Origin of the sequence: Enterovirga aerilata, from assembly GCF_013044135.1 — a bacterium.
Classification (GTDB): Bacteria; Pseudomonadota; Alphaproteobacteria; order Rhizobiales; family Beijerinckiaceae; genus Enterovirga; species Enterovirga aerilata.
In genome coordinates this window covers 1-109,630 of sequence record NZ_JABEPP010000003.1, presented here as the reverse complement: position 1 = coordinate 109,630, position 109,630 = coordinate 1, and the positions used below count along the sequence as shown (strand labels likewise).

Sequence of the window (109,630 nt, the reverse complement as noted above, 5' to 3'; positions counted from 1 at the left end):
GCCGCCAGCCGCTGGGAACTCTGGCCGATGCCGAACTCGGTCGCTTGCTTGATGCTGTTGACCAGGTCGCTACCCGCATTGGCAAGACCGATCACATCGGCCTTCGAGCCCTGAGCCTGGAGCAGGAAGGACGAGAAATCGGCCGTGTTCAGCGGATGCCGAACCCCTCCGACCACCTCGCCGCCCATGGCCTTCACCGTGTCCGACACGTCCTTTTCGAGCGCCTGCCCGAAGGCGTAATCGACCGTCAGGAAGAACCACTTGCGGCCGCCCTGCTGGAGGACCGCCCGACCCGTCCCGTTCGCCAGGGCATAGGTGTCGTAGGTCCAATGGAAGCCGGTGGGGGAGCATGCCTTGCCGGTCAGGTCGGACGAGCCTGCACCGGACACGAGCACGATCTTCTTCTTCTCCTCCGCAAGCTTCTGGACGGCCAGGGCGATCGCCGATGTGGTCAACTCGGCGACGGCGTCGACGCCGTCGACATCCATCCACTGGCGCGCGAGCGCGACCGCGACGTCCGGCTTGTTCTGGTGATCTGCGGAGACCAGTTCGACCTGGAAACCTGGATGGCCCGCCTTGAAGTCCTCGACAGCCATTCTCGCGGCTTCCACCGCGCCCTTACCCGTTATCGTGCCGTAGACGCCCGACATGTCGGTCAGCACGCCGACCCTGACGGGCCTCTCGCCCTGGGCGATCGCGGGCGCCGCAGCCATCCCGGCAAGCAGCAGCAGCGCAGATAGACCTCGCATGAACGTTCCTCCGCTGTTCGTTGACGCGGTTGTTTCACGCCCGAGCCATGCCGTCAACAAAGATGACTTGCGGATCGCAAATCACAATGCGAGTTGGAGCGGCTTTGTTCGATAGGCCGGCTTGCGCTAGGTGGCGGCGGCGGACTCGCCGTCCCGAGCGCGCGTCACGGAGGAAGGATGCCGAAATCGCGGGCTGAACCGAAGGTGAGCCGCTCCGATCGGGTCAAGGCGAACCGCGTCGCGCTGATGCGCGCGGCTGCCGACCTGATCGGCGAGCGCGGGTACGAGGAGACCTCGGTCGGGCGCATCACGGAGCGCGCCGGCCTCGCTCACGGCACGTTCTATCGCTATTTCGAGTCGCGTCAGGATCTCTTCGACGAGCTGTTGCCGACCGTCGGGAACGAGTTGCTGCAGCAGCTGCGCGCGCGTGTCTCGGGCGCGCGCGACGTTCTCGACCTGGAGGAGCGGGGCTTCCGGGGCTTCTTCGACTTCCTTGTCGAGCATCCCGGGTTCTACCGTCTGCTGAACGAAGCCGAGACAGCGGCGCCGGCCGCGTTCCAGGAGCACATCGACAATCTCGCGCGCCATTACGTGTCGGCCCTCGAACGGAGCCGGGCGCGAGGCGAATTGCCCGGCTTCGAGGCGCGCGAGCTGGAGGTGCTCGCCTTCATCCTGATGGCTGCCCGGTTCTACATCTATCTTCGCTTTTCGAAGGTCGAAGGCGGAGCCGGGCCGATCCCGGACTGGGTGGTCGCCGCCTACATGAAATTCGTGACCTTCGGGCTGGCCGGCGCACCTCCCGAGCGGACGCGAAAATCCGCTCCGGAGGCGGACGGGACATCGGAGCGCGCTGCGACCCGGCGGCGGCGCTCGACTTCCAGATCAAGGGCAAGCGGGGAGACGCAGCAGTGAGTGAAGCGATGCAGGTCGGAGTGGTGGGAGCGGGGCTGATGGGCTCCGAGATCGCTCTCACCTTCGCGGTGGCCGGGTTCGAGGTGGTTCTCGTCGATCGCTCGGCCGAGCTCCTGGCCGGCGCCGTCACGCGGCTCCATTCCGTCTACGACCGCGGCGCGCAGAGGGGAGCGCTCCCGGCCGGCGGGAAGGAGGCTGCGCTCGCGCGACTTGCGACCGCGCCCGATCTGGCGGCCCTCTCCCGGTGCGGCTTCGTCACCGAAGCGGTTTTCGAGCAGGAGGACGTCAAAGCGGAGGTGTTCCGGCAGCTCGACGCGATCTGCGCGGCCGAGTGCATCCTGGCGACGAACACCTCGACCATCCCGATCTCGTCTCTCGCCGCACAGGTCGGCCCCGAGCGGCGGAAGCGCTTCATCGGCACGCACTACTTCTCGCCCGTCACGCGGATGAAGCTCGTCGAGGTCATTCCCGCCTTCGACACCGCCCGCGAGATCGTTGAGACGACGCTCGCCCTCTGCGCCCGTATCGGGAAGACGCCGATCGAGATCAAGGACGTCGCGGGCTTCGCCGTGAACCGGCTTCTGCACGCCTTCATGATCGAGGCCGTAAGGCTCGTCGAGGAAGGCGTGGCCACGCCCGCCGACATCGACACCGCGTGCCGGCTCGGCCTCGGGCACCCGATGGGCCCGTTCGAGCTCATGGACGCCACGACCTCGAGCCTCTGCCTGCAGGTCCAGGAGATCCTGCAGGAGGCCTATGGCGAGCGTTTCCGGCCACGGCCGCTCCTCAAGCAGCGCGTGAAGGCAGGACTCGCCGGCGGTCGCGGCAAGCCGGGCTGGCGGTCGGCGAGCTGAGCAGCATCCTCCCCTTCCCTGATCAGGGGATCACAGGCGGCTCCCAGGTGCCGAGATCTCCCGGCCCTGCGGATTGCCGGACGCCCTGTCCGCAGCGCCCACCTCGCCGCCGGGATGAGGACGTCGGCCGCTATTCCACGAACTCGACCACGGTGCCCTTGCCCACCTGGCTGGCGAGGTCCTTCACGTCCCAGTTCGTGAGCCGGACGCAGCCATGCGAGGCGGTCTTGCCGACCCGCTCCGGCTCCGGCGTGCCGTGTATTCCGTAGCTCTCGGCCGTCAGGTCCAGCCACACGGCGCCGACCGGATTGTTCGGGCCCGGAGCGATCTCGACCTTCTTCTTCGCGCTCTGGCCCTTGAAGGCGTAGTCCGGGTTGTAGGTATAGGTCGGGTTCGCGGCGATCGCCCTGATTTCGAACCTGCCGGAGGGCGCCGGCTTCTCGTCCGAGCCGACCGAGGCCGGGTAGGTCGCGACGAGCTTCCCGTCCCGGTCGAAGGCGCGGACCGTCTTCCTGGCCTTGTCCACCTCGATCCGGCCGACCTTCGGGCCGCCGTTCCCCGGCTTCGGGTCCGGCCGGGCGGCCGGCACTGTGATCTCCTCGCCCGCCTCGAACCGGGCCCTCGGGTTGAGCGCCTTCAACAGCGCCGGGGCGACGTGGAACCGTTCCCCGAGCGCCTCCTCGGGCGAGGTGTAGCCGAGGCTCTTCAGGCTCGCCATCTCCTCGTAATCCTTCGGGATCCTCTCCAGGAAGGGGCCCTTCACGTCCTCCTTCGCGATCGTGTACGGGACGAGGATCGGCCCCTCCGAGCTCCCGACCAGCCTGTCCCAGATCTCCTGCGTCAGCTTGCCCGCGGGCTGGAGGCCGTTCGCGATCGCGAAGGCGTCGAGCGCGTTCGCAAAGTTCTCACCCATCCGGCCGTCGATCGAGCCCGGCGAGAAGCGCAGGCGATCGAGCAGGACCTGCGCACGCAGCACGGCGGGATCGACGCCCTCCCGCGCAGGCCCGCCCGGCTTGAACGCCGCCTCGTTCACCTCCGCGGCGGTGAGCGCCGCAGCCGCCCCAGCCTGGGCCAACCACAGGAGCGCGGCAAGCCAGAGCGGCGCCCGACTCATCCTCGCCCATCCAGCCAGGCCGAACATCTCCCCCTCCCTGCAGGCGGGGGCTCAACGGAGGCGCGAAGGGAAAGTTCAACGCGCCGCAACACGCTTTCGCGGCGCTTCCTTGCCGGGCGGGGGCGGAGAACCTAAAAACGAAGCGGCCCGACTGCGTAGCTCAATCGGATAGAGCGTCGCGCTTCGAACGCGAAGGTTGGGGGTTCGAGTCCCTCCGCGGTCGCCAACCCGTCCGGCAGGTCGGTCCTCAGCCGATCAGGATGAGGTTCGCCGCGAGCGCGAGGGAGCACACCAGCACCTCCGCGATGACGATCCGTACCATGCTCGCCTCCCGGCTTACGGAAAGAGACTAGCTCGGGCGACCGTCGCGAGTCCGTGCCCTGAAGCACACACCCGCAGCCATTAAGATCGCGTTGCCGGACGGACGGCGTCCCCCGGACGGGGTATCGGATCACGCCGGCGATCGCTGCGGCCGCAGCGCTCCTGACAGGATCCTCCAGGCGGGCGCGACCATGAAGCTCGCGACCGGGATGAGCGCGGCCCCCACGACGAGGCCGACGATCCCCGAGCCTGCCGCCGTGACGAGCCAGGCGACCGCCCCTGCGGCCGCTGGCAGGGCGGCGCCGGCCACCTCCGCCGCATGGTGGATGGCATGGCCGATGGCGGGCCAGCCGTATTCCTCGAGCCCGTGGACCAGGATCCCGCCGCCGACCCAGATCATGGCCGCGGTCCCGACCACCCCGAGCAGCTTCAGGAAGACGGGCATGCCGAGCACGAGCGCCCGCCCGACCGCCCGGGACAGAGAGCCGAGGGCGGATCGGCTGCGGTTCGCCGCAAGCGCGATCCCGGCATCGTCCGCCTTCACGATGAGGGCGACGCCGCCATAGACCGCGACCGTGATCCCGACCGCGACGACCGCCATGATGATCGCCCGCATCGCCAAGCCACCCTCCGGTATCGCCGCGAGCGTGATCGCCATGATCTCGGCGGACAGGATGAAATCCGTCTTGATCGCGCTCGCCACCTTCTGGTCCTCGACCGTGCGGGCGTTGAGAGCCACGGGCGCGAGCTGGGCCTCGTGCGCATGGGCATGGTGCGGGAGAACCGCCTCCAGCACCTTCTCGGCGCCCTCGTAGCAGAGATAGGCGCCGCCCAGCATGAGCAGCGGCGTGATGGCCCAGGGCGCGAGCGCGCCGAGCGCCAGCGCCGCCGGCAGGAGGATCAGGAGCTTGTTGCGCAGCGACCCGATCGCGATCCGGCCGACGATCGGCACCTCGCGCTCGGCCGCGAAGCCCGTCACGTAGCGCGGCGTCACGGCCGCGTCGTCGATGACGACGCCGGCCGCCTTCGCGCCCGCCTTGGCGGCCTGGCCGGCGACGTCGTCGAGCGATGCGGCGGCGACCTTGGCGAGGCCCGCCACGTCGTCCAGGAGGGCGATCAGTCCTATGCTCACGTCAGCTCCGCACGTTCCGGCTTGCGCGGGACAGAACGCGCAGGCGCCGATTCCGTCGCAGGACGTGGACGACCCGCGCCGATACGGGTCCGGCAGCCGCCGTATTCCCGCGCGGGCAGGCCTCCGGTCCCGGCCGAGGGACCGCTTGCGCCGGGGCCGGCGAGGGCGTTTTATGGCCGCGCTTGCCGGCTCGCCTCCAGCCCAGGAAAGTGCCCTGCCCCATGAGTCCTCGCGCCCGCCTCTCCCGCCGCTCGCTCCTCTGGGCCGCCATCGTCTGCGCAACCCTGTCCGGCCCGGCCCTGGCGCAGCAGCAGCAGACCCTGAAGGTCGGCTCCACCCCGACCGGCATCCCGTTCACGTTCCTGGACACGCAGAGCAACAAGATCCAGGGCATCATGGTCGACATCGCGGAGGCGATCGGCAAGGATGCGGGCTTCGCCATCCAGGTCGAGCCGATGCAGTTCTCCGCGCTGATCGGCTCGCTCACCTCCGGCCGCATCGACCTGATCGCGGCGGCGATGTACATCACCGACGCCCGCAAGCAGGTGATCGACTTCTCCGGCCCGATCTACACCTATGGCGACGGGCTCTTCGTGCCGAAATCCGACACGAAGGAATACCGGGACATCAACGACCTGAAGGGCATGGCGGTCGGCGTGCAGGTCGGCACGGCCTTCGTGGAGCCCTTGCAGAAGAGCGGCCTCTTCAGCGAGGTGAAGCTCTACGACACCATCCCGGACATCCTGCGCGACGTGAATGCCGGGCGGATCAGGGCGGGCTTCGCCGACTACCCGATCGTCGCCTACAACCTGCAGCAGGGCCGCTTCCCCGAGGTACGGCTGGTCAGGGGCTACAAGCCGATGGTGGTCGGCTCCGTGGGCATCGGGGTGCGCAAGACCGACGGCGAGCTGCTCAGGAAGGTCAACGCCTCGCTCGACAAGCTGAAGGCCGACGGCACGATCAAGAAGATCCTCGCCAAGTGGGGCCTGGAGGAGTAGCGGCGCCCCTCGTCACGGCCGGGCCCCGCCCCGGCCGGCCCGAGCCTCGGGCGCTCGCGGCCGCGAGCGTCCGCATCGGTGGGACGGGCGGGGTGACGCAACCGAACCCGACCGCCCAGGTCGCCCGGCCTGATCCTCCGCCGCCCCATGGACACCTTTCTCAGGCAATCGATCGAGTTCCTGCCGATCCTGGCCCAGGGGCTCCGGCTGACCGTCATCGTTACGATCGGCTCGCTCGCGCTCTCGACCGCGCTCGGGCTCGTCTGGGCGCTGATGCGCGTCTCCGGCAACCGTTGGCTCGCCGGCTTCGCCAAGAGCGTCGTGAACGTGATCCGGGGCATCCCGATCATCGTGCAGCTCTTCTACATCTATTTCGTCCTGCCGGATTTCGGCATCTCGCTGACCGCGCTCCAGGCCGCGATCATCGGGCTCGGCGTCGCCTATTCGGCCTACCAGTCGGAGAACTTCCGGGCCGGGATCGAGGCGATCGACAGGGGGCAGCTCGAGGCCGCGCAATCCATCGGCATGGGCTGGTGGCTCACCATGCGGCGGGTGATCCTGCCGCAGGCCTTCAAGATCGTCCTGCCGCCCTACGGCAACATCATGATCATGATGCTCAAGGATTCCTCGCAGGCTTCCACCATCACGGTCGCGGAGCTGGCGCTGCAGGGCAAGCTGATCGCGTCCTCGACCTTCCAGAACACGACCGTTTTCACGCTGGTAGCCGCGCTCTATCTCTGCATGAGCCTGCCGCTCATCTGGATCGTCGGCCGGCTCGAACAGAGGTTCGGCCGGCGATGATCGAGCTCGTCGACGTCCACAAGCGCTTCGGCTCGCTGGAGGTGATCAAGGGCATCTCGGCGAGCGTCGCGGCGGGGGAGGTCGTCTGCATCATCGGGCCGTCGGGCTCCGGCAAGTCCACCATCCTGCGCTGCATCAACGGGCTTGAGAGCTACGAGGCGGGGACGATCACGGTCGAGGGCGTCAAGGTCGACCGCGACGCGCCCTCGATCACGGCCGTGCGCACGCAGGTCTCGATGGTATTCCAGCGCTTCAACCTGTTCCCGCACAGGACCGCGCTGGAGAACGTCGTCGAGGGTCCGATCTACGTGAAGCGCGAGGCGCGCGACGCCGCCATGGAGCACGGCCGCCAGCTCCTGGAGCGGGTCGGGCTCGCGAACAAGGCCGGGTCCTACCCGCACGAGCTCTCCGGCGGGCAGCAGCAGCGCGTCGCGATCGCCCGCGCCCTCGCCATGCGGCCGAAGGCGATCCTCTTCGACGAGCCGACCTCGGCGCTCGACCCCGAGCTCGTCGGCGAGGTCCTCGCCGTGATGCGCCTGCTCGCCGAGGACGGCATGACCATGGTGGTGGTGACCCACGAGATCTCCTTCGCCCGCGAGGTCGCGGACCGCGTGCTCTTCCTCGACCACGGCGTGATCGTCGAGGAGGGCAAGGCGGCCGAGGTCCTGTCGGCCCCGAAACACGCCCGCACCCAGGATTTCCTGCGCCGCGTCCTGCGGCCGATCTGAAGCCATGACCGAACCCTTCCCGCTCGCGCCCGCGCTCTGGGCGGCCACCGCCCCGCCTCCCCCGCCGACACCGCCGCTCGGGGCTCCGGCCACGGCGGACGTCTGCGTGGTCGGTGGCGGCTATGCGGGGCTGTCCACGGCGCTCCATCTCGCCGAGCGCGGCGTGAAGGTGGTCGTGCTCGAGGCGAAGGAGCCGGGCTGGGGCGCATCCGGCCGGAACGGCGGCCAGGTCATCCCGGGCATCAAGTACGACCCGGACGAGCTCGAACGGAAGTTCCCGGACACGGCCGAGCGGCTCATCCCCTTCGTCGGCGGCACGGCGGACGCGGTGTTCGGCCTGATCCGCCGGCATGGGCTTGACGTGCCCCACCTCCAGGCCGGCTGGATCCAGGGCGCGCATACGCCGGCCTCGGTCGAGACCGTCCGCTCGCGCGCCGAGCAATGGGCGCGGCGCGGCGCGCTCGTCGAGGTCCTGGACAGGGCCGCGACCGAGCGCCTGCTCGGCACGCCGCAATACGATGCGGGCTGGATCGACCGCCGCGGCGGCGCCGTGCAGCCGCTCGCCTATGCGCGCGAGCTCGCGCGCGTCGCCATCGCGGCGGGCGCGGCGGTCCATGGCGGGACGCGCGCCACCGGGCTCTCGCGCCAGGGCGGCCGCTGGACGGTCGCGACCGACAGAGGTGCGACCGTCACGGCCGATCGCGTCGTCCTCTGCACGAACGGCTATACGGGCGACCTCGTCCCCAAGCTGCGCGAGACGATCATCGCGCCGAACTCGTTCCAGATCGCGACGGCGCCGCTCTCGGACAATCTGCGCAAGTCGATCCTGCCCGAGGGGCAGGTCACGTCGGACACCCGCAAGCTCCTGCTCTATTTCCGGCTCGACCATACCGGCCGCTTCCTCATGGGCGGGCGCGGCCCCTTCCGCGAGCCGAAGGGGCCGGCGGACTGGGCGCATCTCGAACGCGTCATGGTCAAGATGTTCCCGCAGCTCGGAGGCGTCCCGATCGAGTACCGCTGGTGCGGGCGGGTCGCGCTCACGCGCGATTTCCTGCCCCACCTGCACGAGCCGGAGCCCGGCCTGACTATCGATATCGGCTGCATGGGCCGCGGCGTCGGCCTGCAGACCGCGATGGGAATGGCGCTGGCGGAATACGTGGCGACGGGAGACAGGACGGCCCTGCCCTTTCCGATCATCGGGATCAGGCCGCTGCCGCTCCATGCCCTGCACAGGGCCTATGTGTCGGCCATCATCGCCTGGTACCGCCTGACCGACGGCGGCGTGAAGGCCGCCGCCTGAGCCGGATCAAGCCGGCGCGCGCCACCGGGCTGCGTCCGCGGCCGAGAGCGGCACCCGGCGCAGCGGGCCGCCCTCCCCGTCACGCCGCAGCCCATCGGCTTGGTCGCGCTGCCTGTCGATCATCGCCGCCTGCGCGCGGATGAGCTGCTGCTGCTTGCGGATGAGGTCGCCTGCCTCCGAGCGCGCCCGGCCCGCGCGGCGCACGATCGAGTTCGGCTCCGGTACGGGACGGCCGAGGCGGCGGGCCTCGCGCAGCCATTCGATCGTGGCGATCTGGGCATGGCCGAGCGCCTGCTGGGGCGTCTCTCCCCAGGCCATGCAGCCGAGGAGGTCGATCACCTGCGCCATGTAGCCGCCTCCCTCCTCCTCGCCGAGCTGCGTGACGACGACGGGATAGAAGGGGCCGCTCATCGGGATCCTGGGGCCGAGCTGCTGGGCTGCGCCAATTCCCCATTCTGCGCCGGCGTGGTTAACGGCCGGTATAGGGCCGCCGCTTGATCGGGCGCCGAAAAGGGCGGACACGGCCGCCATGAAACTCTCGAGCGACGAGATCGAACGCTATGCCCGCCACCTCGTCCTGCGCGACGTCGGCGGCCCCGGCCAGGCGAAGCTCCGCGCCGCGCGCGTCCTGGTGATCGGCGCGGGCGGGCTCGGCTCGCCCCTCATCCAGTATCTCGCCGCGGCCGGGATCGGGACCATCGGCATCGTGGACGACGATACGGTCTCGCTGTCCAATCTCCAGCGGCAGGTCCTCCACGCCACACCCGATATCGGGCGGCTCAAGGTCGAGAGCGCCGCCGACGCGGTGCGCCGCCTCAATCCCGGCGTCGCGATCGCGGCGCACCGGACGCGGCTCGACCCAGAGAACGCGCGCGCTCTCGTGCGGCCCTATGACATCGTGGCGGACGGCTCGGACAATTTCGCCACCCGCTATGCGGTCTCCGATGCCTGCTTCTTCGAGGGAAAGCCGCTCGTCACCGCCGCGCTTGGCCAGTTCGACGGCTCGCTCACCACGATCCGGGCGCACGAGACGGGTCCGGACGGCAGGCCCAACCCGACCTATCGCTGCCTATTTCCCGAGCCGCCGCCGGCGGGCACCGTTCCGACCTGCGCGGAGGCGGGCATCCTGGGCGCGCTGGCCGGAGTGATGGGCTCGCTCATGGCCATGGAGGTGATGCGCGAGATCGTCGGCTTCGGCGAGGGGCTTGTCCGCCGCCTCCTCATGGTGGACGCGCTCGCGATGCGGTTCGAGACGCTGCGCTACGGCTGGGACGAGGCGAACCCGCTGAGCGGGACGGCCGCTGCCGCGCAGCCCGCGCCTCAGCCGTAAGCGGCGAGGATCAGTTCGACTTTGCCGCGGATGTGGCGGCGCATGAGTGCGGCGAGCCTCTCGCCGTCGCGGGCCCGGAGGAGGCGCAGCATCTCCTCATGCTCGTCCACGGCGCGCCTCCACTGCTCGGGCGTCTTGTGCGCCGCGTAGCGGGCCCGCTGGATACGGCCTGACAGCGTCGCATAGATCCCCTGCAGCGTGGCGTTGCGTGCGGCTGCCATGATCGCCTCGTGGATCTCGCGGTTGAGCGTGAAATAGGCGACGTTGTCCTCGCGCTTCCACGCCTCGACCATGCGGGCGTGCTTCTCCCCGATCGCCTCGATCTCCCGGTCCGTGATCGACCGGCAGGCGAGCTCGGCGGCCGTGGCTTCCAGCCCGGCCACCACCTCGATCGCCTCGCCCGTCTCCTCGGCCGAGATCGAGGCGACGCGCGCACCCTTGTTCGGCAGGAGTTCGAGCAGCCCCTCGGTCGCCAGGATCTTGATCGCCTCGCGCAGCGGCGTGCGCGAGATGCCGAAGCGCTCGGAGAGTTCGAGCTCGTTCACCCTCGCGCGGGGCTCGAGCTCGCCCTCCCGGATGAGCTCGCGCAGGCGGTCCGCCACCTCGTCGTGGAGATAGCGGCGCCTGATCGCGGCCTGTCTGATCGGCTGGCTCATCGGGGCCTCGATGCGGCGTCGAGCACGCGCGCGACATGGACCGCCTCGCGCCCGGCGCCGTCATGGATCTGGTGCCGGCAGCTCGTGCCGTCGGCCACGACGAGGTCGTCCGGCCCGGCCTTGCGGACCGCCGGCAGGAGCGAGAGCTCGGCCATGGCGAGGGAGATGTCGATGGTCCTGGCACCATACCCGAAGGCGCCGGACATGCCGCAGCAGCTCGATTCGATCGTCCTGACCTCCAGGCCGGGCACTGATTTCAGCACCGTCTCCACCGCACCCATGGCCCCGAACGACTTCTGATGGCAATGGCCGTGCAGATGCGCGACGCGCCCGCCCTGATCCGAGAGCGGGAGCGCGATGCGCCCGGCCGCGAGATCGGCCGCGATCGCCTCCTCGAAGAGGAACGAGGCCTGCGCGAGCGGCTCCACCTCGCCCTTCGGCAGGAGCGCGAAGAACTCGTCCCGGAAAGTCAGGAGGCATGAGGGCTCGAGCCCGACGACGCGAGCGCCCTTCGCCACGAAGGGGGCGAGCGCGCCCAGCGTGCGGCGCGCCTCGCGCCGCGCATCCTCCACCAGGCCCGCGGAGAGATAGGTGCGGCCGCAGCAGAGCGGGCGCAGCCCGTCGGGTGGAGCGACGCGGTGCAGCCGGTAGCCGGCGGCGCGGAGCACGCGCTCGGCCGCCTCCAGGTTCTCGCGCTCGAAAGTGCGGTTGAAGGTGTCGCCGAAGAGCACGAGGTCGAGCCCATCGCCGGCGACCTCCGAAGGGGAGGCGGCGGGTCCGCTCTCGCGCCAGGGCCTGCGCCATTTCGGGAGCGTGCGCCGGGCCGAGAAGCCGAGATAGCGCTCCGTCGCGCGTGCCACCGGGCCGATGCGGTCGCGCAGGTTGAGCAGGGGCGCGAGCCTGGATGCCACCGGCGCGTAGCGCGGCAGATGCGCGATCAGCCGCTCCTTGAGCGGCAGCCCGTGCCGGGCATGGTAGTGGTGTAGGAACTCGATCTTCATCCGCGCCATGTCGATTCCGGTCGGGCATTCGCGGCGGCAGCCCTTGCAGGAGACGCAAAGGTCGAGCGTCTCCTTCATCTCCTGTGACGTGAAGGCGTCCGGCCCGAGCTGGCCGGAGATGGCGAGCCGCAGCGAGTTCGCCCGGCCGCGGGTGACGTGCTGCTCCTCGAGCGTCGCCCGGTAGGACGGGCACATCGTGCCGGCCAAGGTCTTCCGGCAGGTGCCGTTGTTGTTGCACATCTCGACCGCCTGGCCGAAGGAGCCCCATTCGGACCAGTCGAGCACCGCCCGGGGCGGCTCCGTGACCTTGTAGCCGGGCGGGAAACGCATGAGCGCACGGTCGTCCATGCGGTGCGGGCGCACGATCTTGTTCGGGTTCAGCCGGTTCTCGGGGTCGAACCCGTCCTTCACCTCCTCGAAGGCCCTGACCAGCCGCGAGCCGAACATGCGCTCGTGGAATTCGGAGCGCGAGATGCCGTCGCCGTGCTCGCCCGAATGCGAGCCCTCGAAGCGGCGGACGAGATCGCAGGCCGCCTCCGCGATCTCGCGCATGGCGCGCGCGCCGGCCTCGTCCTTCATGTTCAGGATCGGCCGCACATGCAGGCAGCCGACGGAGGCGTGCGCATACCAGGTGCCGACCGTGTCGTAGCGGCTGAACAGCTCGGTGACGGCGTCCGTGTAGTCGGCGAGGTGCTCGAGCGGCACCGCGCAATCCTCGATGAAGGAGACCGGCTTTCCGTCGCCCTTCATCGACATCATGATGTTGAGGCAGGCCTCGCGCACGTCCCAGACCGAGCGCTGGCGCGGCGGCTCGACCACCTCGACGACCGCCTCCGGGAAGCCGTGATCGGCCATGCAGGCATCGAGCCGCCGCAGGTCCTGGCGGAGGCTGGCGAGATCGTCGCCCGCGAACTCGACCAGGAGGAGGCAGTTCGGCTGCCCCTTGGTGATATCGGCGAGCGTGCGGCGGAAGAGCGGGATGTCGGCCCCGAGCACGAGCACGTTGTTGTCGACGAGTTCGACCGCGACCGGCCCGAGCGCGACGAGATGGCGGGTCGTCTCCATGGCCGAGCGGAAGGACGGGAAATGGCAGACGCCCATCACGCGATGCGCCGGCAGGCGCGATAGCTTGAGCGTCACCTCGGTCGTGAGGGCGAGCGTTCCCTCCGAACCCACGAGGAGATGGGCGAGGTTGGGCTGCTCGGGCAGGAGCGCATCGAGATTGTAGCCGCCGACCCGGCGCTGCACCTTCGGGAACATGCGCAGGATCTCGTCCCGCTCGCGATCCGCGAGCGCGACCATGCGGTCGGCGAGGCCGGCAGCGCGCTCCGATCCGGCGAAGCCGGCCGCATTGCCGCCGCGCGGCCCGGCCGTGATCTCGTCGCCCTCGGGGAGGAGCGCCCTGAGCCCCAGCACGTTGTCGACCATCTTGCCGTAGCGGATCGAGCGGGCGCCGCAGGAATTGTTCCCCGTCATGCCGCCGATCGTGCAGCGGCTCGCCGTCGAGGGCTCGACGGGGAAGAACAGGCCGTCCTTGCGAAGCCGCGCGTTCAGGTGCTCGAGCACGAGCCCCGGCTCGACGACCGCGACCCCCGCCTGCGCGTCGACAGAGCGGATCGCCTTGAGGTGCCGCGAGCAGTCGAGCACGAGGCCGAAGCCGATCGGCTGGCCGTTCTGCGAGGTGCCGCCGCCGCGCGCGATCACCGGCAGGCCGTGCTCGCGCGCGATGGTGAGCGCCGCCTGGATGTCCGCCACGCTCTTCGGGAAGAGAACACCGGCCGGCATGATCTGGTAGATCGAGGCGTCCGTCGCGTAGCGCCCGCGCGTGAATGCGTCGAACGCGACCTCGCCCTCCAGAGCCTTGGATAGCCGGCGCTCCAGGCCGAGATCGCGCGAGATCGCGGCCGCCTTCTGCATGTTCATTCTTGTCCGTGTCCCGGCCGGCTTGACGCGTCGGCCCGCAAAGATAATACAAAATGCAATCTGGGCAACAGGCCGTACCCGCCGGCCAGGGAGGACCCCCGATGAGCTATCAGGCCGGCCGTCATTTTCTGCAGATCCCGGGGCCGACGAACACGCCGCTGCCGGTGCTCGCCGCCATCGCGAAGCCGACCATCGACCATCGCGGGCCGGAATTCGGCAGGCTGGGCCGGGAGGTACTGGCCGGCATCAAGACGATCTTCAAGACCGAGAACCCGGTCATCATCTACCCGGCCTCCGGCACCGGCGCGTGGGAGGCGGCGCTCTGCAACACCCTCTCGCCCGGCGACCAGATCCTCATGTTCGAGACCGGCTGGTTCTCGACGCTGTGGAGCAAGATGGCAAAGAAGCTCGGGCTCGAGGCCGAGGTGATCCCGGGCGACTGGCGCCATGGCGTCGATGCCGGCGCGATCGAGGCGCGGCTTGCCGAGGACAAGGATCACAGGATCAAGGCCGTGTGCATCGTGCACAACGAGACCTCGACGGGCGTGACCTCGCGAGTCGCCGCGGTGCGGCGCGCGATCGACAAGGCCGGCCATCCGGCCCTGCTCCTCGTCGATACGATCTCGTCGCTCGGTTCGATCGACTACCGGCACGACGAGTGGGGCGTCGACGTCACGGTCGGCGGCTCGCAGAAGGGCCTGATGCTGCCGCCCGGCCTCTCCTTCAACGCGATCTCGGACAAGGCGCTCGCGGCTTCCAGGACCGCGAAGCTGCCGCGCTCCTTCTGGGACTGGGAGGAGATGCTGGAGATCAACGCCAAGGGCTTCTTCCCCTATACGCCCTCGACGAACCTGCTGCAGGGCCTCAACGTCGCGCTCGGCATGCTGCACGAGGAAGGGCTCGACAACGTCTTCGCACGCCACGACCGCGCCGCGGAGGCGACACGCCGCTGCGTGCGTCATTGGGGCTTCGAGATCCAGTGCGCCGAGCCGGCCGAGTATTCCTCCTCGCTCACCGCTGTGCGCCTCCCCGACGGCCATTCGGCCGACAACCTGCGCGCCGAGATCCTCGCGCGGTTCAACATGTCGCTCGGCAACGGGCTCGGGCCCCTCGCGGACAAGGTGTTCCGCATCGGCCATCTCGGCGATTTCCACGACCTGATGGTCACGGGCGTGCTGACCGGGGTGGAGATGGGGCTGCGCGTCTGCGGCATTCCGCACAATCCGGGCGGCGTGGACGTCGCCATGAGCTATCTCGCCGGCAATGCCGGACCCGGTGCCACTCCGGCCAATTGATCGAAGGCTCCGCCTCGACCCTCGCAATGTCATCCACTCGCGTCATGGCCGGGCCAAGCCCGGCCATGACGCCCGGACACTCTGAATCGGAGACCGAACCATGCTCACGCTCGACCAGGCCCACAAGATCATGCACGCCGCGCTCGACGAGGGCACGAAGCGCAATCTGAAGCCGCTCTCCGTGCTCGTGCTCGATGCCCGCGGCGCCCTGAAGGCAGCCGCCTCGCAGGACGGCACCTCGCTCTCCCGCGACAAGGTCGCCTACGGCAAGGCCTTCGGCGCGCTGTCGCTCGGGCTCGGCTCCCGCGCGCTGCACCGCCGGGCGGAGGAGCAGCCCTATTTCATCTCGGCCGTGAACGGCCTTCTGGGCGGCGCCCTGGTGCCTGTCCCCGGCGGCGTCCTGATCAAGGATCAGGCCGGGACGATCCTGGGCGCGGTCGGCATCTCGGGCGACACGTCCGACAACGACGAGGCCTGCGCGGCGGCCGGGATCGCGGCCGCGGGGCTCGTGGCCGACGCCGGCTAGGACGCAGGCGGCCAGCGGCCGGAGCGAAGCATCGGGAGTACCCAGCCAGGGTGGTAGTCCCCGCCCGGCGATTCTTGCACGCTGATCCGGCGTGGCGAGTTGCCGAGGCGCTTGGATGCAAGCCGACACTGGCACGATTTTCCCGATCCGCGGACGGGGGCTGGAGCGCGCGCTCCTGGCCGGCGGACCGACCGAAAGTCCCGGCGCCGCCGAGCAGATCGGAACTTCGAGCCAGCGCGAGGCTTCCGGGTCGCCTCGGGGCGACGTCTTCGTCGAGCTCGTCAGGCGCCCGGAGGAGCTGTTCCTCCTCCGGGAGGAATGGGACCGCCTGTATGGCAGGGCGAGCGAGCCCTACATGTGGCAAGGCTACGAGTGGATCCGCACGGTGTGGGACCTACTGGCGGAGCCGCAGGGACACGGGCTCCACTGCATCATCGTGCGCAACGCGGGTCGGATCGTCCTCATCTGGCCGCTCGCACTTGTCCGGCATCGTCGATTGTGGACGGCGGTCGTCCCGCTCGCGGGCCTGGGAGACTATCACGACATCCTGGTCGAGGCCTCGCCGGAGAGCCTGCGCTTCGCGCGTCTTGCCTGGACATTTCTGCGCCGGAGCTGTCCGGCTGACCTGATCAGGTTCGACCACGTCAGGGCGGACTCCCTTCTGTTCAAGGTTCTCTGCGAGGACGGGATCGCTCCCCGCTGGGGGGAGCCTTCGCCCTACATCGCCTGGAACGACACGCCGGACTGGGATTCCTACTGGCGCTCCATTGGCAAGAGCCTGCGCGGACATGTCGACCGGTCCTATCGGCGCCTGGGCGAACGCGGGGCCGTCGCGCTCGAGCTCATGACAGGCGGAGAGCGGTACGGTCAGGCGATCGCGTGGATGCTGCGCCATAAGAGGGATTGGCTCGTCAGGAAGCGGCACAGCTCATCCACCTGGCTCGGATCGACCGGCTACGAGAGGCTGCTCGCCTCCGCGCCCGATCGGATATCGAAGGACGGGCATATCGCGGTCTTCGCTCTGACGCTGGATGCCGAAATCCTGGCGGTACAGGTCAATTACGTCGAGCCCAGCCGCGTGCTCTTCATGCACCCTGCCTACGATCCTGCATATGAGAAATATCGACCCGGCCATATCCTGATGAAACTTGTTCTGCGCTGGACGCTCGAACAAGGAAAATCGTACGACTTCATGTACGGCGCCCAAGACTACAAGCTGCAGTTCAGCAAGTCCCGCGAAGAGATCGCGATCATGTCCGTTCCATGCACGATACGGGGGCACCTGCACGAGCGCATGACGGCGTGCATCCGCGCTCTGCGGTCCAGTCGTCTCGGTTCCCTGATGAAGAGCGAAGCTCGACCGGGCCCGGTCGGCTCCGAGCGCTCCCGGCACCTGCGCAGCGCGGCGCCTGCTTCGGCAGGTCCCTGACCGGCGCTCCCCGGACAGCTCCCGCGAGATATCGCGGCGGTCCGATCCGTCGCCCCAGGAGAAGGAGGCCGCGGCGTCGGTCCGAGCACCGCGCCGCCGCGCCGCCCCGAACGGATTTGCAGGGCCTCCGAACCGGCCTACCCTCGCCTCGCCATGGAGATCGCGGACGCGACGAGAACGACGGAGCAGATCGAGCGGCCGCCCCAGGAGGCCGGGTGGTCGCGCCAGTTCCGGGACCTGTCCGACTGGATGGGCGAGGCCCTCGGCACGCTGAGCGCCGCGGAGACGGTCGCCCTGTCGGCCATCATCGCGGCAGGCTTCCTTCTGGCCTGGCGCGCAGCGCGATGAGCCCTGCGCCGGCGGGCGGGCACCGGACAGGCTGCGTCGGCACCCTGTCCGGCGATCCTGCCGTCCCGGCCTTCGGGGGCGCCGGCCTAGCTCGTCCTGAGCCTCTCCTGCGCCGTCCCCGGCCGATACCCGGGCGTCCGAGCCGGAGCGCGGGCCGTCTCCGGCCTGCCCTCGCGGCGAAGCCGGATCGCGACATAGGCGCCTGCCGCGATCAGAATGCCGGCATTGAGCCACACCCAAGCCGGAACAACGAAGGTCTGCATCGTTCGTCTCCAGGTTCTCGGTGACGGATGGCCGACCGGGATGGTCCCGGTCAGGCCTGATGCTTGAGGGCATGCTCTCCGGCTGCCCGGCGGGTCAGGACGATGCCCAGCGCGACGACCCCTGCGGCACAGAGCGCCGAGACGGGCAGCTCGATCCGGTGCAGGACGGCGTCGCCGAGCATCCCGACGAGCCACGGATCGGAGACCAGCATGTCTCCGGCAACCCAGCCGAGCAGGGCCGCCCCCGCCCAGACGAGGATGGGGAACCGCGTGAGGAGCGCCATGATGAGGGCCGCTCCGGCCACGATGAGGGGGATCGAGATCGCAAGCCCGACGATCAGAAGGGTGGTCGAATCCTTCGCCACCGCCGCGATCGCCAGCACGTTGTCCAGGCTCATCACCGCATCCGCGATCGCGATCGTGCGGACGGCATGAAGGAGGCGGTCCGTCTCCTTCACGCCGCCGCCCTCGTCCTCCTCGCCGAGGACCAGCTTGACCGCGATCCAGAGCAGCAGACAGCCGCCGACGATCTTCAGGAACGGCGTGGAGAGCAGGGTCGCGACCAGGACCGTGAACACGATCCGCAGCGCGACCGCGACGAGCGCGCCGAGGATCATCCCCGCGCGCTGCTTGGATTCGGGGAGGCCGCGGCAGGCCATCGCGATCACGACGGCGTTGTCGCCCGACAGGATGATGTTGATCCAGATGATCTGGACGAGCTTGAGGAGATCGGGGGCTAGGCTTTCCATGAGCAGGTACCAGAATTTAGGAGGCGCCCGGGTCGGGCGGAACGATCGTGCCGCCGCGTCCCGACCGGGACAGGCCAGGCGCGCCGGGACGGCGCACCCGCCGAGGCGAGGTCACGTCAGGAATTCGTGATGGCCACCGGCGCTCGGCCGCGCCGGTCCGGCCGGCTCAGGCGCGCGGCGGGCCGGTCGCCCGATGGGCGCAGCAGCGGGGGACCGCCGGGGAGGCGGCCAGGGACAGGACACGCGCGCGGCTGCCGTGCCTGGCCATGCCGTCGGTGACGGGGGCGGGCCGGTCTCTGTCCGTGTCGGGATCTTCGTCCGGCTCTTCGACCGAGCCGAGCGCCGCGAGGACGAGGCCCGTCCCGCGCTCCGGCCCGGAACCGGCTATCCCGGCTGCCGGGAGGCCGCCGGCGCCCGGGACCAAGGGCAGCCCGCGCAGGTCCGGAATCAGCATCGCGACCAGCGCGATCAGCGCCAGCGCGATCTGCACGAAGCTGCCGCGAGGGCCAGCTCCAGCCAGCGCTCCCTCCCTGGGGCTCACGGTCGAGCCCGATGCAGCCTCGGCAGGCGAGCCCGGAATGTCAAGATTCAGGCCGGGGTCAGGTCATATGCGACTGGAGGGCACGCGGCGTTCTCGGCGCTCCAGCCCGTTCGATGCCGTCCGGCAGGCGCGGGAGCGCCATGCCGAACGGGCGGAAACGATGTGCTTGCCCCGCGTGGCGGGGAGCGGGCTCAGCGCGCCGCGACCACCGCGATCTCGACCGTGAATTGAGGCGCCGCGAGCTTCGCCTCCACGCAGGCGCGGGCCGGCGTGTTGCCCGGCGAGACCCAGGCGTCCCAGACGGCGTTCATCTCGTTGAAGGTGCCGATATCGGTGAGCCAGATCGTGGCCGAGAGGAGCTTCGACTTGTCCGTGCCGGCTGCGGCCAGGAGCTCGTCGGTCTTGGCCAGGATGTCCCTGGTCTGGTCGGCGACCGAGGCGCCAGGCGCCCGCTGCGCCACCTGCCCGGCCAGGTACACGGTGTCGCCGTGGACGACGGCCTGGCTCATGCGGGCCCCGACCTCGATACGCTTGATGTCCGTCATCGCGATGTCCTTGCTTCTCTTGGTTGATCGTCACGCCGCCGCACGCCGGCGCGGGCTCGTCTCGAACAGGCGGCCGGCTTCCGGCCGCGCATCCTCGATCCCGGCAAGCCGGAGGCTGTGCCATGCCATGGCATGGTTGCTCGATGTAACCGGAATCCCGATCCGGTTCTCGATCCGCGCGGCGACCTCCGCCACGCGCAGGCTCGTGCAGGAGACGAAGACCGCCTCAACGCCGGGCGTCCGGGCGAGTGCCTCGGCCCCCTTCTCGATGGACGCGACCGAGATGCGGGCCGCCTCCCGGTCGTCCTGTCGGTTGAAGGTCGCGTTCGCCGCCACCCTGACGCCGCGGCCCTCGAAATAGCGGACGAGGTTCCGGTTGATCTCGGGCGAATAGGGCGTCAGGAGGCCGATCGACCTCACGCCGAGCGCATCGAAGGCCGCGAAGGCCGCCGTCACCGGCGTCGTGCAGGCGATGCCGGGCCGCGCCTTCCTGATCTCGGCGAAGACCGCCTCCTCGCCGAGGGTCATCGTGGCCGAGGTGCAGCCGAAGGCGACGACGTCGAGCGGAAGCCCCGGCAGGATCAGCTCGACGCAGGGGGCGATGCGCGGCCCGATCGCCCGGAGCGTCTCCGGCGTGATGTCGGCATCGTTGAACAGCCTCGCCTCGTAGAAGGCGATGCCCGGTCCGGCGACGAGCATCCGGTACTCGTGCTCGATGGTCTGGTCGGTCGCGAGGACGACGAGGCCGATCGCGGCCCGGTAGGGGATGCCGCCGTCGAGCTCCGACGGGAGGATGCCGAGATCGGCGGTCGAGCTGGTGCTGGGCATGACAGGTCCTCTCAGGCCGCGAGCAGGCCGTCCATGGGAATGGCCGGAATCCGGCCGGCGATGAGGTCCGCCGTGATCCGGGCCGACCCGTGCGACATGGTCCAGCCGATATGGCCGTGACCCGTGTTCAGGTAGAGGTTGCCGTAGCGCTGGCGCCCGAAGAACGGCAGGTTCGTCGGCGTCATGGGCCGCAGCCCGGCCCACATCTCGGCCCGGTCGTAATCGGCGCCGTCCGGGTAGAGGTCCTGCGTCACACCCTTCATGAACGCGAAGTCCGACGGCTTGTGGCGGAGGTCGTAGCCTGCGAACTCGGCCGTGGCCGTCACCCGCAGGCGGTCACCGAAGCTCGTGATCGCGACGAGGTTGTGCTCGTCGACGGACGCGACCGTCGGGGGCCGCGGGTGGTTGCCGACCGGGATGGTCAGTGAATAGCCCTTGATCGGATAGATCGGCAGGTCGATGCCGATCCGCCGGCCGGCCTCGGCGCTGTGGCAGCCGAGCGCGAGGACATAGGCGTCGCCCCTGACCTCACCCTTGTCCGTCTCGACCCCCGCGATCGCGTCTCCGTCCGTCCTGATCGACCTGATCGTGGTGCCGGTCCGCAATTCGCCGCCACGCTCGGCGACCTTGGCCGCAAGTCCGCGCGTGAACAGCGCCGAATCGCCCGTCTCGTCCGTCGGGCAGTAGATCGCGCCCGCGATCTTGTCCGCCGCCGCGCCGAGGCTGGGATCGAGCGCCACGACCCCGGCCCGGTCGAGGATGCGGATCTCCTGCCCGTCGGATTCCAGCAGCCGCATCTGCGCGATGCCGCGATCGAGCGCCTCCTGCGAGCGGTGCAGGTACAGGATCCCGCGCGTATTGCGGTCGTAGCGGATGTCCTCGTCGGCGACGACCTGCTGCAGCACGGATTGCGAATAGGCCGCGAGGCGGTGCTTGAGGAGCGTGTTGCGCTTGGCCTTCTCGGCCGTGCATTCCATCAGGAACTTCCACGACCAGGTGTAGAGGCGCGGATCGGCCGAGAGCTTGAAGCGGAGCGCCTGGTCCTTCTGGAAGAGCGATTTCAGCAGGATCATCGGCGCTTTCGGCGACGACCAGACGAAGGAATGGCCCGGCGCGACCATGCCGGCATTGCCCCAGCTCGTCTCGCTCGCGACCTGCGGCTGACGCTCGACGACCACGACCTCGTGGCCGTCCTTCTGAAGTTGATAGGCCGTCGTCACGCCGACGACGCCGCCCCCCAGCACCACGACCCGCATTCTCGTCCTCCCTTGCACGCCGTGCCCGCCGCCCTCAGGCGGCCGCCCCGAAATAGAGGCCGGCCAGAGTCGGGTTCGCCAGAAGCTCCGGGGCCGGCTGCTCGATCGCGACGCGCCCGAGCGACAGCACATAGGCCCGGTCGGAGACCGAGAGCGCCTGGACGGCGTTCTGCTCCACCATCAGGATCGTCATCCCGGTGCGCTCGCGGATGCGGACGATCTCGTCGAAGACCTCGTCCATCATCACCGGGGAGAGGCCCGCGGACGGCTCGTCGAGGAGCAGCACCGTGGGCCCAGCGATCAGCGCCCGGGCTACCGAAAGAAGCTGCCGCTCGCCGCCGGAGAGCGCGGAGGCCCGCCGGTCGCGCTTGCCGGCGAGGGCCGGATAGGTGTCCATCAGCGAGAAGAAGCGCGCCCACTGCTCGCGCGCCGGCAGGAGCCGCGCGCCGAGCATGATGTTCTCCGCTACGCTCATGGTGCGGAAGACGTTGTCCGTCTGCGGCACGAAGCCGATGCGGTGCTCGCGGATGCGCCGGTGCACGGGCACGGCCCCGACATCCTCGCCCTCGATGGCGATGCGCCCGGCGCGAGGCTCGACGAAGCCGCCGATCGCCTTCAGCAGGGTGGACTTGCCGCAGCCGTTCGGGCCGAGGATGGTGACGATCTCGCCCGCGAAGACGCGGAGGTCGATGCCGTGCAGGATGTCCGGGCCGTCGCCGTAGCCGGCCCGGAGCCCGGTCACCTCGATGATGGCGGAGGGGGCGCTCATGCCGCCTTCCGCGCGGCGCGCGCTCCCGCCCGGCCGAGATAGGCCTCCACCACGCGGGGATGGTCGGCAAGGTCGTCGGGCGCGCAATCGGCGATCAGCTCGCCCCGGTCGAGCACGACGCAGCGCGGGCAGAGGCCGCGGATGAAGGCCATGTCGTGCTCGACGACGACCAGCGTGACGCCCTGCGCGTTCGCGTCCCGCAGGAGCGCCATGATCTCCTGGCGCAGGTTCGGGTGGACGCCGGCCGTCGGCTCGTCGAGACAGAGAAGGCGGGGCCGGTTCGCGAGCGCCATGGCGATGGAGAGCAGCTTCTTCTGCCCGCCCGAGATGGCGCTGGCGGGCTGCTCCGCGACGGGCGTCAGGAGGAGGCGCTCGAGCAGGCCGTCGACGGCGAGCGCGGACGGGGCGCGCCGCCCGAGCAGCGCGTCCGCGAGACCGGAGCCGGACCGCTCCGCGGCGAGCATCACCTCGCGCACGCTCATCCGGGCGGGCATCCGCGGGAGCTGGAAGGTGCGCACGAGCCCGCGCCGGGAAATGGCGCCCGGGTCGAGGCTTTCGATGGCCCGGCCATCCAGCTCGATCCGTCCGGCATCCTTCGGCACGAAGCCCGTGACCGTGTCGAGCAGCGTGCTCTTGCCCGAGCCGTTCGGCCCGAGCAGGCCGACGATGCTGCCCACCGCGATGTCGAGGTCGATCCCGCCGAGGACGACATGGGCGCCGAAGGCCTTGCGCAGGCCCCGTATGGACAGGACCGGCTCAGGCACGGACGGAGCCGATCCGCTCGGGCAGGAGCCCCTGGGGCCGGAGCAGGAGGAACAGGAGAAGGCCGCCTCCGGTCAGCGTGAGCCGCGCTGCCGCCACATATTCGGAGGTCAGGCCGAGCGCATCCTTGGCGAAGGGGATGGAGGCGGAGAGGATCTGCAGCGCGACCGCGCCGAGCACCGCGCCGGAATGGTTGGCGAGCCCGCCGATGACGACCATCGCCCAGATGAAGAAGGTCTCCGAGGCGAAGAGCTGGTCCGGCCCGACGAAGGTGACGTAATGCGCGTAGAGGAAGCCGCAGAGCCCGGCCGGGACGCCGGATATCAGCATGACGCGCCGGCGCAGGCCCGCAAGGTCGTAGCCGAGGGAGGCTGCGAGCTGCGGCTCCTCCCGCAGGAGCCGCACCGCGAGGCCGAACTTGCTCTGCGTGACCCCCCGCAGGACGAGATAGGTCGCAAGAAGCGCGGCGGCCGCGAGCGCGAGCGTGCCCGGCAGGTCGAAGCCGAAGAGCTGCGGCAGGCCGCCGATGCCCTGCGCGCCGCCCGTCAGCCAGGTCTCGTTCGTCGCGACCGTCCGCAGGATCTCGGCGATGGAGAGCGTCGCGATGCCCCAGTAATCGGCCCCGAGGCTGCGTCCGAGCCGCGCGAAGACGAGGGCGAGAAGCGAGACGAGGGCGAGGCCGAGCAGCAGCCCGGCAAAGGGGCCGAATCCCCAGGAGAAGGCGAGCGCCGCCCCGTAGGCGCCGGCTCCGAACAGCGCGATCTGGCCGAAATTCGCCAGCCCCGCATAGCCGAGCTGCAGGTTGAGGCTGAGGGCGAGCAGCCCGTTCAGGGCGGCGATGATCGCGACGTGGAGGATGAAGTCAAACACGGCGCACCTCGTTCACGAAGAGGCCGTAGGGCCGGAACAGGAGCGCGAGGACCAGGATCGCGAAGGAGGTCGCCCCGATATAGTTGACCGGCAGGAACAGGAAGGCCTGCCCGAGCAGCGGCCCGAAATTGGTGCTGGCGGCGATCACCTCCGTCAGCGCGATCACGGCCGCGCCCAGGATCGCGCCGAGCGGGTTGCCGAGCCCGCCCAGGATCGCGGCCGCGAAGACCGGCAGGATGAGGTCGGGCCCCATGAGGATGTTGAGCTCGCCCTTCAGCGACAGGCAGATGCCGCCGAGAGCCGCGAGCACACCGCTCGCGAAGGTGATCACGCGGATCACGCCATGCGCATCGATCCCGGTCGCACGCGCGAGATCGGCATTAGCCGCGGTCGCCCGCATGCAGCGCCCGATATCGGTGAAGAAGAGGATGAGCGCGAAGCCCAGAAGGGCGGCGGAGGAGAGGCCCATCGACCAGAGCTGAAGCGCGGTCACGCGCGCCCCGAGGAGATCCTGCGGAGGGCTCAACGCGAAGGCGAAGCGCATCGAATCCGGTCCCGCCGTGACGAGAAGCACCGCGGTGACCAGCATTCCCACCGCGAGCGATCCGATCATCGCGATCGCGCTGCCCGAGCGAAGCAGCCGGTCGAACACCGTCGCGTTCAGGACCACGGCGAGGACGCCGACCGCGACCGTCGCCAGCGCGGCCGCGAGCCAGAAGGCGAGGCCGACCCTGGCCAGGACATAGGTCAGGAACGGCCCGATCGTCGCGTAGTAGACGGTCGCGATATTCGGAAAGCGCACCAGCGAATAGGCCGCGCTGAGGGCGACGGCGACGAGCGCGACGTCGCCGGTCCGGAGCACCAGGTCGAAGACGAGCTGGCTCATCGCGGGGCTCCGGGCGGCCTCGGCAGACCCTCGTCAGCGCGGCTCGTACCCGTTCTGGCCCATCTTCAAGGTCAGGTAGGGCTGCTCGCTGCGCTGGCGGCCGGCATCGAAGGTGATCGTCCCGGTCGCGCCTTCGTAGCCCTTGCCCAGCTCGATGAGCGCCTCCCGGAGCTTGGCCGGCTCGGCGCTCCCGGCCTTCCCGGCGGCCGCGGCCAAAAGCTTCAGGGCGTCGTAGCCATAGCCGCTGAACGAGGTCTTGAAGCTCATCCCGTACTTCTTCCTGTACGCCTCCTCATAGGCCTTGCCGTTCGGGCCGACGAAGTTCAGGTCCATGCCGTACTGGCCGACGACCGTCTCCCGCTGCGAATCCGCCGTGCACATGGAGAGATAGATCGCGTACCAGGGCGTCTTGTTGATGCCGAGCTCGAAGGCTTCGCGGTTCATCAGCGCCGCGTCCTTGCCGTAGGCCGAATAGACGAAGGCGTCGGGCTTCATCTGCGCGGCCTGCTGCAGCTCGCGCCGGTAGGTGGTCTGGCCTTCCGTATAGAGCAGGGTCGACATCACGGTCGCGCCGAGCTTCTCGAGCTCCTCCTTCACGCCGGAGGCCATGCCCTGCCCGTAGGCGTTGTTGGGGCCGACGATGACGATCTTCTTCCAGCCCTGCGCCACGACGTCCTTCGCGGCGAACTTGCTCGAGACTGCCTCGAGCCCGAGCACGCTGAACGAGGTCGCGCCGAGATCGCGGATGCGGTTGCTGGAGCTGCCGATATTCAGATGGATCTTGCCGGATTGCACCAGGTACTGGCCGATCGGGATGGTGATCCCGGACGAATACTCGCCGATGACGGCCGACACCGAGTCCACCGTGACGAGCTTCTTGGCGGCGTCGAGGGCGGAGGGAACGCGCCCGCCGGAATCCTCCACGATCAGCTTGACGGGCTTGCCCAGCACGCCGCCCGCGGCGTTGATCTCCTCCAGCGCGATCTCCATCCCGCGCCGCTGATCCTCGCCCTGCGTCGCGCTCGCCCCCGAGAGGGGAATGACCGCTCCGACGACCAGCTCCGCCTTGGCCGCGACATGCGTGGCCAGCAGCAGCCCCAAACCCAACACCAGTGAAGATCGCATGGTCAGGCTCCCGTGAGAAGCCAAGTGAATTCACTTGCCGCACAGAGCGCAAGCGGAATCATTCATCAGATGTTGCCTTTGCGGCAGGCGGGCTGCCGCCGTTCCGTCCGCCGGAGGCCGCCACCCTCTCCTCGCGCAAACGCGCCAGCCCGGCGCGCGTCACCTTGATGGCGTGCTCCGCGCTGATCGTGACGTGCTTCTCCATGAGGTCTCCGGCGCGGACGGCGTCGCGCTCCGCGAGGGCGGCCAGGATCATCCTGTGCTCGCCGAAGGTGTCGAGGCGGCGCGGCACCGTCTCGATATCGATGCGGCGGAAATACCGGATCAGGAGGTTGATGCCCTGGAGCGTCGCGACCAGGTGGCCGTTCCCCGTCATCCGGGCGATGGTCATGTGCAGGGCCTCGTCGGCGCCCGTCGCCCTCGCCGGATCGAGCGGGGAGAGCGCCGCCGCGTCGCGGTCCCAGGCGGCCGCGGCGGCCGCGATCTCGTCGTCGCTCGCGCGCTGGCAGGCGAGCCGGACCGCCGAACGCTCCACCGCGGCGCGAAGCTCGTAGAGATCGCGGACGTCGTCCGGATCGATCTCCCGGACGAAGAAGCCGCGATTGGGGCGCAGGGTCATGAAGCCGTCCCGCACCAGCCTGTTGAGCGCGGCCCGGACCGGCGTGCGGGACACGCTGAGCTGCTGCGCCAGTTCGACCTCGTTGATGCGCTGCCCCGGCACGATCAGGAAATCGGCGGCAAGCCGCTGGACCTCGGCATAGACGCGATCGACGCTGTCGGCCCTGCGGGCTACGCTCCGGCTCGGCCGCGCCTTCGCCTCGGAGGCCGCAATTCGTCGCTTCATTCACATCCGACCCGACAGAGATCGCGACCTTAAACGAAGCGCCCGGACGATTCATTGCGCCGGCGCGCCCGGTACGCCTTCGCGCACATGCGGCGCTCTGCCCGCGCCTTCGGACCGTCCGGCCTGTCTTCCCCAGCGACCCGGGCATACCGTCGGACGGATCAGCCGGGCCTGTAATTCCGGCCCTTGACCAGCCGCTTCGGCGTATAGGCCAGCACGGCCTCGCCCTTCTGGTTGAGGACGGTGTTGCGCGTGCGCACGAAGCCGCGCCCCGGCTTTCCGGTCGGACGCGATTCCAGCACCTCGCAGAGGAGATGGATCGTGTCGCCCGCGAAGGTGGGCCCGAGCACATCCAGCTCGGCGCCCAGGAAGGCGAGCCCGGTCCCCTGCACGACGGACTGCATCAGGAGGCCCTCGGCGAAGCTGTAGACCAGCGCGCCCGGCACCAGCCTCCGTCCGGCGAAGAGCGACTGCTCGCGGAGGTACTCGGTGTTCGTGAACAGCACCTCGGTCATGCCGGTCACGCCGACGAAGAGCGTGATGTCGGCCTCGGTGATCGTGCGCCCGATCGTCCTGAACCGGAACCCGGGCGGCGTATCCTCCCAGGTCAGCCCGAGCCCGAGGACCGGCGCCTCGCCGTCGTCATGCCTGTCGCTCACGCGCCGCTTCCTCCTCCCCGCGCATGCCGCTCGATGGCGCGGCCGAGCGCGGCGGCGACCTCGCCGATCCGCTTCTCCATCCGGAACATCGGCCCGGCGACCACGACCGCCAGCCTGCGTTCCGGGAGACCCAGCGGCATGGCCACGCCCGCCAGATCGGCGCTGAAATCGGCATAGCTCACGCAGTAGCCGCGCTCGATCGAGCGCCGGAGCTCCGCCTCCACCATCTCGATGCTGATCGGCGTCTTCGGCCCGTACTGCTTGAACTCGATCTTGCGGTAGAGTGCCATGCGCTCCTCGACCGTGTATTGGAGCAGGAGGGCGCGCCCGGTCGAGCTGGCATGGATCGGGATGCGATGCCCGACCTGCGCGAAATAGCGGACGAAGGCCTTCGACTCGACCACGTCGAGGAACACCGCCCGCGTCCCGGCAGCTCCGCCGATCGCGACCGTCTCGCCGGTATCGGCGGCGAGCTCCGTCAGGATGAGCTTCGTCCAGGGCGGCAGCGGCTCGGCATTCGCCACGATCTGCGCCTGGGCGAGCCAGCGCGGGGTCGGATAGTAGCCGGCGCGGGGCTTGGGCTCGTAGAGATAGCCGCGATCCGCCAGCGTCGTGAGCAGGTTGAAGGTGCTCGAGCGCGGCCAGCCGAAATGGTCGGCGATCTCCGACAAGGTCGCCGGCCGGCGCTCCCGGGCGAAGAATTCCAGGAGGTCGAGGACATTCGCCGCCTGGCGGACGATCATGGGCGCCTCGCCGCTCCCGCCCGCCCCGGCCGGCGCGGCTTCACGGCCGGCCCGCCGCGGCCAGGATCTTCTCGGCCGCGCGCAGATGCGGCTTGTCGATCATCCGGCCGTCGATACGCACGACGCCGAGCCCGGCATCGCCCGCGAAGGCCGCCACGATCCGGCGCGCCCAGGCGACCTCCTCCTCGCCCGGCGTGAAGGCGGCGTTCACGGCCTCGACATGCTTCGGATGGATCACGGCCTTGGCGGAGAACCCGTCCCGCCGTGCCGCGCGGGCCTCCTCGGCGAGTCCTTCCAGGTCCTCGATGTCGGTATAGACCGTGTCGATCGCCGCGACCCCGGCCGCGGCCGCACCCATGAGGCACAGGTCGCGCGCGAGCCGGTAGGGCGAGTGATAGGTCCTGCCGGCCCGGTTGCCCGTCGCCCCGAGCGACGCGGAGAGGTCTTCCGCGCCCCACATCAGGCCGGCGAGACGCCCGGTCACGCCCGCATAGCCGCCGAGGCCGAAGACCGAGGCGGCCGTCTCGGTCGCGATGGCGACGATGCGTGTCGTCCCGACCTGGATGCCGGAGGCGGCCTCGATGCCGTCGAGCCAGAGCGACACCTGCCGCAGATGCTCGGCCGATTCGCATTTCGGCAGGACGATGCCGTCCGGGCGGCAAGGCGATATCGCGGCGATATCCGCAAGAGTGCGGCGCGTGTCGAGCGCATTGACGCGGACATAGAGAAGCTGCGCGCCGCGCTCGGCGGAGAGCATCTCCCGGACGATCGCGCGCGCCTCGTCCTTGCGATCCGGCGCGACCGAATCTTCCAGGTCGAGGATGAGCGCATCCGCCGCGCCCTGCCGCGCCTTGTCGAATTTGCGCGCGCTGTCGCCGGGCACGAAAAGAAGAGAGCGCATCAGGCGGCCGCCTGCTTCTTCATCATGGCCATCCGCTTGCAGGTGGCCACGACCTCGTCGTCCTGGTTCAGGCAGGTATGCATGAATTCGACCAGGCCGACATCGGGCCGCGACTTCGATTCGCGCTTGGACAGGACCTTCGTCACGGTGCGCAGCGTGTCGCCGTGGAAGACGGGCTTGGGGAAGTTGACATCGCTCATTCCGAGATTGGCGACCGTCGTTCCCAGGGTCGTGTCATAGACCGTCATGCCGATCATGATGCCGAGCGTATAGAGCGAATTGAATATCCGCTGGCCGAATTCGGTCTTCGCCGAGAAATGCGCGTCGATATGCAGCGGCTGCGGGTTCATCGTGAGCAGGCTGAACATCGTGTTGTCCATCTCGGTCACCGTGCGGGTGAGCGGGTGCCTGAATTCCTGCCCGACCTCGAATTGTTCGTAGTACAGACCAGCCATCGTCATTCCTCTCGATCTTCGCCTGATGCGGTCCGGATGCCGATCGTCCCGCTCACCAGAAGCTCCGCGATCCGGTCCGGGCCGATGCCCCAGTCGCGCAGCGCGGCCGCCGTGCTTGCGCCCGCAGGTTCGGGAGGCGTCGGCGGGTCCGAAGGCGTGCCGAGAAAGCGCGGCGCCGGACCCGGCTGAACGACCCCGTCCACGGTCACGAAGCTCCCTCGCGCCGCATTGTGCGCGTGGCTCGGCGCCTCGGCCATCGAGAGGACCGGCGCGACGCAGGCATCCGTCCCTTCGAGCCGCGCGCACCACTCGGCGCGCGTCTTCTCGCGGAAGCGGGCCGCCAGCATGGCCTTTGCCCGCGGCCAGGACGCGCTGTCGCCGACATCCGGCAGAGACTCGGGACCGATCCCGATCGTCTTCAGCAGGACGTCCCGGAACTTGCCCTCGATGGGCGCCACGGACAGGAAAAGCCCGTCGGCGCATTCGTAGACCTCGTAATGGGGGGCTGCGGAATCGAGCAGGTTCGCGCCCCGCTCGTCCGCATGCAGGCCCGCCGCGCGCATGCCGTAGAACATGGTCATCAGGCTCGCCGCGCCCTCCACCATCGCGGCATCGACCACCTGGCCCCTGCCCGTCTCGCGCGCATGCAGGAGCGCGGCCATGAGGCCGAAGGCGAGATAGAGCGCGCCTCCGCCGAAATCGCCGACCAGGTTGAGCGGCGGGGTGGGCGGAGCACCGGCGCGGCCGGTCGCATGCAGGGCGCCGGAGAGCGCGATGTAGTTGAGATCATGGCCCGCCGCATGGGCGAGCGGACCCGTCTGGCCCCAGCCCGTCACGCGCCCGTAGACGAGCGGCGGCTTCGCGGCGAGGCACACATCCGGCCCGAGGCCGAGGCGCTCCATCGTGCCCGGCCGGAAACCTTCGATCAGCGCATCCGCCTCCCGGACGAGATCGAGCACCAGGGCGACGCCGTCCGGATGCTTGAGATCGACCGCGACCGAACGCCGGCTCCGCGCGAGCAGGTCGAAGCGGACCGGCTTGTCGATCCCGAGACCGCTCGGACTCGGCCGGTCGATCCGGACCACGTCCGCCCCCGCATCGGCGAGCAGCATGGCGCACATCGGGGCGGGCCCGATCCCGGCCATCTCCACGACCTTGAGCCCGGCGAGCGGACCCTGCCGCCTCCCCGATCCGGTCTCACGCGGCATGGCGCCCCTCCCTGTCCCGCCAGGCTCGCGCAAGCTCCTCCCGGAAGGCGGGCGCCGCAATCCCGATCATGCGGGTCACGCGCTCCGACAACGTGGCGCCCCGCAGATCCGCCACGCCGTGTTCGGTCACGACGAGGTCTGCGTCGCTCCGCGGCAGGGTGACGGTCTCGAGCCGCGGGACGATGCGGCTGGCCTGCCCGCCGCGCGCCGTGGCGGGAAGCGCGATGATCGACCGCCCGCCCTCGCCCGCGAGCGCGCCGCGGACGAAGTCGAGCTGGCCGCCGACCGCGCCGACATAGCTCCCGCCCGCCACCTCCGCATTCACCTGTCCGGTGAGATCCACCTCGACGGCCGAGTTGATGGCCCGGAAGGTGGGGATGGCCGCGATGGTGCGGTGATCGTGTGTGTGCGCGGCGCGCCGCACCTCGACGTCCGGGTTGTCGTGCACGTGCCGGAACAGGCGGGCCGTGCCGAGCACCGTATTCGTCACCGTGATCCCGCGATCGCAGGGCTTGCGGGCATTCGTGACCGCGCCCGCCTCGATGAGGTCGACGCACACGTCGCCGATCACGCCCGAATGGATGCCGAGGTCGCGATGGCCTCTCAGGCCGGACAGCGCCGCGACCGGCGTGGCTCCGACGCCGAACTGCAGGCAGGCCCCGTCCGGGATCAGCCCGGCGACGTGGCGGGCGATGCGCCCCTCCGCCTCGCCGAACCGGGCGGGCTGAAGTTCCTGGGGCGGACCGTCGGCGGCCACGAGGATGTCGGGCTCCCTGCCCTCCCAGCCGGCGCCACGGGTCCAGGGCGCGTCCGGATTGACCTCGGCGATCACCGCGCGCGCATGCCGGGCGGCCGCGGCGACGTAGTCGTTGGCGAGCGAGAGGCTCCAGCCGGAGCGTCCGGCCGGCGGCGGCGCGAGCTGGAGCAGGACCACGTCTGCCCGCAACTCGCCCGACGCGAAGGCACCCTCGATGCGGCTATAGTGCCAGGGCAGGATGTCGAGCCGCCCGGCCCGCGACAGCGCGGCGCTCGTGCCGACCGCGCCATAGGCCCGGAACGCGATACCGCCCGTCAGCTCCGGCGCGAAGGTGCCGGAGAGGCAGACGCCGAGAAAGCAGGTGAACGGGCCGATCGCGTCCTTCTGTGCCACCAGCCGACGCGTCAGGGTCAGCGGCTCGGCCGTACCCTGACCGCACAGGATCACATCGCCCGGCCGCACGAGCCCGGTGAAGTCGAGGTCCTGGCGTGACAGGATCACAGGACGCGTCCTGGAGCCGAGCTCAGTATGATTTCGGGAGACCGAGCACGCGCTCGGCGATGAAGCAGAGCACGAGCTGCGGGCTGATCGGCGCGATCCGGGGAACCATCACTTCGCGCAGGTAGCGCTCGACATGGTACTCCTTGGCATAGCCGAAGCCGCCATGCGTCATGACGGCCTGCTGGCAGGCGTTGAACCCGGCCTCGCCGGCCAGATATTTCGCGGCATTCGCGGCCGCGCCGCAGGGCAGGCCTTTGTCGTATTGCCAGGCCGCGGACATGATCATCAGCCAGGCGGCCTCGAGCTCCATCCAGTTCACGGCGAGCGGGTGCTGGATCGCCTGGTTCTGGCCGATCGGCCGGTTGAAGACGATGCGCTCCTTCGCATAGGCCGTCGCCCGCGACAATGCGAGGCGGCCGAGCCCGACGGCTTCGGCCGCGATCAGCACCCGCTCCGGGTTCATCCCGTGCAGGATGTACTCGAAGCCCCGCCCCTCCTCGCCGATCCGGTCCTCCTCCGGGATCTCGAAATCCTCGATGAAGAGCTCGTTCGAGTCGACGGCCTTGCGGCCCATCTTCTCGATCTCGTGCACCTTGATCCGGCTGCGGTCGAAATCCGTGTAGAACAGCGTCAGGCCCTGGGTAGGCTTCCTGGCCTCTTCCAGCGGGGTCGTGCGGGCGAGGAGCAGGATCTTGTGGGCGACCTGGGCGGTCGAGATCCAGACCTTCTGCCCGTTCACGACGTAGCGGTCGCCGCGCCTCACCGCGCGGGTCTTGAGCTGCGTCGTGTTGAGTCCCGTATTCGGCTCGGTGACCGCGAAACAGGCCTTCTCCCGGCCCTGCACCATCGGCGGCAGCATGCGCCGCTTCTGCTCCTCGGTGCCGAAGACCACGACCGGGTTCAGGCCGAAGACGTTGATGTGGACGGCGGAGGCGCCCGACATGCCGGCGCCCGATTCCGCGATCGTGCGCATCATGATGGCGGCTTCCGTGACCCCGAGGCCCGACCCGCCATATTCCTCCGGCACGCAGATGCCGAGCCAGCCGCCCTCGGCCATCGCGTCGTAGAAGTCGGTCGGGAAGCCTCCTTCCTGGTCGCGGCGATGCCAATACGCGTCGTCGAAGCGGGCGCAGATCGCGCCGACGGCTTCCTGGATGGCCTCCTGTTCGGGCGCGAGCGCGAAATCCATCAGACGGCTTCCTCCTGCCTGTCACTCATCTCTTCGGGAACGGTCCCGCCCTCCCGGACGGCCCCGCCGGCCACGAGCGCCGCGATCTCCCGGTCGGGGAAGCCCGCCTCCGCCAGGACCTCGCGGCTGTGCTCTCCGAGCCTCGGCGCGGGGCGCCCTGCCCTCGGCTGGGTTCGCGACCAGCGGGACGGCACGCGCATCGAGACGACGGGCCCCTCTGCCGGATGCTCGGCGGCCTCGAAGAACCCGACCGCTTTCAGATGCGGATCGTCCTGGATGGTGGCGAGCGTGTGCATGGGCATGTTCGGGATGTCGGCGCGCTCCAGCACGTCGCGCCATTCGGCGGTCGTGCGCGTGCGGAAGATCCGGCCGGCCTCGCCGTAGACCTCGTCGATATGGCGCAAGCGCGCCTTGAGGTTCCTGAACCGCGGATCCTCGATCAGGTCGGGGCTGCCGACGGCCGCGAAGAAGCTGCGCCACTGCTTGTCGGTGTAGATCAGGACGCAGATATGCCCGTCCGCGGTCTGGTACGGCCGGCGATGGCGGGACATCAGGCGGGCGTAGCCGCCCGCGTCGAGCGGCGGCCGGTAGGTCAGCCCTCCGAGATGGTCGCCGAGCACGAAGCCCGTCATCGTCTCGAACATCGGGACCTCGATCTCCTGCCCCTCCCCCGTGCGCTGGCGATGGAACAGGGCGGCGAGGATCGCCTGAACGGCGAAGAGGCCGACGACCCGATCGGCGATGTTCACCGGGACGTAGCGGGGCGTGCCGTCGGATGCGGCGGCGACCAGCGCGGGAACCCCGGAGGCGCCCTGGATCAGGTCGTCATAGGCCGGCCTCGCCGCGTAGGGGCCCTCCTGGCCGAAGCCCACGAGGCCGACGAAGACGATGTCCGGCCGGACCGCCCGGACGCTGCCGTAATCCAGCCCCAGTCGGGCCAGCGCCTTGGGCCGCATGTTGAAGATCATGACATCCGCGGTCGCGGCCAGCCGGAGAAGCGCGTCGCGGCCTTCCGGCCGCTTCAGGTCGATGACGATGCTTCGCTTGCTCCTGTTCGTGTGCAGGAACATCCCGCCCATCTTCGGGCCGCGCCCGGGCCCGATCTCCCGGACGATGTCTCCCTCGGGCGGCTCGACCTTGATCACGTCCGCCCCAAGATCTCCCAATTGCAGGGTCGCAAAGGGCCCCATCAGGACTGAGGTGAGGTCCAGGACGCGGATTCCGGCGAGAGGTCCGGGCGGAATTTCGTTCATAGTGATGAACAACTGTTTCAACCTTCGACGAGTGTCAACCTAAGCTCCCCTTCTGCAACGCAGCATAACCTGCTGCATTGCAAGATCTTCCCAATCGGTTCTCACACCGCTTGACGCATCTATTCACCCATATGTACGTTTTGTTCAGACCGAGCCGCAATGCCCGGCCAAGCAAGCGCACCGGAGGAATCCCATGTCGAAGCGGTATCCCGGCCTCGTTCCGCTCTGCGCGGCGCTGGGCCTGATGACGGCAGGGCCTGCGGCGGCGGCTGACCCGATCAAGCTCCGGGTCGCGGATTCATTCCCGAGCGGCCACTACCTGACGAAGCTGATCATCCAGCCCTGGATGGCCGAGGTCACCAAGCGCACCAACGGCGCCGTGACCTTCGAGTACTTCCCGAGCCAGCAGCTCGGGAAGGCCGCCGACATGCTGACGCTGACCCAGACCGGCGTCACGAATATCGGCTATGTCGCGCCCGCCTACGTGTCGGAGAAGATGCCGCATTCGGAGGCGGCCATGCTTCCCGGAAGCTTCGAGACGAGCTGCCAGGGCACGATGGCCTACTGGAAGGTGGCGCGCGAGGGCACGATCGCGGCGCAGGATTACGCGCCGAACAAGATCCGGCTGCTGGTGGCGGTCGCGCTTCCGCCCTACCAGATCCTCACCGTGAAGAACCCGGTGAAGACGGAACAGGATATCCGCGGGCTCAAGCTGCGCACCACGGGGGGCGCGCAGGACCTCACGGTCCGGACGATCGGCGCCGTGCCGGTGCGCATGGCCGCCCCGGACACCTACGAGTCGCTCTCCCGAGGGACGCTGGACGGGGTGGTGTTCCCGCTCGACAGCGTCGTTTCCTATAACGTCGAGAAGATCGTGCGCTACTCGACCGAGGGAGCGAACTTCTCGAGCTTCATCGTCGCCTATTCGATCAGCGACGCCTCGTGGAACGCGCTTCCGGCGGACGTGAGGAAGGTCATCCAGGACGTCTCGCAGGAGATCGTACCCGTCGCTTGCGCGGCGGTGGACCGCCAGGAAGCAGAGACCAAGCAGAAGCTCGTCGAGGCCGGGGTTCAGTTCACGCCCGTGTCGCCGGAGTTCCGCAGCAAGCTGGACGAGATGCTGAAGGACGTCGCGAGCAAATGGGCGCAGGGCCTGGACGGACGCGGCCGGAAGGGAAGCGCCGTGCTTGCCGAATTCCGCAAGGCGGTCGCCGAGCAGCCCGCGAAATAGGCGCCGACCCACCCTGAACCCATACAGGCCATAGGCCGGTCCGGCCCCGGAGCATCCACGTGAAAGCCCTCCATAGCGTGTTGCGGCTCGTCGAACAGGCCGCGACCTGGATCGCTGCCGCCTTCATGTTCGCGATCATGGTGATCGTCGCGGCCGACGTATTCATGCGCTACGTCTTCAACAGCCCCTTCGGCTGGGCCTACGACCTGATCTCGCTCTACCTCATGGCGGCGGTCTTCTTCCTGGTCCTGTCGCACGCCTATCTGGCCGGGGCGCATGTCAGCGTCGACATCCTGCAGCAGACGCTCCCGCCGAAGCCGTTCCGGGTGACGGAGCTGGTCACGACCGCCGTCAGCTTCGCCGTCTTCGTCCTGATCGCCTGGGTCGGCTGGCACCGCATGGCGGACGCCTTCGAGCAGGGCGACGTTCTGGCCGGGGCGATCCCCTGGCCGACCTGGCCGGCGCTGGCCCTCGTTCCCTTCGGCTGCGGCCTGCTGGCGGTCCGTCTTGCCATCGACTTCGCCGGCCATCTCGGCTCGCTCCTCACGGGCCGCGACCTGATCCCGCTGCGGCGCGGCGCCCATCACGGGCAGGAGTCGTTCGAATGAGCGTCGCTGTCGGTCTCGGTGCGCTCTTCGTCCTGCTTGCGATCGGAACGCCTGTCGGCTTCGCGATGGCTGTATCCGGCGTCGTCGGGCTCTACATGGTCGGCGGCATGCCGATGGTGTCGGGCATCCTGCAGACCGCGCCGCTCTCGACGGTCAGCTCCTACGAGCTCATCACCATCCCGATGTTCCTCCTCATGGCGGAGCTCGTCCTGCTGAGCGGCGTCGCGGACGACCTGTTCCGCGCCACCGCCGCCTGGATGGGCCGGGTGCGCGGCGGTCTCGCGATGGCGACCGCACTCGCAGGGGCCGGCTTCGGGGCGATCTGCGGGACGAGCACGGCTTCGGCCGCGACGCTCTCGTCGACCAGCCTGCCCGCGATGCTGAAGCAGGGCTACGAACCCAAGATGGCCGCCGGCGTCGTCGCCATCTCGGGCACGCTCGCGATGCTCATCCCGCCCAGCGTCGCGCTCGTCATCTACGGCCTTCTCGCCGAGGTGAATATCGGCGGCCTCCTGATCGGCGGGATCATCCCGGGAATCCTCGTCACCCTCACCATCATGGCGACCGTCTGGTTCCTGGTCTGGCAGGACCCGAGCCGTGCGCCCGAAGCCGGGCCCGTCTCCTGGGCCGAGAAGTTCCGCATGCTGCGGGTCGTCGCCCCGATGGTGATCCTGTTCGGGATGGTGACGGGCGTGATCTATACGGGGGTCGCGACGCCGACCGAGGCCTCGGCTCTCGGCGCCGCGGGCGCTTTCGGCATCGCGTGCTGGTACGGAAAGGTGAACCGCGCCACGCTGCCGAGAACGCTGCTCCGCGCCGCCCATGGCAGCTGCATGATCGCCATGATCCTGCTCGGGGCGCACATCTTCGGCTATTTCTTCACTCTCACGCAGGTCACGCAAAACCTCGTGGCCTGGGTCGGCGCGCTGGAGGTGTCACGCTGGCTGATCATGGCCGTCATCCTGTTCGGCTACATCATCCTGGGCATGTTCATGGACCAGATCGCGATCCTGGTCCTGACCGTGCCGATCGTGGTGCCGCTCATCAAGACGCTCGGCTTCGACCCGCTCTGGTTCGGTATCGTGAAGATCGTGACGGCCGAGATCGGCATGATTACCCCGCCTATCGGCCTGAACTGCTTCGTGGTGGCGCGCTATTCCGGGAGGCCGGTCGGCGAAGTGTTCCACGGCTCGCTGCCGCACTTCATCGCGCATCTGGTCGCGATCGCGATCCTCACCGCCTTTCCGGACATCATCCTCTGGCTCCCGTCCAAGATGATGGTGCATTGAGGCCGCCAGCGCTCGTACCCGATGAACGTCTTCACCTGCCTCGACCGCGCCGCGGCCCGCTTCGGCGACCGGCCCGGATTGTTCTCGGGAACGGAGCCCGTCGCGAGCTTCGCCGAGATCCGCCGCCGCGCGCTCGGCATCGCGGGCGGGCTGCGCCGCCGCTGGCCGCAGGGCTCGCGCTTCGCCCTCGCCAGCGAAAACCGGCCCGAATATGTCGAGCTCCTCTTCGGGATCTGGGCCGCCGGCTGCGCTGCCGTGCCGGTGAACGCCAAGCTGCACCCGAAGGAGATCCGGGCCGTCCTGGAGGACGCGGAGGTCGCGGCGCTCTTTGCCTCCCCCAAGCTCGCCAGGGCCCTCGCGGCGGAGGGAGGCGCGCCGGCAGCCGCCATCGTGATCTCGGAGGCGGATTACGCCGAGCTTCTCGCCGCCGAACCTCTCGCATGCGCCAGCGTGGCGCCGCAGGACCTCGCCTGGCTGTTCTACACGAGCGGCACCACGGGACGCTCCAAGGGCGCGATGCTGTCGCATCGCAGCCTCATGGCGATGACGCTCTCGCATCTGGCGGACCTCGACGATCCGGACGAGACCACCTGCCTCATCCATGGCGCTCCGATGAGCCACGGCTCGGGGCTCTACATCCTGCCCTATCTCTCCCGCGGGGCCGCGCAGGTGGTTCCGGCCTCGTCCTCCTTCGAGCCCGACGAGTTCCTGGACCTCTGCGACGTCCACCGGGGCTGCGCCGCCTTCCTGGCGCCGACCATGGTCCAGCGTATCCGCCGGGCGGCAGAAGAGCGGGGGCGGAGCCCGAGGCACCTGCGCTCCGTCGTCTATGGCGGGGGGCCGATGTATGTCGAGGAGCTGAAGAAGGCCCGAGCCGTGTTCGGCGAGGTCTTCGCCCAGCTCTACGGCCAGGGCGAGGCGCCCATGACCATCACGGGCCTGAGCCGGCGCGAGCATGCCGGCGCGTCCGACGCCGTCCTCGGCTCGGTCGGCTGGGCGAGGAGCGGCGTCGAGGTGCGGGTCGCCGGCCCGGACGGCAGGACGCTGCCGCCCGGCGAGGTCGGCGAGGTCGTCTGCCGCGGCGACATCCTCATGTCCGGCTATTGGCGCAACCCGGAAGCGACGGCGCAGACGATCCACGACGGCTGGCTGTTCACCGGCGATGTCGGATCCATGGACGAGACCGGCTGCCTGACGCTGCGCGACCGCTCCAAGGACGTCGTCATCAGCGGAGGCACGAACATCTATCCGCGCGAGGTGGAGGAGGCGCTCCTCACCCATCCCGATGTCGAGGAGGTCTGCGTGGTCGGCGCCCCGGATCCGGAATGGGGCGAGGTCGTCGTGGCCTTCGTGGTGCCGCGCACGGGAGCCTCGCTCACCCACGAGGCGCTCGACGCGCATTGCCTCGCGCGGATCGCCCGGTTCAAGCGGCCGAAGAGCTACCGCTGGGTCGAGACGCTGCCGAAGAACAGCTACGGCAAGGTGCTCAAGCGCGACCTGCGGCTCCGGCTCGGCTGAGGCGCCTACGCATTCGGGATGCGGCTGCGCCCGTAATACCCGAAGCGGCGTTTCGCCTCCGCCATCTCGTCCGGGCCGAGCAGGACCGGATCCCCCGCCTGACATGCCAGGATGTACTGGCGGGCCAGCATCTCGAGCGTGAGCGCTCCCTTCGTGGCCGCCGCGAGCGTCGGTCCGCAGCAGATCATGCCATGATTGGCGAGAAGGCAGGCCGTGCGCTCGCGCAGGGCCTCGGCCGCGAGCCGGCCCAGCTCCGGCGAGCCGAAATGCGCATAGGGCGTGCAGGGCACGTCCTCGCCCCCGAACAGCGCGACCATGTAGTGGAAGGCCGGCAACGGCCGGCGCAGACACGAGAGCGCCGTGCAGGCATCGCTATGCGTATGGACGATGGCCGCGATGTCCGGCCGCGCCGCGTAGATGGCCGCATGCATGGCCCATTCGCTCGTCGGCACGCCCGGGCCGTCGACGTCGCCGGCCATCGTCATCGGCACGAGTTCCTCCTCCCGGACGGACGCATCGGCGCCGGTCGGGGTGACCACCATCATGTCCCCTGCCCTGACGCTCAGATTGCCGGCGCTCAGCGGCAGCAGGCCCTCTCCGGCGAGCCGGCGATAGGCGGCGACGAGCCCGGTCCGGGCGCTGGTGAGATCGGTCGCGGTCACCGGACATCCTCCCGGCCGAGGCTTCGCACCGCCTTCGAGCCCTGTCCATGCCCGAGAGCCGCGCCGATGCGAGCGAAAGTTGTGGTTTCCGTGCCGGGCCGCTTCTCGGCCGCGGCCGACTCATGGTGAGTTCCGGCCATGCGCTATCGGCTGGGCATGAAGGACGATGGCTGGCTCGTGGTCGACACGGAGCGGCGACGGGTCGCCCATTTCGGCGGCCTCAAGCTCGAGGGGCTCTCCCCCGAGGAGGCGCATGTGATGCTCGGCCTGGCCGAGGCCTACGACCGTGGGCTCGCCTCCGAGGATGACACCGGGTCAGGGGCGATCTCCGGCCGGTCGGCCGGAGGCGCGGGCGTGCCTCAGATGAACTGAACTCCGAGGCTGTCCTCGTTGCGCCAGACCAGCTTGGCGCGGCGCCGCAGCTTGCGGGCGGGGATCACCACCTCGAACTCGCTCGGCAGCATGCGGTCGCGCGGCAGGTCGAGCTTGGCGCCGCTCGTGGAGACGTTCATGGTCCGGCAGGGCAGCGACTTGTCCTTGGAGATGACGATCGTCGCCGGGACGCGCACCGGAACGCGTTCCGCCTGCCTGCGCTCGCGCCCCGAATCGCGGTGGGACTTGGCTCGAAACAGTCCGAACATGCGGCCTCGTGCGGTGTCGGGCCATCCTGGCGGAAAGCCGCTTAAGGTCTCTTCACGCCGATTGCCTCAATGCAAGCGATCCCGCATCTTCGCCGTCGTGTCGGAGACCCTCCCTTGCGGCGCGCCGATTTCCTTCTGTTGTCGCTCTGCCTCGCCGCGCCGGTGCCCGCCGCGGAGATCGAGACCGCGCATACCCTGCACGCGCGGCGCCCGCAGGCCTTCGCGGCCTACCAGGCCGTGCTACCGAAAGGCTTCGAGGCGGATCCCTGGATCCGGATCCTGGACGGCGTCTCGGAACCGGTGCAGATCGTCCAGCGGAGCGGGAAGGCCTATGTGATCGGCTTCTCCTGCAAGCCGCATGATTGCGGGCAGAACGCCCTCGCCTTCATGGCCGCCCTCGACGGCTCCCGCGCCGTGGTCGTGGTCAAGTCGGACGAGCGCACGGAGGGCCGGGTCGAGGTCTATGGCCGCTCGACGGCCGAGGAGCGCCGCCTGCTGAAGGAGATCCTGTCCATCCCGCGCTGAGCTGCGGGCGCGAAAACCTCGCTTAAACCAGTTCGAGGCACTCTCCCTCGGTGCCCGAGCCCCGCAGAAAAGCCCCGCATCCCCGCCGAGAGCCCGCCCCGATGCCGCCCGGCACGGGCTGGCGCTCCTGGATCGAGCCGCTGCGGCCCGACCTGTCGCGGCGCGGCATCGCCCGCCTGGCCGGGCGGGCGACCATCGCGGGTCTCGTCATCGCGATCATGGCCGCGCTCGCCGACTGGAGCGCCCGCGGCTTCCTCGACCGCGGGGGGCTCGACCGGCTCGTCTCCATGAAGCCGCCCGTCCAGCCCGAGGGAAGGATCGCGCTCAAGCCGGACCGCGCGCTCGACCGGGGCCGGCTGAAGGCGATCCTGGCGGCCGACCGGCCGCGCTGACGCGGACCTCGAGGAGCCTGCGCCATGCCGGCCCACGAACAGGTGGCGCAGCTCGAGGAGGAGATCGAGAGCCTCGCCGAGCGCATCGAAGACTGCCGCAAGCTGTCGCTCCTTGCCAGGGCCATGATCGCGGGCGGCCTTGCGCTCCTCGCCGTCCTGGTCACGGGCCTCGCCGGCGCCTCCCCCGCGCTCCTCGTCCTCGCGGTCGCGGCGGCCCTCGGCGGCATCGTGCTCCTGGGCTCGAACCGCACGAGCCTGGAGCGCCTGCGCGAGCGGCTCGCCGCCTGCGAGAGCCGCCGGGCCGAGATCATCGCCAGGCTCGATCTCCGGCCGGTCTTCCCGCCCGGGGAGACGAGGGAGGACAGGGGCTGAGGCGGCCTCCGTCGCCGGGCCCGGCCGCCTCCCTCTCCGGCTCGACGCCGAGCGTTTCGGCCACCTGCTCCACCTGGCGCCGGGGCAGGATCTTCATGGCCAGTATGAAGGCGGACAGCCCGAGGCAGATCGCGTTCGGCACGATCAGCGGCCATTGCCGCAGCGTCGCGCCGTAGGCCGTCCAGAGCGCGAAGCCGATCACCGTGATCAGGTACATGCGCTTGGAGATCGCCTCCGTGTCCCGGGTCCGGATGACGCGCCAGGCCTGGGGGGCGAAGCTGGCCGTCGAGCAGACGGCGGCCGCGATCCCGAGCATGGTCGAAAGCTCCAAGACATTCCCCCCGGCTCGCGGCCTCTGCCGGGCCGAGGCCCGCGCAGGCCGGCAACGCGCCGCGCCGGATCTTGCTCCGCGGCGCACGAGCAGCAGGAACGTCCGGTAATGACCTATGCCTCGCCCGCGGCGATGCGGGCGAGCCTCGGGCGGTCCCGCACCAGGACGCGCTCGCGGCCACTCGCCACGATGCCCTCGCGCGCCCAGGCGGTCAGGATCCGGCTGACCGTGAAGAGCGTCGTTCCGACGAGCTCGCCGAGATCCTGCCGCGTCATGCGCAGCTCGACGGCCTGCTCCTCGGGCGTATCGCGGGAGCCGACCAGCCGCAGCAGTTCCGCCGCGAGGCGCTTGCGCACCGGATCGGCCCCGAAGCCCAGCTCCCGCCGGGCCATCTCCTCCAGCTGTCCGCTCACGACGACCAGGGCGTTCACCGCGAGCCGGGGATGGCGCTCCATGAGGCTCATGAACTGATCGCGGGGCCAGCTATGGACCTCGCACGGCTCCGCCGCCGACACGCTCGCCGGGTAGGCGAAGTTGCGGAACACCGCCGCGCAGCCGATCAGCTCGCCGGCTCCCATGAAGCGCAGGGTGGCCTGCCGCCCGTCATCGGTTACGCGAGACACCTTCGCGCGTCCCCGATTGAGCAGCATCAGCTGCCCGGGAGGATCGCCCTGCCGCACGAGGAGCGAACCCTCGCCGACCCGCAGGAGGGAGGCGCGTGCCAGGATGAGCGCCACCGCCTCGGGTTCGAGGTCCGAAAAGAGACGGGAAGCCGCCGCGTGACGGCCAATGCCTGTGCTCATTCAAACACTTCCGGTGAGATGAGCCTCCGTCATCCGACACCTTCAGGTTCGCTTCTTTGACGTCGATCAAAGACGCGACGGTCCGGCGCATGCTGACCTGCCCGCCATCCCGGTGTTGCTGGAGACGAGTTTGGAAGCCGACACCCCGCCCGCGGATCGCGAAGACCCCGCCGAGCAGGCCGCCCTGCAGCGGGCGCTGCGCGACTCGCCCCGAGGAGCGCTGGCCGTCGCCGGGGTCGCGGTCGGCTCTCTCCTGCTCGCCTGGCTCCTGATCTACGCCTTCGTGTTCCTTCCCCGCGGCATGGTGGGCTGAGCCGTGGCCTCGACCGAGCGGGAGATCCTGAGGACCGAGATCGGCTGGGCGATCGTCGTGGCCGGCGTCGTCGGCGTGATCATGGTCGCGATCGTCTATGCCGGCCTCGCGATGCACATCAATCCACCAAGCAACATCGAGCATATCGACCCCAAGACGCTCCACCTCACGGGCGAGTTCACCGAGCCCAATCTCGGCACGAAGGTGGAGGCGAACGGGCAGGTGACGGTGCGCATGGTCGCGACGCAGTTCGCCTTCGTGCCGCAATGCCTCGTCGTCCCGGAGGGGAAGCCGGTCACGCTGCGCTTCTCCACGCCGGACGTGCTCCACGGCATCCTGGTCACGGGCACGAACGTGAACACGATGATCGTCCCGGGCTACGTCTCCCAGGTGCATACGGTGTTCCGGAAGACCGGCGACCTCCTGATGCCGTGCCACGAATATTGCGGGCTGGGGCACAGCCAGATGTGGGCGACGGTGCGGGTCGTGCCCGAAGCGGAGTTCAGGCCGGGAGCGGATGGAAAGGTGAGCTGTGACGCACGCTAGGCGCCTGACCCTCGCCCATATGTGGCTCGCCTTCGCGGCGTTCGGGGTCGCGGTGGTTCTGGGCGTCTGGCAGATGTGGGCGAGGAGCCCTATCCCGGCGCCGCTGCACACTCCCGACAACTACTTCCTGGCGGTGACGGCGCATGGCGTGTCGATGGCCTATGTGCTGCCGACCTTCGTCGTGATGGGCTTTGGCTATTTCGTGGCCGAGACGGCGCTCCGCCGCCCCCTGCCGTTCCCGGCCTGGGGCTGGGCCGGCTTCTGGCTCGGCGTCGCCGGTTCCGTGCTGGCGGCGGCGACCATCTTCGCCGGCCGCGCCTCGGTGCTCTACACCTTCTATCCGCCGCTCACGGCGACGCCCTTCTTCTATATCGGGCTCGTTCTCGTCGTGGTCGGGTCGTGGGTGTGGTGCGCGCTCATGATCATCGCCATGGCGCAATGGAAGGGGGAGAATCCGGGCAAGCCGGTTCCGCTCGCCATGTTCGCCACGGTCGCGAACGCGGTGATGTGGCTCTGGACGACGGTCGGGGTCGCGGCCGAGCTCCTGTTCCAGGTCATCCCCGCCGCCTTCGGCTGGGTCGACACCCTCGATGTCGGGCTGTCGCGGACGCTCTTCTCCTGGACGCTGCACGCCATCGTCTATTTCTGGCTCATCCCCTCCTACATCGCCTTCTACACGATGGCCCCGCAGGCGGCCGGAGGGCGGCTCTACTCGGACACGATGGGCCGGCTCACCTTCATCCTGTTCCTGATCTACAGCCTGCCGGTCGGGATGCACCACCTGTTCATGGACCCGGAGCAATCGACCGGGTTCAAGTTCCTGCAGATGACGCTGACGGCGCTCGTCGCCGCCCCGACGCTCCTCACCGTGTTCACGATCACGGCCTCGATGGAGGTTGCCGGGCGCATGCGCGGCGGCACGGGTCTCTTCGGCTGGATCAAGGCCCTGCCCTGGGACCGCCCGATGGTGCTCACGACAGGCCTCGCCTTCTTCATGCTCTGGTTCGGCGGCGGTGGCGGCCTGATCAACATGAGCTACGGCATGAACGCGATGGTGCACAATACCTCGTGGGTGACCGCGCATTTCCACCTGATCTTCGGCGGCACCGTCGTGATCATGTACTTCGCCATCGCGTACGCGATCTGGCCGACGCTCACCGGCCGGGCCTTCGCGTCGAACCGGCCCCTGCGGCTCCAGCTCTGGCTGTGGTTCGTCGGCATGATGGTGATGACGCTGCCCTGGCACTATCTCGGCCTGCAGGGGCAGTGGCGGCGCGTCTCCGAGTTCAACTACGCCGATCCGAACATCGCGGGCTGGGGCCCCTGGGTCGTCGTCTCCCTCCTCGGCGGGCTCGTGCTTCTCGTCAGCGGCCTGATGTTCCTGTGGAACCTCTTCGGGCTGCACCGGGCGCCGCTTGCCGCCCGGCTGCCCGACATCCGCTACGCGCTCGCCGTGCACCCGCCCGTGCGGGTGCCGGCCGCGCTCAACGGCTTCCGCATGTGGAATGTGGTGGTGGCCGCCCTGATGCTTCTCGCCTACGGCTTCCCCATCGCGCAGTTCTTCCTGAACAGCCCGCCGGAGGCCATCGTCCACCGCACGGTCGCGGGGAACTGAGCCATGGAGCACGCCGACGCCGACCCCAAGGTCCTCGACCAGCCCTGGCGCATCTGGGCGACGGCGGCCATCGCGTCCGTCGCGGCGGCCGGGCTGCTCCTGGGTATGATCGTGCTGCCGGTGGTCCAGGGCCGGAATGCCGGGATCAGCGCCTTCGACGCGATCTGCCGGGCGCTCGGCATCCAGGCAGGCTCCCCGGCGATGCCCCAGCCGCCCTCGGCCGCGCAGGCCATCCCGGTCACGCAGGTGGCCTGGAGCGCCGAGCTCATCCGCGACCTGGAACAGGCCGACCGGCGGAACGGGGAGGCCATCGCGTCCCAGACCTGCTTCGCCTGCCATGGCGAGCGCGGCTTCGCGCCGGACAACCGCAACCCGAACCTCGCCGGCCAGTCGGCGCTCGCGATCTACAAGCAGCTTCACGACTATCGGAGCGACAGCCGCTTCAACGATCAGATGACCCCCATCGCGAAGGCGCTGGACGACAGGCAGCTCATCGACGTCACTGCCTACTATGCGTACCTCACCACCGGGGCCATCGATCCCACCACCGCCCAGGTCGGGGACGAGGAGATCGTCCGGCTCGTCGAGCGGGGCGACCAGTCGCGCAATCTGCCTGCCTGCTCGTCCTGCCATGGCCGACGGGCCGGCGGCCCCACCGAGACCCCCTCCCTCGTCGGCCAGAACGAGGGCTACCTGATCGCGCAGCTCCAGCTCTACCGCAGCGGCGAGCGGAAGAACGACATCTATCACCGCATGCGCAGCGTCGCGCGGCAGCTTACCGACCGGGAGATCGCGCGCCTCGCGCGCTACTACTCGACGACGTTGCGGCAGTAGCCCCCGCGAAATCGCGAGGCCGCGCCGTTCGCCTTCCGGGCTCTCAGCGCTTCTCGGGCGCGATCACCTTCACGCCCGTATCGATCGCGGCCGGCGGGGACACCCGGCCGTCGGTGCGGTTGCGGGCATTCGGATCGCGGCGCACGCTCTCGGTCACGTCCGGCGAGGTCGTGCGCGCATCGGGGCGGCTGACCGTCGTCTCGGGACTGGGCGTGTTCTCGCGCAGGGGCACGGAGCCGGGGCTTTGGGCGAGCGCGGGCCCGGCCGCGAGCGCTGCGGCAAGCACGAGAAGGGTTTTCGGCATCGTCGGCTCCTCGGAGCCAAACGGGGCACGCCGGCCGGGGTTCCGGCCCGCCCGGTCAGCGCGACGCGGCGAGATCGCGGAGGCCGAGCCTGATCAGGGCCGGCGCTTCCGCCCCCTCGCCCGCGCTCTTCAGGGCGGCCGCGACCGCTGCCGAGGCCTGGGCCTGCCCATAGCCGAGATTGATCAGGGCCGAGACGGCGTCGGCCACCGCCGGCGGTGCGGACCCGTCCTCCACGGCGCCGGAGAGGCGGGCGAGACCCGGATCGACCGCCCCGAAGACGGGCGCCTTGTCCTTCATCTCGGCCACGATCCGCGCGGCGAGCTTCGGGCCGACGCCGGGGGCGCGGGCGATGGCGCCCTTATCGCCGGTCGCGACCGCGGTCGCGAGGCTCCCAGGATCCAGGGATGACAGGATCGCGAGCGCGACCTTGGCGCCGACGCCCTGGATCGTCTGGAGGAGGCGGAACCACTCGCGCTCGGCATCGGATTCGAAACCGTAGAGCCGGATCATGTCCTCCCGGACATGCGTCTCGATCGAGAGCACGACGGCCTCGCCGGTGCGGGGCAGGCGCTGCAGCGTGCGCGACGAGCAATGGACGACGTAGCCGACCCCGTGCACGTCGATGATCGCGTGATCCTCGCCATAGGCGTCGACCACGCCTTTGAGCTTGCCGATCACCCTAGGGACCTTTCGAAGGCGGACGCGCCCAGCTCAAACCGGGAAACCGCGCGAAGTCGCGATCCATGGTGATCCAATGGCAGCCCCACTCGATGGCGAGGGCCGCATACCAGGCGTCGCTCACCCGAGGTCCTTGGGTCCCGGTGGCGATGCACAGTTTCTCGAAGATGGCCCAGTGGCGATCTCCAGGGGTGACGACTTCGCAATGCGGCTGTTCGATCAGGTCTTTGCAGAACCCGAAAGCCTCGCCGACCGAACTCGGCTGGAGGAAAGCGCGACGGTTCGTGGTGATCCGGACGACCGCGCTCAACGCGAGCGGAGACAAGCCGAAACGGGCTTCTGCCGCGACGATGCCTTGGAGCCAGGCCCGGCACAGATCATGATGCGGAGTGTCGGCGCGAAAGGCATAGATCAGGACGTTGACGTCGGGCAGAACCATCAAGGCCCGCGGAGCCGCTCGGCATATGCCAGATCCTCGCCCGCCTCGAATGCCGAGATGCGGTCCAGGTCCACGCCCGGGGCGAGCCCGCCGCGCGCCTGGCTCACGCGCGGAAGACGCCGGGGATGATTCTCCGGGTTCGGCCGATCGAGAACCGAGCGCAGCCCATCCTCGATGAGGGAGGTGAGCGTGCGTCCCTCAGCGGCAGCCTTGCGCCTTGCCCGCGACAGGAGTTCCTTCGGGAGGCGAACCGTAGTCCGTTCTGCCATATGTCTAGACATATGGCATCGGCGAGGTGGGATCAACGCCGATCATGAAGCCAGCCTGACCAGCGCCCTCGCCCGCCGGTGATGCGCATGCGTCACCGCGACCGCGAGCGCGTCGGCCGCATCGGCCGAGGCCGGGTCGGCCTTGGGCAGGAGCACGCGCACCATGGCCTGGATCTGGCGCTTGTCGGCATGGCCCGTGCCCACCACCGTCTTCTTGACCAGGTTCGCGGCATATTCCGCGACCGGCAGGCCGGCCAGCGCCGGCACGAGCAGGGCGACGGCGCGGGCATGGCCGAGCTTCAGCGTGGCCTGGGCATTGGTGTTGACGAAGGTCTCCTCCACCGCGACCTCGTCGGGCGCATGGCTGCGGACGGTCGCGGCGAGGCCGTCATGCAGCTCCCGCAGCCGCTCGGCGAGCGGCAGGTCGTCGGAGGAGGTGACGAGGCCCGAGGCCAGGTAGGTCAGCCGCGTGCCTTCCACGCCCACGAGGCCCCAGCCGGTCCGGCGAAGGCCGGGATCCAGGCCGAGGATGCGAATCGGAGGCTCGCGCATCCTCTTCGTGTAGCGGAGTCCCGCTGCCGGATCACGCGAGCAGGCCCTGCTCAATCCTCGATGGCGCCATGGGCGTCGGCACGGCCGCGCGTCCAGTACGCGGCGGCCTTGAGCCACTCCTTCGGCTGCCCATGCTGCTCGACCAGGAGCCGGCGCAGTCGCCTCGCGATCGCCGCCTCGCCCGCGACCCAGGCATAGCCCTCGCCTTCGGGGAGCGAGAGGCGGGCGACCGCTTCCTCCAGACCGGTCGTCGTCCCGGGCTCGGCGGCGCCGCGGTGAACCCAGATCGCCTCGACCGCCGACCGGCTCGGGAGGGCGAGCTCCTCCTGGGGGCCCGCCACCTCGGCAACCACGATGCTGCGCGTCCCCGGCCGAAGTTCTTCGAGCCGCCGGCCGATCGCCGGCAAGGCCGTCTCGTCGCCCACGAAGAGGTACCAGTCGAAATCGTCGGGAACCACGAAGGAACCGCGCGGGCCGCCGATCGTCAGGCTGTCGCCCTGCCGGGCCTCGCTGGCCCAGCGCGTCGCCGGCCCGGCCTCGTGCAGCGCGAAGTCGATCGCGAGCTCGTTCCGGGCCGGATCGAAGCGGCGGGGCGTGTAGTCGCGACCGGCCGGCTCGCCGCCCTCGACGGGGAAGAACAGCTTTACGTGGTCGTCGTAGGAAGCGCTCACGAAGCCGGCGAGATCGGGACCGGCGAGCGTGACGCGGACCATGGACGGGACGAGCCGCTCCACCTTGGCGACGGTCAGCACGCGCCGCTTCAGCTCATGGCGGACGCGCTCGATGCGGTGCCTGGCGGGGTTGGTCGGGGACAGGTCGTTCATGGACGTCTCGGGTCGAGGACCCGGCCCGACGAGGTGACGCGCGCCACCGGCCGGACGAAGGTCCGCAGGGCGCGTTGATTGACGTGAACGCTTACGTGCCCGGCTGGAGCAGCGGGGCAGATGGGGCGTGATAGCAGCCCGAACGGCCCGCGGAAACCGGGCGGATCGCCCCCTGCCCCGCCAGTGCGGCCGACGGCAGGGCGGCCAAACTCAGCTCATCCTGGCCATGAGCGTCTCGGAGAGCTCGAAATTGCCGTAGACGTTCTGCACGTCGTCATGGTCCTCGAGCGACTCGACGAGGCGGAGGAGCTTCTCGCCGGCCTCGTCATCCACGGCGACCGCGTTCTGCGGCTTCCACACCAGCGCCGATTTCCGCGGCTCGCCGAAACGCGCCTCCAGCGCCTTCGTCACCTCGGCGAGCGCGCTCTGCTCGCAATAGACCGTGTGGCCGTTCTCGTCGGATTCCACATCCTCGGCCCCGGCCTCGATCGCGGCCTCCAGCATCGTGTCGGCATCGGCGGCCTTCGCGTCGAACTCGACCACGCCCACGCGGTCGAACATGAAGGCGACCGCGCCCGTCTCGGCGAGGTTGCCGCCGGCCTTGGTGAAGACGGAGCGGACGTCGGAGGCCGTGCGGTTCCGGTTGTCCGTCATGGCCTCCACGATGATGGCGGCGCCGCCCGGGCCGTAGCCCTCGTAGCGGATCTCCTCGTAGCTCTCGGCGTCGCCGCCCTGGCTCTTCTTGATAGCCCGCTCGATATTGTCCTTGGGCATGTTCTCCGCCCGCGCCGCCAGGATCGCGGCGCGCAGGCGCGGGTTCATGGCCGGGTCCGGCGTGCCCATCTTGGCCGCGACCGTGATCTCGCGCGCGAGCTTCGAGAACAGCTTGGAGCGCTGCGCGTCCTGGCGCCCCTTCCGGTGCATGATGTTCTTGAACTGGGAATGGCCGGCCATGGCTCACCTGTGTCGCTTCAGGCGCAGGGACGCCCGCATGCGCCTGGGGAAATGCTGCCCGGGAATTAGGAGAGCTTGCGCCGTTTGTCATCCGGGCGGACAGAGCCGGAGAGCTCGTGCCGGGAGGATCGCGCATGCTGAGGCTGGACGGGAAGGTGGCGGTCGTGACCGGCTGCGGATCGAGCGGGCCGGGCTGGGGCAACGGCAAGGCGATCGCCACGCTCCTCGCCCGGCAGGGGGCCATGGTGGTCGGGACCGACCGCGAGCCGCAGGCCGCCGAGGCGACCCGCCACCTCATCGCCGAGGAGGGAAACGCCTGCGAGGTCCTGGTCTCCGACGCGACCTGCGCGGACGAGGTCGAGGCGCTGATCGCCGATACCGCCGACCGGCACGGCCGGATCGACATCCTGGTCAACAATGTCGGGCAGTCCGAGCCCGGCGGCCCGGTCGAGATGGCTCTCGAGACCTGGGAGGCCCAGTTCCAGCTCAACGTCACCACCGCCTTCCTTACCTGCAAACACGCCATCCCGCTCATGGAGCGGCAGGGCGGCGGCGCGATCGTGAACGTCTCCTCCGTGGCCGCCCTGCGCTATATCGGCAAGCCGCAGGTAGGCTATTCGGCCGCCAAGGCGGCGCTGATCCAGTTCACGCGCGCGACCGCCATCATCCATGCCGGAAGCGGGATCCGCATGAATTGCGTCGTGCCGGGCCTCATGCATACGCCCCTCGTCGAGCGGCTCGCGCGGAAATATGCCGGCGGCGACTACGAGGGCTTCGTGGCCAAGCGCCACAGCCAAGTGCCGGTGGGCCGCATGGGCGACGCCTGGGACGTCGCTCATGCCACCCTGTTCCTCGTCTCGGACGAGGCCCGCTACATCACGGCGACCGAGCTCGTCGTCGATGGCGGCATCACGGCCGCGACGCGCTAGCGCCGCTTCGTCTCCCGCTCGATCAGGTCCGCGATGCTGACCCCTCCGGAGCGGGGCTTCGTCTCGGCCATCGCGAGCACGATCGGCTTCGGCTTCGCCGGAGGCCGATGCGCGGCGAGCTGCGTCGGCTTCGGCTTGTCCGGCGCCGGCTTTGCCAGGACGGAGGCGATCTGCGCCGGGTTGAACGCGGACAGGCGCCGGGCCGGTGCCTGTGCCGCGAGCACGACCGGCTGAACTCCCTTCGCCGAAGGCCCGGATGGGAGAGCGGCCGGCTGGGGCTTGGCAGCCGGTGCCGGACTCGAGGCCCGTGCGGGCCCTGCCTGCGCCAGCGAGATCGGCCGGGATCTCGTCGCCGGTGCCTCATCGGCCTCCACGGCCGGCTCGAACCTGCGGGCCGGCGCCGGCTTGGCCTCGGCCAGCATGATCGGCTCCGAGCGCTCCGCCGGCTTCCCGAAGCTCCGGGCGAACATGGTCGAGGAGGGCCAGGCCGGCGCGCCCGGGGCGGGGTAGCGCTTCTCGTAGAAGATGTTGCCGCCCGCGAGCGTGACGTACCGCATGTTCCGGTACGGGAAGCTGTAGCCCGCCGTGTGGAAGAACATGGCCCCGCCGACGCCCGCATGTCGCTCGCCCGCGAGCACCGCATCCGCCATGCGCTCCGCCCGGGCCCAGGAGGAGTGGCGCTTGTTGACATGGTTGGTGAGCGCGCCGTCCGCGAACTGGTTCGGCTGACCGACCACGCCGCAGACGCTCTTCGGGTATTTCGGGGATTGCAGGCGGTTCATCACCACCGTGCCGACCGCGAGCATCCCATCCTCGCTCGACCGGTTCGACTCGAAGTACATGACGCGGGCCATGCACTCCTTCTCGCTGAGTTGGGCCGCGGGGCCGAACCCCGGATTGTGACCGCAGGCACCGAGGGTGAGGGCGGTCAGCGTAAGGGCCATGATGGCCGGGATACGCGGATGCTTCGCCAAGCCGATACTCCTACGCACCGCCGGCAGATACGCGCCCGCGGCAATTGGCTGGGCCGCGAGCTGTGCTCTCGCGACATCGAAGCTTCAAAAGCCGCGCTTTCGCTTAAAAGATTGCTACCTGTCGGAAGGGCGACGGCCGCCGGCCGCCGTCTTCCTCGGCTTTGCCGACGGATCCCGGAAGAGTGGGGTTCGCGGGAATAGCCGGGGCAGGCAGATCATGACGAGTGTCGTTGCCGGCGCTCTACTCCCAGAACCCCGGCCGGCTCTCCTCCAGGTTCGGCCCGATCCGCACGGCCGCGATCTTCACGGCAAGGCCGGTGCGGTCGTCCGTCTCGACGGCGAGGCCGCAGAGGGTGCCCTCTCCCGTCGCCACTTCGGCGCGGGCGCCGGGCGTCTTCTCCAGGAAGCGGCGCACCGGCTCGTCCTTCGCCAGCCCGAGGACCGACTCGTAATCGCCGCACATGCCGGCATCGGACATGTAGGCGGTGCCGCCGGGCAGGATCCTGTGGTCGGCCGTGGGCACATGGGTGTGCGTGCCCACTACCACGGAGGCGCGGCCGTCGAGATGATAGGCCATGGCCTGCTTCTCGCTCGTCGCCTCGGCATGGATGTCGACGACGATCGCGTCGGCCACCTGGCCGAGCGGGCATTGCGCGATCTCGCGGTCCGCCGCCGCGAAGGGATCGTCCAGCGGATCCATGAAGAGGCGGCCCATGACGCTCACGACGAGCACGCGCCCGCCCGCGCGGGTGTCGACGAGCGTCGCGCCCCGGCCGGGCGCCGTCGGCGGATAATTGGCGGGGCGCAGCAGCTTCGGCTGGCGCTCGATGAAGACCAGCGCCTCGCGCTGGTCCCAGGAATGGTTGCCGAGCGTCACAGCATCGGCACCGGCCGCGACGAGCTCCTCGTGGATCTGCTCGGTGATGCCGAAGCCGCCGGCCGAGTTCTCGCCGTTGACGACGACGCAATCCAGCGCCCAGCGCTCGCGCAGGCCGGGCAGCCGGTCGAGCACGATTCTCCGGCCGGGACGGCCGACCACGTCGCCGAGGAACAGAAGGCGCATGCGGACCTATCTGGGCCGGATGATCCCGGCCTCCGTCACGATGAGATCGAGCAGCCGGTCATGCGGCTCGCGCGGGACCTCCTCGATCTCCTGAACGGAATAGGCCAGCCCGATCGCGAGGACGGGATGGCGGGAGGAGAGCTCGGCGATCGACCGGTCGAAATGGCCCTTGCCGTAGCCGAGCCGCCCGCCGCGCCGGTCGAAGGCCGCAAGCGGCACGAGGAGCGCGCGCGGAAACACCTCCGGCGCGTCGGGGCCCGGCTCGCTCACGCCGAAACCGCCATGGACCAGCACGTCGCCGGGGCGCCATTCGCGCCAGGAGAGATGGGGATGCCGGATCTGGGAGAGCGCCACGCTCTGGCCGCGGGCAAGGAGCCCCTCCATGAGCGGACGCGGATCGACCTCGCTGCGGATCGGCCAGTACGCGCCGACCGGATGGACGGCCTGCAGTTCCGGCGCCGCGAGCGCATGCCGCGCGATCGCCTCCGCGGCCTCGCGGCGGAGATCGCGGTCGAGCGCCTCGCGGCGGGAGAAAGCCTCGGCCCGGAGCGCCTGTTTCCGCCCGGCCGGCGAGAGATCGGTCATGAGGAGGAGCGCGGAGCCACGAAAGCCGTTGGAGATCGATCCCGGGAACCTACAACGTAGGTGGGCACCATGTAGCCGAGTCCACGGACAAGGCCAGGGACAGCGCCCTAGGAGATCGATAAGGCCCCGGGGAATATGTACTCCTGACGCGCCCCGCAGCCCCGCCGAACCGATATAGGCGCCCGCGGGCCCATGCGGAAGAGCCCGGGAGGCCGATCTGATCACGCTCCATCATTGCGTCGGGACCCGATCCTTCCGCCCGCTCTGGGCCCTGGAGGAACTCGAGCTTCCCTACGATCTCAAGGTCATGCCGTTCCCGCCGCGGGCGCGCGCGCCCGGCTATCTGGAGCTGAACCCGCTCGGGACGGTCCCGCTCCTCGTCGATGGCGCGACGCGGATGACCGAATCGGCCGCCATCTGCCACTATCTGGCGACGCGGGACGGACGCTCCGAGCTTGCCGTCGCACCGGGCGAGCCCGACTATGCCGCCTATCTCAACTGGCTCCATTTCGGCGAGGCCACCCTGACCTTCCCGCAAGCCATTGTGCTGCGCTACTCGCGCATGGAGCCGCCGGAGCGGCGCCTGCCGCAGGCGGCGGAGGACTATGCCCGCTGGTTCGGCGCGCGGCTCAGGGCCGTGAGCGAGCGGATCTCGGGACGGGACTGGCTTGCCGGGGACCGGTTCACGATGGCGGACATCTCCGTCGGCTACGCGCTCATGCTGGCCGACGAGAGCGGGCTGTCGGCGCGGTTCTCGCCGCCCATCCAGGCCTATCGCGAACGGCTGAGGAGCCGGCCGGCCTACCGCCGGGCGGGCGCGGCCGAGCTGCGGGCCGCCGCCGAGCAGGGCGTGGCGGATACCGCCATCGCACCTTCCGCCTGAACGGGGAGCCGGGATGCTCGAACTCAGGACGCTCTATTTCGAGGACCTCGCCGTCGGGATGAAGGACGGGCTGTCGAAGACGGTTTCGTCCCAGGACGTGGTCGGATTTGCGGAGATCACGGGCGACCGCAACCCGATCCACCTCTCGGAGCATTTCGCGGCGCGCACACCGTTCGGGACACGCATCGCACACGGCCTCTACACGGCCGGGCTCATCTCGGCGGTGCTCGGCACGCGGCTTCCCGGCCCCGGCGCGGTCTATATCTCGCAGAACCTGCGCTTCCGCGCGCCCGTCCGGATCGGCGACACCGTCGAGGTCACGGTGGAGGTGGTCGAACTCGTGCCGGAGAAGCTGCGCGCCCGGCTTTCCTGCCTCTGCGCCGTCTCCGGCGAGGTGGTCCTGGAGGGCGAGGCGACCGTCAAGGTCCCGTCCCGGCAGGAGGCGGATCCGCGGCTGCCGCGGCTCGAATAGCCCGGCAGGACCCGCCCGAATGCGAAAGGGCCGGAGCGATGCTCCGGCCCTCCGTCGTTTTCGCCACCTCCGGCGCGAGTCAGAACTGGTACCTGACGCCGCCGTTGACCGCGTAGCCCTCGAGCCGGTCGCCGAAGCGGAAGTCGCTGCGGATATAGCCCAGGAACGGCGTGTCGAGGACCTGCGCCGAGACGCCCACGCCGACCTGCCCGAAGGTCCCGACCCGGTCGGTGATGATCGGCACGAAGGCGTTCGGGTCGTTGGCGATGTTCGCCGACACGAAGCGGGACACCGTGTTGCCGGCGAATTCGTGCCAGATGCTGCCCGTGACGAAGGGCTGCAACGCCAGGTTCTCGGTCGCCTGGAAGGCCGTGCCGAAGCGCACCCCGAAGCGGCCGAGGATGGAGTCGATGTCGCGGAACTGCAGCACGCCGCCCGTCACCGGCAGGGAGCCGATATTGGTGTGCGTGTAGCTCATCGAGCCCGACGGCTCGATGAAATACGGCAGCTCGGACCCGAACATGTTCTCGAAGTCGAACCGGTAGCCGGCCGAGCCCGCGACCGAATCCGAGCTGATCTGCAGCCGAGCGCTGTTCAGCCCGGCGAGCTGGTTCGAGATCCGGGCGTTGAAGAAGTCGTGCCGGTAGGAGAGGTCGGAGAAAAAGGGGCCGTTCGTCAGCGCCGAGTAGACGCCGATGAAGGGCACGTCGAACACGCCGCGCGTCTGCGAGCCGATCTTCTGCGTGCCGTCGGCGAAGACGGCGCCGCCGGTGATGCCGAGATGCAGGTTCCAGCCCGTGTTGTCGATGTTGAACACGCCCGTGTCGATGCCGACCTGCATGCCGGCGAACGAGTTCTCGACCTTTACGGCCTGGCCGACATTGGCGTTCCCGAAGACGGAGGTCGAATTACCGCGGACGGTGAAGTTGCCGCCCGAGCCGCGCGCCCAGAGGCCGCTCGAGATCGTGTTCGGCCGGATGCCGGGCGCGGCCGCCACCTCGCTCTGCGCCGCCGCCGCCTGGTTGAGCCTCGCCCAGGTCATGGTCGGGTCGCTCGAGACGCTGGTCGAGGCCGTGCGCTCGTCGTTGTTCGCGTTCGGCGCGCCGATGAAGGCGGAAACCGACTGGAAGAACCCGACATTCAGCGAGGTGAGGAGCGCCGAAATGGAGCTCGCCGCGCCCGAGGCCGCGCTCGTGTTGAGGCGGGACACGATCTGGTAGGAGCCGGCGGCGCTCTGCTCGAGCTCGAAGGTGACGAAACCGTTGCCCTGGATCGGCTGGTCGAGCGTCACCTGGCCGGCGCCGCCGCCCGAGACGACGACCGGAACGGCCTGCGAGGAGAAGAGCGTCGTCGCCGGGTTGTCGAGCCGGTTCAGGACGAGCGTCGTCTGGCCGTTGTTCTGCCCGTTGATGCGGACCAGGTCGCTCCGTCGCGACGCCTGGTTCAGGTCCACGTCGAGGCGGATCTGCGACCCGGCGGTGCCGTTGTAGTTGCCGGTCAGTGTGAGCGAGTCGACCGGCTGGTTGTTGACCAGTGACACGACGCCGCTCGCGCCGTTGTTGAAGGTCGCCGCCCCGATGACCGCGTTCGTCGGCGCAGCCCCGCTCTGCGGCACGGCGAGCAGGTAGCCGTTGTTGTTCAGGACGCCGATGCCGGAGAGCGTGCGGCTCTCCAGGAACAGGCCCGTATTGGTCCCCTGCGCGCCCGTATTCGTGAAGGTCGCGATCGAGCCGCCGAGATCGGCCGCCGTGAGCACGACGCGGCCCGAATTCGTGAAGGTTTCCAGGCCGTTGATCGTCCCCGCAGCCGCCACGTTGAAGGCGCCGGAATTGTCGATCCTGTCCGCCGCTCCGAGAAGGGTCGAGGTGCCCTGATAGGCCCAGGTGCCGGTGTTGGTGACGGTGGTGACCGTGCCGGCCGCGCTGTTCGCGAAGCCCCTGAACGTCCCCGCGTTGTCGATCGTGAGCGTACCGCCGGCATTGCCGAAGACGAACCCGCCCGTGCCGACCGTCCCGGCATTGGCGAAGGTGGCCCCGCCGCCCGCGGCCGCGATGTTGACGCCGTTGTTGATGACGCCCGCGGCCGTGTTCGTGGTCGTGGTATTGCCCGTGACGTTCAGGACCCCGTTCACCACAGCCGTGTTGGTGAAGGAAGGCGTCGCGATGGACGAGACGACCGCAAGCGTCCCGCTATTCGTGAACGAGGTCGTGGCCGTGTTGGTCCCGGCCGCCGTGAAGCTGCCGTTGTTTACGACCGTGGACGCGCTGAGCGTGCCGGCCGCGGCCTGGCTGTAGGTCGCGGCCGCCGCGTTGGTGAAGCTCGTCGTTGAGAGCGTCCCGCCCGTGTGGCTGAAGGTCCCGGCATTCGTCGCGGCCGGCGTCGTGACCGCTCCGCCCGTGAGATTGAACATGCCGCCGGCATTGTTGGCGAACGAGTTCGTCGCGTTCAGCGCTCCCGCCGAATTGAAAGTTGCGCCGCTGCTGTTGCCGACCGTCCCCGCCGTCGCGGACCCCGTGCCCGCCAACGTGAACGATCCGTTGTTGGTGATCGAGCCGGCCCCGAGCGAGCCCGCGACCGTGAAGGCGCCGTTGTTGACGACCGATCCTGCGGTCGTGACCGAGCCGCCCTGATCGATCTCGAACGTGGCGTTGTTCGTGACGTTGCTGGTGCCGGAGATCGAGCCCCCGTTCAGCACCCGTAGGGTCCCGGCATCCACGAGCGTCTCGCCCGTATAGGTCGAGGCCCCGCCGAGTTGCAACGTACCCGTGCCGACCCGCATGCGCAGGCCGACATCCGTCCCCACGGGGGCCGAGTTGATCGCGGAGTTGATCGTCGCGGTGACGCCGCCATCGACGTTGAAGAACGTGTGCGCCGCATCGCCCCCAGCGGCGTCGCCCGTTAGGGACAGCGTGCCGCCCATAACCGTGTAGCCGGTCGTCGTGAACTGTAGGCCCTGCGCGGCTACGGTCCCGGCGATCGTAACCGTGCCGGCCGTTCCGCCGAACACGCCCACCTGGCTCTGCCAGGAATCGTTCAGTGTCGCGACGGCCGCGTCGTAGACCCAGTTCGTGTTGGCGTTCGACCACGTGCTGGTCCCGCCCTGCGCGCCTGCGGCCGCTCCGGACGTGTCCGCGCCGTCCCAGAACTGCACGACCTGGCCGCCAAGGGAGATGCGCGCGTTGACCTGGGTGGTCGGGCCCGGAACGGGCGTCACATAGACCGAGGCCGTCCCGTTCGTCGCCGTGACCGTCGTGAAGCCCTGGTTCGGGCCCGCTCCCGGCGTGAAGATCCCGCCGACATCATACAGCCGATAGGCGCCGCTGACCGGGGCGTTCTGGAGCGTCAGGGTCCCGCCGTTGATTGTCAGGTTCGTGACGCTGACGAGATCGTTCGCCGCGTTCGGCGTCACGTTCACGGCCCCGAGCTCGAAGACGCTGTTCGAGCCTGCGTTCACGATCATGTTGGTGGCCGCGAACGTGCCCGGGCCGCTGCCGGCCGCGAAGGTGCCGCCATTGTTGACGTTGACCGTTCCGGCGACCCTGCCGACGCCGTCGAGCGTGCCGCCCGCATTGACGTTGACCGTCGCCGCGCTCGCGCCCGTGTCACCGAACGTGCCGTTCACGCGCAGCGTGCCGCCCGCCACATTCGCTGTGCCTGCGTACTGCACGCCCGGACCATTCGAGCCCGTGAGCGTCAGGACCCCCGCGCCGGTCTTGTCGACCGTGCCCGTGCCCGCGATCCGGCCCGCATAGGTCGTGTCGCCGACACCGCCGGTGATGTCGAATATCCCGCCCCCGCCGACGGTCGCGACCGAGGCCGCATTGGCGCCTGCGAGGCCGCCGACCGAGAGCGTCTGGCCGGCCGCGATCGCGACGCCGGCCGCCGCTGTGGAGTTGTTCGTCAGCAGCGTCACGCCCGTATAAGGGCCGGCATTGACGTTGAGCGTGCCCGCGCCGGTATTCGTGAAGGTGCTGTTGCTCGCGAGCGCGCCGGTAACGTTGAACGTCCCCGAATTCGCAATCGCACCCGAGACGGTACCTTGCGCATTCACGATACCAGGGGCCGTGTTGCTCACGCCGCCGTTGAGGGTGGCAGTCGTGGTGAGCGTGCCGCCGGTAACCACGGCGCCGCCATTGACGAGGTTCGTGTTCGTGAGCGCCCCGCCGCTTACATTGACGCTCCCGTCGATCGTGCCGGTATTGGTCGTGGCGCCTGCCGTGTTGGTGACCGCGCCCGTGACCGTGCCGCTGTTTCCGAAGGTGCCGGAATTGCCGACCGTGTCGATCGAGCCCGCGTTCGTCGCGCCGCCCGCGTTTGACAGCCCGCCGGAGAGCGACGCGCCCGCCTCGTTTGTGAAGGTCGCGCCGGCGGCGTTCGAGGTGCCCGCGGTCGTGACCACGACACCGCTATTCGTGAAGGTCCCCGCATTGTTGGCGATCGCCGTCCCGCTCAGGGTCCGGGTCGCCCCGACCGTGACGGCATTCGCCGAGGTCGAGTTGTTCGTGAGCGTCGTGAAACCCGTGTAGTTCCCGCCCGTCACGGCAAGCGTCGCCGTGTCGCTGTTCGTGAAGGTGCTGTCGCCGGCCAGGTTGCCCGCGACCGTGAAGACCGCCGTGTTCTGGTTCAGGATCGGCCCGTTGATCGTCCCCGACGCGTTCACGGCCGCGCCGTTCGACGCCGTCACCCCGCCGCCGATCGTCCCGGACGTGGTCAGGACGCCCCCGGAAACGGTCGCAAGGCCCGTGATCGTACCGGTATTCGTCGTCGTGCCGGCGGTGTTGGCCAGGGTGCCGGTCACCGACCCGTTGTTCGTGAAGGTTGCGGCGTTCGTCACGTCGGACGTGACGCTGCCGCCCGTTCCGATCACGAGGGTTCCCGCCGTGACGGAGGTCGGGCCCGTATAGGTGCTCGCACCCGTCAGGGTGAGCGAACCGGCACCGGTCTTGGTCAGCGCCAACGCACCGCCGCCGGCACCATCCTGCAGAATGCCGGAATAGGTCGTGTCCACGGCCTGGTTGACCGTCAGGGTGGCAGGCGTGCCGGAGGCGTTCTGCACGATGCCCGTGCCGGCGGTGCTCGTCAGCCCGCCGGTCGTGATGCTGTTGCCGCCGAGCGTGAAGGTCCCGTCGTTCGTCAGCGTCGCGATCCCCGTCAGCGGACCCGTAACGTTGAATATCGACCCCCCGTTATTGGCGACGGTCCCGTTCACTTGGCCGGAAGCGTTCACGGCGGCGGAGTTCGTGACTGCCCCGTTCACGATGTTCGTGGTCGTGAGCACACCGGCCGTCACCGTCGCCCCCCCGTTCAGGGTGCCCGTGTTGGTCGTCGTGCCGCCCGTATTCGTCAGGAGGCCCCCCACCGTCCCGCTATTCGCGAAGGTGCCGCTGTTCCCGACGCCCCCGGTGATCGCATTCGTGTTCGACGCGGTCCCCGAGTTCGACAGGCTCCCGGTCAACGTACCGTTATTGGTGAACGTGGCGGAGTTCGTCACGTCGGACGTAATACTGCCCGCGCCGCCGATCACGAGCGTGCCGCCGGTCACCGAAGTGAGACCGGTATAGGTATTGGCGGCCGAGAGGGTCCAGGTGCCGGTTCCGTCCTTCGTGAGCCCTTCGACGGTATTGGCTATGCCAGCCGTCGTAACCTCGCCGTTGCCGGCCCCTCCGAGCGTCAGAACCTGGGCTCCCGCCGCGCCGCCGATTCCGCCCGTGAGCGTCAGAGTGCCGGAATCGGAATTGATCCGCGTGTCAGCCGCCAGCGTGATCGCGCCGGCATAGCTGTTGTTGCCGCTCACGTTCTGGAGCGCGCCGTTGTTGCTGGTGCCGAGGCCGGTCCCGGCAAGGCTCAGCGCCTCAGCGCCGACCGCGATACCCCCTTGCAGCTGCAACGTTCCGCCCGACGCGACCGTGGTGCCGGCGGCCGTGGTTCCCAGCGCCGTAGCGGACTGCACGTTGAGAGTGGCGCCCGCACCGACGGCAGTCGTGCCGTCGTAGCTATTGGCGCCGGAAAGCGTGAGCGCCCCGCCGGTCAGGGCCAGGTTCAGCGGGTTCGCTGGGACGGCATTGGTGAGGGTGCCGCCGAATGTCCCGCCATTGCTGACGGTCAGGGTCGCCGGGCCCGCGGCGAGTGCGCCGTTGGTTACAGTGCCGGCGGCGCCGTCCAGGGTCGCGACCGTTTGGCTGAAACCGTTCAGATCGAGGGTGCCCGCGCCCGTAAAGGCGAGCCCGCCGGTGCCCGCCGCGCCGGCAGCGCCGAGCCGGAGCGTGCCAGCGCCGATGCTCGTTCCGCCGGAATAGGTATTCGTCCCGGAGAGCGTCAGCGTGTTGGCGTTGTTCTGGATGACGGAACCACCGCCGCTGATGACGTTCGTCACCGTGGTGCCGGCCGCGGCCGCGTTGAGCTGGACCGAACCCTCGACCGCGATGTTGCCGGTCAGGCCCGACGTCCCACCGCCGAAATTGATGACGTTGGTCCCGGCCGTGAAGGTGATGGCATTGGCTCGGACCAGGCCCGTACCGTCGAGCCCGCCAGAGATGGTCCCGTTCTGATTGATGGTGAGGCCTGAGCCGACCACGCCCGTGCCGCCTGCACCCGCAGCGCCCGGGGCGGTTCCCAAGCCGCCGGCTCCCCCCGCGCCGCCCGTGACGGAGGCGTTGTTGGTGAGGACGTTCCCGGCCCCCATGAAGGCGCCGATGCCGCCGCTGCCGCCGCCGCCGCCGACGCCGAGCGCGCTGCCGTTGCCGCCCGCCCCGCCCGCGCCGCCGCTCACCGCAGCGCCGATCGTGATCTCGACCGGCGAACCCGACGCGACGACGCCGAAGCCGCCAGCGCCGCCGCCGCCGCCGCCGACATTGCCGGATGTCGGCGTGCCACCTGCACCGCCAGCACCGCCCGTCGTTGCAGCTGCAACCGCCGTGTCGACGCCGAAGACAGCCCCGTGGGCGCCACCACCACCGCCGCTTGCCGCCAGACCGCCGCCGGTTCCAGGCGTGCCCGCCGCTCCCGCGACGGCGCCGCCGCCGCCCCCTGCCGTGCCGTTTCCGCTCGCGCCGCCCGCGCCGCCGGTCACGCCGGCGCCACCACCGCCGCCGCCGCCGAAACCGGCCGCCGACCCACCTGGGCCGCCGTTCCCGCCGGCACCGGTCGCACTGTCCGTCCCGCCCGTGCCGCCCGGCCCGCCGAAATTGATCGACGGCGTCCCGCCCACGCCGCCATCCGCGTAGGCCGGACGCGCATCCATCAGCGACAGCATCGCGGCGGTGGAGAGGGCGAAGGCGCCGACGGTCACGCCGATCAAGGCCGTGGAGCCGAACAATGCGGCCCGATAGGCTCTGGTCCCGGCGCTCATCCGGCGAATCAGCTTCTCGCCCCGCCTGGAGTCGTTGACCGACATGCGTTGCCCCGCGACCTGCGGCCGCATTTCGCAGCCATAGTTCCTCGACTCTTCGTTAGTTTTTTCGGGGCGAAGCGGCAATCGATGCTTCCGACCCGGCCGCGGCGGGGGCCGGGGTGGCAAGAACTCGTGGCGCCCGCTCGGAATCCTTGCGCGGCAAGGAGTTGAGGCCGACCCGCGGATGCATAGGCCGTACCGCCGCTCGCGATCCGGGCGGCGGAGAAAGTCGGGCCTTGTCTCCCGGCCGCAACAGTTCGGGCCCGGCCGTAGAAACGGCAGGATATCGGCCGAGAACCGGCAGGATACTCTGAGCGCACCGTGCGGATATTATCCGGTGCGCACGCGAATTCCGCCCGCGAGTCACGATGCATCTGATCCAGATCCTCCTGCCGCTCTTCGACAACGAGGGACGCCGGTTCGGCCCGGAACCGTATCGGGCGATCCGGGACGAGCTATCGGACCGCTTCGGCGGGCTGACGGCGTTCTCGCGCGCGCCGGCCGAGGGACTTTGGCGAGAGGGCGGCGAGAGCCACCGCGACGACATCGTCGTCTACGAGGTGATGGCCGAGCGACTGGACGAGGCATGGTGGCGCGACTACCGCGTCCGCCTCGAGCGCCTGTTCCGGCAGGAGGCGATCGTGGTCCGGGCTCAGACGATCCGGCTCCTCTGAGGTCCTGCCGGGTTCCGCCCGCCGGGCTGGCGCGTTATGGCCGCGATCCACCATCCGATCAGGGCCGCATGACCCGTCCCGACAGCCCGGAACTCGATTGCCTCGTCGTGGGAGCCGGCCCGGCCGGCCTTGCGGCGGCGCTCTATCTCGCCCGGTTCAACCGCCGTTTCCTCCTGGTCGATTCCGGCGATCCCCGCGCCGCCTGGATCCCCACGAGCCACAACATCCCGTTCTTCGCCGACGGCATCTCGGGGCGGGACATCCTGGGCAGCCAGCGCGAACATGTCGGGCGTTACGGCGGCCGGATCCTCGCCGGGAACGTGACCGCGATCGAGAAGAGCGGCGGCTGCTTCTCGGCCGAGATCGAGCCGGAAGCGGGGTCCCGCCGCACGGTCCGGGCGCGGCGCGTGCTCCTCGCCACCGGCGCGCGGGACGTCGAGCCGGACCTGCCCGACCTCCCGGACGCCGTCCGCCGCGGGCTCGTGCGCTACTGCCCGATCTGCGACGGCTACGAGGCGGCGGGCAAGCGGATCGGCGTCATCGGCTACGGCGACCGCGGCCTCGGCGAGGCGGTGTTCGTGGCTCGCACCTATTCGCGCGACGTCACGCTCCTGACGCTCGGCCAGGGCATGGACCTGGACGCCGACGAGCGGCGCCGCATCGCGGAGCACGGCATCAAGGTCGTGCACGAGCCGATCGCCTCGCTCGACATCGAGGGCGACCGGATCGCGGCCACCCGCACCCGCTCCGGCCACGAGCACCGTTTCGAGGTGCTCTATTCCGCGCTCGGCCTGAAGCCCCGATCGGAGCTCGCGGTGGCGCTCGGGGCCGAGCACGACGAAACCGGCGCGCTGCTCGTGGACGACCACAACCGCACGAGCGTCGCCGGCCTCTATGCGGCCGGCGGGGTCGTGCGCGGGCTCGACCAGGTCGTCGTCGCGCTGGGGCATGCCGCCATCGCCGCCACGGACATCCACAACCGCTGCGAGTTGCCGACCGAGGAGGAGGAAGGCGGGAACTGACGCCGCCCCGCCCTCGCCCGACGATGAAGGAACGGCAGCGGAACCTGCGCTCTCCTGCGGCGTTCTCTGCCCTTCTGACGCACAGGAACTCCTCAGCGCGCGATGAGCGACCGCGGCGATTACAGGCCGGCGGCCCCGATGGAGGACCGGTTCCGGGTTCTCGTCGAGGCCGTCACCGATTACGCCATCTACATGCTCGACCCGGACGGCTTCATCACCAGCTGGAACCGGGGAGCGCAGCGCTTCAAGGGCTATAGCGAGGCCGAGATCATCGGCCAGCATTTCTCCCGCTTCTACACGGAGCAGGACCGGCAATCCGGCCTGCCCGCCCGCGCGCTCCGGACGGCGGCCGAGCAAGGCCGTTTCGAGCAGGAGGGCTGGCGCGTCCGCAAGGACGGCTCGCTGATGTGGGCCCATGTGGTCATCGATCCGATCCGGAACGATGCGGGCGAGCTGATCGGCTACGCCAAGATCACGCGCGACCTCACCGAGCGGCGCACGAGCGAGGAGGCTTTGCGCCGGAGCGAAGAGCGCTTCCGCCTCCTGGTCCAGGGCGTGCACGATTACGCCATCTACATGCTCGATCCCGAGGGCCGGATCACGAACTGGAATACGGGCGCGCAGCGATTCAAGGGCTACACCGAAGCCGAGATCGTCGGCGAGCACTTCTCGCGCTTCTATACCGACGAGGACCGCCGGACCGAACTCCCGCGGCGCGCGCTCGAGAAGGCGGCGCGGGAAGGCCGGTTCGAGCAGGAGGGCTGGCGCGTCCGCAAGGACGGCACCCGCTTCTGGGCCAACGTGGTCATCGACGCGATCCGGGGCGAGCATGGCGAGCTCATCGGCTTCGCCAAGGTGACGCGCGACGTGACGGAGCGACGCGAGGCGCAGCTTGCGCTGGAGGAGGCGCGCTCCCGCGTCGTCCAGGCGCAGAAGATGGAGGCGATCGGCCAGCTCACCGGCGGCGTCGCGCACGACTTCAACAACCTCCTCGCCGTGGTCCTCGGCAATCTCGACCTCGCCAGGAAGCGGCTGCCGTCCGACCCCAAGCTCAGGCGGCTCATCGAGAACTCGATCGAGGCGGCGGAGCGCGGCGCGACCCTCACCAAGCGCATGCTCGCCTTCGCGCGCCGGCAGGAGCTCGAGACCGTCTCGGTTGACGTCCCCGCGCTCGTGCGCGGGATGGCCGACCTGCTCCAGCGCTCCATCGGGCCCAGCATCCAGATCGAGACGCAGTTCCCGCTGCGGCTCTCGCCGGCCCTGGCCGATGCCAACCAGCTCGAGCTGGCGCTCTTGAACCTTGTCGTCAATGCGCGCGACGCGATGCCAGGGGGCGGCACGATCACGATCGCGGCCCGCGAGGAGCAGGTGCAGGCCGAAACCGGGCACGACCGGCTCCCGGTCGGCCGCTACGTGTGCCTCTCGGTGACCGATACGGGCGAGGGCATGGACGAGGCGACCCTCGCCCGCGCTGTCGAGCCGTTCTTCACGACGAAGGGGGTCGGCAAGGGGACGGGCCTCGGCCTCTCCATGATCCACGGCTTCGCCGACCAGTCCGGCGGCCGGCTGGTCCTGGCGAGCGAGAAGGGCCGCGGCACGCGGGCGGAGATCTGGCTGCCGCTCGCCGAGGCGAACGCTGCGGAAGCCGAGCAGCCGGACGAGGCGGAAGGGCGCCCTCCTCCCTCGGCCAGACCGCTGACGGTCCTTGCCGTCGACGACGACCCGCTCGTCCTGATGAACACGGCCGCGATGCTGGAGGATATCGGGCACCGGGTGATCGAGGCGACATCGGGCGAGCAGGCCCTGCGGATCCTGCGCCGGACGAACGAGATCGACCTCGTCATCACCGACCAGCTCATGCCCGGGATGACGGGCGCGCAGCTCATCGCGGCGATCCGGTCGGAGCAGCCGGATCTGCCCGTGATCCTGGCCACGGGCTATGCTGACGTCGACCCCGCGGTCGAGCTCGACGCCCCGCGGCTCGGCAAGCCCTTCCTCCAGCGCGACCTCGCCCGCGCGGTGGCCGCGAGCCTGCCGGCCGAGAAGGGTCGCGTCCTGGCGTTCCGGGCGGCGAAGTAGCGGGCCGGCGCGCTCGTCTCAGCGCGGCTGCATGCGGAGCGCGCCGTCGAGCCGGATCACCTCGCCGTTCAGCATCGGGTTCGCGAGGATGGCCATGACCAGCATGGCGTATTCCTCCGGCTTGCCGAGCCGGGACGGGAACGGCACCGACGCGCCGAGGCTGTCCTGCACCTCCTGCGGCAGGCCGCGCAGCATCGGGGTCTCGAAGATGCCGGGCGCGATGGCGCAGACCCGAATACCGGAGGAGGCGAATTCGCGGGCGGCCGGCAGCGTCAGCCCGACCACGCCCGCCTTGGAGGAGGCATAGGCCGCCTGGCCGATCTGCCCCTCGTAGGCGGCCACGGAGGCGGTCGAGACGATCACGCCGCGCTCGCCGCCCTCCAGCGGCTCGAGCGTCATGGCGCCCGCCGCCACGAGCCGCATCATGTTGAAGGTGCCGATGAGGTTGACGCCGATCACCTTGGCATAGGCGTCGAGCGCGCAGGGGCCGTTGCGGCCGACGATGCGGGCCGCAGGCGCGATGCCGGCGCAATTGACGAGGATCCGGGCGGGGCCATGCGCCTCGGCCGCGCGGGCCACCGCCGCTTCGCCGCTCGCGGCATCGCTGACGTCGCAGGCGAGCGCGATCCCGCCGATCTCGCTCGCGATCCCGGCCGCGGCGCTCTCGTTCAGATCCAGCAGGGCGACCTTCGCGCCGGCCGCCGCAAGCGCCCGCCCGGTCGCGGCCCCGAGTCCCGATGCGCCGCCCGTCACGATCGCCGCTACGCCGTCCACCTTCATCGCGTTCTCTCCCCAGAAGCCTCGCGGCGCCCCCGCGGGGCGCCGTCTCCGACCGGGTACCCGCCGCCTCGCCCGCGAACAAGCGGCGCGGATCCGGAACCTCCGCGGCCCACCCATGTTCCTGCCCGGCGGGAGGGGCGCATGGTCCGGATCGGCTTCCACGCATCGCACGAGCAATTCGCGCCATCCGAGCTCCTTCGGCTGGTCCGGCACGCGGAGGCGGTCGGGTTCGACTGCGCCATGTCCTCCGACCATTTCAAGCCGTGGGGACCGGCGCAGGGTCATTCGGGCTTTGCCTGGTCCTGGCTCGGGGCCGCCATGCAGGCGACCGCGCTTCCCTTCGGGGTGATCTCGGCGCCGGGCTACCGCTACCATCCGGCCATCGTGGCGCAGGGCGCCGCGACGCTCGCCGAGATGTTCCCCGGACGCCTGTGGCTCGCGCTCGGGAGCGGACAGCGGCTCAACGAGGACATCACCGGCATGCCCTGGCCGGAGAAGGCCGAGCGCAACGCCCGGCTCGCGGAATGCGCGGCCGTGATCCGCGCCCTCCTCGCCGGGGAGACCGTCACGCATCGCGGGCGGATCACGGTGGTGGGCGCGAGGCTCTATTCGAGGCCGGAGAGGCCGCCGCTGCTGCTGGGCGCCGCCGTGACGCCCGAGACAGCCGAGCTGGTCGGCGGCTGGGCGGACGGGCTGCTGACCGTCAACGCCAGGCCGGAGCAGCTCAAGACGGTGATCGACGCCTTCCGACGCGGCGGCGGCGAGGGCAAGCCGCTCCTCCTCCAGGTCGCCCTCAACTGGGCTCCGACGGAAGAGGCGGCGCTTGCGGGCGCGCACGAGCAGTGGCGCTACAACGCGATCGGCGGCGACGTGAACTGGGACCTGCCCTCGCCGGAGGCCTTCGACGCCGCGACCCGCTTCGTCCGCCCGGAGGACATCCGCGAATCCGTGCTCGTCTCCGCCGATCCCGGCCGCCACGCGGCCTGGCTGCGAGAATTCGCCGAGCTCGGCTTCGAGGAGCTGCTCCTGCACCAGATCGACCGCGACCAGGAAAGGTTCATGGACGCATTCGCGGCCAAGGTGCTGCCGCAGGTCCGATCCTGACCCTGCGCGAGAAAATCCGCCCCGGGCGCATTATGTCTCTCGAAGAGAGCAGACCATGCAGATCGCCTTCGACAACAGCTACGCCTCCCTCCCGGACCGCTTCTTCGCCCGCGTGCGGCCGGCCGAGGCGAGCGCGCCGCGCCTCGTCAAGCTGAACCGCCCGCTCGCGGACGAACTCGGGCTCGACGCCGATTGGCTTTCCGGCCCGGACGGCGTGGAGGTTCTGGCCGGCCGCCGCGTACCGGAAGGCGCGGCCTCCATCGCCACCGCCTATGCGGGCCACCAGTTCGGGAGCTTCGTGCCGCAGCTCGGCGACGGTCGGGCGATCCTGCTCGGCGAGGTCGTCGGCCGCGACGGCCGGCGCCGCGACCTGCAGCTCAAGGGCTCCGGCCGCACGCCCTTCTCGCGCGGCGGCGACGGCAAGGCGGCGCTCGGGCCGGTGCTGCGGGAATACGTGGTCAGCGAAGCCATGGCCGCGCTCGGCATCCCGACCACCCGCGCCCTCGCGGCCGTCCTGACCGGGGACCCGGTGGTGCGGGAGGAGGTGATGCCCGGCGCCGTCCTCACCCGCGTCGCGTCGAGCCACATCCGGGTCGGCACCTTCCAGTTCTTCGCCGCCCGGGGCGATGTCGAGGGCGTGCGCCTCCTCGCCGATCACGTGATCGCCCGGCACTATCCCGATGCGGCCGCAGCGGAGCGGCCCTACCGCGCCCTGCTCGACGGCATCATCGCCCGGCAGGCGGCCCTCGTCCCGCGCTGGCTCCTGGTCGGCTTCATCCACGGGGTGATGAACACCGACAACATGCAGGTCGCGGGCGAGACCATCGATTACGGCCCCTGCGCCTTCATGGACGAATACGACCCGGCGACGGTGTTCAGCTCCATCGACCAGCACGGCCGCTACGCCTATGGCAACCAGCCCCGGATCGCGCTCTGGAACCTGACGCGCCTCGCCGAGACACTGCTGCCGCTCCTCGACCCCGATCCGGATCGCGCCGTCGCGGATGCCGAGGACGCGCTCAAGGCCTTCGCGCCGAGCTTCGAGCGGCACTACCATGCGGGGCTCCGGCGCAAGCTCGGGCTCTTCACCGAACAGGAGGGCGACCTCGAGCTCGCGGGCGACCTCCTCAGGCGGATGGCGGAGAACAGCGCCGATTTCACCCTGACCTTCCGGCATCTCGCCGAGGCGGCGGGGCCGGCCGGGGATGCCGAGCCCGTCCGCAGCCGCTTCATCGACCCGACGAGCTTCGACGCCTGGGCGGAGGGCTGGCGCGCGCGCCTGGCGCAGGAGCCGCAGGACGCCGAGACCCGCCGGGCGGCGATGCGGGCCGTCAACCCCGCCTTCATCCCGCGCAACCACCGGGTCGAGGCGGCGATCCAGGCGGGCCTGCGGGGCGATTTCGCGCCGTTCGAGGAGCTCGTGGCGGTCCTGGCGAGGCCCTATGACGACCAGCCGGACTACGCCTCCTACATGGACCCGCCGGAGCCGCATCAGCGGGTGACGCGGACCTTCTGCGGCACCTGAGCCCGGCCCCGGCCGGTCAGGGAGCGTCCCCGCCGGATCCCTGATGGAGATAGAGCGGATCGAAATCCGCGGCCCGCTTCAGGCCTTCCCAGTCGTTGATCACCAGCCTGCCGCCCTCGAAGGTGAAGAGGTTCTGCGACCTCAGTTCCTGAAGCGACCTGTTCGTATGCACGGCCGAGAGGCCGAGCGCATCGCCGAGCTCCTCCTGGGTGACGGGCAGGCGGATCACCCGATCCTTCGCCAGGCCGATCGCGTCGAGCCGGACGAACATCTCGCAGAAGAAATGCGCGATGCGGGCCGGCGCCCTGCGCCGCCCGAGCCCGACCATCCATTCGCGGAAGATCGCCGCGTCGATCAGCGTCTCGCGCCAGAACACGCCGGTCAGGCGCGGATGGCGCGCCATGAGGTCGTGCAGCGCCCGGTGCTGGATGAAGCCGATGCGCGCGGCCGTGAGCGTCGCCAGGCTGTGGTCCATGGTCTTGAGATGAAGGCTCTGCAGGTCCGGGATCTCGCCGGGAATGTGGAAGGCCAGGATCTGGCGCCGGTGGCCTCCCACGAGCTTGTAGCGGAGCGCGAACCCCTCGAGCACCAGGCAGGACTGGGTCGGCCGGTCGCCCTCGTGGACGATGTCCTGCTGCGGCCGCAGATCGCGGATCGTGAGCGGGAGCGTGCGCAGGCCCTCGCGCTCTTCCGGCGCGAGCTCGACGATGCTCTCCAGCTTGCGGACGAGCGGTCCCGCATCGCCGCTCATGACGGATGCCCTGCCAAGAGATTGCCCTCGCGCCGGATGTCCGGCGATGAGTCCGATGCAGTTCCGGAGAGGACCGGGGCCTCCCCTGCCGCCGGTGTCCCGTTCGCCCGGCGCCCCGCCATTATCTTATCCTGAGGCCGGCGCGCGTCCCATAACGAACCCATGCCCTTACCCCGAAATAACCTATGTTATGTCCGCGAGCCGACCGACGGGAAAATCGCTGGTCCGAGCCCCGCCCCCGCGCGTTGAACCCGCATGGCGGCCCAGCCGGGTTGCCGGAGCCGGGTTCCTTGCCTCGCTACTTCTTCGACATCGACGACGGCGGCGACCGCACCACCGACCATGTCGGAACGGACTTCCCCGATGCGGAGGCGGCGCGGGCCGAGGCCATTTCGGTTCTGCCGAGCATCGCCCGGGACGCGCCCCGGACGGACAGCCGCGAGATCGTCGCGACCGTACGTGACGAAAGCGGGCTCCCGATCTTCCGGGCGCGCCTCTCGATCGAGGGAGAATGGATCCGCGAACCGTGCGGCCGGAAGGAGCGGATCTGTTGAGCCATCGGCAGGCTTCAACATCGCCCGCCGATGGCGTAGAGCAGGGGCGCCAGGCTCCGGCCAAGCTTTGGAACTGTGCCGTGCCCCGCTTCTTCTTCGACATCCGCGACGGCTGCCGTCACACCCTCGACGAGGAGGGGACGGAGCTCGCCGACCTGCAGGCGGCCTGCGACGAGGTCCTCGCCGTCCTGCCGACGATCGCAGGCACCGAGGCCCGCAGCCGCGGCGCACGGGAGATCGTCGCCACGGTCCGGTCCGAAGGCGGGGCGCCCCTGTTCCGCGCGCGCCTGTCGGTCACGACGGAGCTGATCGGCGCGCCCGACCCTGCGGCGCTCGGCGGGAGCTGAGCCCGCGGCGGCGGGCCGATATCCGCCCGCCGCCGCGGTCCGGCCCGGGCTTTATGCGTCGCCGCTGCGCGGATTGTGGCTGCGCTTCAGGTTCGGCGTGTAGGTCGGCTCCTTGCCGAGCGCCGTGTCGGTGTAGCTCACCTGCGGACCCCCGACGCCGCCCTCATGCGGGGTCCGGTGCTCGGGGATGTTGGTCTGCGGGCCCGCCTCCTGCTTCATCCGCAGGGCCTTCTCGGCGTTCTGCTGCAGCTCGGACTTGCCGCCGGCCTGCTCGTCCGCCTTGCCCCGGCCGAGCATCGCCTTGGCGCGTTCCAGAATGCTCGTCATCGCTTCCTCCTCATCCGTGGCCGCGGTTCTGGTGCCGGTTGTCGACGCCCTTGTTGGCCTGGCCCTGGCCCTGCTTCTTCGGGGCGCCGCCCGCTCCGTCCCCGCCGCCGTTGTTGCGGCTCTTGCCGTCATGCCGCTCGTCCGTTCCGCTGCGGTCGCGCATCGTCTCCCCGCCCTGATGACCCTCCTGCGAGGTCGCCGGGTGGGCGCCGGCATGGACCGGCTCGTGACCTTTCTGCTTCTCGCTTCGGTTGTTGTGGTTGCGCGCCACCATGGGCACTTCTCCCGCTTCGGCGCTGCCCGATCAGCGCCTCTCTGCGGGGTCTAACGCCACCCCTCCCGGCTGGTTCAGTCCGGGACCGCCGTAACGCCGCCCCTCGTCGCTCAGGCGGCCGCGGCGCGGCGGATGAGCGTGGCGCCCGGGACGAGCTTCAGGATCGTCTCGTTCGCGAAGGCGTGCTCCAGATTGCGCTGCGCGATGCGTGCGTGCTCGCGCATGACGGCCTCGGCGCGGCTCCCCTCCCGCCGCGCGATGGCGGAGAGCACACAGCGGTGCTGGTCCTGCGCGATGGTCAGGATGTAGCGCCATTTGGGCGAGCTCGACTGCACGGTGACGAGAGCGCTCGGCGAGGCGAAGGGCAGCGCGCTCGCCCGCTCGAGCTGGCGCGTCAGGGCCGGCGCATCGGCGAGCTCCAGGATTGCGGCGTGGAACTGCGCGTTCAGCTCGACATAGCGCGGCACGTCGAGCTCGGCCGCGGCGTCGGCCACGACCGCGTCGATCCCGTCGAGGCATGCCTCGGCCCGGGCGAGGGCGCGGCGGGAGGCGCCGCGCTCGGCCGCGAGCCGCGCCGCCAGCCCCTCCAGGGTGCCGCGGATCTCGATCGCGTCGAAGACCTCGCGCCGGGTGAAGGTCTTCACGGCGAAGCCGCCGGACGGGATCGCCTCCAGGAGCCCCTCCTCGGCGAGGCGGACCAGAGCCATGCGGACGGGCGTGCGCGAAACGCCGAAGCGCTCGACCATCTGCAGCTCGGAGACGCGCTCGCCGGGCCGGATCTCGCCGCCGACGACCAGCTCGCGTAGCATGATCTGCGCCTTCAGCGTCTGCGAATGCGCGCGCTCGGCGCCCGCCACGGCTGCCCGCTTCATGGAATCCCCCTTCACCAGGGCGCCGGCCGGTCCGGGGTGTCGACCGTGATCGAGCCTCCCGCCACGCGCGATACGCAAGTGCAGAGCTTGGCGTTTTCGGCCTTCTCCTCCTCGCTGAAGAACACGTCCCGGTGGTCCACGATGCCGTCCGTGTCCAGGATGCGCAGCGCGCAGAGCCCGCATTCGCCGCGCCGGCAATCGGAGATCATCGCCACCCCCGCCTCTTCGAGGGCGTCGAGCATGGTGCGGTTGGGCGGGACCGCGATCTCGAGGCCGAGCCGCGGGATCCGGACCGTGAAGGTCTCCGAGGCGAAGCGGCCGCTATTCCCGAAGGTCTCGAAGCGGAGCCCGTCGACGGGTCGGCCGCTGTCGCGCCAGGTCCGCTTCGCCTCTTCGAGGAGCCCGATCGGGCCGCAGACATAGAGCTCGCCTCCGGGGGCGAGCGACGCGATCGCCGAGGCGAGGTCGAGCCGCCCCCCGTCCTGGCTGAACGCGAGAGACAACCGGTCGCCGAGGACCGCCCGGAGCTCTTCGGCGAAGGCCGCGTCCCGCGGCGTGCGGCAGCCGTAGAGCAGGCGCATCCGGGCGCCTTCGCGGGCGAGCGCGAGCGCCATCGTGTAGATCGGCGTGATGCCGATCCCGCCCGCGACCAGGAGATAGTCCGGCCGGTGCAGCGCGAGCGGGAAGTGGTTGCCGGGCGTCGTGACCGAGAGCCGTGCGCCCGGCTTCAGCCGCCACATATGGGCCGAGCCCCCGCGCGAGAGCGGCAGCAGCTTCACGGCGATGCGGTAGAGCCCGTCCGCGCAGGGCCCGACGATCGAGTAGGAGCGGACATCCGGCCGCTCGCCGATCTGCACCGCGACGTTGATATGGCTGCCCGGCGCGGGCGGGACGAACTCGCCGGCGGGCGCGATCTCGAACAGCCGGATGTCCGGCGTGAGATCGCGCGTGGCGCGGAGCTCCGCCTGGCGCCACTCGCGCTCCCCGGCCACGGGCCTATTCCGCGGCTTCCATGTGCCGCGCCGCGGGACCTTGCTCGGCCACGAGCATGTCGTCGATGAGGCGCCGCGCCCAGAGCGCGCCCGCGTCGATGTTGAGATTGTAGAACGGCATGCGCGGATGCCGGGCGATCGCCTTCTGCTGCGCCTCGAGCACGGCGTGGTCCTGGTCGTAGACGCCCTTACCCTCGTTCACATGCGCCCGCTGGATGTCCCGGGTGAGCTGCTCGTCGTCGCGGCGGAAGGTGCGGACGAAGTTCCAGAAATAGTGGCAGCTCGTCTCCCGTTCCGGCGTGATGGCGGCCAGGAAGGCGCCGTTCACGCCCTGGGAGCGGTCGCCCTGCGGGGCGCCGGTGCCGGTGACCGCCACGCCGACATCCCCGACGATCGTGGAGGGCGCCTGGAAATAGATGATCTGCCAGCGGTCGACATGGTGCCCGGGCCGGCCGAGCTGCTTCGCCCAGAAGGGGGGCGGCTCGATATCGATCATCCAGCGCGTGACGGTGGCGGTCCTCGCCGTATGCGTCACCTCGAAGGGCGCGCTCGTGATCGCCTCGTCCCCGATCGAGCCCGCATGCACGTAGGTCTCGTGCGTGAGGTCCATCAGGTTGTCGATGACCAGCCTGTAGTCGCACTGGAGACTGTAGAAGGTGCCGCCCTCCCCGACCCATTCCGTGCCGTCGTTCCAGTGGAAGTCGGGGACCTTGGCCGGATCGGCGAGGGCCGGATCGCCCGGCCAGATCCAGACCAGCCGGTGCTTCTCGACCACCGGATAGCTTCGCACGCAGGCGGACGGATTGATGGTCTTCTGCGCCGGCATGTAGGTGCAGCGGCCGGCGGCGTTGAAGACCAGCCCGTGATAGCCGCAGACGACCTGGTCGCCTTCGAGCCGCCCGAGCGAGAGCGGCAGGAGGCGGTGCCAGCACGCATCCTCCAGCGCCGCCACCTCGCCGTCGAGCTTGCGGAAGAGCACCACGTCCTTGTCGCAGATCGTGCGGGCTGACAGGTCGCGCCCTATCTCATGCGTCCAGGCGGCCGCATACCAGGCGTCGAGCGGAAAGGGGCGCATCCCGGCCATCATGTCTCCTCCCGTGCTTTCCAGCATGTATACAGCCGGGCCGAGGGAGACGGCAAGGCGGCACGCACAAGGCCCTGCGGAGCCGGATCGAAGCTTCTGCTGTATACAGCCGAGCTTGCGGGTCAGACCGCCCGCAGATGCCGGATCGGGCGGCCGGGAACGAGACCCTGAGCCGCCTTGACGATGCCCTGGGCGTCGATGCCGAAGTGGCGGTAGAGGTCCTGGATCGTCCCGGTCTGGCCGAAATGCTCGACGCCGAGCGCGCGCGTCCTGTGGCCGTGGACCGAGCCGAGCCAGGCCAGCGTCGCCGGATGGCCGTCGAGCACGGTGACCAGGCCGCAATTCGACGGCACGGCCTCCAGCAGCCGCTCGACATGGGCGCGCGCGCCCACGAACCCCTCCTCGCGCGCACGCTGCGCCGCCGTCCAGCCGGCATGGAGGCGGTCGGCGGAGGTGACCGCGAGCAGGCCGATGTCGCGGCGATCCTCGGCCATCAGGCCGACCGCCTCGATCGCCTCCGGCGCGACGGCCCCCGCATAGGCCACCACGACCTGCGCGTTCGGGCCCGGCCGGCGCATCCAGTAGGCGCCGTCCACGATGTCCTGCGCGAGCTCGTCCGACAGCGCGCGCCGAGGCTGGTCGACCGTCCGGGTCGAGAGGCGGAGATAGACCGCGCCGCCTTTGTCGTCCGGCAGCCAGGAGCGGTCCCGTCCGCCGGCGGTCGGCGCCGCCTCGCCCGCCCGCTGCACGTAGTCGAAGGCGAAGCGCATGATGGCCGCCAGCTCGTCGACGAAGGCCGGCTCGAACGAGGCGAGCCCGTCCTGCGCCAGGCCGATCAGGGGCGTGTTGACCGATTGGTGCGCGCCGCCCTCCGGCGCGAGCGTCACGCCGGACGGGGTCGCGGCCAGGATGAAGCGCGCGTCCTGGTAGCAGGCATAGTTCAGCGCATCGAGGCCGCGGTTGATGAAGGGGTCGTAGAGCGTGCCGATCGGGATGAGGCGCTCGCCGAAATGCGCATGGGCGAGCCCGAGCGCCGACAGGAGGATGAAGAGGTTCATCTCGGCGATGCCGAGTTCCAGATGCTGCCCCTTGGGGCCGAAATCCCAGGCGAAGGTCGAGGGGATCCGTTCCGACCGGAACAGATCCTTCATCTCCGAGCGGGCGAAGAGGCCGCGGCGGTTCACCCATGGCCCGAGATTGGTCGAGACGGTGACGTCCGGGGCGGTGGTGACGATCCGGTCCGCAAGCGGCTCGCTCGAGCGCGCGAGCTCGTTCAGGATCAGCCCGAAACCCTGCTGGGTCGACATGGCGGGCTGCGCCGGCGCCTCGAGGCGGGCCGGCACCGGCAGCCGGGCGGCCTCGTAGCGCCGCGTCCCCCTGCGGTTGAAGGGCACGCGGTCGAGAAAGGCCTGCAACTCGTCCGGTTCGTGCGACAGGGCCTCGAACTTGTCCCATTCATGCCCCGGCCGGACGCCGATCTGCGCCTGGTAGCCGGCGAGCTGCTTCGGCGTGAGGAGCCCGGCATGGTTGTCCTTGTGCCCGGCGAGCGGCAGCCCGAACCCCTTGATCGTATAGGCGATGAAGACCGTCGGCCGGTCGTGGTCGATGCTCTCGAAGGTCCTGAGCAGCGTCGGCAGGTCGTGGCCGGCGAGGTTCGTCATGAGCCGGCCCAGCTCCTCGTCCGACCGGCTCTCGACGATGCGGAGCGCGTCGGAGCTGTCGGCGAGATCGACCAGGAGACGCCGCCGCCAGGCCGCGCCGCCCTGGAAGGTCAGCGCCGAGTAGAGCTGGTTCGGCGCGGTGTCGATCCAGTGCCGCAGGCGCTCGCCGCCCGGCTCGCGGAACGCGGCTTCCAGCAGGGACCCGTATTTCAGGACGATCACGTCCCAGCCGAAGGCGGTGAACAGGGCCTCGAAGCGGCTGTACAGACCCTCGCGGATGACCGCGTCGAGGCTCTGCCGGTTGTAGTCGATCACCCACCAGGTGTTGCGCAGGCCGTTCTTCCAGCCCTCCAGCAGCGCCTCGAAGATGTTGCCCTCGTCCATCTCGGCATCGCCGAGGAGCGCGACCATGCGGCCCTCGGGGCGCTCGAGGCCCCAGCCATGGGCGCGGACATAGTCCTGGACGAGCGAGGAGAAGAGCGTCTGCGCCACGCCCAGCCCGACGGAGCCGGTCGAGAAGTCGACATCGTCCGCATCCTTGGTGCGGGAGGGGTAGGATTGCGCGCCGCCGAAGCCGCGGAAGTTCTCCAGCTTCTCCCGGGTCTGGTTGCCGAGCAGGTACTGGATGGCGTGGAAGACCGGGCTCGCATGCGGCTTCACGGCCACCCTGTCCTCCGGCCGCAGCACGGCCATGTAGAGGGCGGTCATGATGGTGGCGAGAGAGGCCGAGGAGGCCTGGTGACCGCCCACCTTCAGCCCGTCCGGATTGGGACGGATGTGGTTCGCGTGGTGGATCGTCCAGGAGGAGAGCCACAGGATCTTGCGCTCGAGGTCCGTGAGGATCGGGAGGCGGGGGTCCATGCTGGCACTCCTCGGCGAGACCGGAGCGGCGGAATCTAGGCCGATCGGGAGCCCTCCGCCACCCGCTCGCTCGAGCCGGGCGGGAAGCCCGCCGCTCGCAGGATCTCCTCGATCAGGCGCTGGCTGGCGAGCGCATCCTCGCCCGCGATCGCCGGGTCGCGATCCTCGCGGCAGGCGTCGAGGAACTCGGCGATCAGCGCCCGATGGGCGTCGATCGGGAAATCCATGATATTGGCGCCGCTTCCGGTCGCGCCCTCGGCCTCGAGCGCCTCCGCCGTGCCGTCCAGATACTGCACCCGCAAGGCGCCGCCGACGAGGCTTGCCGATGCTTTCCGGCCGATGATCTCGATCCGCTCGGGCGCGCCCGGCACGAAGGCGGTGGTCGCCGTGACCGTGCCGGGCGCACCGTCGCCCAGGCGGACGAGCGCGGTCGCGAAATCCTCCGTTTCCATCCGGTGCAGGCCCGTCGTGCGCGCCGCCGCGGCGACCACCTCGGAGACGCCGACGAGCGAACGGAAGAGGTCGAGCGTGTGGATCGCCTGGGTCAGCAATACGCCGCCCCCGTCCCGGGCCATCGTGCCGCGCCCGGGCTCGTCGTAGTAGCTCTGCGGCCGCCACCAGGGCACGAGCGTCCAGGCCGCCTCGATCGGGCCGAGGCCGCCCGCGCCGATGATCTCGCGCAGCCGCAGGCTGCCGGGCCGGAACCTGTGCTGCAACACGACGCCGAGCCGCCGGCCTGCCCGGCGCCCGGCCGCGACGAGCCGTTCGCCGCGCGCGACCGTGAGCTCGACCGGCTTCTCGAGGAGAACATGCTTGCCGGCCGAAAAGCAGCGTTCCGCCAGGTCGAGATGGGTGCCCGGCGGGGTCAGCAGGATCACGGCCTCGACGGCGGGATCCCCGATCGCCGCCTCCACGTCGGTCGTCACGGGGAAGGGAAAGCTCCGGGCGAAGGCGGCTGCGCGCTCGGGGCTCGGGGTCGCGGCCCAGCGCACCTCGGCCCTGTCCTCCAGGTCGAGGAGGCTGCGGGCATGCGGTTGGGCGGCCGCCCCGAGCCCGACCAGGGCGACGCCGACCCTCATGGGGCCGTCCCGCCGAAGATCAGGGTTCGCGACGGCTCCGCCGCGAGCTGGATCTCCTCCCCCGACGGCAACGGCCGGTCGGACCGGAAGAAGAGCTCCGTCCCGTCGGCGGCCACGGCGCTCCCGAAGAAGGCGCGGCCGCGATACTCCGTCGCCTTGACCCGGGCGGCGAGCGCGGCTCCGCGGATGTCGATCTGGAGGTCCTCGGGCCTGATGGCCACGAAGGCCGCCCCTCCGGGGCTCACGTCCTGCCGCAGGGCTCCCGACAGGCGCGCCCCGGCGACCTCCACCTCGGCCCGCCCGTCGAAGACGCGGACGACCCTGCCGCGCAGCCGGTTCCGGAAGCCCATGAAATCCGCCACGTCGAGGTGAGCCGGCCGTTCGTAGAGTTCCTCGGGCGTGCCGACCTGGCGGATCAGCCCGTCCCGCATCACGACCACCCGGTCGGCCATGGAGAGCGCCTCGTCCTGGTCGTGCGTGACATACACGGTGGTGCAGCCGATCGCCTCGTGGATGCGCCGGATCTCGGCCCGCATCTCCAGCCGCAGGGCGGCATCCAGATTGGAGAGCGGCTCGTCCATGAGGACGACCGCCGGCTCGATCACGACCGCCCGCGCGATCGCGACGCGCTGCTGCTGGCCGCCCGAGAGCTGGCCCGGCAGCTTCTCCGCATGGTCGCGCAGCCGCACGAGCCCCAGCGCCTCGTCGACGCGCGCGTCGATCTCGCGGCGGCCGAGCCGCCGCATGGCGAGCCCGAAGGCCACGTTCCTGCGCACGTTGAGATGGGGGAAGAGCGCGTAGCTCTGGAACACCATGCCGAAGCCGCGCTCCTCCGGCTCGAGGCCGTCGATCCGGTGCCCGCCGAGATGGATGGAGCCGGCGCTCAGCGGCAGGAGGCCGGCGATGCAGTTCAGCGCGGTCGATTTGCCGCAGCCGGACGGGCCCAGCAGCGCGACGAACTCGCCGGCCGCGACGGTGAGGTCGATCCCGGCGAGGGCCGCATGGTTGCCGAAGAAGCGTTTCACGCCGCGCAGTTCGAGGGCGCCGAGATCGGGTTTCGCATGGAGGGTCATGGGGAGGCCGGCTCTATCACGTCCCGGCCTCCGGCCGCACCGGCGCTCCGGTCATAGCCTGTAGGCGCGCTTGGGAAGGCCGTAGGCGAGGTCCTGCGCGAGCTCGAGCGCCTCGTCCTCGTCCAGCCGGTGCTCGGCGACGAGCCGTGCCAGGTACGCGCAGTCGATCCGGCGCGCGACGTCGTGGCGGGCCGGGATCGACAGATAGGCCCGCGTGTCGTCGTTGAAGCCGACCGTGTTGTAGAACCCGGCCGTCTCGGTCGCCAGCTCCCGGAAGCGCATCATGCCGTCGGGGCTGTCGAAGAACCACCAGGGCGGGCCGAGCCGCAGCGCCGGGTAGTGGCCGGCAAGCGGCGCGAGCTCGCGCGAATAGGCGGTCTCGTCCAGCGTGAACAGCACGATCGTGAGTCTCGGGTCGTTGCCCACGAGGTCGAGCATGGGCTTCAGCGCACGGACGTAATCGGTCGCGCTCGGGATGTCCGCGCCCATGTCGCGCCCGAAGGCCGCGAAGAGGGCCGGGTTGTGGTTGCGCACCGCGCCCGGATGGATCTGCATGACGAGGCCGTCCTCCCGGCTCATCCTGGCCATCTCGGTCAGCATCTGCGCCCGGAAGAGCTCGCGCTCCTCCGCCGAGCCGCCGCCGTCCCTCACCGTGTCGAAGAGCCGGGCGGCGGCGGCCTGGTCGAGATCCGCCGTGCGGGCGGAGGGATGGCCGTGATCGCTCGCGGTCGCGCCGCGCCGCCTGAAGAAGGCGCGCTTCACGCGATGCGCCTCCAGGTAGTTCGGCCAGGTCACGGCGTCGAGCCCGGCGCCGCGCACGAAGGCCGAGACGTTCTCGGGAAACCCGGCGAAATCGGGATCGACCACGGCGTCCGGCCGGTAGGTGGGAAGGACCCTGCCCTTCCAGCCCGACGCGCGGATCCGGTCGTGCCAGCGCAGATCGTCGAGGGCGGAATCGGTCGTGGCGATCGCCTCGATGCCGAAGCGCTCGTAGAGGGCGCGGGGCCGGAACTCGGGCCGGGCGAGCTGCTCGGAGATCCGGTCGAAGACCGCATCCGCGTTCTCCGGCCCGAGGCGCTCCGCGATGCCGAAGAGATCGGCGAGCGAATGTTCGAGCCACAGCCTGGTGGGCGTGCCGCGGAACAGGAACCAGTGCTTGGCGAAGAGGCGCCAGATCCTGCGCGGATCGGCTTCGACCGGGGCGCCGTCCCGGCGCTGGATGCCGAGCTCCTCCAGCGTTACGCCCTGCGAGTAGAGCATCCGGAAGATGTAGTGGTCGGGCTTCACGAACAGGGTGGCCGGGTCGGGAAAGGCCTCGTCCTCGGCATACCACCGCGGGTCGGTATGGCCGTGCGGCGAGACGATCGGCAGCCTCGCGATCTCGGCGTAGAGCCTCCGGGCAATGCCGCGCGGCCCGGGTTCGACCGGAAACAGCCTGTCCGGATGCAGCGCCATGTCGGCCGTCCCTCCGCCGCGGCATCATGGCCGCGTCGGACGCGAGCTTACACCAGATCGCCGCGCCTCGGCTCCCTGGCCGGCGCCGGATGGCAGGCGCCCCCAAATGCGGCGCGGTCGCCCGGCCGGGCGAGTTGCCAGCCGCCTCGGCCTTCCCTATCACTCCGCCCGATTGGGGCGTCGCCAAGTGGTAAGGCAGCGGTTTTTGGTACCGCCATTCCCAGGTTCGAATCCTGGCGCCCCAGCCACAACGTCTTAAGTTGTTGTTTTAAAAGCTTTTTTGAGACCACGCCCAGCCAAATCGGTAGCTGTTCGTAACAGTCGATCGGCTGCTACGGCCGGGGTTCGCCGACTCACGAGCGCCCGCCTTGTATCACGCAAGGCCGGAGCATCCCGGCAGGCAAATCAGGCATGGGCGGGACCGGGCCGGTGAGGTCGCGGAACCGGGCTCCAAATTCGACGAGCGGCCCGCCGCGGCGGGCCGGGCAGCCGCCCGGCTTCATGACAGGATCGGCCATCGTCGGCCTCAACAACGGGCAGCGCGGGCAGTTCGTGTTCGGCGACCTGACCTATGAGCAAGCCTTCGGCATGGGGCGGGTGCGGACGCGCTGAAAGAGAAGGGCGCCGGGCCGGAGCCGGGCGCCCTCAACATCAGGCTGCGATCTTAATCACGTCGTCGAGCTGCAGCTTGGCATCTTCGATCCAGACCGCTCCTTCGTTGCCCTCGCTGATGGTCGCCATCCGCTGCCGGTTGCGCCAAAGCTCACGTATCTTGCCTTCGTGGATGATCGAGCCGTCCCGAACAACATAGACGCGAGCACCCGCGTTTAGAACGCCCTGCGTGACTCTGCACACCCAAGCGTCGACATCATGGGGCGACCCGTCCGTCTCGCCCAAGCCGACGATCGTGCCCTGTCCTTCTGTGATGAACTTCGCCATTCCCATGTCCCTGTGAGGTTGAGGGACCGCCCATGAAGACCACCGATCTATGGCTTTCAATAGGATTGTGGGCGATCCCTGAGGCGCGGAGTCGTAAGACGAAAGTCGAGGGCGCCTAGGTCGCTGCTTCGTCGCCCGCGACGTCGTCGGAGATCGTGGCCGGCCACACGTCACCGATCTCGCCCAGGCAGAGCTTGATGTGGTCGGTGACGTCGCCCAACGGGTCCGGTCGTGGCTGGGAAAGCGCCTCGACGAGCCGGCGGTAGGTATTGGTCTCGATGATATGCATGGTTGCCCCGAGCCGGCGAGGTCGTTGGTGATTTTGCCGGCGAAGAGCTTGGAGCCGATTTGCGTGCCGGAGTAAATTCCTTCAGAACTGACTTATCTAGGCGTTCGCCCCGTCGATCGCTTCGCGGACGCGTGGACACGTCGGGCGAGCAACCTGCTCTTCGGTGCTCATCGGGCGCGGCCTCACGATGCAGCGAGCCGGGTTCCCGGGACTCAGGACAATTTGCACGCTGCCGGTTATACCCCGGCGACCAAACAAATGGCCGCAGTCCGGGCACACGACCTCGCTCTTCTTTGTCCAATCTCCCACAACTACCATGGCTGCGCTCCTCCTCTGACGATCAACTTCCGGCCGACAGAGTAGCTGAGTCTTGCCGCCCTCCAAACGTCGGCAGTGGCCGACAGCACGTCACCTCGAAACCTCACCCGGAGGGTTGATGTCGCGAGCATCCGGCGCATGAAGGGCGTCGTCTTCCATGCGTCCTTCAGGGCATAGCTGATCCAGCCGGCATCGGGTGACGGTGTGAGCTTCACCTGATGCTGCCGCGCCTTGGGCCATTCCCCGCCAGCTCGCCGGAAGGCTCCCGTGATGATCTCCGGCCGGGTCGTTGTGAGATCGAGCTGAAGCACGCCATGGAGGTGGAGCCGGCGACGATGATCGTCGGTTTCCTCGATCGCCATCAGGAACGGCACAGAGGGGCCGAGAGCGGCCTTCAGCTCCCGCCGCACTCTCCGGTGCAGCCAATCGAGAGGACTTGCCTGTGACCGCGCCAGCGCCTCGATCTCCGGTGACAGGTTGAGGCTGAACCCGATGACGGGTCCAAGCTCCTGAAGGGCGAGGAAGGCGAACTCGGCCCGAAGGTGCATCGTGGTCTCGCGCCACGTCGGCGGCACCCGATGCTTCTTCGCGGGAGGGGCAACGTCGCGCTCATACCAGCGACGGAGAGGACGCTTTGTGTGGAGAGGGGAAGGGGATGGTGTTGTAGGGACAGAGGGGAGGAGATGGGCAGAGGGTGAAGGGGCTGCACATATACATACTGAAGTCGCGCCGGCCGGCGTGGTGCTCCCGCGGACGATTTCCCTCTGAAAAGCGGCATCCCGGAACCGCGATGGCCGGTGCTTGCCTTTCCCGATCTGTCACCTTTTGACGGGCTACGCGGCATCAGCCGCGTTCCGGAGCTGCCGGGCGAGATCACGGGCGATGGACGGCGTGATGGTGCGCCGCCCGATCTCGGCCCCGGCGTCATCCTGCATGGCGAGGATCAGGCCCTGGCCACGGCGCGCCATCAGCAAGCGCCGGCCGAGCAACGGGCCAGCCGAGCGGCCCTTCTTCTCGCCGGTCGCCACCGCCTCTAGATCGTCCGCGAGGCGCCGAGCGTCTGATGCGTGGAGTCGCGGGAAGCCAACCGCGCCATCGTCGGTCAGGAACGTTACCTCGCCGGCCTTGCGGACCTGGACGGTCCAGCCGGGCGTCTCGTCGGGGATCTCACCGGCTGCGATGGCGTCGGCGATCAGCCGCTCGACGACGTCGATGATCCGGGACCGCCGCGCGGACGCGACGTTCTTGAGCTGCCGGGCTCGTTCGATGGGCAGCATGACATTGCCGATGGGACGCATGATCTCCGCTTTCGATTGCTAATGGCATTATAGCGGGACGGAGAGGACGTGCGCAGGGGTGCGACGATTTCGCAGAGCCGGCGCAGGCCGCGTGGGTTGCCCGACGGGCGTTTCGCGGTAAATCCCTAGCGTCCGGAGCTTGTGAGTCGGACCATAAACGCCCGCCGCGCCCCAGGTGGGCGTTTTCGCGTGGGTATCCTCTAACCCATTCACGCAGACACGCCCGCCCTAGGCGGGCGTTCGCGTTTCGGGGTCTCTCCAGATGCAATCGCTTAAGGTCAGGCTGGCTCGCGCCGGCCGTTTTGTCGTGCGGGCACTCACTTGGATGTCGTGGGTTTACCGCGTATGGCCCATTCTCCAGCTCCTGTGCGGCATTGCCGGGTTCGAGCTGCCGAGCTTGCCGGCTATCTCATAAGCATACCGCCCGGCCTCATCTGCGCCCTCAACTCCACGGCGACGAGCTGCCGGATGCTGGCCTGGATCTGCCGGTTCATCTGATTGGCAAGGTCCCGGTTCTGCTCCGGCGTGCCGCCTGCGGCCGTCAGGTTGATGGTCGGCGCGATGCTGATGTTCTGGACCGGAGCGCCCGACGAGCCGGTCGCCTTCGGCTTCTTCGTCGAGCCGGGTCGGCGAGCGGTGCGGACGGGAGGAGCGATCCAGGAGACCCGCTTCGCCCTCCGCCGCGAACCGGTCCCGCCACTTGCGGACCGTCTTGGGATCGATCCCCATCCCGGTCGCGACCGCGGTCACCGTCCAGCCGCCGTGCAGGCGCTCAGCGATCAGCATTCGACTGCGGGGCGTGGTTCGGGCATTCTGATGCGCGTCCATCCGAGGCTCCGGGTCCGAGGTTGCAGGATTCGCAACCACAGCCTCGCTCCCAAGCCTCGGACGGACAACCTCCATAGCAACGACAGCTAGAGCCGCGATCACCCTGGCCGAGCAACCCCGACCAGCTCAGCCGAGATGATCGCTCCCGTCCGGCATCGGCCGAGGGGGTCAACATTGCACGCCGATCAGGGGTCAATCTTCGGCGCCGATTGACACCCTGCCGGAGGAAGTAGTCGCCCACCTGCCGTGCGAGCGGTGACAACACGGTTCCGAACTCGTACAAGATGTTCAGGAAGCCAGCACGGAACTGCCTGAACACGAAGCCAAGCTTGGTCTGGTGCGCCTTCGGGATTCGGCGTTATGCATCGCAACGATCTCGCGCCGGCGTGCCGATCTGTTGATCGAGTGCATCGGCGTGGCGTTTCGCATTGGCGGCTTCGGTCTTGGCGCGCCGGCCCCGGACATAAAAGCCGGCGCCGAAGCCGATCAGCAGCAAGATGATCGCGGTTTCCATCGCCAGAACGCGTCCTCAGTGTCCCGCCTTCCACGGGTCGATCACAGGGACGCCCGCCGCGTGGAAGGCGCTGGCGTCACGCGTGGCGACGGCGAAGCCATGAGCGGTTGCGATGGCTGCGATATAGCCGTCCGGCGTCGGAAAGCCCTTGCCCGCGTTGCGCGCCGCAACCGCGATGTCAGCATAATGGCGGGCGGCATCCGTATCGAAGGGGAGGATTCTGCCGTCGAACAGGGCAAGCTGCTCATCGAGCGTGGTGGCGAGCTTCTGCTTGCGCCGCCCGTCCGGCAGCGCGCCGATGCCGAACAGCAGCTCCGCGACGGTCACGCTGGCAAGATAGAGAGTTTCGGCGGCCTGCTCGTCGAGCCAGTCACGCACGGCGGGAGCTGGCTCCGGCTTCATCGCCTCAGAGACGACATTCGTATCAAGAACGATCATTCAAAGCTCATGGGCACGGCGGCCGTCCGATCGCGGGCCTGTTCCAGCGCCTCAAAATCGGCGTTGGTCAGCCCGGCCTTCCGGCTCAACGCCGCCAAGGCTGAGCCGATGCGAAGGCGATTGGCGGGCCGAACCGCCGTTTCCAGAATGTCGCGCATTTCGGCTTCGGCGCTGCGGCCATGATGGGCCGCGCGCACCTTGAGGGCGCGGTGGGCCTCTTCGGACAGGTTGCGAATGGTGACGGCGGGCATCTGATGGCGTCATCCTATTTCTGACGGCGATGCTATCAATATATACAATATGCTATCACGTCGCAAGGCGCGCCCTCATCAGGAGGGCAACCCCGCCATCTCGCGGGCTGACCGATGCCTGCTGCCAGTCGCATCCACGCAGCCACGCCGACGAATCCTCCGCCGATGATGCAGAAGATTTGCCGCCAGATTTCAGACGGGACGGCCTCCTTTAGCGTGATGCCGATGCTTGCTTTTCTGTCGGGCCTGTCGGGCGTGACTGTTATTGAACTGTCGAGGTATCCGGCCGCGCGGGGAAGCCGCGCGGCCTCAATTTTTTAGTGGAAGGCCGGGACCGCTGACGCGATCCCGGCCCGCCGTTCATTCCGCTGCGACGACGAAAGCCTCGTCGTCCAGCGCTTCCGGTGCTTCCTCGGTCCCGGTGATCTGCGCCTCCGGCTGTTCGTCGGCCAGCCACGCAGGCCGTTCGGTGCGCAGCACGGGCGGAAGCCAGCCGGTTCCGGCCAGAAGCTGCTCGGCGGCTTCGGCCATCTCCTGCTTCTTCTTGCCCGCGATTCGCTCCGCTGCCTCATCGCCAAAGGGCCCCGCGCACGGTGGCGAGGATATGGGCCTTGGTAACGCGCCCGAGATAGACCCGAACGGTGGGCGTCAAATGCGCCGTCATGTCGAGCGCCACCGCCGTCGCAAGCCTGTCGGCGGTCTGGTGGGCGCGGCGCTTGCTGGCTTCCCACGGCAACTTGACGGCATTGACGGTTAGCGAGACGCAATGATGAGAAACTTCAGAAGTCGTCTTTCAAAGGCGATTGGAACGCGGAGCGCAAACGGCAGTCGACTGATTTAGGCCTTTATTGATTCGATCTTTTTGCTGCTGGAACTGCTGAGTTACTCGAACGCTGCGCGACATTGCGTGAGCTGATCGTCGACTGTTTTCTGATGATTATCGTCGATGAGTTCCAGGACACGGACGACAATCAGTGACGGATCGCAGGCGCTGTCGTGCGTCACAGATGTCTTCTGTCTCGCAGATCCCGAGCAACGCATCTTCGATTATCGGGATGACATCGATCGCGACGGCTCGACATTCTGCGCGAGACCATGAAGATCACGGAATTTGAGTGTTGCACCAAGATGGGGCGCGCTGTGCGGCTTCAATGACTGAAGCGATGGTTTCTCTCGGGAGGAGATCGGGCCTGAATGCCCTACAGGACCAGCGATCCTCCAGCAGCTTATCGAGCATGTCGGCGACGTCGCTTTGAGGTTCGTCATCCCTTCCTGTGCTGCTCATGGCATAGATGCTCATGCCGCCGATCCCGGGCGGGCGGAGCTGCTGCGAGGCGCAGCTCCGCCCGGCCCTGCGTCTGCGATCATCCGGCTCGACGCGGCAGCTCGACGGTCGAGGTGCCGACCACCGAGAGCTCGTCGTCCTGGTTCTTCGCGCTCTGCTCGATGTCGACCAGCGCCCGCCCGTTCTCGACGTATTTCCGCGTCACCTTGGCGCTGAAGAACAGCGTGTCGCCCTCCGGGTTATGGCGACGGATCTTGCAGGTGGCGCGCCGGAGCCAGCCGTCGTCGCCCATCCAGTTCGTCACGTGATGGGTCAGCCATGAGCAGCGCTCCGGCCCGTAATCATAAGCCCCCGGCGTGCCGACCAGCCGCGCGAGGTCCTCGTCCCAATGCACCCGTTCGGGGCAGTCCGGGATCCCGAAGCGGTTCGGGATGCCGAGGCCGGGATGCTTGTGGATCTGCTTCCAGTTGAGCTTGTTTGCCCGGATGTAGAGCCCGCCCCAGCCCTGCGCGAAGGCGATGAAGCCGGTGACCGTCATCGGCCCCTTGACCATCGTCGGCAGGGCCTCGCCCTCCTTCACGTCCTCCCAGTAGCGCGGGGTCGCGCCACGGATCTCCTCGTCGGCATAGAGCTTGAAGATTCTGCCGAGCTCGTCGGGTGTATAGATTTTGGGCGGCTTCGCCTTGACCTCCGAATACTTGGTACCGCGCTCGCGCGCCTGGTCGCGGTCCGTGCGGAAGCACCAGCTGTCGGCCTCGGCCACGAGCTCGCCGTCCTGGTTGAAGAAATCGACGTGGTAGATCTGCTGGATGGCACGCCCCGCGAACCGCGTCTGGTGCTCGACGAGATCTTTCAGATATGCCGTCGTTGTGATCTCGTCATTGCGCCGGACCGGCTTGTGCCAGGTCCAGTCTGCACCCGCCCACATGGCGTGGACCCCGGACAGGCCGCCGACATAGCCCGAGATGATCCGGCTGGTGGAGAACAGGAAGCTGGGTAGCGCGATGATGCCGCCATACTTGGTCGTCTTCGCATATGCCGGATCGCACCAGAGCGGGTTGTCGTCGCCGATCCCGTGCGCGTAATGACGGATGTTGTCCCGCGTCGCCTCGTGGCACCAGGGCTCCAGCGTGTCCTCGATCGGGACGCCGATGCGCGTGCGGAGATCCGCCAGACCCTGGTCGGTGATCTTCGGAAACAGAGACGTGTCGTGCGCGGTCATGGCGTTCCTTCCCTTCTCGGCTTTAGGCAGCGGCGCTTGCGGCGGCGGATTCGCGGTCACGGAGGACCTTACGGTTGACCTTGCCGGCGGGCGTCTTGGGCAGCTCGGGCACGAAGGCGAGCCGGCGCGGGTATTCGTGCTGGCTCAGCCGCGTCCGCGTGAAATCCTGCAGCTCCCGGGCGAAGTCGTCACCATCCCGAGCGGCGACGACGAAGGCCTTGGCCACCTGCCCCCGGATCCCGTCCGGGACCCCGATGACGGCCGCCTCGCGGACGTCGGGATGCTTGAGCAGCACGTTCTCGATCTCGACGGCGCTCATCGTCCAGCCGGCCGAGATGATGACATCGTCGGCGCGGCCGTTGTGGTAGAAATACCCGTCCTCGTCATGATGCCCGAGATCCTTCGTCGGGAACCAGGCGTCGCGCCGCCAGACCTTGATTTCCCCGACCTGGCCTGGTCGCGCGGGCCGGCCCTCAGCGTCGTGCACCTCGACCTTCACGCCGGGCACCGCCTTGCCGAGTGAGCCCGGCTTCACGGGGAAATCCTCCGCGCCAGGGTAGTTGACGAGGATCACGCCGACCTCTGTCGTCCCGTAGATGCTGCAGACCGGCACTCCGCCGAAGGTCTCGTGGACGAAGTCGAGAGTCGCCGGATCGATCGGCTCGCCCGTGTAGGACAGCTTCCGAAGCGCGTACCGGAAGGATGCAGCCGCGCCCGAGAGGCGCATCATCCGGTAATGCGTCGCGGCCGCCGACAGGTTCGTGATCTCGTAATCCTGCAGCGCCTTGAGCAGGCGCACGGGATCGAACTTGCCGGCGTAGGCCCCGATAGTGACGCCGAGCGCGAGCGGCGCGAGCGTGCCGTGCCAGAGCCCGTGGCCCCAGGCGGGTGACGAGGGGCAGAAATAGCGATCGCCGGGACGGACGCCCGTGCCGTAGAGCGCGGCCAGCATGACGACCACGATCGCGCGGTGCGTATGCTTCACTGCGTCGGGAAGCTCACGGGTCGTGCCCGACGTGTACTGGTACATCGCCATGTCGTCGGCCCGGGTGCGCGTCTCGTAGCGCGACGGAAAGCTGGCGAGTTCCTCGTCGAGCAGCGCGTTCGCGATCACGACCTGCGGGCCAACCACGCTGCGCGCGATGCCCGCGCGCTCCTCGTCCGTGACGATCAGACGTGGGCCGCAATCGTCCACGCGCAGCCGCAGCCCCTCCGGTCCGAACAGCGTGAACAGCGGCACCGCGACGGCGCCGCACTTCATCGCGCCGAAGAGCGCGACGTAGAAGGCCGGAGACGGCTCCAGCATGATGGCGACGCGGTCTCCCGCCGCGACGCCGCGGCTTTCGAGCCAGTGCGCGAAGCGCGACGAGGCTTCGGACAGCTCCCCGAAGGTGATCGCGAGGTCGCGTCCGTCGGCGTGGGCGATGCAGACGGCGGCTCGATCGCGCGAACCGCCTTCGGCGTGCCGGTCCACGCATTCATGCGCAATGTTGAGCGCCTCCTTGTTGCCGTCGAACAGCTCCCAGAGCCGCGCGCTCGAACACTCGCGCTGGGCGTCGGCATAACTCGTCAGGTCGGTGAGCCGCATCGGCGTCCGCTCCTCCCGATAATGCCTCCGAATACGTGCCGAAGGCTCTTGACGGCCATCGATCACGGACGCACATTCGTTGTCAATATGACATTGCTGTTGTCTTCATACAACAAAGCCGGGAGGAATGGCGGGCGGCCTTTGTCTGTGAGACAAGGACGCGGAGCGCTCATGAACGCCCGCAAGACCTCATCTTCCACGCCCACCGCCAAGCCGCCGACGCGCGAACGGGCCGTCCCGGCCGTCACCCGAGCGGCCGCGATCCTGCGAATCCTCGCCCGCAGTGAGAGCCCGCTCGGCGTGCAGGCGATCGCCCGCGAGTTGAAGCTCGTCCCCTCCACCTGCCTGCACATCCTGCGGGCGCTGGTGGCGGAAGAGCTCGTCGCCTTCGACCCCGACACGAAGCGCTACCGTCTCGACGTCGGAATCCTGTCGCTCGCGCGGCACCTGCTGAAGAAGGGCGGCTTCGCTGACTACATCCAGGATCGGCTGCAGGATCTCTCGCAGCGCCTCGGCGTCACCGCCGTCGGGCTGGAGGTCCGGGGGCTCGACCACGTGGTCGTCGTCTCGATCTCGCGCGCCCGGGAGCCCTTCCACATCCACGTCGATGTCGGGAGCCGCTTTCCCTCGCTGATCAGCGCGAGCGGACGGTGCATCGCGGCTTTCGGCGGCTACGACGAAGCCGAATTGCGGGAGCGCTTCAGCCGACTGCGCTGGGACCGGCCACCGTCCTTCGAGCAATGGCGACAGGAGGTCGAGGACGCGAGGGCAAACGGTTTCGGCGTCGATATCGACCAGTATATCCTGGGGGTCACGGTCATTTCGGCTCCGATCTTCCTCGGTGGCCGGCTGTCGCACGCCCTCGTCGTGGTCGGCTTGACCGAACGGCTTCGCTCGAATGTGCGGTCGATCGGTCAGGACATCGTGCGGATCGCAAACGAGATCTCACACCAGATGAACACATAGCATAATCATTTCGAGAACGGACGCCGGCAAGACGGACGACAGATCCGCGGACGGCGTCGAGGAAACCAAAGGAGTGGCAGATGACCCATTTGTCCCGGCGTTCGGTGCTTGGTTCGGCCGCAGCCGTCGCGAGCACTTTTGCGGTCGTCAAGGCTAGGGCGGCCGATCCCATCAAGTTCGGAGCCTCGCTGTCGCTGACCGGGCGCTTCTCGGATTCGGCGAAATACGTGCAGGAAGGCTACCTGCTCTGGGCCGAGCAGGTGAACGCGAAGGGCGGCATCAAGGGCCGGCCCGTCGAAGTTGTCATCTACGACGACGAGAGCAAGCCCGATACTGGCCGGGTGCTGGCGGAGCGGCTGCTCGACCGCGACAACGTCCTTGCGATCCTGGGGCCGTACTCGAGCCCGATCACCGACGCGATGGCGACCGCGCTCGAGCGCGCCCAGGTACCGATGATCGGCACGATCGCGTCGGACTCGAGCATCTGGGCGCGGCGTCGGCTTCGCTGGACGTTCCAGGGCTTCCCGTCCTCCGACTTCGACCACGAAGGCTTCCTGAAGGTCATCAAGGAAAAGGGCCAGGGCTCGAAGAAGCTCGCCATCATCTTCGAGGAGGCGCCGTTCTCCATCGCGGCGAAGGACTGGGCTCTTCCGGTCGCCAAGGAGATGGGTCTCACGGTCGAGGCCTTCGGCTACAATCCCGGCGCGCAGGACTTCCGCTCGATCATCGAGCGGATGATCGCCTCGGGAACCGAGATGGTCTCCATGGGCGGCTATTATCAGCCGAGCATCGCCCTGACGCGCCAGATGATCGAGCGCGGCTTCAATCCCGTCGCCTTCCACTTCATCCAGGCGGCGGACGGCGTGACGAAGGAGGCGCTCGGCGCGCAGGTTGAAGGCGTGTTCGGCCGCTCGTCCTGGGAGGCCACGATCGACACGCCCGCCAACAAGGCATTCGTCGCGGCCTATCAGGCGAAGTACGGCCGCATCCCGTCGTACCACTCCGCCGCGGCCTTCGCGGCGGGCCAGGCCTTCCAGGGGGCTATCGAGGAGAAAGGCGCCGACCGCGCCGGGATCCGGGAGGCCCTCGCGAGCAGCAAGATCGAGACGGTGCTGGGCACCTTCCACACCAACCAGCGGGGCCAGCAGGACGGTTACCACTACGCGTCGACGCAATGGCAGGGCGGCACGTCCTATGTCGTGTCCGGCCCGTCCGCAAGGGCGCCGCTCTGGCCGAAGCCGAAATGGAGCTGAGGATGGCGCCTCGGTAACGCGGCCGGCGCGGCCATGACCTTCCCGCTCTTCCTCCAACTTCTGACGAACGGCCTCGTCGTCGGAGCGCTCCTGGCGATCGTCGCCCTCGGTGTCGCGCTGATTTTCGGCGTCGTGCGCGTCGTGAACTTTGCGCACGGGGAGTTCGTGACGCTGGGCGCGTTCGCGACCTACCTCGTGGTCACGCAGCTCAACATCTCGCCCCTGCTCGGCATCCCTCTGGCGTTCGTGCTGGGGGCCGCGGTGGGCGCAGGCATCCAGGCCGCGATCGTCTCGCGCGCGGCGGGCCGGCCCGAGCTCGACGTCCTGATGGTTACCTATGCCCTATCGATCATCGGGCTCGGCATCTTCTCGAGCGCCTTCAGCGGCGATTTCCGCTCCTACTCGGAGGGGCCGAGTGGAATCTTCACGCTCGGAAGCGTCGTCATCGGGCTGCGGTCGCTCACGGTGCTGCTGGTGTGCCTCATCGTCGGCGTCGGGACGATCCTGGTCGTGCAGCGCACTCGGATCGGGCTCGCGCTACGGGCGCTCGCGCAGAGCAGGGATTCGGCTGCGGCGTGCGGCATCAACGTCCCAGCCGCTGAGCTCTTCGCCTTCGCCCTGGCCGTCGGCCTTGCGGCAGCCGCGGGGGCGCTGGTCAGCCTCATCGGCACCATCCACCCGCGGGTCGGCCACGACCTCGTGCTCGACGCCTTCGTCGTGGTCGTCCTCGGTGGGATGGGCTCGATCGGCGGCGCGGTGCTGGCCGCGATCGCGATCGGGATCGTCAATGCGTTCACGAGCTTCGCGCTCGACGATTCCTGGGCGCGGATCCTGACCTACTGCCTTCTCTACGCGACGCTTCTTCTGCGTCCCCACGGCCTCCTCGGCCGCCATGTGGGAGCCTGATCGTGAAGGTTGAACGCGGCCGGGACCTGGCCAAGATCACGTGGGGCTCGCTCGCGATCCTCGCCTGCACCGCAGCCATGGCCGCCCTCCCCTGGCTCGGCGTCACCTCCTATGTCCGAACACTCGTCTATTACGGCGCCTACTTTCTCGCGCTCGGCCAGGCCTGGAACCTGATGTCGGGCTTGACGGGATACGTGTCCTTCGCCCATGGCGCGCTCGCCGGGATCGGCGCCTATGCGGTCGTGCTGGCGCTGAACGCCGACCTCCCGATGGTGATCTCGCTGCTGATCGCCGCGATCGCGGCGGGGCTCGCCTCACTCATCATCGGCGTCACGAGCCTCCGGCTGAAGGGCACCTCCTTCACCTTCGCGACCCTCTTCCTCCAGGAGCTCGTCCTGCTCCTCGTCCGCAAGCTGCCTTTCGCGGGGGGACCGGGGGGGATCGTCCTGGAGGAGATCTTCCCCCTCTGGCTGCCGCATGTCCTGATGATCGCCGTCGCCGGGGGAGCGACGCTGCTGGTCCTCGTCTTCCGCCGCAGCCGGACGGGCCTGCGCGTTCTCGCCATGCGGGACGACGAGGCCGCCGCGTCGGCGATCGGCATCGACGCGACCCGCGTGAAGATCGTCCTCTTCTGCGCGAGCGCGGCGATAGCGGGCCTGACAGGCGCCGTGCACGGCGTCTTCGCCTCCTCGCTCTTTCCGAACGAGGTGTTCTCGATCGACCTGTCGATCATCGCCCTCGCGGTGCCGCTGATCGGCGGGGCCGGAACGGCGCTCGGCCCGGTCCTCGGCGCGGTCATCTATGTCGGCCTGCGCGAGATCCTGCAGGTCCTCGCGCCGAACCTGCACCTGACGATCGTCGGAGTCGTGCTCCTGCTGGTCATCCTGTTCATGCGCGACGGGATCGCGCCCGCCCTCGGCCGGCTGTTCCGTCTCAAGGATCGACGAGGGCAGGTCCCGGCCATCGCGGAGGTGCGCGCATGAGCGGGATCCTCACCGTCGTCGATGCACATAAGCGGTTCGGCGGCATTCACGCGGTCCGCGGCGTTTCGCTCGCGCTGAATAGCGGTGAGCTGCTGGGGCTGTTCGGTCCGAACGGCGCCGGAAAGACCACCCTCTTCAACATGATAGCCGGCCTCTACCCGCCGACGAGCGGCCGCATCGAGCTCGCCAGCCGCGACGTGACGCGCGAGCCCGCCTTCCGCCGCGCGAGGGCCGGGATCGGGCGGACGTTCCAGGTCTGCCGTCCCTTCCGCGGCTTGACCGTCGCCGAGAACGTGCTCGCCGCGATCCCGCCGGGCAGCGGCGTCGGCGACGATCGGGCACGCGCCCGCGAGATCCTCGACGCGGTCGGCCTCCTGCCCAAGGCCGAGGACGCGGCGGGCAGCCTCACGCTGGGCATGCTGAAGCGCCTCGAGGTCGCCCGGGCGCTCGCCCTTGAGCCGAAGCTGCTCCTCCTCGACGAGCCGCTCGCCGGGCTGACGGCCTCGGAGACGTCCGATCTCCTCGGATTCATCCAGGGGCTCAAGGCGCGCGCCAGCATCATCCTGGTGGACCACAACGTCCGGCAATCACTCGGCGTCTGCGACCGGGCAATCGTGATGGATGCCGGGGCGGTGATCGCTTCGGGATCGCCGGACACGATCCGCCGCGATCCCGGCGTGAGGCGGGCCTATCTGGGCGAGAGCGCGGCATGATCCTTTCGCTCGATTCCATCGAGGTCCGCTACGGCCAGGCCGTCGCGGTGGACAGGGTCAGCCTCGGCGTCGGGGCCGGCAAGTGGGTCCTCGTGATGGGGCCGAACGGCGCCGGAAAGAGCTCGCTCCTGCGGGCGGCGATCGGGCTCGTGAAGCATCGCGGCCGCATTACGTTCGAAGGCCGCGACCTTTCCGCGGAGCCGACCTGGATCCGCCAGCGGCTCGGCATCGGCTACGTGCCCGAAGGCCGGCAGCTTTTCACCGAGATGACGGTCGAGGAGAACCTCCGCGTCGGCGGATACGGCTGCAGTGCTCCAGCTCTCCGGCGCGGGCTCGACCTCGCCTACGGGATGTTCCCCCGCCTCGCCGAGCGGCGCGGCCAGATCGCCTCCACGATGTCGGGCGGCGAGCAGCAGATGCTCGCAATGGCCCGCGCCCTGATGATCGAGCCGAAGCTGCTGCTCGTCGACGAGATATCCTGGGGCCTGAGCCCGATCCTCGTCGCGCAGGTCTTCGCAACGCTCGTCGAGCTGCATGCCGGCGGAATCGCGATCCTCCAGGTCGAGCAGAACGCCTTCGAGGCGCTCAAGCACGCCCAGTCCGCGCTCGTCATGTCGGCCGGCCGGCTGGTTCTCGAAGGGGCCGCGGACGAGATCGCGCGCGATCGGCGGGTGGTCGAGAGCTACATCGGCGCCTGAGATCGAGGACGCCCACTCACAAGCCAGGGGAGGACAGGCGGGAATGGCCAAGCCCAGCGATGGCACCGGAGGATGGCAGCCGCTCGCCGGCGTGAAGGTGCTGGATTTCTCGGCCCTTCTGCCCGGCCCGTTCTGCACCCTGGCGCTTGCCGATCTCGGGGCGGACGTCGTCAAGGTCGAGCCGCCTGGCGGCGATTTCGCGCGCGAGATCCCCTTCGCCATGTTCAGGATGGCGAATCGGAACAAGCGCAGCATCGTGCTCGACCTCAAGTCGCCTTCGTCCCGGCCGATCGTCGAGCGGCTGGCAGCCTGGGCCGACATCTCGGTCGAGGGCTTTCGGCCAGGCGTCGCCGCACGGCTCGGGATCGATCACCAGACGCTATCCACGATCAATCCGCGCCTCATCTCCTGCTCGATCTCAGGCTACGGCCAGAGCGGCCCCGAGCGGCTCAACCCCGGCCACGACCTGAACTACCTTGCAGCGGCAGGCGCGCTGTCGTTGGCGGGACATTGGTCCGAGCCGCCGCGCCGCTCCGGCCTGCCGATCGCGGATCTCGCGGCGGGTAGCTATGCGGCGATTGCGATCCTGGCCGCGCTCGAGGAGCGGCACCGTACGGGGCGCGGCGTCGCGCTCGACCTCGGCATGTCGGAAGCCGCCATGTCCTTCACGGCCATCCGCCACGGTTTCGACCTCGACCGGAGCACGCGCGACCATCTCTGGCCGACGAACGATCTCTTCGAGACCGCGGACGGGCGCCAGATCGCGCTCGGGATCGTGGAGGAGAAGTTCTGGCGCGGTTTCGTCGCCGCCGCACAGGACATCGCCCCGGATCTCGACGATGCCGCCTATGGCAACGAGCCCTCCCGGCGCGAGCGGGGCGACGCGCTCGCGCCGCGCATGCGCGACGTGATGCGGCAGCGGGACAGCGAGACCTGGATGCGGCTCTTCGCCGAGCACGACGTGCCGGCCCAGCGGGTCATGACACCGGACGAGGCGGCCCGCAGCGAACAGGCCGTCCATCGCCAGATGGTGATGGAGGCGGACGGCGAGCGCCACATCCCATTCCCCGTCTTTGCAAATGGCAGGCGCGGCGCAGCCCTCCGCTGGACGGCCCAGGAGGTCGGCGAGGCAACGGATGAGGTCCTCTCCGAGCTCAGCTTCCGGCCTGGCGAGATCGCCTCGTTCAGATCCTCGGGCGCGCTCGGGCCGGCTTCGCGGAAGAGGGAATTCGCATGAGCGGCCCGCTGAACGGTATCCGCATTGCCGACATGACGATGAACGTGCTCGGCCCTTACGGCTCGCAGATTCTCGGCGACATGGGCGCCGACATCATCAAGATCGAGCCGCCCGAGGGCGATACGCTTCGCGGTATAGGACCCTGCCGGCACAAGGGGATGGGGCCCTACTTCCTGAACCTCAACCGCAACAAGCGGAGCCTCGCGCTCGACCTGAAGAAGCCAGAAGGCAAGGCCGTGCTGGATCGCATACTGGAGACGGTCGACGTCCTGATCTTCTCGTTCCGGCCGAAGGCAATGGCTCGGCTCGGGCTCTCGTACGAGGAGGTCGCGGCCCGGAATTCACGCATCATCTATTGCGGAGCTTCCGGCTTCGGCCAGAACGGGCCCTACGCCGACCGTCCTGCCTATGACGACCTGATCCAGGCGGCGGTCGGCCTCCCCGCGCTCCAGGCGCGCAAGACGGACGAGCCGGTTTATGTCGCGGCGGCAATCGCGGACCGGGTCGTCGGGATGGCGCTGTCGAGCGCAGTCGGCATGGCGCTGTACCATCGCGAGAAGACCGGCCGCGGCCAGGCCATCGAGATCCCGATGTTCGAGACCATGACGGAATTCGTCATGGGGGATCACCTGTACGGCGCGACCTTCGAGCCGCCGCTCAGCCGGCCGGGCTATGTCCGCATGATCAACCCGGAGCGGCGGCCCTACCGCACGCGGGACGGGCACATTGGTGTCCTCGTCTACAACGACAAGCATTGGCGCCGCTTCTTCGAGCTGATCGACCGGCCCGACATGGCCGCCGACCCGCGCTACACCTCCATCGCCGGACGGACGGAACACATCGAATACCTCTACGGCTTCCTCGCCGAGACCTTCGCGACCAAGACGACGCGGGAATGGGAGGAATTGCTCGAGCGGGCCGACATCCCCGCCATCGCGCTCGCCACGCCGGATGACCTTCTGAACGACCCGCACCTCGACGCGGTCGGCTTCTTTCAGACGATCGATCACCCGACCGAGGGGCGGATCCGCACCATGGCGGTCCCGCAGCGCTGGAGCGAAAGCCAGCCCGACATCCGACGCCCGGCGCCGACCATCGGCGAACATACGCGCGAGATCCTACTCGAGGTAGGCTTTACACAGGATGGAGCCGAGAGCTTGATCGAGGCTGGAATCGCGCGCGGGAGGAATGACCGTTCCGTCGCTCGAGATGTCGAGGTCAGAGGGCCTTCGCATACCAACTGCAACGAATTGATCAGCCGCGAGCCGAGCTGTTGAACGCGGATACCGTTCGGCACCCTCGGACCGTGGCGAACCGGCAATGAGCGGGACCCTTTAGACCCTCGACAGACGTGTGAGGCACACGCTAACTTCGAGCTGCGAGAACGTTCCGGCGTTCCTTTTCGCGACGATGTTCCCGCAGGTCGCTTCTCTGATGATGAGCCTCGCTCCGCCGGTAATGGCAGGTGCGATTTCGCAAGATCTTCAGCTTTCTCTGGAATTGATCTCTTCCTACATCGCGATTGCCCACGGAGGCGTATTCGTCCGAAATTTCTTCTGCGCCAGATTGATCGCGCGGTGGGGACCGCTCCGTCTTAGCCTGTGGTGTGTGGCCGGGACCGCTTGCGGACTGCTCATGTTCACCGTCTTTGGGGCGTTGCGGGCTCCTATGGGCATAGTCATCATGGGGTTGTGCTATGGCCCGCTCACGCCGGCCAGCGCCCAAGCGATCTCCCATCGCGCCGGTTCCCCCGGCTTTGGCTTCATCGTTTCCTTGCGTCAGAGCAGCGTTCCCTTGGGCGGAGTTCTCGCTGGCTTCTTTGTTCCACCGCTCCTTCTCCCGACTAGAGCCCACGGTGGTACCCGTCCGTGTAGCTCCGAGCGAGGCTGCGCGCCCATATCGGCTGTTCCTTCAGCCGTGACGGGTTCTCCGAAGCGGACAGAGAGTAGGGCCATCTTCGTGAGCCGCCCTGCCGGCGGTCAATCGGCGACCGCCAGACCTTGGTCCGGCGGAGCCGATGACGTTCGAGCCGAACGCGTCCGCCGCTGGCAGCCGAATTCGACTCCGGGCGCCGGCTCGAACATTCCCCGCTTTCCTCTCACGAGCGTGATCGGAGCAGCCACGAAACGACGGTCGGCCGCGTCCGGATCACGTTTTCGAGCGGTGCCTTGTGGGGAAGCGGACGCGCCTTCACGCTGGGGGGCGCCCGATGGCCGTTGCGCATAGGCCGGAGAAGTGACTTGGGTTCTAAGCTGGCTTCGGCGATGGCTTCATCCGAACGAGCAAGCCGGTGTTCTCGGAGCGATATTCGCGTCCTCCGCGCGGCTATCGACAGGCGCTTGAAGGCGCTCTTTCCGCGTGGGGACGAGGAAACCGGTCTCGAGCAGGCGATCCGTTACGCTGTTCTCACTCCCGGCAAGCGCATACGCCCGGCCTTGACCGTTCTGGCTGCATGGGAGCTGGGGCGGGATGATCTCGCCGCGCTCGATCCCGGCTGCGCGCTGGAGATGGTTCACGCGGCATCGCTGGTGCTCGATGATCTTCCGTGCATGGACGATGCGCCGCTCAGGCGTGGCGAGCCGGCGACCCACCGGGCGTTCGGCGAGGACGTCGCCGTCCTGGCGTCCGTCGCGCTCCTGAGCCGAGCCTTCGCCACGATCGGCTCGGCTCCCGGCCTTTCGGCCGAGCAGCGACTCCGCCTGATCGACATCCTCGCGGAAGCCGTCGGCACGCAAGGATTGGCGGGCGGGCAGTTCCGCGATCTTCGCGGGGGCGATGAGCGCCGCGCCGTCGCCGCGTTCAGCGATGCGAACCACCGCAAGACCGGCGCCCTGTTCGTGGCCGCCGTGGAGATGGCGGGCGTGGTCGCTCAGGCGAGCGAGGCTCGAATCGAAGAACTCCGAGCCTTTGCGACCGATCTCGGCCAGGCTTTCCAGATCATGGACGACCTCGAGGACGGCTCGGGCGGAGAGAACGGATTGGGAGAAGACGGCGCGAAGGTGACGGTGCTGTCCTTCCTGGGCCGTGACGGCGCGCGGGGTCACCTGGAGCGTCACCTCGCCCAGGCGCGCGCCGCATTGCGACCCGAAGGAGGACTCGCCATGTTTGTCGGGGCGGTGTTCGCCGAGAAGACGGGACGCGCGAACGGGTTCCAGCCCCGGATCTGATCCGAGCACGCCGCGATGCTCTTGAACGCAGCGATCCTCATCGGCACCGTCCTCGTGATGGAAGTCGTCGCCTGGGCGGTCCACAAATACGTCATGCACGGCCCGGGCTGGGGCTGGCATCGCTCCCACCACGAGGAGCACGACGACGTTCTGGAGAAGAACGACCTCTATGCCGTGCTCTTTGCCGGCCTGGCTCTGCTGCTCGTCGTCTTCTCGCCAGGACGAGGTCCGCTCTACTGGATCGGGATCGGGATGAGCGTCTATGGCGCGCTCTACTTCTTCGTGCATGACGGGCTCGTGCACCAGCGCTGGCCCTTCCGCTACGTGCCGCGCAACGGCTACCTGAAGCGGCTCGTGCAGGCGCACCGCCTCCACCACGCCGTTGAAGGCCGCGACGGCTGCGTCTCCTTCGGCTTCCTCTATGCCCCGCCGGTCCGGCGCCTGAAGGACGAGCTGCGGCAGAGCGGCGCGCCGCTGGCCAGGGATTCCGAGACATGAGCGCCGGGATCGCCGGGCCGGCGCCGCGGACGGTCGAGAACCAGGCCGCGATCGGTCTCGCGCTTGCGGCCGGGCTCATCGGGGCATGGCTCGCCTGCCACCTCTATTCGGTGTTCTTCCACCGCTGGACGCCGCTCGGCATCGCGGCGGCGCCGCTGCTGATCGCCGTTCAGTGCTGGCTGAATGTCGGGCTGTTCATCGTGGCGCATGATTGCATGCACGGATCGCTCGCGCCCTTCCGACCGAAGGTCAACCGCACGGTGGGACGCATCTGCCTCGCGCTCTATGCCGGCTTCTCCTACGACCGTCTGATCGGGAAGCACTTCGCCCACCACCGTCATTCCGGCACCGCGGACGATCCCGATTTCCATGCCGGCGAGCCCAGGCGCTTCTGGCCCTGGTACGTGACCTTCTTCCGGCGCTACTTCGGCTGGCGGGAATTCGCGGTCCTCGCCGCGCTGCTGGCGATCTACCTGTTCGTCTTCCGGGTCGACCCCGCCAACGCGCTCCTGCTCTGGGGCGTGCCGGCGATCCTGTCCTCGCTCCAGCTCTTCTATTTCGGGACCTACCTGCCGCACCGCCACGAGGACGAGGCGTTCGGCGACGCGCACAACGCCCGCAGCAACGACTTCCCGCCGCTCCTGTCGCTGCTGACCTGCTTCCATTTCGGCTACCACCACGAGCATCACGACATGCCGCATGTGCCGTGGTGGCGGCTGCCCTCCGTCCGGGCTCAGGCCGGCCGTTCGTAGAGGCCGCGGCGCGGCGCAGGCCCCGGGCTGGCGATGCGCGTCATCAGGGCCGTCGCGCCGCCGCGGACGACCTGCCCGAGCTTCTGCAGCTTCGAGGTCGAGACGCGCGCGTCCCAGGCGCGAGCGCCGCGGCGGCGCACCTCGATGCCGATCTGGCGGTAGACGCCGTGCGCGGTCGCGATCGCCCAGGCCGATCGTGGCGGCAGGGCGGCGACGCCGATTCTCGCGGAGGCATAGTACGGCTCGGCCAGGTCGATCAGCCGGGCCGCGACCTTCGCCAGGGCCGCCCGGTGCCGCGGCTCCGCGACCTCCCCCGGCGGAATGCCGGCCTCGCGCAGCCAGGCGGCCGGAAGATACGTCCTGCCGGTCGCGGCATCGTCGACGATGTCGCGGGCGATGTTCGTCAGCTGGAACGCGATGCCGAGATCGGAGGCGCGGTCGAGCACGGCCGGATCGCGCACCCCCATGATGTGGGCCATCATCACCCCGACGACGCCGGCGACATGGTAGGCGTAGTCGAGCGTGTCCTCGATCGTCCCGTAGCGCCGCTCCTCCAGGTCCATCCGGAAGCCGGCGAGATGCTGCAGCGGATAGCGCTCGGGGATCCCATGCCGGCGCGCCACCTCCTGCAGGGCGGCGAAGGCCGGCACCGTCTGCGGTTCTCCCGCGAGCGCGGAGCATGTGCGCGCCTCCAGTTCGGCCAGGCGAGCCTGCGGCTCCCGCGAGGCGCCCTCCCTGGCCGAGAAGCCGAACTCCTGGTCGTCGACGACGTCGTCGCAATGCCGGCACCAGGCATAGAGCATCACGGCGCTCTCCCGCGTCGGGCGGTCGAACAGCCGGGCGGCTGCGGCAAAGCTCTTGGAACCCCTGGCGATCGTCTCCGTGGCCGCCCGGACGAGATCCTCGCTCATGCGGGCGCGAGCCCGGCATCGGCCAGCATCAGGCGCGCGGTCGCCTTCGCCGAGCCGACGACACCCGGTACGCCGGCCCCGGGATGCGTGCCGGCCCCGACGATGTAGAGGTTCGGGATGGCGTCGTCGCGGTTATGCGGCCGGAACCAGGCGCTCTGGGTGAGGATCGGCTCGAGCGAGAAGGCGGAGCCGAGATGCGCGTTCAGCTCGTCCCGGAAGTCGTGCGGGGTGAAGGTCCGGACCGTCACGAGGTCTTCGCGAAGACCCGGGATGCAGCGCTGCCCGAGATAATCGAGGATGCGGTCCCGGTAGACCGGCGCCACCCTGTCCCAGTCCAGCGGCGCGGTGCCGAGATGCGGCACCGGCGCGAGGACGTAGAAGGCCCCTGCTCCGGGCGGCGCGAGCGACGGATCGGTGGCGCAGGGCGAGTGGAGGTAGAGCGAGACGTCGTCCGCCAGCGTCTCGCGGTTGAAGATGTCGTCGATCAGCCCGCGATAGCGCGGGCCGAAGAGGACGGTGTGGTGCTGCAGCTCCGGCCGGTGCCGCCTCAGGCCGAAATAGATCACGAAGAGCGACATGGAAGAGCGTTTCCGCTCCAGCTTGCGGGCGAAGCTCGGGCCGCGCTCGCTGCCGGCGAGCAGGGTCTTGTAGGTGTGGACCACGTCGGCGTTGGAGGCGACCGCATCGAACTCGCCGCGCCAGCCGTCCTTCGTGACAATCGCCTTGGCCCTGCCCTCCCCGACCTCGATGCCGGCGACTTCCGCATCGAGCCGCACGGTGCCGCCGAGGTCTTCGAAAAGGCGCACCATGCCCCGGATCAGTGCCCCCGTGCCGCCGCGCGGAAACCAGACGCCCCAGCGCCGCTCGAGCGCATGGATGAGAGCGTAGATCGAGGAGGTCGCGAAGGGATTGCCGCCCACGAGGAGGGAGTGGAAGGAGAAAGCCTGCCGCAGCTCCTCGTCCCGGATGAAGCGGGAGACGATGGAATAGACGCTCCGCCAGGCCTGCAGCCGCGCGAGCTGCGGGGCGACCTTCACCATGTCGGAGAAATGCAGGAACGGCACGGCCCCGAGCTTCAGGTAGCCCTCGTCGAACACCGCCTTCGAGTAGTCGAGGAAGCGGCGGTAGCCGTCCACATCGGCCGGGCTCTTGGCCGCGATCTGCCGGTCGAGCTCCGCCTGGTCGTTCACATAGTCGAAGCGGAAGCCATTCTCCCATTCAAGGCGGTAGAACGGGCTAACGGGCAGCAATTCGACATAGTCGGACAGCCTACGGCCGGCCGCCGCGAACAGCTCCTCCAGCGCCGAGGGATCCGTTATGACGGTCGGGCCGGCATCGAAGGTGAAGCCCGCATCCTCGTAGACATAGGCGCGGCCGCCCGGCTTGTCGCGCTTCTCCAGCAGCGTGACGTCGTAGCCCGCGGCCTGCAGCCGGATCGCGAGCGCGATGCCGCCGAAGCCCGCGCCGATCACGGCCGCCCTGGGACGTGCCGCGCTCACCGCGCGGGCTCCGCGAGATTGAGGGCGACGCGCGCCGCCCCGAGCACCGGCACCGGCGGGCGTCCGACGAAGAGGCGCGCCTTGTCGGCTGCCGTCGGCCGCCCCGCATAGAAGCGGCCGATCGTCGGCTCCGGGAGTCCGTAGAAGCGCTGGAGCATGCGATAACGCTCCTGGGGTTTGCCCGCCCGGAACAGCATCCGGTTCAGGAGGCGGAAGAAGCCGTGCCCGCGCCATCTCGCCTGCGACCAGGTCCTCACGGCCGAGTGGAGCGAGGCGGCCGATAGATCGGGAAGGCCGGCGATGTGGTCCGCAAGGCGGACGGCGTCGGGAAGCGAGTAGCCGGTCACGGGATGGAAGAGGCCGGCCCTGAGCCCGGAACGGGGCACCTCCGGACCGCGCCAGAAGGCCTCGATGTCGCCGCCGAGCGTGATCGGGAGCACGCCGCGCTCCTCGCGCAGCACCTCGGCCACGCTCCATCCCTTCCCGGCGACATAGGAGAGGATGCGGTCGCGGAGCACCGCGTCATCGAGATCGGGGCCGTCCGCGTAATAGGTGTCCTCCACGAGCGCCGTGTCGGGGCCGAAGGGGAGGACATAGACGAAGCGGTAGCCGTCCTGCTGCGGGACGGTCGCGTCCATCAGGATCGGGACGGTGAGCCCGTGCGGCTCGCGGAGGCGCAGCTCGAGCCCGACGAATTTCTGCCAGGCGAAGGTCATGTGCGGCGTCGGGGCGGCGCCGCGTCCGTCGATGACGGCCGCGGCCGAGCGGCACTCTCCGCCAGCGAGCAGGACTCGCGTCGGCGCGATCTCGGCCACCTCCGATCGGAGCCGGACGGCACGTGCGAGCGTGCCGATCAGGACATCATGGAAGCGGTCCGAGGTGACCGACCGATAGCCTATCCCGACGCGCCGCCGCCGCTCCGGGAACACGACGTCATAGGCAGGCCAGCGATGGACCACGAAGGGGTCGAGCCACGCGGCTTCCTCGTCGGAGAGGTCGGTCGCGTGGAACGACCAGGTGTGGTTGCCGCCGAGCCGGTCGCCCCCCTCCAACACAAGCACCCGCCGCTCCGGTCTGAGCTGAGCCAAGCGGTAGGCGATGAGGCCGTTGGCCAGTCCCCCTCCGACGAGGATCAGGTCATGATCGAGGCCCGTCCCGATCATGCGACGTCCCCCGGAACCGCGAGATCCGGGGACCTGCGGACATCGCTCGTCGTCACCGGCGCGCCGGTGGCCGCCACGCGCTCCACGATCCGTGCGGCGAGGCGGACCCCTCCCGCCTGCCCGATCTCGGCCCGAAGCCGCTGCGCCGCCATGCGGTAGGACGGTTCATTCAAGATATGCCGGATGATGCCGGCCAGCCGTCCGGCCGTGAGGAAGCGCCGCGAGACGGTGCGTCCCGCTCCGGCCCATGCGATGCGGGCTCCGATAGCCGCCTGTTCGAAGGCGATCGGGATCACGACGACGGGAATCCCGGCCGCCGCGGCGTCGAGCATGGTGTTCTGCCCCCCGTTGAAGAGTGCCAGCTCGGCCTCGGCCATGACCCGGCGCTGCGGCACCCAGGCGAAGGCTGCCGGACGTCCGGGCAGTCGGGCGGCGTCTTCGGCGCTCAGCCTGCCTGCATGCGACAAGATGGGCTGCGTCCCGGCGCGGTGGGCGGCACCCGAGAGGACCCGAAAAAGCCGTGCCCGTCCGCCCTGGAGCGTGCCCAGCGACAGATAGACGAGCGGCCGCCCGTCGCGGCCCGGCATGCTGAAATCGCGCGGCACCGTCTCCTCGTCCCTGAACGGGCCGCAATAGTGGAAGGTCTCCGGCAGAGCCTGGCGGGGAAAATCGAGCCCCGGCACGAGTTGCGCGACTTGCGCGAGCGGAGATGCACAATCCTCGATGGTCCGGAGCGGGTCGAGGCTCCACAGCGTCGCATAATGGCGTATGACCGAGGATACCGGTCGCATGAGGATGTCGCTGACGCGATATCCGCCGAGGTTCCGCTCCACTCCCCAGCGCGAGGCGTCGTAGCGCCAGGGCGTGAACGGGGGCGGTATGCCCGGCTCCCGATTGAGCGGCAGCGCATTCGCCACCGACACGAAGGGCATCCCGAGATGGCGGGCGACCAGCCCGCCCGCTGCTTCCGTCTGGTCGCAGACGAGGCAATCCGTCCCGATCTCGCGCAGAGCGCTCGGCAGATCGCGGCAGAGCATGTCGGTTATCGCCGCCACATCGCGGATTATGCCGCCGAGCCCGATCGGACCATTGACCGCGCCCATCCTGCGCACCGCCCCGGCGAGGCTCCCTGGCGGATGGCTGCCCTGCCCGACCACCCGGAACGCCAACCCGCTTTCGCGGAGGAGCGGCTCGGCATCGCCGATGTGGAGAAAGGTCGAGCGATGGCCGCGCGCCGCGATGTCCCGAGCGAGGGCCGCCATCGGGTTGAGATGCCCGAGCAGAGGTGGAGCTACAAAGGCGAAATGAGCCAAGGCGGGCGCGAGGGTTCGCCCTGATCACTACGCGGCTGCCGAGGGCGGCGCCACGCCGTTCTCGAAATCGTGAGCGACGCCGCATCGGCCGCAGCGCTTGCCGTTCGGGCCCGCATCCGGTGCAAGCGGCGCGGCTGTCAGCTCCTAGCGGGCTCTCAGATGTCGCGGCATGTCGTCAGTCTATCATGAGTACATGATACACTGGGACGCCGGTTCGACTCGCCAGTCCGGTACGCGCCTGTTTCGGCTCTCCTGCTTTGTGTCCACCATGCAGTCGCGGGACAAGGCCGACGGCTTCTTCGGTGCACACGAGTTGAGGTGTGCCATCGGCCCTAGAACGGTTGAGCCGGCCATGCCGGTTTCGGCCAGATTCAGTTGGCCGCTTCGCGCCCATTCCGGCCCTCAGATGTGCGGCCGAGTTCTCCGAAGCAGACATGCCTGCAGCATCCGGAACGTCCCGCCTGGTCAATGTCGGCCTGCGCTCCCGCCCCGGCCCACGTCTGTGGAAGTCCGAGTTCCGCCTTGATCTATGCATTGTGCTCACCGAACGCCAGCCGCTATGGGTTTCGCGTCGCTGCTCGGCATACGGGGGCGCTCGGAATTGGCGGCGCCGGCGCTTATCCGGCCCCGTTCATGCGCATGGTTTTCGTTCTTAACTCTCGAACTCGACGGAACAAACATGGGAGAGAGGCGGATCATTGATCCCGCCTCGCCGACTTGATGAACCCGAGGAACGCCTTGAGTGGCGGTGGGACTAGGCGCCGGTTCGAGTAGTAGAGGAACGGACCCGGAAAGTCGGACCACCATGCGGAGAGAACTGGACTAAGACGGTTGGCATCCAGATGCGGTCGCAACCAATCCTCGAACAGGCCGATGATGCCCATGCCGGCGACCGCCATGTCTATGGCCAGGTCCATCGCGCCGCTGATACTTACGGTCAGGGGCCCCTGCGGCTCGATCCGGATGACCTCATCATCCCGCTCCAGCTCCCACGGGCTGAAAAGCGCGCCGTTCCTAAACCTCCCCCGCAAGCACTTGTGTTGAAGAAGGTCCGTTGGGTGCTCAGGATTTCCCGCCCTCGCCAGATAGGCAGGCGCGGCCGCCATCGCGAAGCGTTGGACCCGTGGACCTATCGGCACCGCGATCATGTCCTGCTCTAGCTTCTCGTCGTACCGGATCCCGGCATCGGCCCCGGCCGCGAGCACGTCGACGATGGTGTCCTCTGCGGCCACCTCGACCTGGATGTCGGGGTACATCGCGGTGAACCCGGGCAGCAGCGACGGCAGGATCAGCCTAGCCACACCGACCGGCACGTTGAGCCGGAGCGTTCCCGTCGGTGTGTCGCGGAGATCGTTGAGACTGGCAAGCGCCGCCTCGACTTCACTGAGCGCTGGAGCGAGCCTTTCAATGAGGCGGTTGCCAGCCTCGGTCGGGGCGACGCTGCGCGTCGTGCGGTGAAGCAGACGAACGCCCAGCTGCGCCTCGAGCCGTCGGACGGTCTCGCTAAGCGTCGTGGGGCTCACGCCCAGGGCACGCCCGGCCTCTCGGAAGCCGCGCGCTTTTGCGACGGCAAGGAAGGCGGTCAAGTCGTCGAGGTTGGCAGCCAATGTCCAGTTTCTCGCACGGCCTGTGTTGATTGTGCCGGATTATCGGAATGATCGGCAAGGCGCACCTGATGCGCATCGGCGACCTCCAACGCCGGGACCGAGCCCGGAAGGACATCGACATGACCCAGGCAACGAAAGCTGCAGCAGCCCAACCGACCCGCGCCGAACTAGTGGCAGGTCTCGTCTCCGCCATGGTGAACCCGGCGCGCTCGCCCATCCTCCGCTCACCGGCCGACGATGGTCTCGCTTTCTCGGATGTCTTCTTCCCCGCGATGGATGGCGTGACGATCGAGGGCTGGTTCATCCCGGGCGACAGCGACCGGCTGATCATCGCCAATCACCCGATCTGGGCCAACCGCTACGGCTTTCCCGGCCATCTGAAACCTTACGGCGACGCGTGGGAGGCGAGCGGGAACAACGTCGAAGTCAATTTCATGCCCGACTACAAGCACCTGCACGAGGCCGGCTACAACATCCTGGCCTACGACCTCCGCAACTTCGGGCAGAGCGCCGCAGGCAGCGGCGGCGTCATCGGCAACGGCATCCGGGAGTATCGCGACGTGATCGGCTCGCTGCGCTACGTTCGCTCGCGGTCCGATCTCAAGAACATGAAGATCGGCCTGCTCAGCCGCTGCTGCGGCATGAACGCTACCATGGTCGCCATGTCCAAGCACCGGGAGGAGTTCGAGGACGTCCGCGCGATCGTCGCCCCGCAGCCGATCTCGCTCACCGCCTTCTACCGCACGATCCTCGGTCATATGGGCATGCCGGACGCGCTGCCCGAGGTGGCCGACGCCCTGCGCCGCGCGACCAGCATGGAACTGAAGGATATGGACATGCCGCCCTATGCAACGGCGGTGGATATCCCGGCGCTGCTCCTGCAGGTTCGCGACGATACGCTGACCACGCCCGATGACGTGCAGGCGATCTTCGCCGCCATGCCGACCGAGCACAAGGAACTCATCTGGATCGAGGGCACGAACCGGCGCTTCGACGGCTATAACTACCTGCCCGAGAACCCCAAGCCCATGCTCGACTGGTTCGAACGCTTCGTCGCCTGATGTACCAGATCGGTGTGATCACAAGCCTGTTTTCGGCAGACTGGGGGTTGCAAGCGGCAATGCGTCTCCTTCGGCCGTTTCGTCCTGCTTGAAGAGCCACTGCGCTTCGGAGCCCTTGCGACGGGATCGTGGAGCGCACTCATGGACAGCATCCGGACCAACGTCGTGATCGTGGCCGGTGCCGGCAGCGGGATGCGAAGCGCTATCGCCTCGCAGCTTGCCGTCAGAGCGCCACGCTCGTGCTGAGCGGCCGGCACTCACAATCTGCCGCTCCTTACTCCTATGGGCGAGAAGGGAACCTGGGTCAGCGCCCGACAGCGGACATTCCGGATTGCGCCCAAGCCGACGCTCAGGCAGGTAGGCGAGCTGCTTAAAAGCGGATACGCGGTGCAAGAAGCCACTGTGTAGAAGCGTTGGAGGCATGGCTCGGTAGAGGCGCGACGCGAGCGCCCGAAGCGATGGAGTTGACCCGCTTACGTGGACACCTTTTCCCTTGAGCAGGAGGTGTTCACATGCCGAGACATCGGCCGCCATATCCGGCGGAGTTTCGCAGGCAGCTGGTCGATCTGGTTCGGTCGGGTCGCACGCCCGAGGAGCTGTCGCGGGAGTTCGAGCCGACCGCCCAGGCGATCTGGAACTGGGTACGTCAGGCCGACCGTGATGGCGGCGTGCGTCGAGACGAGGGTCTGCCTTCGGCCGAGCGGGAGGAGCTGAGCCGGCTCCGACGTGAGAACCGCCAGCTGCGCCAGGAGCGCGAACCGGAGGTCGGCGTAGCCATATCCTGGCAAAGGCGGCAGCCTGGTTCGCGCGGGAGACCGGTACGATCCCGTCCGGATCTTCCAGTTCATGAGCGCGCACCAGGCCGTCTTCCCGATCGCCGCCATGGCGCGCGTGCTCGGCG

General features: G+C 69.2%; 113 protein-coding genes, 2 tRNA genes, 1 other RNA gene and 2 pseudogenes (1 of these 118 cut by a window edge). 48 read left to right on the top strand and 70 right to left on the bottom strand.

All coding sequences use genetic code 11. The features are described from left to right. Window positions 1-749 carry the 5' portion of an ABC transporter substrate-binding protein gene (locus tag HJG44_RS10485; RefSeq protein WP_171218331.1) on the bottom strand. The gene continues 451 nt to the left of window position 1, outside the view, so only the first 749 of its 1,200 coding nucleotides appear in the window; the start codon lies at window positions 747-749; its stop codon lies beyond the left edge, outside the window. A 204-nt stretch (window positions 750-953) separates the two neighbouring features. Here HJG44_RS10485 and HJG44_RS10480 point away from each other — a divergent pair, with 204 nt between their 5' ends. Beyond that, entirely contained in the window at window positions 954-1,661 is a 708-nt protein-coding gene (locus HJG44_RS10480; protein ID WP_210261056.1) for a TetR/AcrR family transcriptional regulator, read from the top strand. After that, window positions 1,658-2,515 carry a 3-hydroxyacyl-CoA dehydrogenase family protein gene (locus tag HJG44_RS10475; RefSeq protein WP_210261055.1) on the top strand — a complete coding sequence of 286 codons (858 nt, stop codon included), beginning with the start codon at window positions 1,658-1,660 and terminating at the stop codon, window positions 2,513-2,515. Before HJG44_RS10480 ends, HJG44_RS10475 begins: the two co-directional genes overlap by 4 nt. Window positions 2,516-2,645: 130 nt before the next feature. Here the strand turns inward: HJG44_RS10475 and HJG44_RS10470 are convergent, their stop codons facing one another. Continuing rightward, window positions 2,646-3,629, bottom strand: a complete 984-nt coding sequence (locus tag HJG44_RS10470; protein WP_171218329.1) for a L,D-transpeptidase family protein — start codon at window positions 3,627-3,629, stop codon at window positions 2,646-2,648. A gap of 149 nt (window positions 3,630-3,778) precedes the next feature. Here HJG44_RS10470 and HJG44_RS10465 point away from each other — a divergent pair. Continuing rightward, window positions 3,779-3,855 (top strand) — tRNA-Arg (locus HJG44_RS10465). A 225-nt stretch (window positions 3,856-4,080) separates the two neighbouring features. On the opposite strand, the gene HJG44_RS10460 is transcribed toward HJG44_RS10465, so the two are convergent. Further along, on the bottom strand, window positions 4,081-5,082 hold the full coding sequence (locus HJG44_RS10460) for a DUF808 family protein (RefSeq protein ID WP_171218328.1): 1,002 nt from the start codon (window positions 5,080-5,082) through the stop codon (window positions 4,081-4,083). A gap of 221 nt (window positions 5,083-5,303) precedes the next feature. On the opposite strand from HJG44_RS10460, the gene HJG44_RS10455 reads away from it, so the two are divergent. The 4 genes from HJG44_RS10455 to HJG44_RS10440 all read left to right on the top strand — a co-directional run bounded on the left by HJG44_RS10455 (window position 5,304) and on the right by HJG44_RS10440 (window position 8,909). Then, a complete protein-coding gene (locus tag HJG44_RS10455) occupies window positions 5,304-6,080 on the top strand; it encodes an ABC transporter substrate-binding protein (protein ID WP_171218327.1) in 777 nt (258 codons plus the stop codon). A gap of 147 nt (window positions 6,081-6,227) precedes the next feature. Continuing rightward, the gene (locus HJG44_RS10450) at window positions 6,228-6,881 is read left to right on the top strand and encodes an amino acid ABC transporter permease (protein WP_171218326.1); all 654 of its coding nucleotides are present in this window, start codon (window positions 6,228-6,230) and stop codon (window positions 6,879-6,881) included. Further along, window positions 6,878-7,609, top strand: a complete 732-nt coding sequence (locus tag HJG44_RS10445) for an amino acid ABC transporter ATP-binding protein (RefSeq protein ID WP_171218325.1) — start codon at window positions 6,878-6,880, stop codon at window positions 7,607-7,609. The genes HJG44_RS10450 and HJG44_RS10445 overlap by 4 nt, the downstream gene beginning before the upstream one ends. A 4-nt stretch (window positions 7,610-7,613) precedes the next feature. Then, window positions 7,614-8,909 (top strand): NAD(P)/FAD-dependent oxidoreductase, encoded by a 1,296-nt coding sequence (locus tag HJG44_RS10440; RefSeq protein WP_171218324.1) that lies wholly within the window; start codon window positions 7,614-7,616, stop codon window positions 8,907-8,909. A gap of 6 nt (window positions 8,910-8,915) precedes the next feature. Here HJG44_RS10440 and HJG44_RS23305 read toward each other — a convergent pair whose 3' ends face one another. Continuing rightward, window positions 8,916-9,320 carry a type II toxin-antitoxin system HicB family antitoxin gene (locus HJG44_RS23305; protein ID WP_174873188.1) on the bottom strand — a complete coding sequence of 135 codons (405 nt, stop codon included), beginning with the start codon at window positions 9,318-9,320 and terminating at the stop codon, window positions 8,916-8,918. A gap of 118 nt (window positions 9,321-9,438) precedes the next feature. Here HJG44_RS23305 and HJG44_RS10430 point away from each other — a divergent pair, with 118 nt between their 5' ends. Beyond that, on the top strand, window positions 9,439-10,239 hold the full coding sequence (locus HJG44_RS10430) for a HesA/MoeB/ThiF family protein (protein ID WP_171218323.1): 801 nt from the start codon (window positions 9,439-9,441) through the stop codon (window positions 10,237-10,239). Here the strand turns inward: HJG44_RS10430 and HJG44_RS10425 are convergent. Together HJG44_RS10425 and HJG44_RS10420 are read right to left on the bottom strand one after the other, a co-directional pair. Beyond that, window positions 10,230-10,895, bottom strand: a complete 666-nt coding sequence (locus HJG44_RS10425; RefSeq protein WP_171218322.1) for a GntR family transcriptional regulator — start codon at window positions 10,893-10,895, stop codon at window positions 10,230-10,232. The two genes, HJG44_RS10430 and HJG44_RS10425, sit on opposite strands and share 10 nt — an antisense overlap. Continuing rightward, entirely contained in the window at window positions 10,892-13,813 is a 2,922-nt protein-coding gene (locus HJG44_RS10420; protein WP_246736212.1) for an FAD-binding and (Fe-S)-binding domain-containing protein, read from the bottom strand. The genes HJG44_RS10425 and HJG44_RS10420 overlap by 4 nt, the downstream gene beginning before the upstream one ends. A 107-nt stretch (window positions 13,814-13,920) precedes the next feature. Between HJG44_RS10420 and HJG44_RS10415 the strand changes: the two genes are divergently transcribed. The 4 genes from HJG44_RS10415 (at window position 13,921) to HJG44_RS10400 (ending at window position 17,417) form a co-directional block, all read left to right on the top strand. Beyond that, entirely contained in the window at window positions 13,921-15,114 is a 1,194-nt protein-coding gene (locus HJG44_RS10415; RefSeq protein WP_171218320.1) for a pyridoxal-phosphate-dependent aminotransferase family protein, read from the top strand. A 100-nt stretch (window positions 15,115-15,214) separates the two neighbouring features. Next, entirely contained in the window at window positions 15,215-15,640 is a 426-nt protein-coding gene (locus HJG44_RS10410; RefSeq protein ID WP_171218319.1) for a GlcG/HbpS family heme-binding protein, read from the top strand. A 115-nt stretch (window positions 15,641-15,755) separates the two neighbouring features. Continuing rightward, window positions 15,756-17,069 (top strand): GNAT family N-acetyltransferase, encoded by a 1,314-nt coding sequence (locus HJG44_RS10405; RefSeq protein WP_171218318.1) that lies wholly within the window; start codon window positions 15,756-15,758, stop codon window positions 17,067-17,069. Between the two features lie 153 nt (window positions 17,070-17,222). Then, entirely contained in the window at window positions 17,223-17,417 is a 195-nt protein-coding gene (locus HJG44_RS10400) for a hypothetical protein (protein WP_171218317.1), read from the top strand. Window positions 17,418-17,503: 86 nt separating this feature from the next. On the opposite strand, the gene HJG44_RS10395 is transcribed toward HJG44_RS10400, so the two are convergent. From HJG44_RS10395 to HJG44_RS10300, 20 genes are all read right to left on the bottom strand, one after another. Further along, complete coding sequence (locus HJG44_RS10395) at window positions 17,504-17,680, bottom strand: hypothetical protein (protein WP_171218316.1); 177 nt, start codon at window positions 17,678-17,680, stop codon at window positions 17,504-17,506. A gap of 50 nt (window positions 17,681-17,730) precedes the next feature. Beyond that, complete coding sequence (locus HJG44_RS10390) at window positions 17,731-18,429, bottom strand: TerC family protein (protein WP_171218315.1); 699 nt, start codon at window positions 18,427-18,429, stop codon at window positions 17,731-17,733. Between the two features lie 166 nt (window positions 18,430-18,595). Beyond that, the gene (locus HJG44_RS10385) at window positions 18,596-18,919 is read right to left on the bottom strand and encodes a hypothetical protein (protein ID WP_171218314.1); all 324 of its coding nucleotides are present in this window, start codon (window positions 18,917-18,919) and stop codon (window positions 18,596-18,598) included. A gap of 242 nt (window positions 18,920-19,161) precedes the next feature. After that, window positions 19,162-19,515: a RidA family protein gene (locus tag HJG44_RS10380; RefSeq protein WP_171218313.1), complete on the bottom strand. Its 354-nt coding sequence runs from the start codon at window positions 19,513-19,515 to the stop codon at window positions 19,162-19,164. A gap of 30 nt (window positions 19,516-19,545) precedes the next feature. Next, window positions 19,546-20,343 carry a maleate cis-trans isomerase family protein gene (locus tag HJG44_RS10375; RefSeq protein WP_171218312.1) on the bottom strand — a complete coding sequence of 266 codons (798 nt, stop codon included), beginning with the start codon at window positions 20,341-20,343 and terminating at the stop codon, window positions 19,546-19,548. A gap of 11 nt (window positions 20,344-20,354) precedes the next feature. After that, complete coding sequence (locus HJG44_RS10370) at window positions 20,355-21,599, bottom strand: D-amino acid dehydrogenase (RefSeq protein ID WP_171218311.1); 1,245 nt, start codon at window positions 21,597-21,599, stop codon at window positions 20,355-20,357. 34 nt (window positions 21,600-21,633) lie between these two features. Beyond that, window positions 21,634-22,368, bottom strand: a complete 735-nt coding sequence (locus tag HJG44_RS10365) for an ABC transporter ATP-binding protein (RefSeq protein WP_210261054.1) — start codon at window positions 22,366-22,368, stop codon at window positions 21,634-21,636. Beyond that, entirely contained in the window at window positions 22,365-23,132 is a 768-nt protein-coding gene (locus tag HJG44_RS10360; protein WP_171218310.1) for an ATP-binding cassette domain-containing protein, read from the bottom strand. The genes HJG44_RS10365 and HJG44_RS10360 overlap by 4 nt, the downstream gene beginning before the upstream one ends. After that, window positions 23,125-24,000, bottom strand: coding sequence for an ABC transporter permease subunit (locus tag HJG44_RS10355; RefSeq protein ID WP_171218309.1), 876 nt, complete (start codon window positions 23,998-24,000; stop codon window positions 23,125-23,127). Before HJG44_RS10355 ends, HJG44_RS10360 begins: the two co-directional genes overlap by 8 nt. Continuing rightward, window positions 23,993-24,886: a branched-chain amino acid ABC transporter permease gene (locus tag HJG44_RS10350; RefSeq protein WP_171218308.1), complete on the bottom strand. Its 894-nt coding sequence runs from the start codon at window positions 24,884-24,886 to the stop codon at window positions 23,993-23,995. Before HJG44_RS10350 ends, HJG44_RS10355 begins: the two co-directional genes overlap by 8 nt. Before the next feature lie 33 nt (window positions 24,887-24,919). After that, the gene (locus HJG44_RS10345; protein WP_171218307.1) at window positions 24,920-26,011 is read right to left on the bottom strand and encodes an ABC transporter substrate-binding protein; all 1,092 of its coding nucleotides are present in this window, start codon (window positions 26,009-26,011) and stop codon (window positions 24,920-24,922) included. A 58-nt stretch (window positions 26,012-26,069) separates the two neighbouring features. Further along, window positions 26,070-26,855 carry a GntR family transcriptional regulator gene (locus HJG44_RS10340; RefSeq protein ID WP_171218306.1) on the bottom strand — a complete coding sequence of 262 codons (786 nt, stop codon included), beginning with the start codon at window positions 26,853-26,855 and terminating at the stop codon, window positions 26,070-26,072. Between the two features lie 161 nt (window positions 26,856-27,016). After that, complete coding sequence (locus tag HJG44_RS10335) at window positions 27,017-27,514, bottom strand: hotdog family protein (RefSeq protein ID WP_171218305.1); 498 nt, start codon at window positions 27,512-27,514, stop codon at window positions 27,017-27,019. Beyond that, complete coding sequence (locus HJG44_RS10330) at window positions 27,511-28,257, bottom strand: IclR family transcriptional regulator (protein WP_171218304.1); 747 nt, start codon at window positions 28,255-28,257, stop codon at window positions 27,511-27,513. The genes HJG44_RS10335 and HJG44_RS10330 overlap by 4 nt, the downstream gene beginning before the upstream one ends. A 40-nt stretch (window positions 28,258-28,297) precedes the next feature. After that, window positions 28,298-29,158, bottom strand: coding sequence for an HpcH/HpaI aldolase/citrate lyase family protein (locus HJG44_RS10325; protein ID WP_171218303.1), 861 nt, complete (start codon window positions 29,156-29,158; stop codon window positions 28,298-28,300). Next, window positions 29,158-29,613, bottom strand: coding sequence for a MaoC family dehydratase (locus tag HJG44_RS10320; protein WP_171218302.1), 456 nt, complete (start codon window positions 29,611-29,613; stop codon window positions 29,158-29,160). The genes HJG44_RS10325 and HJG44_RS10320 overlap by 1 nt, the downstream gene beginning before the upstream one ends. 2 nt (window positions 29,614-29,615) lie before the next feature. Then, complete coding sequence (locus HJG44_RS10315) at window positions 29,616-30,821, bottom strand: CaiB/BaiF CoA transferase family protein (RefSeq protein WP_171218301.1); 1,206 nt, start codon at window positions 30,819-30,821, stop codon at window positions 29,616-29,618. Continuing rightward, window positions 30,811-32,079, bottom strand: a complete 1,269-nt coding sequence (locus HJG44_RS10310; RefSeq protein ID WP_346767140.1) for an acetyl-CoA hydrolase/transferase family protein — start codon at window positions 32,077-32,079, stop codon at window positions 30,811-30,813. Before HJG44_RS10310 ends, HJG44_RS10315 begins: the two co-directional genes overlap by 11 nt. A 22-nt stretch (window positions 32,080-32,101) precedes the next feature. Beyond that, window positions 32,102-33,268 (bottom strand): acyl-CoA dehydrogenase family protein, encoded by a 1,167-nt coding sequence (locus HJG44_RS10305; RefSeq protein WP_171218300.1) that lies wholly within the window; start codon window positions 33,266-33,268, stop codon window positions 32,102-32,104. Then, window positions 33,268-34,521: a CaiB/BaiF CoA transferase family protein gene (locus HJG44_RS10300; RefSeq protein WP_171218299.1), complete on the bottom strand. Its 1,254-nt coding sequence runs from the start codon at window positions 34,519-34,521 to the stop codon at window positions 33,268-33,270. Before HJG44_RS10300 ends, HJG44_RS10305 begins: the two co-directional genes overlap by 1 nt. Before the next feature lie 193 nt (window positions 34,522-34,714). Between HJG44_RS10300 and HJG44_RS10295 the strand changes: the two genes are divergently transcribed. The 4 genes from HJG44_RS10295 to HJG44_RS10280 are packed head-to-tail and all read left to right on the top strand — an operon-like array spanning window position 34,715 to window position 39,167. Continuing rightward, window positions 34,715-35,752, top strand: a complete 1,038-nt coding sequence (locus HJG44_RS10295; RefSeq protein ID WP_246736177.1) for a TRAP transporter substrate-binding protein — start codon at window positions 34,715-34,717, stop codon at window positions 35,750-35,752. A gap of 59 nt (window positions 35,753-35,811) precedes the next feature. After that, window positions 35,812-36,360, top strand: coding sequence for a TRAP transporter small permease (locus HJG44_RS10290; RefSeq protein WP_346767139.1), 549 nt, complete (start codon window positions 35,812-35,814; stop codon window positions 36,358-36,360). Beyond that, window positions 36,357-37,649: a TRAP transporter large permease gene (locus HJG44_RS10285; protein ID WP_171218298.1), complete on the top strand. Its 1,293-nt coding sequence runs from the start codon at window positions 36,357-36,359 to the stop codon at window positions 37,647-37,649. Before HJG44_RS10290 ends, HJG44_RS10285 begins: the two co-directional genes overlap by 4 nt. A 21-nt stretch (window positions 37,650-37,670) precedes the next feature. Then, complete coding sequence (locus HJG44_RS10280) at window positions 37,671-39,167, top strand: AMP-binding protein (protein WP_171218297.1); 1,497 nt, start codon at window positions 37,671-37,673, stop codon at window positions 39,165-39,167. Window positions 39,168-39,172: 5 nt separating this feature from the next. Here HJG44_RS10280 and HJG44_RS10275 read toward each other — a convergent pair whose 3' ends face one another. Then, window positions 39,173-39,829 carry a class II aldolase/adducin family protein gene (locus tag HJG44_RS10275; protein WP_171218296.1) on the bottom strand — a complete coding sequence of 219 codons (657 nt, stop codon included), beginning with the start codon at window positions 39,827-39,829 and terminating at the stop codon, window positions 39,173-39,175. Between the two features lie 138 nt (window positions 39,830-39,967). Between HJG44_RS10275 and HJG44_RS10270 the strand changes: the two genes are divergently transcribed. Next, window positions 39,968-40,201 carry a hypothetical protein gene (locus tag HJG44_RS10270; protein ID WP_171218295.1) on the top strand — a complete coding sequence of 78 codons (234 nt, stop codon included), beginning with the start codon at window positions 39,968-39,970 and terminating at the stop codon, window positions 40,199-40,201. On the opposite strand, the gene HJG44_RS10265 is transcribed toward HJG44_RS10270, so the two are convergent. Beyond that, the gene (locus HJG44_RS10265) at window positions 40,189-40,470 is read right to left on the bottom strand and encodes a PilZ domain-containing protein (RefSeq protein ID WP_171218294.1); all 282 of its coding nucleotides are present in this window, start codon (window positions 40,468-40,470) and stop codon (window positions 40,189-40,191) included. The genes HJG44_RS10270 and HJG44_RS10265 overlap by 13 nt on opposite strands. A gap of 114 nt (window positions 40,471-40,584) precedes the next feature. Between HJG44_RS10265 and HJG44_RS10260 the strand changes: the two genes are divergently transcribed. The 3 genes from HJG44_RS10260 (at window position 40,585) to HJG44_RS10250 (ending at window position 41,759) form a co-directional block, all read left to right on the top strand. Next, window positions 40,585-40,995: an Ivy family c-type lysozyme inhibitor gene (locus HJG44_RS10260; RefSeq protein ID WP_171218293.1), complete on the top strand. Its 411-nt coding sequence runs from the start codon at window positions 40,585-40,587 to the stop codon at window positions 40,993-40,995. Between the two features lie 101 nt (window positions 40,996-41,096). After that, a complete protein-coding gene (locus HJG44_RS10255; protein ID WP_171218292.1) occupies window positions 41,097-41,387 on the top strand; it encodes a hypothetical protein in 291 nt (96 codons plus the stop codon). Between the two features lie 24 nt (window positions 41,388-41,411). Then, entirely contained in the window at window positions 41,412-41,759 is a 348-nt protein-coding gene (locus HJG44_RS10250; RefSeq protein ID WP_171218291.1) for a hypothetical protein, read from the top strand. Here the strand turns inward: HJG44_RS10250 and HJG44_RS10245 are convergent. Both HJG44_RS10245 and HJG44_RS10240 read right to left on the bottom strand, forming a co-directional pair. Beyond that, window positions 41,695-42,075: a SemiSWEET family sugar transporter gene (locus tag HJG44_RS10245; RefSeq protein WP_246736176.1), complete on the bottom strand. Its 381-nt coding sequence runs from the start codon at window positions 42,073-42,075 to the stop codon at window positions 41,695-41,697. The two genes, HJG44_RS10250 and HJG44_RS10245, sit on opposite strands and share 65 nt — an antisense overlap. Before the next feature lie 128 nt (window positions 42,076-42,203). Next, the gene (locus HJG44_RS10240) at window positions 42,204-42,893 is read right to left on the bottom strand and encodes a Crp/Fnr family transcriptional regulator (protein ID WP_171218289.1); all 690 of its coding nucleotides are present in this window, start codon (window positions 42,891-42,893) and stop codon (window positions 42,204-42,206) included. Between the two features lie 130 nt (window positions 42,894-43,023). Between HJG44_RS10240 and HJG44_RS10235 the strand changes: the two genes are divergently transcribed. Genes HJG44_RS10235 through HJG44_RS10220 form a run of 4 tightly spaced genes read left to right on the top strand, consistent with a single transcriptional unit; the run spans window position 43,024 to window position 46,201 of the window. Next, a complete protein-coding gene (locus tag HJG44_RS10235; RefSeq protein WP_246736175.1) occupies window positions 43,024-43,206 on the top strand; it encodes a hypothetical protein in 183 nt (60 codons plus the stop codon). 3 nt (window positions 43,207-43,209) lie between these two features. Then, window positions 43,210-43,752 carry a cupredoxin domain-containing protein gene (locus tag HJG44_RS10230; RefSeq protein ID WP_346767138.1) on the top strand — a complete coding sequence of 181 codons (543 nt, stop codon included), beginning with the start codon at window positions 43,210-43,212 and terminating at the stop codon, window positions 43,750-43,752. Further along, window positions 43,739-45,367 carry a cbb3-type cytochrome c oxidase subunit I gene (locus HJG44_RS10225; protein ID WP_171218288.1) on the top strand — a complete coding sequence of 543 codons (1,629 nt, stop codon included), beginning with the start codon at window positions 43,739-43,741 and terminating at the stop codon, window positions 45,365-45,367. The genes HJG44_RS10230 and HJG44_RS10225 overlap by 14 nt, the downstream gene beginning before the upstream one ends. 3 nt (window positions 45,368-45,370) lie before the next feature. Then, window positions 45,371-46,201: a c-type cytochrome gene (locus tag HJG44_RS10220; protein ID WP_171218287.1), complete on the top strand. Its 831-nt coding sequence runs from the start codon at window positions 45,371-45,373 to the stop codon at window positions 46,199-46,201. 43 nt (window positions 46,202-46,244) lie between these two features. Here HJG44_RS10220 and HJG44_RS10215 read toward each other — a convergent pair whose 3' ends face one another. The 7 genes from HJG44_RS10215 to HJG44_RS10185 all read right to left on the bottom strand — a co-directional run bounded on the left by HJG44_RS10215 (window position 46,245) and on the right by HJG44_RS10185 (window position 50,222). Further along, window positions 46,245-46,505: a hypothetical protein gene (locus HJG44_RS10215; protein ID WP_171218286.1), complete on the bottom strand. Its 261-nt coding sequence runs from the start codon at window positions 46,503-46,505 to the stop codon at window positions 46,245-46,247. A gap of 55 nt (window positions 46,506-46,560) precedes the next feature. Continuing rightward, window positions 46,561-47,184: a Holliday junction branch migration protein RuvA gene (ruvA, locus tag HJG44_RS10210; protein WP_171218285.1), complete on the bottom strand. Its 624-nt coding sequence runs from the start codon at window positions 47,182-47,184 to the stop codon at window positions 46,561-46,563. 1 nt (window position 47,185) lies between these two features. Further along, window positions 47,186-47,623, bottom strand: coding sequence for a type II toxin-antitoxin system VapC family toxin (locus HJG44_RS10205; protein ID WP_171218284.1), 438 nt, complete (start codon window positions 47,621-47,623; stop codon window positions 47,186-47,188). Continuing rightward, window positions 47,623-47,904 carry a hypothetical protein gene (locus HJG44_RS10200; RefSeq protein WP_210261053.1) on the bottom strand — a complete coding sequence of 94 codons (282 nt, stop codon included), beginning with the start codon at window positions 47,902-47,904 and terminating at the stop codon, window positions 47,623-47,625. Before HJG44_RS10200 ends, HJG44_RS10205 begins: the two co-directional genes overlap by 1 nt. Before the next feature lie 30 nt (window positions 47,905-47,934). After that, window positions 47,935-48,444 carry a crossover junction endodeoxyribonuclease RuvC gene (gene ruvC / locus HJG44_RS10195; RefSeq protein WP_171218283.1) on the bottom strand — a complete coding sequence of 170 codons (510 nt, stop codon included), beginning with the start codon at window positions 48,442-48,444 and terminating at the stop codon, window positions 47,935-47,937. A gap of 50 nt (window positions 48,445-48,494) precedes the next feature. After that, window positions 48,495-49,268 carry a siderophore-interacting protein gene (locus HJG44_RS10190; RefSeq protein WP_171218282.1) on the bottom strand — a complete coding sequence of 258 codons (774 nt, stop codon included), beginning with the start codon at window positions 49,266-49,268 and terminating at the stop codon, window positions 48,495-48,497. Window positions 49,269-49,478: 210 nt separating this feature from the next. After that, a complete protein-coding gene (locus tag HJG44_RS10185; RefSeq protein WP_171218281.1) occupies window positions 49,479-50,222 on the bottom strand; it encodes a YebC/PmpR family DNA-binding transcriptional regulator in 744 nt (247 codons plus the stop codon). A 134-nt stretch (window positions 50,223-50,356) separates the two neighbouring features. On the opposite strand from HJG44_RS10185, the gene HJG44_RS10180 reads away from it, so the two are divergent. Beyond that, entirely contained in the window at window positions 50,357-51,151 is a 795-nt protein-coding gene (locus HJG44_RS10180; RefSeq protein WP_171218280.1) for an SDR family NAD(P)-dependent oxidoreductase, read from the top strand. Here HJG44_RS10180 and HJG44_RS23385 read toward each other — a convergent pair. The 4 genes from HJG44_RS23385 to ssrS all read right to left on the bottom strand — a co-directional run bounded on the left by HJG44_RS23385 (window position 51,148) and on the right by ssrS (window position 53,938). Next, a complete protein-coding gene (locus HJG44_RS23385; RefSeq protein WP_246736174.1) occupies window positions 51,148-52,125 on the bottom strand; it encodes a cell wall hydrolase in 978 nt (325 codons plus the stop codon). The genes HJG44_RS10180 and HJG44_RS23385 overlap by 4 nt on opposite strands. A 241-nt stretch (window positions 52,126-52,366) precedes the next feature. Continuing rightward, window positions 52,367-53,188, bottom strand: a complete 822-nt coding sequence (locus HJG44_RS10170) for a TIGR00282 family metallophosphoesterase (protein ID WP_171218279.1) — start codon at window positions 53,186-53,188, stop codon at window positions 52,367-52,369. A 6-nt stretch (window positions 53,189-53,194) separates the two neighbouring features. Continuing rightward, window positions 53,195-53,773 (bottom strand): 5-formyltetrahydrofolate cyclo-ligase, encoded by a 579-nt coding sequence (locus tag HJG44_RS10165; protein WP_171218278.1) that lies wholly within the window; start codon window positions 53,771-53,773, stop codon window positions 53,195-53,197. Between the two features lie 9 nt (window positions 53,774-53,782). Next, window positions 53,783-53,938: non-coding RNA, 6S RNA (gene ssrS / locus HJG44_RS10160), on the bottom strand. 52 nt (window positions 53,939-53,990) lie between these two features. Between ssrS and HJG44_RS10155 the strand changes: the two genes are divergently transcribed. Both HJG44_RS10155 and HJG44_RS10150 read left to right on the top strand, forming a co-directional pair. After that, entirely contained in the window at window positions 53,991-54,656 is a 666-nt protein-coding gene (locus HJG44_RS10155) for a glutathione S-transferase family protein (RefSeq protein WP_171218936.1), read from the top strand. 13 nt (window positions 54,657-54,669) lie between these two features. Beyond that, entirely contained in the window at window positions 54,670-55,128 is a 459-nt protein-coding gene (locus HJG44_RS10150) for a MaoC family dehydratase (RefSeq protein ID WP_171218277.1), read from the top strand. A 79-nt stretch (window positions 55,129-55,207) separates the two neighbouring features. On the opposite strand, the gene HJG44_RS10145 is transcribed toward HJG44_RS10150, so the two are convergent. Then, window positions 55,208-62,521 (bottom strand): autotransporter-associated beta strand repeat-containing protein, encoded by a 7,314-nt coding sequence (locus HJG44_RS10145; RefSeq protein WP_171218276.1) that lies wholly within the window; start codon window positions 62,519-62,521, stop codon window positions 55,208-55,210. A 365-nt stretch (window positions 62,522-62,886) separates the two neighbouring features. Between HJG44_RS10145 and HJG44_RS10140 the strand changes: the two genes are divergently transcribed. The 3 genes from HJG44_RS10140 to HJG44_RS10130 all read left to right on the top strand — a co-directional run bounded on the left by HJG44_RS10140 (window position 62,887) and on the right by HJG44_RS10130 (window position 66,293). Continuing rightward, the gene (locus tag HJG44_RS10140; RefSeq protein WP_171218275.1) at window positions 62,887-63,192 is read left to right on the top strand and encodes a hypothetical protein; all 306 of its coding nucleotides are present in this window, start codon (window positions 62,887-62,889) and stop codon (window positions 63,190-63,192) included. 68 nt (window positions 63,193-63,260) lie between these two features. Continuing rightward, entirely contained in the window at window positions 63,261-64,214 is a 954-nt protein-coding gene (locus HJG44_RS10135) for an NAD(P)/FAD-dependent oxidoreductase (protein WP_171218274.1), read from the top strand. Window positions 64,215-64,316: 102 nt separating this feature from the next. Further along, window positions 64,317-66,293, top strand: coding sequence for a hybrid sensor histidine kinase/response regulator (locus tag HJG44_RS10130; protein WP_171218273.1), 1,977 nt, complete (start codon window positions 64,317-64,319; stop codon window positions 66,291-66,293). A gap of 18 nt (window positions 66,294-66,311) precedes the next feature. On the opposite strand, the gene HJG44_RS10125 is transcribed toward HJG44_RS10130, so the two are convergent. Then, window positions 66,312-67,073, bottom strand: coding sequence for an SDR family NAD(P)-dependent oxidoreductase (locus HJG44_RS10125; RefSeq protein ID WP_171218272.1), 762 nt, complete (start codon window positions 67,071-67,073; stop codon window positions 66,312-66,314). Between the two features lie 141 nt (window positions 67,074-67,214). On the opposite strand from HJG44_RS10125, the gene HJG44_RS10120 reads away from it, so the two are divergent. Both HJG44_RS10120 and HJG44_RS10115 read left to right on the top strand, forming a co-directional pair. Further along, on the top strand, window positions 67,215-68,177 hold the full coding sequence (locus tag HJG44_RS10120; protein WP_171218271.1) for a TIGR03885 family FMN-dependent LLM class oxidoreductase: 963 nt from the start codon (window positions 67,215-67,217) through the stop codon (window positions 68,175-68,177). Between the two features lie 55 nt (window positions 68,178-68,232). Continuing rightward, a complete protein-coding gene (locus tag HJG44_RS10115) occupies window positions 68,233-69,702 on the top strand; it encodes a protein adenylyltransferase SelO (RefSeq protein ID WP_171218270.1) in 1,470 nt (489 codons plus the stop codon). A 16-nt stretch (window positions 69,703-69,718) separates the two neighbouring features. Here HJG44_RS10115 and HJG44_RS10110 read toward each other — a convergent pair whose 3' ends face one another. Then, window positions 69,719-70,453: a Crp/Fnr family transcriptional regulator gene (locus HJG44_RS10110; protein WP_171218269.1), complete on the bottom strand. Its 735-nt coding sequence runs from the start codon at window positions 70,451-70,453 to the stop codon at window positions 69,719-69,721. A 290-nt stretch (window positions 70,454-70,743) separates the two neighbouring features. On the opposite strand from HJG44_RS10110, the gene HJG44_RS10105 reads away from it, so the two are divergent. Continuing rightward, the gene (locus HJG44_RS10105) at window positions 70,744-71,007 is read left to right on the top strand and encodes a DUF6894 family protein (RefSeq protein WP_171218268.1); all 264 of its coding nucleotides are present in this window, start codon (window positions 70,744-70,746) and stop codon (window positions 71,005-71,007) included. 80 nt (window positions 71,008-71,087) lie between these two features. Continuing rightward, complete coding sequence (locus HJG44_RS10100; RefSeq protein WP_171218267.1) at window positions 71,088-71,354, top strand: DUF6894 family protein; 267 nt, start codon at window positions 71,088-71,090, stop codon at window positions 71,352-71,354. A gap of 51 nt (window positions 71,355-71,405) precedes the next feature. On the opposite strand, the gene HJG44_RS10095 is transcribed toward HJG44_RS10100, so the two are convergent. The 9 genes from HJG44_RS10095 to uxaC form a co-directional block, all read right to left on the bottom strand. Beyond that, window positions 71,406-71,681: a hypothetical protein gene (locus HJG44_RS10095; RefSeq protein ID WP_171218266.1), complete on the bottom strand. Its 276-nt coding sequence runs from the start codon at window positions 71,679-71,681 to the stop codon at window positions 71,406-71,408. 10 nt (window positions 71,682-71,691) lie between these two features. Then, window positions 71,692-71,955 (bottom strand): hypothetical protein, encoded by a 264-nt coding sequence (locus tag HJG44_RS10090; protein WP_171218265.1) that lies wholly within the window; start codon window positions 71,953-71,955, stop codon window positions 71,692-71,694. Window positions 71,956-72,065: 110 nt separating this feature from the next. Continuing rightward, window positions 72,066-72,827, bottom strand: coding sequence for a GntR family transcriptional regulator (locus tag HJG44_RS10085; protein ID WP_171218264.1), 762 nt, complete (start codon window positions 72,825-72,827; stop codon window positions 72,066-72,068). 11 nt (window positions 72,828-72,838) lie between these two features. Continuing rightward, complete coding sequence (locus HJG44_RS10080; RefSeq protein WP_171218263.1) at window positions 72,839-73,819, bottom strand: 2Fe-2S iron-sulfur cluster-binding protein; 981 nt, start codon at window positions 73,817-73,819, stop codon at window positions 72,839-72,841. A gap of 4 nt (window positions 73,820-73,823) precedes the next feature. Beyond that, window positions 73,824-74,894, bottom strand: coding sequence for an aromatic ring-hydroxylating dioxygenase subunit alpha (locus HJG44_RS10075; RefSeq protein WP_171218935.1), 1,071 nt, complete (start codon window positions 74,892-74,894; stop codon window positions 73,824-73,826). A 131-nt stretch (window positions 74,895-75,025) separates the two neighbouring features. After that, on the bottom strand, window positions 75,026-77,425 hold the full coding sequence (locus tag HJG44_RS10070) for a transketolase (protein ID WP_171218262.1): 2,400 nt from the start codon (window positions 77,423-77,425) through the stop codon (window positions 75,026-75,028). A gap of 35 nt (window positions 77,426-77,460) precedes the next feature. After that, window positions 77,461-78,504, bottom strand: a complete 1,044-nt coding sequence (locus HJG44_RS10065) for a Gfo/Idh/MocA family protein (protein WP_171218261.1) — start codon at window positions 78,502-78,504, stop codon at window positions 77,461-77,463. After that, entirely contained in the window at window positions 78,501-79,577 is a 1,077-nt protein-coding gene (locus HJG44_RS10060) for an ABC transporter ATP-binding protein (RefSeq protein ID WP_171218260.1), read from the bottom strand. The genes HJG44_RS10065 and HJG44_RS10060 overlap by 4 nt, the downstream gene beginning before the upstream one ends. 51 nt (window positions 79,578-79,628) lie before the next feature. Then, window positions 79,629-81,032 carry a glucuronate isomerase gene (gene uxaC, locus HJG44_RS10055; protein ID WP_171218259.1) on the bottom strand — a complete coding sequence of 468 codons (1,404 nt, stop codon included), beginning with the start codon at window positions 81,030-81,032 and terminating at the stop codon, window positions 79,629-79,631. A gap of 173 nt (window positions 81,033-81,205) precedes the next feature. Between uxaC and HJG44_RS10050 the strand changes: the two genes are divergently transcribed. Continuing rightward, window positions 81,206-81,280: transfer RNA gene (locus tag HJG44_RS10050), tRNA-Gln, on the top strand. A gap of 403 nt (window positions 81,281-81,683) precedes the next feature. Here HJG44_RS10050 and HJG44_RS10045 read toward each other — a convergent pair. The 12 genes and pseudogenes from HJG44_RS10045 to HJG44_RS09985 all read right to left on the bottom strand — a co-directional run bounded on the left by HJG44_RS10045 (window position 81,684) and on the right by HJG44_RS09985 (window position 90,002). Continuing rightward, window positions 81,684-81,971, bottom strand: a complete 288-nt coding sequence (locus HJG44_RS10045; RefSeq protein ID WP_171218258.1) for a hypothetical protein — start codon at window positions 81,969-81,971, stop codon at window positions 81,684-81,686. A 115-nt stretch (window positions 81,972-82,086) separates the two neighbouring features. Then, window positions 82,087-82,260: a hypothetical protein gene (locus HJG44_RS10040; RefSeq protein WP_171218257.1), complete on the bottom strand. Its 174-nt coding sequence runs from the start codon at window positions 82,258-82,260 to the stop codon at window positions 82,087-82,089. Between the two features lie 311 nt (window positions 82,261-82,571). Continuing rightward, window positions 82,572-83,126, bottom strand: coding sequence for a hypothetical protein (locus tag HJG44_RS10035; RefSeq protein ID WP_210261052.1), 555 nt, complete (start codon window positions 83,124-83,126; stop codon window positions 82,572-82,574). Between the two features lie 285 nt (window positions 83,127-83,411). Then, window positions 83,412-83,876 carry a hypothetical protein gene (locus HJG44_RS10030; protein WP_171218255.1) on the bottom strand — a complete coding sequence of 155 codons (465 nt, stop codon included), beginning with the start codon at window positions 83,874-83,876 and terminating at the stop codon, window positions 83,412-83,414. 612 nt (window positions 83,877-84,488) lie between these two features. Next, window positions 84,489-84,704, bottom strand: a pseudogene (locus tag HJG44_RS24395) (leucine zipper domain-containing protein); the annotation flags it as partial. Window positions 84,705-85,062: 358 nt separating this feature from the next. Next, window positions 85,063-85,218, bottom strand: coding sequence for a hypothetical protein (locus HJG44_RS10020; protein WP_171218254.1), 156 nt, complete (start codon window positions 85,216-85,218; stop codon window positions 85,063-85,065). A gap of 15 nt (window positions 85,219-85,233) precedes the next feature. Further along, on the bottom strand, window positions 85,234-85,656 hold the full coding sequence (locus HJG44_RS10015; RefSeq protein ID WP_171218253.1) for a type II toxin-antitoxin system VapC family toxin: 423 nt from the start codon (window positions 85,654-85,656) through the stop codon (window positions 85,234-85,236). Beyond that, window positions 85,653-85,907 carry a FitA-like ribbon-helix-helix domain-containing protein gene (locus HJG44_RS10010; RefSeq protein WP_171218252.1) on the bottom strand — a complete coding sequence of 85 codons (255 nt, stop codon included), beginning with the start codon at window positions 85,905-85,907 and terminating at the stop codon, window positions 85,653-85,655. Before HJG44_RS10010 ends, HJG44_RS10015 begins: the two co-directional genes overlap by 4 nt. 360 nt (window positions 85,908-86,267) lie before the next feature. Continuing rightward, window positions 86,268-86,676 (bottom strand): annotated as a pseudogene (locus HJG44_RS10000) (chromosome partitioning protein ParB); the annotation flags it as partial. 333 nt (window positions 86,677-87,009) lie between these two features. Then, window positions 87,010-87,207 (bottom strand): nitroreductase family protein, encoded by a 198-nt coding sequence (locus HJG44_RS09995; RefSeq protein ID WP_210261050.1) that lies wholly within the window; start codon window positions 87,205-87,207, stop codon window positions 87,010-87,012. A gap of 64 nt (window positions 87,208-87,271) precedes the next feature. Beyond that, window positions 87,272-88,414, bottom strand: coding sequence for an FAS1-like dehydratase domain-containing protein (locus HJG44_RS09990; RefSeq protein WP_171218250.1), 1,143 nt, complete (start codon window positions 88,412-88,414; stop codon window positions 87,272-87,274). Between the two features lie 22 nt (window positions 88,415-88,436). Next, on the bottom strand, window positions 88,437-90,002 hold the full coding sequence (locus HJG44_RS09985; protein WP_171218249.1) for an acetate--CoA ligase: 1,566 nt from the start codon (window positions 90,000-90,002) through the stop codon (window positions 88,437-88,439). Between the two features lie 171 nt (window positions 90,003-90,173). Here HJG44_RS09985 and HJG44_RS09980 point away from each other — a divergent pair, with 171 nt between their 5' ends. From HJG44_RS09980 to HJG44_RS09930, 11 genes are all read left to right on the top strand, one after another. Next, window positions 90,174-90,968, top strand: a complete 795-nt coding sequence (locus tag HJG44_RS09980) for an IclR family transcriptional regulator (protein WP_210261049.1) — start codon at window positions 90,174-90,176, stop codon at window positions 90,966-90,968. Between the two features lie 80 nt (window positions 90,969-91,048). Then, window positions 91,049-92,221 carry an amino acid ABC transporter substrate-binding protein gene (locus HJG44_RS09975; RefSeq protein ID WP_171218247.1) on the top strand — a complete coding sequence of 391 codons (1,173 nt, stop codon included), beginning with the start codon at window positions 91,049-91,051 and terminating at the stop codon, window positions 92,219-92,221. A 33-nt stretch (window positions 92,222-92,254) separates the two neighbouring features. Then, the gene (locus HJG44_RS09970) at window positions 92,255-93,127 is read left to right on the top strand and encodes a branched-chain amino acid ABC transporter permease (RefSeq protein ID WP_171218246.1); all 873 of its coding nucleotides are present in this window, start codon (window positions 92,255-92,257) and stop codon (window positions 93,125-93,127) included. A 2-nt stretch (window positions 93,128-93,129) separates the two neighbouring features. Continuing rightward, the gene (locus tag HJG44_RS09965; protein ID WP_171218245.1) at window positions 93,130-94,110 is read left to right on the top strand and encodes an ABC transporter permease subunit; all 981 of its coding nucleotides are present in this window, start codon (window positions 93,130-93,132) and stop codon (window positions 94,108-94,110) included. Then, on the top strand, window positions 94,107-94,823 hold the full coding sequence (locus HJG44_RS09960; protein WP_171218244.1) for an ABC transporter ATP-binding protein: 717 nt from the start codon (window positions 94,107-94,109) through the stop codon (window positions 94,821-94,823). Before HJG44_RS09965 ends, HJG44_RS09960 begins: the two co-directional genes overlap by 4 nt. Continuing rightward, on the top strand, window positions 94,820-95,521 hold the full coding sequence (locus HJG44_RS09955; RefSeq protein WP_171218243.1) for an ABC transporter ATP-binding protein: 702 nt from the start codon (window positions 94,820-94,822) through the stop codon (window positions 95,519-95,521). Before HJG44_RS09960 ends, HJG44_RS09955 begins: the two co-directional genes overlap by 4 nt. Window positions 95,522-95,564: 43 nt before the next feature. After that, the gene (locus HJG44_RS09950; protein WP_171218242.1) at window positions 95,565-96,758 is read left to right on the top strand and encodes a CaiB/BaiF CoA transferase family protein; all 1,194 of its coding nucleotides are present in this window, start codon (window positions 95,565-95,567) and stop codon (window positions 96,756-96,758) included. Further along, window positions 96,755-98,035: a CaiB/BaiF CoA transferase family protein gene (locus HJG44_RS09945; protein WP_171218241.1), complete on the top strand. Its 1,281-nt coding sequence runs from the start codon at window positions 96,755-96,757 to the stop codon at window positions 98,033-98,035. The genes HJG44_RS09950 and HJG44_RS09945 overlap by 4 nt, the downstream gene beginning before the upstream one ends. A 939-nt stretch (window positions 98,036-98,974) precedes the next feature. Then, on the top strand, window positions 98,975-99,925 hold the full coding sequence (locus tag HJG44_RS09940) for a polyprenyl synthetase family protein (RefSeq protein ID WP_171218240.1): 951 nt from the start codon (window positions 98,975-98,977) through the stop codon (window positions 99,923-99,925). A gap of 15 nt (window positions 99,926-99,940) precedes the next feature. Then, window positions 99,941-100,423, top strand: a complete 483-nt coding sequence (locus HJG44_RS09935) for a sterol desaturase family protein (RefSeq protein ID WP_171218239.1) — start codon at window positions 99,941-99,943, stop codon at window positions 100,421-100,423. Continuing rightward, window positions 100,420-101,175: a fatty acid desaturase gene (locus HJG44_RS09930; RefSeq protein ID WP_171218238.1), complete on the top strand. Its 756-nt coding sequence runs from the start codon at window positions 100,420-100,422 to the stop codon at window positions 101,173-101,175. Before HJG44_RS09935 ends, HJG44_RS09930 begins: the two co-directional genes overlap by 4 nt. Here HJG44_RS09930 and HJG44_RS09925 read toward each other — a convergent pair. The 5 genes from HJG44_RS09925 to HJG44_RS09905 form a co-directional block, all read right to left on the bottom strand. Continuing rightward, window positions 101,157-102,086 carry a phytoene/squalene synthase family protein gene (locus HJG44_RS09925; protein WP_171218237.1) on the bottom strand — a complete coding sequence of 310 codons (930 nt, stop codon included), beginning with the start codon at window positions 102,084-102,086 and terminating at the stop codon, window positions 101,157-101,159. The genes HJG44_RS09930 and HJG44_RS09925 overlap by 19 nt on opposite strands. Continuing rightward, complete coding sequence (locus tag HJG44_RS09920; RefSeq protein WP_171218236.1) at window positions 102,083-103,585, bottom strand: phytoene desaturase family protein; 1,503 nt, start codon at window positions 103,583-103,585, stop codon at window positions 102,083-102,085. Before HJG44_RS09920 ends, HJG44_RS09925 begins: the two co-directional genes overlap by 4 nt. Continuing rightward, window positions 103,582-104,748 carry a lycopene beta-cyclase CrtY gene (crtY, locus tag HJG44_RS23670; protein ID WP_171218235.1) on the bottom strand — a complete coding sequence of 389 codons (1,167 nt, stop codon included), beginning with the start codon at window positions 104,746-104,748 and terminating at the stop codon, window positions 103,582-103,584. Before crtY ends, HJG44_RS09920 begins: the two co-directional genes overlap by 4 nt. Then, window positions 104,745-106,010 carry a nucleotide disphospho-sugar-binding domain-containing protein gene (locus HJG44_RS09910; protein WP_171218234.1) on the bottom strand — a complete coding sequence of 422 codons (1,266 nt, stop codon included), beginning with the start codon at window positions 106,008-106,010 and terminating at the stop codon, window positions 104,745-104,747. The genes crtY and HJG44_RS09910 overlap by 4 nt, the downstream gene beginning before the upstream one ends. Before the next feature lie 746 nt (window positions 106,011-106,756). Continuing rightward, a complete protein-coding gene (locus HJG44_RS09905; protein ID WP_171218233.1) occupies window positions 106,757-107,668 on the bottom strand; it encodes a LysR substrate-binding domain-containing protein in 912 nt (303 codons plus the stop codon). A gap of 119 nt (window positions 107,669-107,787) precedes the next feature. Between HJG44_RS09905 and HJG44_RS23665 the strand changes: the two genes are divergently transcribed. Further along, a complete protein-coding gene (locus HJG44_RS23665; protein ID WP_246736173.1) occupies window positions 107,788-108,729 on the top strand; it encodes an alpha/beta hydrolase family protein in 942 nt (313 codons plus the stop codon). 512 nt (window positions 108,730-109,241) lie between these two features. Further along, window positions 109,242-109,630, top strand: a 389-nt coding sequence (locus HJG44_RS24390; protein WP_171218231.1) for a transposase, incomplete at its 3' end; no start/stop codon positions are given.

Excerpts from the sequence above, each read along its gene's own strand:
- HJG44_RS10470 (WP_171218329.1), bottom strand. The coding sequence starts at position 3,629 with ATGAGTCGGGCGCCGCTCTGGCTTGCCGCGCTCCTGTGGTTGGCCCAG.
- HJG44_RS10455 (WP_171218327.1), top strand. The coding sequence starts at position 5,304 with ATGAGTCCTCGCGCCCGCCTCTCCCGCCGCTCGCTCCTCTGGGCCGCC.
- HJG44_RS10450 (WP_171218326.1), top strand. The coding sequence starts at position 6,228 with ATGGACACCTTTCTCAGGCAATCGATCGAGTTCCTGCCGATCCTGGCC.
- HJG44_RS10445 (WP_171218325.1), top strand. The coding sequence starts at position 6,878 with ATGATCGAGCTCGTCGACGTCCACAAGCGCTTCGGCTCGCTGGAGGTG.
- HJG44_RS10440 (WP_171218324.1), top strand. The coding sequence starts at position 7,614 with ATGACCGAACCCTTCCCGCTCGCGCCCGCGCTCTGGGCGGCCACCGCC.
- HJG44_RS23305 (WP_174873188.1), bottom strand. The coding sequence starts at position 9,320 with ATGAGCGGCCCCTTCTATCCCGTCGTCGTCACGCAGCTCGGCGAGGAG.
- HJG44_RS10430 (WP_171218323.1), top strand. The coding sequence starts at position 9,439 with ATGAAACTCTCGAGCGACGAGATCGAACGCTATGCCCGCCACCTCGTC.
- HJG44_RS10425 (WP_171218322.1), bottom strand. The coding sequence starts at position 10,895 with ATGAGCCAGCCGATCAGACAGGCCGCGATCAGGCGCCGCTATCTCCAC.
- HJG44_RS10420 (WP_246736212.1), bottom strand. The coding sequence starts at position 13,813 with ATGCAGAAGGCGGCCGCGATCTCGCGCGATCTCGGCCTGGAGCGCCGG.
- HJG44_RS10415 (WP_171218320.1), top strand. The coding sequence starts at position 13,921 with ATGAGCTATCAGGCCGGCCGTCATTTTCTGCAGATCCCGGGGCCGACG.
- HJG44_RS10410 (WP_171218319.1), top strand. The coding sequence starts at position 15,215 with ATGCTCACGCTCGACCAGGCCCACAAGATCATGCACGCCGCGCTCGAC.
- HJG44_RS10405 (WP_171218318.1), top strand. The coding sequence starts at position 15,756 with ATGCAAGCCGACACTGGCACGATTTTCCCGATCCGCGGACGGGGGCTG.
- HJG44_RS10400 (WP_171218317.1), top strand. The coding sequence starts at position 17,223 with ATGGAGATCGCGGACGCGACGAGAACGACGGAGCAGATCGAGCGGCCG.
- HJG44_RS10395 (WP_171218316.1), bottom strand. The coding sequence starts at position 17,680 with ATGCAGACCTTCGTTGTTCCGGCTTGGGTGTGGCTCAATGCCGGCATT.
- HJG44_RS10390 (WP_171218315.1), bottom strand. The coding sequence starts at position 18,429 with ATGGAAAGCCTAGCCCCCGATCTCCTCAAGCTCGTCCAGATCATCTGG.
- HJG44_RS10380 (WP_171218313.1), bottom strand. The coding sequence starts at position 19,515 with ATGACGGACATCAAGCGTATCGAGGTCGGGGCCCGCATGAGCCAGGCC.
- HJG44_RS10375 (WP_171218312.1), bottom strand. The coding sequence starts at position 20,343 with ATGCCCAGCACCAGCTCGACCGCCGATCTCGGCATCCTCCCGTCGGAG.
- HJG44_RS10370 (WP_171218311.1), bottom strand. The coding sequence starts at position 21,599 with ATGCGGGTCGTGGTGCTGGGGGGCGGCGTCGTCGGCGTGACGACGGCC.
- HJG44_RS10365 (WP_210261054.1), bottom strand. The coding sequence starts at position 22,368 with ATGAGCGCCCCCTCCGCCATCATCGAGGTGACCGGGCTCCGGGCCGGC.
- HJG44_RS10350 (WP_171218308.1), bottom strand. The coding sequence starts at position 24,886 with ATGAGCCAGCTCGTCTTCGACCTGGTGCTCCGGACCGGCGACGTCGCG.
- HJG44_RS10345 (WP_171218307.1), bottom strand. The coding sequence starts at position 26,011 with ATGCGATCTTCACTGGTGTTGGGTTTGGGGCTGCTGCTGGCCACGCAT.
- HJG44_RS10340 (WP_171218306.1), bottom strand. The coding sequence starts at position 26,855 with ATGAAGCGACGAATTGCGGCCTCCGAGGCGAAGGCGCGGCCGAGCCGG.
- HJG44_RS10330 (WP_171218304.1), bottom strand. The coding sequence starts at position 28,257 with ATGATCGTCCGCCAGGCGGCGAATGTCCTCGACCTCCTGGAATTCTTC.
- HJG44_RS10325 (WP_171218303.1), bottom strand. The coding sequence starts at position 29,158 with ATGCGCTCTCTTCTTTTCGTGCCCGGCGACAGCGCGCGCAAATTCGAC.
- HJG44_RS10320 (WP_171218302.1), bottom strand. The coding sequence starts at position 29,613 with ATGGCTGGTCTGTACTACGAACAATTCGAGGTCGGGCAGGAATTCAGG.
- HJG44_RS10315 (WP_171218301.1), bottom strand. The coding sequence starts at position 30,821 with ATGCCGCGTGAGACCGGATCGGGGAGGCGGCAGGGTCCGCTCGCCGGG.
- HJG44_RS10305 (WP_171218300.1), bottom strand. The coding sequence starts at position 33,268 with ATGGATTTCGCGCTCGCGCCCGAACAGGAGGCCATCCAGGAAGCCGTC.
- HJG44_RS10300 (WP_171218299.1), bottom strand. The coding sequence starts at position 34,521 with ATGAACGAAATTCCGCCCGGACCTCTCGCCGGAATCCGCGTCCTGGAC.
- HJG44_RS10295 (WP_246736177.1), top strand. The coding sequence starts at position 34,715 with ATGTCGAAGCGGTATCCCGGCCTCGTTCCGCTCTGCGCGGCGCTGGGC.
- HJG44_RS10285 (WP_171218298.1), top strand. The coding sequence starts at position 36,357 with ATGAGCGTCGCTGTCGGTCTCGGTGCGCTCTTCGTCCTGCTTGCGATC.
- HJG44_RS10280 (WP_171218297.1), top strand. The coding sequence starts at position 37,671 with ATGAACGTCTTCACCTGCCTCGACCGCGCCGCGGCCCGCTTCGGCGAC.
- HJG44_RS10270 (WP_171218295.1), top strand. The coding sequence starts at position 39,968 with ATGCGCTATCGGCTGGGCATGAAGGACGATGGCTGGCTCGTGGTCGAC.
- HJG44_RS10265 (WP_171218294.1), bottom strand. The coding sequence starts at position 40,470 with ATGTTCGGACTGTTTCGAGCCAAGTCCCACCGCGATTCGGGGCGCGAG.
- HJG44_RS10255 (WP_171218292.1), top strand. The coding sequence starts at position 41,097 with ATGCCGCCCGGCACGGGCTGGCGCTCCTGGATCGAGCCGCTGCGGCCC.
- HJG44_RS10250 (WP_171218291.1), top strand. The coding sequence starts at position 41,412 with ATGCCGGCCCACGAACAGGTGGCGCAGCTCGAGGAGGAGATCGAGAGC.
- HJG44_RS10245 (WP_246736176.1), bottom strand. The coding sequence starts at position 42,075 with ATGCTCGGGATCGCGGCCGCCGTCTGCTCGACGGCCAGCTTCGCCCCC.
- HJG44_RS10240 (WP_171218289.1), bottom strand. The coding sequence starts at position 42,893 with ATGAGCACAGGCATTGGCCGTCACGCGGCGGCTTCCCGTCTCTTTTCG.
- HJG44_RS10220 (WP_171218287.1), top strand. The coding sequence starts at position 45,371 with ATGGAGCACGCCGACGCCGACCCCAAGGTCCTCGACCAGCCCTGGCGC.
- HJG44_RS10215 (WP_171218286.1), bottom strand. The coding sequence starts at position 46,505 with ATGCCGAAAACCCTTCTCGTGCTTGCCGCAGCGCTCGCGGCCGGGCCC.
- HJG44_RS10205 (WP_171218284.1), bottom strand. The coding sequence starts at position 47,623 with ATGGTTCTGCCCGACGTCAACGTCCTGATCTATGCCTTTCGCGCCGAC.
- HJG44_RS10200 (WP_210261053.1), bottom strand. The coding sequence starts at position 47,904 with ATGTCTAGACATATGGCAGAACGGACTACGGTTCGCCTCCCGAAGGAA.
- ruvC (WP_171218283.1), bottom strand. The coding sequence starts at position 48,444 with ATGCGCGAGCCTCCGATTCGCATCCTCGGCCTGGATCCCGGCCTTCGC.
- HJG44_RS10190 (WP_171218282.1), bottom strand. The coding sequence starts at position 49,268 with ATGAACGACCTGTCCCCGACCAACCCCGCCAGGCACCGCATCGAGCGC.
- HJG44_RS10185 (WP_171218281.1), bottom strand. The coding sequence starts at position 50,222 with ATGGCCGGCCATTCCCAGTTCAAGAACATCATGCACCGGAAGGGGCGC.
- HJG44_RS10180 (WP_171218280.1), top strand. The coding sequence starts at position 50,357 with ATGCTGAGGCTGGACGGGAAGGTGGCGGTCGTGACCGGCTGCGGATCG.
- HJG44_RS10170 (WP_171218279.1), bottom strand. The coding sequence starts at position 53,188 with ATGCGCCTTCTGTTCCTCGGCGACGTGGTCGGCCGTCCCGGCCGGAGA.
- HJG44_RS10165 (WP_171218278.1), bottom strand. The coding sequence starts at position 53,773 with ATGACCGATCTCTCGCCGGCCGGGCGGAAACAGGCGCTCCGGGCCGAG.
- HJG44_RS10150 (WP_171218277.1), top strand. The coding sequence starts at position 54,670 with ATGCTCGAACTCAGGACGCTCTATTTCGAGGACCTCGCCGTCGGGATG.
- HJG44_RS10145 (WP_171218276.1), bottom strand. The coding sequence starts at position 62,521 with ATGTCGGTCAACGACTCCAGGCGGGGCGAGAAGCTGATTCGCCGGATG.
- HJG44_RS10140 (WP_171218275.1), top strand. The coding sequence starts at position 62,887 with ATGCATCTGATCCAGATCCTCCTGCCGCTCTTCGACAACGAGGGACGC.
- HJG44_RS10135 (WP_171218274.1), top strand. The coding sequence starts at position 63,261 with ATGACCCGTCCCGACAGCCCGGAACTCGATTGCCTCGTCGTGGGAGCC.
- HJG44_RS10130 (WP_171218273.1), top strand. The coding sequence starts at position 64,317 with ATGAGCGACCGCGGCGATTACAGGCCGGCGGCCCCGATGGAGGACCGG.
- HJG44_RS10125 (WP_171218272.1), bottom strand. The coding sequence starts at position 67,073 with ATGAAGGTGGACGGCGTAGCGGCGATCGTGACGGGCGGCGCATCGGGA.
- HJG44_RS10120 (WP_171218271.1), top strand. The coding sequence starts at position 67,215 with ATGGTCCGGATCGGCTTCCACGCATCGCACGAGCAATTCGCGCCATCC.
- HJG44_RS10115 (WP_171218270.1), top strand. The coding sequence starts at position 68,233 with ATGCAGATCGCCTTCGACAACAGCTACGCCTCCCTCCCGGACCGCTTC.
- HJG44_RS10110 (WP_171218269.1), bottom strand. The coding sequence starts at position 70,453 with ATGAGCGGCGATGCGGGACCGCTCGTCCGCAAGCTGGAGAGCATCGTC.
- HJG44_RS10095 (WP_171218266.1), bottom strand. The coding sequence starts at position 71,681 with ATGACGAGCATTCTGGAACGCGCCAAGGCGATGCTCGGCCGGGGCAAG.
- HJG44_RS10090 (WP_171218265.1), bottom strand. The coding sequence starts at position 71,955 with ATGGTGGCGCGCAACCACAACAACCGAAGCGAGAAGCAGAAAGGTCAC.
- HJG44_RS10085 (WP_171218264.1), bottom strand. The coding sequence starts at position 72,827 with ATGAAGCGGGCAGCCGTGGCGGGCGCCGAGCGCGCGCATTCGCAGACG.
- HJG44_RS10075 (WP_171218935.1), bottom strand. The coding sequence starts at position 74,894 with ATGCGCCCCTTTCCGCTCGACGCCTGGTATGCGGCCGCCTGGACGCAT.
- HJG44_RS10070 (WP_171218262.1), bottom strand. The coding sequence starts at position 77,425 with ATGGACCCCCGCCTCCCGATCCTCACGGACCTCGAGCGCAAGATCCTG.
- HJG44_RS10065 (WP_171218261.1), bottom strand. The coding sequence starts at position 78,504 with ATGAGGGTCGGCGTCGCCCTGGTCGGGCTCGGGGCGGCCGCCCAACCG.
- HJG44_RS10060 (WP_171218260.1), bottom strand. The coding sequence starts at position 79,577 with ATGACCCTCCATGCGAAACCCGATCTCGGCGCCCTCGAACTGCGCGGC.
- uxaC (WP_171218259.1), bottom strand. The coding sequence starts at position 81,032 with ATGGCGCTGCATCCGGACAGGCTGTTTCCGGTCGAACCCGGGCCGCGC.
- HJG44_RS10045 (WP_171218258.1), bottom strand. The coding sequence starts at position 81,971 with ATGGCGAAGTTCATCACAGAAGGACAGGGCACGATCGTCGGCTTGGGC.
- HJG44_RS10040 (WP_171218257.1), bottom strand. The coding sequence starts at position 82,260 with ATGCATATCATCGAGACCAATACCTACCGCCGGCTCGTCGAGGCGCTT.
- HJG44_RS10035 (WP_210261052.1), bottom strand. The coding sequence starts at position 83,126 with ATGCACCTTCGGGCCGAGTTCGCCTTCCTCGCCCTTCAGGAGCTTGGA.
- HJG44_RS10030 (WP_171218255.1), bottom strand. The coding sequence starts at position 83,876 with ATGCGTCCCATCGGCAATGTCATGCTGCCCATCGAACGAGCCCGGCAG.
- HJG44_RS10020 (WP_171218254.1), bottom strand. The coding sequence starts at position 85,218 with ATGGAAACCGCGATCATCTTGCTGCTGATCGGCTTCGGCGCCGGCTTT.
- HJG44_RS10015 (WP_171218253.1), bottom strand. The coding sequence starts at position 85,656 with ATGATCGTTCTTGATACGAATGTCGTCTCTGAGGCGATGAAGCCGGAG.
- HJG44_RS10010 (WP_171218252.1), bottom strand. The coding sequence starts at position 85,907 with ATGCCCGCCGTCACCATTCGCAACCTGTCCGAAGAGGCCCACCGCGCC.
- HJG44_RS09995 (WP_210261050.1), bottom strand. The coding sequence starts at position 87,207 with ATGAGCATCTATGCCATGAGCAGCACAGGAAGGGATGACGAACCTCAA.
- HJG44_RS09990 (WP_171218250.1), bottom strand. The coding sequence starts at position 88,414 with ATGACCGCGCACGACACGTCTCTGTTTCCGAAGATCACCGACCAGGGT.
- HJG44_RS09985 (WP_171218249.1), bottom strand. The coding sequence starts at position 90,002 with ATGCGGCTCACCGACCTGACGAGTTATGCCGACGCCCAGCGCGAGTGT.
- HJG44_RS09980 (WP_210261049.1), top strand. The coding sequence starts at position 90,174 with ATGAACGCCCGCAAGACCTCATCTTCCACGCCCACCGCCAAGCCGCCG.
- HJG44_RS09975 (WP_171218247.1), top strand. The coding sequence starts at position 91,049 with ATGACCCATTTGTCCCGGCGTTCGGTGCTTGGTTCGGCCGCAGCCGTC.
- HJG44_RS09970 (WP_171218246.1), top strand. The coding sequence starts at position 92,255 with ATGACCTTCCCGCTCTTCCTCCAACTTCTGACGAACGGCCTCGTCGTC.
- HJG44_RS09960 (WP_171218244.1), top strand. The coding sequence starts at position 94,107 with ATGAGCGGGATCCTCACCGTCGTCGATGCACATAAGCGGTTCGGCGGC.
- HJG44_RS09955 (WP_171218243.1), top strand. The coding sequence starts at position 94,820 with ATGATCCTTTCGCTCGATTCCATCGAGGTCCGCTACGGCCAGGCCGTC.
- HJG44_RS09950 (WP_171218242.1), top strand. The coding sequence starts at position 95,565 with ATGGCCAAGCCCAGCGATGGCACCGGAGGATGGCAGCCGCTCGCCGGC.
- HJG44_RS09945 (WP_171218241.1), top strand. The coding sequence starts at position 96,755 with ATGAGCGGCCCGCTGAACGGTATCCGCATTGCCGACATGACGATGAAC.
- HJG44_RS09935 (WP_171218239.1), top strand. The coding sequence starts at position 99,941 with ATGCTCTTGAACGCAGCGATCCTCATCGGCACCGTCCTCGTGATGGAA.
- HJG44_RS09930 (WP_171218238.1), top strand. The coding sequence starts at position 100,420 with ATGAGCGCCGGGATCGCCGGGCCGGCGCCGCGGACGGTCGAGAACCAG.
- HJG44_RS09925 (WP_171218237.1), bottom strand. The coding sequence starts at position 102,086 with ATGAGCGAGGATCTCGTCCGGGCGGCCACGGAGACGATCGCCAGGGGT.
- crtY (WP_171218235.1), bottom strand. The coding sequence starts at position 104,748 with ATGATCGGGACGGGCCTCGATCATGACCTGATCCTCGTCGGAGGGGGA.
- HJG44_RS09910 (WP_171218234.1), bottom strand. The coding sequence starts at position 106,010 with ATGGCGGCCCTCGCTCGGGACATCGCGGCGCGCGGCCATCGCTCGACC.
- HJG44_RS23665 (WP_246736173.1), top strand. The coding sequence starts at position 107,788 with ATGACCCAGGCAACGAAAGCTGCAGCAGCCCAACCGACCCGCGCCGAA.